Origin of the sequence: Colwellia sp. MB3u-41 (genome assembly GCF_014076845.1) — a bacterium.
Lineage (GTDB): Bacteria > Pseudomonadota > Gammaproteobacteria > Enterobacterales > Alteromonadaceae > Colwellia_A.
This window is the reverse complement of the sequence record NZ_JACGUT010000082.1, coordinates 230,687-346,029: the sequence shown is the minus strand read 5'-3', so window position 1 is coordinate 346,029 and position 115,343 is coordinate 230,687. Positions and strand designations below refer to the sequence as shown.

Below are 115,343 nucleotides of genomic sequence, written 5' to 3'. Positions count from 1 at the left end.
TAACAAGGCAATGACGGAGAGTTAACCATGCAAAGAAAGAAAAGAGATCGTCTAGGTAGAGCAAATTCTAATGGCTATCAAGCAGGCCTTACCGGTAAAACGAAAGAAAAATGTCCTTATCAAAATACTGATGCTAAATCAGAATGGCTAGGTGGTTGGCGTGATGCCGTTACAGATAGAAATTTAGGATTATTCAAGTAATAGGGTAAATAACCGTGTGAATAAAAACAGCCCTTTTTATGCGTATTTAAAGGGCTTGATATTGTGATGTAAAAATTAATATTTTTCGGCTAAATGCCAATTTATCGCTTGTCTGTTTTTTGAAGATAACCATTCATTTGCTTTTGAAAAATGCTGACAGCCAAAAAAACCTCGGTAGGCTGACAATGGCGAAGGATGCGGACCATTTAATACTAAGTGTTTATCAGTATTAATATTTTTCCCCTTTTTTTGTGCATGAGCTCCCCAAAGTAAAAACACACACCCCCTGTTTTCTTCATTAATGCTTTTTATAACGGCATCAGTAAACGTTTCCCAGCCTAATTTAGCATGAGAGTGTGCCTGTGCCTTTTTTACTGTCAATACCGTATTAAGTAATAAAACACCTTGCTCTGCCCACTGCGTTAAGCAACCGTGATTGGGTTTATTGAAATCACTGAATTCATTGGCAAGTTCTTTATAAATATTAACTAAAGAGGGAGGAACTTTGATAGCTGCTTGCACAGAAAAAGCTAAACCATGGGCTTGATTTTCTCCGTGATAAGGGTCTTGACCTAAAACAACGACTTTAATATCTTTAAGATCTTGATAACAAAAAGCATTAAATACATCACTTTGTTCAGGAAAGATAATTTCACCGTCAGTTCTTTGTTGAGAAATCTCTTGGCTTAATTGAATGAAATAAGGGCTAGCTTGTTGTTCATTGATGAGTTTTTGCCATTGCGGCTTGATCTTCGTAGTCATAAAAAAGGCCGTTAATATAAATTAACAGCCATTATAAGCGTGTTTTTAACAGAGCAATAGCCATTTAATTAATGATGATATCAGTGATCGTTTAATAATAAATAGTCATGTAGGTCGCTAAAGTTAGCGGCCATATCTTTTGATAAAATAGTTTCGCTGGCGCAGTCAGCAAGTTCTTTAGGTAAGCCAATAGGTTGACCTAAAATACTTTCTACAACGTCTTTAAATTTTGCTGGATGTGCTGTTCCTAAAAATACGCCAAATTCGTCTTCGTTGGCATTGTACTGTAAGGCTTTATAGGCAATAGCCGCGTGTGGTTCGCTAATATAACCAAGCTTAGCAAGCTGTAAAACGGCTGACTGTGTTTGCTCTTCGTCGATAGATACAGCGTTAACACAATCGCGGGGTACAATGCCCGATTTTAGCATATGTTCTACGCGTGGCCAGTTGTTTGGATCGCTAACATCCATCGCATTTGAAATCGTTGCAACCGTAGTGTGGGGTGTCCACTCACCTGTTTTTAGGTAACGAGGTACAGTATCGTTGGCATTTGTTGCTGCAATAAATCTTTTTATTGGTAAACCGAGTGCTTTAGCAAATAAGCCTGCGGTTAAATTACCAAAGTTACCACTGGGAATCGAAACGACAACATCATTCAACTCCGTTTTACACTTTTGACGAGATAACTGAGCAAAACCTTCAAAGTAGTAACATACCTGAGCTAATAAGCGGCTTATATTTATTGAGTTAGCAGAGTTCAATCCTATGGTAGTGGCGAGCTCTTTATCATCAAATGATTTTTTTACTAAAGCCTGACAATCATCAAAACTGCCATCAATAGCAAGCGTTTCGATGTTACCACCTAAGGTCGTAAACATTTTTTCTTGTAGCAGGCTGATTTTGCCTTTTGGATATAGGATAACTACGCGAATATTTTCAACGTTATGAAAAGCATGGGCAACAGCAGCACCTGTATCACCAGACGTTGCTGTTAATATGGTGATCTTTTTGTCTTTGCTAAATACTTGTAAGCATTTAGCCATAAAGCGCGCACCAAAATCTTTAAAGGCGAGCGTTGGGCCATGGAAAAGTTCGAGTATTGCTCTGTCTTTATTGATCGGTTGAATTTGTGCGGGAAAGTTAAAAGCACTCGTGACAATGTCGGTTAATTGAGCTTTGGTTAAATCACCTTCAACAAAAGGGTAAAGTACTTGTACGCTTCTTTCTACCAATGGCATAGCAAGTAATTCGTCAATATTGTCTAAAACAGGGATTGTTTCTGGAAAAAAAAGCCCTTGGTTTTTACCCAGTCCTTGCTTTACGGCACCTGCAAAACTGACTTGTTCATCGTTTTCTTTTAGATTATAAAATTTCACAACATATTCCTAATAAATTTCTTTTTACTTTTAATAAAGTGACTAAGTAGGTAATTTACTCGCACCCGCTAAATCAGCCTGACAGACATGGACAAAACCAGAGTCTGTTTGTAAATAATTTTTCTGTAACCAACGTGCAGCGCTATTAGCTTTTTCAAGTGATTCGCAGACACAAAATAGCGTGGGTCCTGAGCCTGAAATCCCTATCGCTAAATGGCCTTGCTCTTCGAGATAAATTTTAGATTGTTCAAACTTAGGTAACAAGTGTTTACGGTATGGTTCTGCAATCACGTCTTTAAGCACTGAAAATGCTTGTTCTTTATCATGACGGTGACAAGCATCAACAAAAGTGGCTAAGTTTTGGCTGAAAGTAATGGCATCAGCGCGACTGTATTGAGCAGGCAAAACGTCTCGTGCTGCTTTTGTTGAGACATTAATGCCAGGATAAGCCATTACGTAATAACAATCATCAAATTGAGGTAAGTCTCTGCAAATGACCTGTTTGTCGGGCACCATTAATTTTAGCCCTCCTAGATAGCAAGGAGCGACATTGTCGTAGTGTAAACTGCCACTTATTTTTGCTTCCATTTCACCCATCATGAACAATAGAGTCTTTTCATTAAAATATTGCTGATAATATTCATTGAGTGCAACCAATGCAGCTACAACAGAACATGCGCTTGACCCTAACCCACTACCAACTGGCATTTTTTTATCTAATGTTAGCTGTACGTTCTGTATCGGTTGCTGTGCTTTTGCAAGCGCTTGGTTGTATAAAACCAAACAATGCCAAACAATATTATCTGTTGGCTTACCCGGCAATTTATTGGCAAATTCACCGATGACGATAAGTTTATTGTCTGCAGCTGACTCAATAGAAACTATATCACCAAGTAATGTGCCGTCAATAGGTCTAACAGCTAAGCCTAATACATCAAACCCTACATTGAGGTTACCAATTGATGCTGGCGCAAAAACGGAAAGAGCCATTAGTGTTGTTGCTCCCATGCTAATGTTCTTAATAAATCACCAAAAACGCCAGCAGCTGTTACGGCAGCTCCTGCACCATAACCACGTAATACGAAGGGTAATGGTTGGTAATAACGGCTATGGATAGCTAAAGCATTTTCACCCTCTTTAACACTATATAGAGGGTGGTCAGTTGCTACTGCTTCTATGGCTACTTTACATTGACCATCAACAATATTACCGATATAACGTAAAACTTTTCCTTCACTTTTTGCGTGAGTAATACGTTGAGAAAATTCATCGTCGATTTTTGGTAAGTTATTCATGAAGTCGCTTACTTCGCCACTTGCGTCAAAATCTTCTGGGAGTATTGATTCTATAGAGATGTCAGATAATTCTAGTTGCATTCCAGCTTCTCGTGCCATGATCAATAACTTACGGGCAACGTCCATTCCACTTAAATCATCACGAGGATCTGGTTCTGTAAAGCCATTTTCTTTTGCAATAGCGGTTGCTTGAGAAACAGTCATACCCTCTTCTAACTTACCAAATATATAAGAAAGTGAACCCGATAGTACGCCTTCAAAACGTACAAGCTCATCGCCTGCTTTAATTAAGCTTTGTAATGTGTCAATTACGGGTAAGCCTGCACCCACGGTTGTTTCATATAGGAAACGGCGGTTTGTTTTTTGTGCAGCACTTCGAAGCGCTTGATAATATTCCCAAGAATCGGTATTTGCTTTTTTATTGGGTGTCACAATATTAAAACCTTCTTCAAGGTAGTTAACATAACTCATGGCTAGAGATTCACTTGAAGTTGAATCAACTAAAACTGGATTTATCAGATGATTGTCACGGACAAACGCCTTTATACTTTCAACACTTACTAGTACTGATTCATTATTCATTTCTGCTTGCCAGTTTTCTAAATCAACGCCTTCTTTATTAAAGACCATGCCTTTACTGTTGGCAATACCATAAACTTTTAAGGAAATATTTTGTGATTTTAGTTTAGGTTGTTGACGCGCTATTTGTGCAATAAGTTCACTTCCAACAACCCCACAGCCAACAAGAAATACATCAATAGTCGGTTTATGGGTGAAGAAGTTTTGATGACTGACTTTCATTGCATCAGTACATTTACGTTTTTCTACTACAACAGAAATACTTCGCTCAGACGAGTCTTGTGCGATGGCAATAACATTGACACGAGCTTGCGCTAACGAGCTAAAAAACTTAGCGGCAACGCCTTGTTGATGGTGCATTCCATCACCCACTAACGACACGATTGATAACTCGTGTTGTAATTTAAGTGGCTCAAGTAAACCGTTGAGCAATTCTAATTCAAACTCTTGTTGAAGGCTGTGTTGTGCTAATTCAGCATCACTGGTATGAATACAAAAACTGATACAGTATTCGCTTGATGATTGACTAATTAATACCAGAGAAATGTTTTCTTGGCTCATAGTTGCAAAAACACGACTCGCCATGCCAACCATGCCTTTCATGCCAGGGCCTGAAACATTAATCATGGTTAAGTCATCAAGATTAGATATCGCTTTAACTTTTTTAGTTTTGTCATCTTCATTCGATATTAATGTCCCTGGCGCAGAAGGGTTACCCGTATTTTTAATCAAACAAGGAATATGAAATTGAGCAATGGGGCCAATTGTTTTAGGGTGCAGCACACTAGCACCAAAGTATGAAAGTTCCATTGCTTCTTGATAAGACAAATAATCCAGTAATTTTGCTTCTTTAATTAGGCGAGGATCTGCGTTAAAAACCCCGTCTACATCCGTCCATATTTCACAACAATCCGCTTGAGCGCAAACAGCGAGAACGGCTGCAGAATAATCAGAACCGTTTCTGCCAAGCGTAGTGACTTGCCCTTGTTTATTTACACCAATGAAACCGGGCATTAGGGCGACTTTATTGAGTTTTTTGTAATGGTGTTGAAAGTTTTCTTTTGATAACACTAAGTCTGCAACGGCATTGAGTGAAGCATCATTAGTGATTAAAAAATTTTCTGGAACGAGTACAGATGTCTCAATATTTTGTGTGTTTAATACTGATTCAAGTAAGGCAACACTTAATCGTTCACCTATGCTGATAATAATTGCTCGGATATGATCTGGACAATAAGACAGCATTGTCGCGCCTTGCAAATAACGCGACAGTTTATGATCCCAATTTACGAGCATTTGTTCTGCGTGTAATGGACTAAAATTTGGCACTGTTGCATCAAGATCTTCAATAATACTATTAATAGCTTTTCTAAAGTGTTCTAGATCATTTTGTAATTTTATTTCATCACTAATGTTTTCTGCCATAGCAACTAAATGGTTTGTTACGCCTTGAGGCGCTGAAACAACCACTGCAACCGGAGAGTCGTTACTTTGGTCAGATATGATTTTGGCCACTTGCACAAAGCGTTCTGCTGATGCTAGAGACGAACCGCCAAATTTTAATACACGCATTTTACTTCCTCTTTATTACACCATGCTTTGCGAGCCAAAACGTTTTGTAATGATTAAAACCTTAAAACAAAAAAAACCCGTTACCTAGAAGGTCACGGGCTTTTATTTAATGTGTTTTTTACACGTCAGCCGATGACCATCATCCCATTGAGGGTGATAGTAATAATAATGGTAATTCGGCAGATAAATGTTTTCATGAGTATAAAATGCCTGAGCAGTGTTTTACTGTCAACAGTTATTTATGAATAAAAAGTTATACTTTATTCATAAAAATGGGGATTGGTTGTTTTTTTTGTATATTAAAAAGATTTTATTCAGTATTTTAAGTTTCAACAAGCTGTTTTGCAACGCAAACAATATTTCTTCCAGAAGCTTTAGCATCATATAGGGCAAGGTCTGTATTCGATATCAAGTCTTCGTAACGGTTATCGTCTTCGCTAATAACAGCGACGCCAACGCTTGCTGTAACTTTTATTTCAGATTCTTGAAAGTTAATTACATTTTTACTGATAGCGACTCTAATTCTTTCAGCAACATCTAAAGCGCCGACTATATCGGTATTTGGCAAAATAATAGCAAACTCTTCACCACCGTAACGTCCAAATAAATCACCTAAACGTAGTAGTGAGCTAATGACTCTTGCCGTTTCAATCAGCACCAAGTCGCCACCTAAGTGTCCGTAAGTATCATTAAGTAATTTGAAATGATCTAAATCGAACATGATGAGTGCTAAACCATGCTGATATCGACGAGCACGAGAAAATTCTTTTTCTAAACATTCTTCCCAATGCTTACGATTAAATATTTGTGTAAGACCATCAATACGGTTTGCTTGTGCAAGCTCTTCTAATGTTTTGTTGAGCATTGTTTGGTAATGACATACATCGGTAACATCCTCAATAAGGATGCACACGTTGTCACTTCCATCTTTTCGTTCAAGCGGAAGAAATGTACAGTTTTGTGCCATAAAATGACTGTTTGTCGAAATAGGGCGAGTATGGGGTAATTCAAAAAGGTGATGTCTTTGTTCCCATGAACAAAACGATTGTGATTTCAATTGAAATACACTCTCAACTTTTCTTTTCAGCCATTTTTGAGGTAATTCAGGAAAAACTTGAAAAAGGTTATGTCCAACGACATCATCTGTTTTTTTATTCGCATGAATTTCTAAGTATCTATTCCAAAATACAATGTTGTATTGATTATCAATAATCAAAATACCGGTGTTTATTTTGTTGGTAATATCGGTACAAATATCATTTGGAGACATTAAAATTCTTCTAAAATTCTGTCGATAACAGCTTTGATGTTGTTAATTGCCAATTCAGGTATAAACAAAATCATATCGCAATTAAATGAATAGTCAGTAACTTGATACGTTATTTTAACTTTTAATGCTAAATCCCAATTAAAAGATTGTTGAGCAAGATGATCCGATACAGCACTTTGTGAACCGGCTAATAAACGCGGTGCACTGTAAGACATTTGGTTATCTATTTGCTTAGCAAAAACATTTAAAAAAGTGGTTGTTAAAATCGAACTTAAGTCAATAATCTGTTCTTCCACTGATAACTCATCAGGTTCATAACCCAGTAAGTCGGCAAGACGATCAGAATCTTTGGGTTTATAAACTAATAACGCTTCACCACGAATACCTTCATAACCAAAGAAACCCTGACTGACAACTGCAGCAGAGTTTTCGTTATTACTTAAGGTTTCAATAAGACTAAGCGTACTGACTTGTTCAATACTGGGTACTTTCAAATAAACGAAGGTGTCTAAGAACCTTGCAAGTTGGTCACTTGCTTGACCCATAGCAACATTGATTATTTCTTGTAAACAATCTTGTTGATCTTCATTTAAATTAAGTTCACTCATAAAAAACCGTGATTTTTCAAATTAGTATTAAGGATATCTAATTGAACAGGTTTGCGCATAAAAGCTTTCGCGCCTAGTTCAAGTACTTTATTTTGCATTTCTGGTTGAATATCAGCAGATATAACAAAAATTGCTGGTGTAATATTTTCATCTTTTAGTGTTTGTAGAACACCTAAACCGTCTAAAACAGGCATAGTAAGATCAAGGAATAAGATGTCAAATTGTTGACTTCGCAAAAGTTCAACGGCCTCTTGGCCATTTTTTGCTAATTGTGCGTTGGCAGATAGTTGCTCTGGTAAGCTTCGTAAAACTTGTTTACGCGCCATATTAGAGTCATCACAAACGAGAACTGAAAAGCTCATGTGATTGGTATTCCTTTATTATTTTTATTTTATAATACTAATCTACCTTAAATTATGTGCACTGTTAATGAATAAAGCATAAAAAGTCACTAAATTAAGCTTTTATTGACAAAGTACATCAACAAAAGCTTAATTTAACAAAAAATAGGAAATCTTATTGTATGTATTATTTTCTTTTCTGCATTCATTATACGCCAAATATCACTGTAATTAGCATAATCGACATTATCGCAGAAAGGGTATAAATTACCGCTGCTTTCCAGTTGTAGGTTTTTAGTTTCATTTCTTCTCTCTTCATCTCTTGATAATAACAATGGATAGTAGGTTGTCATTCTCTGGTGAATTTAAATTAGTGGGTAAAAGATAAGCGATATTCGTGCCAATAATTTATTGTAAGGTTAGGTATTCTTAGGTTTTTTCATTTTTATTATACTGAAACTTTTTAAATTGAGCTTAGAACAGTCTTTATCTGTGTGCCTATTTTTTACTGTGAGGGGAACGTGGTGGTTAAATCGTAGGCCATTGCAATTGATTTTGGTTAGATTTTAGCCAAGCTTTTGCTAACAAGTAGTTAGGATAGTGCAAGACAACTAATTGCCAAAACTCAGCTGAATGATTCATGTGCCGGAGGTGGCAAAGTTCGTGAACTATTACGTAATCGATGATCCATTTAGGTGCCATTGCTAATAAAGAACTAAAACTCAGTTCTTTTCTACTATTACAACTTCCCCAGCGTGATTTATATAATCTTACATTAAATGACTTAGGTAAAACGCCAATCTTTTCTGCGTAGTGACACAGGTTTTGATCAATATAAAGGTGAGTTTGTTGCTTTAACCAAGCTTGAAGTTGCTGCTTCACATATTTATCTTGCTGTTTTAGATCAGCTGCAATTTTTGTTTTTAATTTGTCAGAAAGCGTGACAATGATAATATCTTCATCAAAGGTGACGTCAGGAAATAACCCATAATGAATATCAAGGGTCTTACGTTCACCATTAATCAGTAATTGGCTGCCTTGTTGATAATGATCATTTCTAGCGGCAGGTTGGGCGTTTTGTTCGGCAATTTTTCTGTGTAGCCAAATGCTTTTTGATTTAACAATGTAAGCAATATCTTGCTCGGATACATATTTTGGCGCACGGATAATTATTTTTCCGTGCTTAACCTGTAAGCCAACCGTTTTTCTTTTGACACTACGAATAAGCTGATATGGCAACATAACTAAATATATTTAAAGTTGGTGTGCATAAATTCAAGTCATTTAACTTGCTTTAGCTTTTCGTGGTGCTTTTACTTTTACAACTGCTTCAGTTTCTAAAGGTAATTCACTACTTTTTACTTTTTCAGTAGGTGCGGTTACGTTCTTCTTTGCTGGGGTCTCTGGCTTAGCTTTTTTGGCCTGCAATGCAACAAGCACTTCTTCGCGATTTTTAGCTAAGTAAATACAAAGTTCTTCACGCACTTTTTCATCAATATTTAATGTGGTTCCTTCAAACATTTCGGCTAAGCTATCAGCCATATCAAGCATTTTGTCATACTCGTCTGCTGCTTTTTTGTCCATGAATGTTTCTACCTCCACACCTTGTCTAATGACGACAAATCGACTTTCAACTGCCATTACTTTTCCTTACCTGATCACTATTACGCTTGATAGTTTTATCATAGATGATAAAACGGCCTATACAATATAATTTAAGCTGTATATGAATACAGTACTATACGAGGTTTTTAATTAAATACAATCGTTTTATAAAACCTCGTTATTCTTAAGCACTATTTTACGGTGGTGACTATAACAACCTCACTCTAAACTTACGGCCTTTTAACTTGCCGTCACTGAGTTTTTTAAAGGCTTGTTTGGCAAATTTTCGGCTAATCGCCACATAAGCCCAGTTATCTGATAATTGGATCTTACCTACTTCGCTACCTGAAATAGTTTTATCGCCAGTAAGTGCGCCAAGAATATCGCCAGCACGAACTTTTTGCTTTTTACCGCCGTCTATTTGTATCGTCGCCATTTTAGGCGCATACACTGAAGCGTTTAATACGCTAGCATCAGGCAGTAATTCACCTTCAATAGTACGGTCAAGATAATCTTCTAATAAACCTATTTTGTAACTTTCTTTTTCACTAAAAAAAGAACAAGCAATACCGGTGCTGCCTGCTCGTCCTGTTCGGCCAATACGGTGCACATGTATTTCGCTATCGCGAGCGATATGATAATTAAAAACTGCATCTAGGGCATCAATATCTAAACCACGCGCGGCAACATCAGTCGCGACTAAAATTGAGATACTCTTATTAGAAAAGCGCACTAATACTTCAGTACGATCTCTTTGCTCTAAATCGCCATGTAAATCTTGTACATTAAAACCATAATTGCGTAGCTCATCGACAACTATTTGTACGTCTTTTTTGGTATTACAAAAAACGATACTCGATTCTGGTTGATGCTTTAATAATAATAAGCGAATACCATCGATTCGTTCACTGTCATTTTCTACTTTATAAAAGTGCTGTGAAATAGTGCTTTCTTCATGGTTGCCTTCAACCGTTACTTTCGTTGGCGACTGCATTATTTTTTTAGCAATATCGGCAATTTCTGGTGGGTAAGTCGCACTAAATAATAAGGTTTGTCGTTGTTGAGGAATTTGGCTAATAATAAAATCAACAGACGCTTGAAAGCCCATTTCTAGCATACGATCGGCTTCATCGAGTACGAGCATGTTCACATCGTCTAACTTTAACGTCCCTTTACCTAAGTGATCTTCGATTCTGCCAGGTGTTCCAACGATAATGTGAGCACCATGTTCTAGTGAGCCAACTTGTGGACCAAAAGGCATACCGCCACACAGGGTCAGTATTTTGATGTTATGAATAGCACGGGCTAATTTACGAATTTCTTTCGCTACTTGGTCAGCCAATTCACGCGTTGGACAAAGAATAAGTGATTGAATACGAAAACGTTTTACGTCAAGCTTCTCTAAAACACCTAAGCCAAATGCCGCTGTTTTTCCTGAGCCAGTCTTACCTTGGGCAATAACATCGCCACCGGCAATAATGGTGGGTAAGCTCTGTGCTTGAATGTCGGTCATCTGTTGATAACCCATAGATTCTAAATTTTGAATTAACTCAGGTTTGAGTTTTAAGGTGGAAAAACTAAGCTGGCTCAACGGGAATTCCTTGGCATAAAAATAATGCGTTATTTTACCTTGTTTACTTATACCAAGTCTACTTAGTTAGTTCCCTCTCAGATTTTCCCAGCGCTTTGAGAACAAATAGAATTATTTTGTATATAGCTATTCTATATGAAAGTCATTGTCTGTAGTTATCGAATCGCTGGAAAACTCCCGAAGGGCGAGTTTACAAGGCTTACAGGCTGCGTTATTGATTTTGATAAGGGAATAACCATTTTCATCAATCAATGCCTTGCCTCTAAACCTTCTAAATATCGCTGAGCGGGAAGAAACTAAGTAGAATTGGTATCATTACTCGATAAAAAAACGCTTGATGTTAAGTACACATTTTTCTGGCTGTTCAAGCGGTAACATATGGCCAGTGTTGTTAAGTACTGATAAAGAAATAAGTGGTGATTGTGCTGCAATGGCTTCAATACGACTGATCTTAACCAGTAAGTCGTTATCGCCAATTAAGAATTGAATAGGAAAATGCAGCTTTGGTAGTTTTATTAATAAATTTTCACGCTGGGTGGTTACTGTTAATTGATGAATAAGCGTTTCTTTACCAAGGTTTATATCCATTTCATGCACACAGTTAATGATGTCATGGTTTTTTTGTTTACTAACATCAAGCAGGGCGATGATTCGTTTTGTGGGGATCCCTGAATAACCATGAGTTTTTAAATAAGCGATCGTTCGACTTCGCTGTTTTAATTCAGCCTCTGCTAACGAGTAAGACATATTAGAAATAAGCAGTAATTTGTTGATTTTTTCTGGGTATTTCAATGCATAAGCCGAAGCTAAATAACCGCCTAAAGAAAACCCAACTAAATTTATTTTTCCTGCAGGGAATTGTTGCTTAAGTGCCGTAACTATTTCATCAATATTTTTTTTTACCGGGATGGCAATGTGAATAAGCTCAATATTTTCAGGTAAGTGCTCAGCGCAAGCCTGCCATAAACGTTGATCGCACATGGTACCTGGCAGGCAATATATTTTAACGGTCATAATGGTTTTTAGCCGTATTTTTCATCAAGATGTTAAAGCTCGCTTCGCCTTTAAAGGCTGTTATTGAATAACGTCATCAAATAATTGCACATTCACTATTTCGTTTGCGAATACCGTTCCTTGACTCGCCGGTAAAATAATATAGCAGTTAGCTGAGGACATACTGGTTAAGATGCCAGAGCCTTGACCACCTGTACTGGTAACGGTCATTTTACCTTGCTCATTTGTTGACAAGACCGCCCGCTGAAAATCCATGCGTCCGGCACGTTTGTTTAATTGCGTTGCTGTTTTTACTCTCAATAAAGGCATTTTTTTGGGTTGGGCATTCTGCAATTTTAATAACGCAGGGACCGCTAATTGATGCGCTGTAACCAAAGCAGAAACTGGATTACCGGGTAAACCAAAAAAGTAGCTGTTGGGGAGTCTTCCAAAGGCAAAAGGTTTACCTGGTTTCATGGCTATTTTCCAAAAACCAATTTCACCTAATTGTTCAAGTATCAGTTTAGTATAGTCGGCGTCACCTACAGAAACGCCACCCGAAGAAATAACCACATCGGCTTGCTGGTCTGCTTGCTCGAAGGCTGTGCGTATTGCCTGTTCGTCATCGGCGATAATACCAAAGTTAATAACCGTGATATTGAGCTTAGCTAACATCGCGATTAGCGCATAACTGTTACTTTCATAAATATCACCTTCAGCGAGCGCTTCCCCAGGAGATTTTAGTTCATCACCGGTTGCTAATACCGCCACCGTAATTTTACGAAAAACTTCTACTGTGGGTACACCCAAAGAGGCGAGTACGCCAATATCAATTGCAGAGAGCCTTTTACCTTGGGTAAATACTTGTTGGTTTATGGCAATATCTTCGCCAGAAAAACGTATGTTATCGTTAAGCTCTCGCGTTTCTAGAAAGGTAATGCTGGTATCGTTTGCTTGGCAGTTTTCTTGCATTTCTACAGTATCACAACCGCTTGGCAATTTTGCACCTGTCATAATACGTATACATTCACCTGCTTTACATTCCCCTTGAAAAGGGGCGCCAGCCATCGACCGACCGACCATTGTTAATTTATTACTCGCTTGTAAACTTGCTAAGGTAAACGCATAACCATCCATAGCTGAATTATGATGAGGAGGTACATTTAATGGGCTTGATATATTGCTGGCTAACACGCGATTTAAGCTTTGCGCTAAAGGAATAGATTCAGACTCAGTTATTGGTTTTATAGCCAATAACATTTTTTCCATCGCTTGTTCGAAAGGTAATAGTCCGGGAGCAGAACAACAATCAACCATAGGTAACTCTTTTTTTATTATGCGCTAAATTAGCGCCGCTTGCGTGTAATACCCATAAGTGCTCAATGGGAGTCACTTAGTGGCATAAGAATATATTATTATGCCGCAAATCTGCGGCCAAAGAACATGCTTTAAGTCATCATTTTTTGATGCAAATCAAATTACTTATTACCAAGGCGTATTTTAATAGTGAAATAGTTTACTATACTACCATTTATTAATTGAATTATTCGCCGAGCTTTTCTAGCTAAATCTTTTTTTAGAATGCTATTTAAGCCGTGGTTCATAGTAATTTTGCTATAACCACCAGGGTTAACAAGGAAACTTGTTAGCCTCCCTACATTTGGAAAGGTGAGATGTTAACAGACAACTTCGGTCGCAAGTTTTATTACTTGCGCCTCTCTATAACTGACGTTTGCAACTTCCGTTGCACCTATTGCTTACCTGATGGTTATTCGTGCGATCATGATCGTGACTTTTTATCCTTTGACGAAATTAAGCGTGTAGCCAATGCTTTTGCTCAAATGGGTACAGAGAAAATTCGTATCACGGGCGGGGAACCTTCACTGCGCAAAGATTTACCTGAAATTATCGCTGCATGTAAGCAAACTCCGGGTATTAAAAAAGTTGCGATAACGACCAATGGCTATAAATTACCTGAGCATTTACAAAGTTGGTTAGATGCCGGGATCGACGCGATTAATATTAGTATTGATAGTCTCGACCCGCGCATGTTTCATTCGATCACCGGTCATAATAAATTACCCCATATTTTAAAAGGTATTGATATGGCGTTGGCCGATGGTCGTACAACGATTAAGATTAATACGGTATTAATGCGTGAATACAACGGTCACGATATTAAAACCTTTCTTGATTGGCTGAAAGTGACTCCAGTGACTTTACGTTTTATTGAGTTAATGCAAACCGGTGATAACCAGGAATTTTTTGATGCGCAACATGTACAAGGTGCACGCATTAAACAAAATTTAATACTCGATGGTTGGTTGCCGGTCGTCAATGATAAAGCAGCAGGGCCAGCACAAGAATTTTATCATCCTGATTATTTAGGAAAAATTGGTTTAATTATGCCGTACAGTAAAGACTTTTGTAATACCTGTAATCGTTTAAGAGTAAGCTCATTAGGTAAATTGCATTTATGCCTATTTACCGAAGAAGGTTTACCACTCAAAGCATACTTACAACAAGATGATGTCGAACCGTTAAAAGAACAAATTCGCGCCATGATGACCGATAAAAAAGCCACACATTTCTTGCAGGACAAACTGACCGGTGCCACCAAAAACCTAGCGATGTTGGGCGGCTAAGATGAGTACAACTTTGTATAATCAAGCGTGTTTAGGCGTGGTATTAGCTGGCGGGAAATCTTCTCGGATGGGCACTGATAAAGCCTTGTTAATGCGTGAAAATACTGCGGTGAATGGGCAAGCACGTGGCAAAGAAAATATGCTTAGTTACAGTAAAAACTTGCTGAAAAATATAGGTGTAAATAATATTGTTGTCAGTGGTTATGTTGATGGAACTGATGTGAACAGCGTAAATTATGTTACTGACCAATTTGCCGACCTTGGCCCAATGGGTGGCATTTATAGCGTGATTAAAAAATACCAGCCTAAATCATTACTCATTTTACCGGTTGATTTACCTTTAATGACCAAGGAAACACTTGCGCAGTTAAAAATCAAAGGTGAATTAGCCCAAAAAGCCTGCTTTTTCATCGATCATTTTCTACCGCTTTATTTACCTAATAATGCTTTTGTTGAGCAATTTTTTACTACGCACTTTATGCAATACTTACAAGGTAATACCAGTGGCTTAACCAAAAGTAATAGCAAGATAAAAAAGGGCCCTTCTATTCGTTCTATGTTTGCACAAGTACCGTATCAGGCTTTAGCAATAAAGTCGTCACAGTGCTTATTTAATAGCAACACACCGCAAGAATGGCAACAAGCACAGTTGGGCATTAATTCTTTAAGTAAAAAAATGTAAAAGTCGTCATACTGAACTTGTCTCTAGTCACGAGACCCTGAAACGCAGGTGATTGTTGCCGACTGAGCCTAAATACCTACATCCATGTAGGCGAGTGCAAAATGATGAGTATTCATTGATCTAGAAGATAATTTAAATATTAATAAAATTTAGGAAAAACCATGAGCTCTTTACATAGCGGTAACGCTTTTATTCCCTTATCAATTGCCGTACTAACTGTTTCTGACACCCGCGATGAATCTAATGATACTTCTGGGCAAGTACTGGTTGAACGCTTAATAGAGGCCGGTCATAAACTCAGCGATAAAGTGATTGTTAAGGATGATGTTTATCAATTACGCGCCATTGTTTCAAAATGGATAGCTGATGATACTGTACAGGCGATAATTTCTACTGGCGGTACTGGCTTTACGGCTCGTGATAATACACCTGAAGCATTATTGCCCTTATTTGACAAAAATGTTGAAGGCTTTGGTGAAGTTTTTCGTGCTATTTCACTTGATGAAATTGGCACATCAACGATTCAGTCGCGTGCCTTTGGTGGTATTGCAAATAGCACCGTTATTATGTGTGTGCCTGGTTCAACCAATGCTTGTCGAACGGCATGGGATAAACTGATAAAAGAACAACTTGATGCGAGCCATCGCCCTTGTAATTTTGTGCCACATTTAAAAATGGCAGAAGTGTGTGAGACACGTGATTAATGAGCCATCCTAGCGAACAGCTTAATACAAACGAGCCAACGTTAAGCCATGTAAACAAACGTGGTGAAGCGAATATGGTTGACGTTACTGAAAAAGCGATGACGTCACGCTCAGCGACTGCCGAAGGTTATATTCAAATGTCGGCGCGCACTTTGTCGTTAATCACTCAAGGTGACAATAAAAAGGGCGATGTGTTTTCTGTCGCTCGTATTGCTGGCATTCAAGCTGCTAAAAAATGCAGTGATTTAATTCCGCTTTGTCATCCGTTAATGTTGACAAAAGTAAAAGTGGATTTCACTATCGATGAAGAAAACAGCCAAGTGCATGTGACCAGTTTGTGTAAGTTAACTGGGCAAACGGGGGTTGAAATGGAAGCCTTAACCGCTGTTTCAGTGGCTTGTTTAACCTTATTTGATATGTGCAAAGCGGCAGACCCTTTAATGGAAATTCATGGTATTCGTGTCATGACCAAAGAAGGGGGTAAATCAGGCTCTTGGCAAGCAAAAGCTGAGCAAGCTTTACAGGAACATAAGAATGAAGGATAACGCATGATCAAAGTGATATTTTTTGCTGCTCTACGTGAAGAACTCGGCTGTGGCGGTACTGAAATAAGTGCGACGAACGTTAATACCGTTGCAGAAGTAAAATTGGCTTTAGGGCAACAAAATAATGACTGGCAACATTATTTAACGAATAATTCATTACTTTGTGCGGTTAATCATCAAATGGTTAATCGTGACTTTTCGGTGAAAGCAGGAGACGAAGTCGCTTTCTTTCCACCCGTCACCGGAGGATAAAATAGTGAATATGACGAGTCTCATTAATAACTACCCAGAGATTAGTATTCAAACCGAAGACTTTGATCACGGTGTTGAAGTTAATCTTTTAGAGAAACATAACGTTGAAGATGGCGCAGTAGTGACTTTTAGCGGTCGCGTGCGCAATAATAATTTAGGGCTAAAAGTAAGAGGGTTATTCCTTGAGCATTACCCAGACATGACTGAAAAGCTGTTAGCTGAAATTATTGAAACAGCGAAACAACGTTGGAATATTGGCCGCGTAAAAGTTATTCATCGTATAGGTCAGTTAGCCATTGGTGAACAAATTGTTTTTGTGGGTGTAACCAGCAAGCATCGTCAAGATGCCTTTGCCGCTAACGAATTCATTATGGATTTTTTGAAAGTAAAAGCACCGTTTTGGAAAAAAGAACTCACTGAACTGGGTGAAAGCTGGTTAGAAGCGAAAACCAGTGATAAAGAAAAAGCACAGGCGTGGAGTAAATAGCGGTGAGCTTATTGCTAACTCGTGCATTAGCTAGCTTTATATTTATCGTGCTGCTATTTCTTTCATCAACTGACGTTAGGGCTAAAAACACGTTAGGCTTCGATGATAAACCTTTACGTATTGCCGTAGCTTCTAACTTCGCCCCGACCTTAACAAAACTATTAGCGCGTTTTAACCTCAATCAAGAAAATTTTCCTAAACCCATAATTATTGCTGCTTCTAGCGGTACCTTATTTCTTCAAATTCAACATGGCGCTTCTTTTGATGTATTCTTATCTGCTGATACTAAGCGACCACAATTATTAACTACAGCCGATTTAGCGGTTAAAGATAGTCAGCAAACTTATGCTTATGGGGCGTTAGCGCTTTGGTCTGCCAAAAAAGAGATCACCACTGATGTGTTGACTGCTTTGAAAAATAACCAGCACCGTTTGGCTATCGCTAATCCTAAAATTGCTCCTTATGGAAAAGCGGCAAAACAGGTGTTAGAACATTTACAATTGTGGGACAGTTATAAAACAAGGCTCATTCAAGGTATTAATATTATTCAAACGTTTCAGCAAACACGTTCACAAGCGGTAAACTTAGGTATCGTCAGTAATAGCCAATTAGTGTTGAACCATTTTAAGGGCGTGTTAATACCTTCTCATTTCCATCAGCCAATAAAACAGCAATTAGTGATTTTAAAGCGCAGTAAAAACATTCAACAAGCCCAGCGTTTTGTTTCATTGTTAATGAGCAAGCAAGCTCAGCAATTTATTGCTGAATCAGGGTATGCGAAACTCAATGGAATGAAAGATGAAGGTAACACCCGTGAATAATACCCATCCTGATATTCTTGCGCTGATCACCACACTTAAAATGGCAGGTATTACCACCATTATTCTGATGTTAATCGGTACTCCGCTAGCATGGTTTCTCGCTAAAATGCAAAGTCGAGCGAAAGTTTTTATCGAGGCTTTAGTGGCTTTACCTTTAGTCTTACCTCCAACCGTATTGGGTTTTTATTTATTACTGCTATTTTCGCCGCAATATTTGCCCGGACAAATTTGGCAACAAGCAACGGGACAACAACTCGCCTTTAGTTTTTCGGCCATTGTTATTGGTTCAGTGTTGTATTCACTCCCCTTTGTTGTTCAGCCACTGCAAAAGGCTTTTGAGCAATTGGGTGACGACTTATTAGAAGCGGCTGCTATGTTAGGTGCTAGCGCCTTTGATCGATTTTTCACGATTGTATTACCAATTACCAAAGCGAGCTTTATTACCGCAGCCAGTTTAGGCTTTGCTCATACGGTAGGGGAGTTTGGTGTGGTCTTGATGATTGGCGGTAATATTCCTGGTGAAACACGTGTGCTTTCAATCGCCTTGTTTGATCATGTTGAAGCGTTTGACTATGCTCAAGCGCATATTATTTCAATCAGTTTAGTCATCTCTTCTCTTGTTTTATTGTCGTTGATTTATTTACTTAATCGTCCAACTAAAAATAAGCGAATAAATCAAAGAGGCTTAATTGATGGCTGAATTAGCGCTTAATTTTATTGTTCAACATGACGACTTTTTATTGTCTGTCGACGAAAAAATATCCTTGTGTGGTATTACCGGCGTTTTTGGGCATTCAGGTTCAGGAAAGTCGACGTTATTAAAAGTGATCGCAGGGCTTGAAAAGCAGGCGCACGGCACACTATCTATTGATAACGATGAACTACTTAACAGTGCAACAAAAACCTTTGTGGCTCCGCAGCAACGTAATATCGGCTTAGTCTTTCAAAATAGTCGTTTATTCCCTCATTTAAGTGTTGAAGATAACCTGCATTACGGTCAAAAACGTAATAAGAATTGTGTCCTTGATTTCTCAGAAATAATCGAATTAACGCAATTAAAACCCTTGCTTGGTAAAGCCGTTACTCAACTATCTGGGGGGGAACAACAGCGAGTAGCGTTAGCAAGAGCCTTGTTAGCAGAGCCCCAATTATTATTACTTGATGAGCCGCTGAGTGCTCTCGATGATAGAAATAAAATAACATTACTAGCCGTACTCGAAAAAGTGAAACAGCAGCTTAATTTACCCATGCTATACGTCAGCCATTCTTTAGACGAGCTTCAACAGCTTGCTGATAATTTGTTGGTGATATCGTCTGGCAAAGTGAGTCATCATGGTGATATCCACGAAGTTATTCATCAATTGACAACAAATAACGAAATATTGCACCAAACCAGTTTGTCGTTAACTGTAAAATCGCACTTACCTGAGTACGGTTTAACAAGCTTAGCATTGGGCGAACAGCAAATATTTATTGCTTGTGATCATGAGCCTAACAAAGCAAAAAAAGTACGCTGTATTATTGCGGCAAGTGATATTAGTATCACCTTACATGAGCCTATCGAAAGCTCTATTGTTAATCATTTGTTTGGGACCATAACCTGTTTTGACAAAAGTGATAAGCAAGTGCTGTTAACTGTAACTTGTTCGGAGCAAAAATTCTTTGTGACGATCACTACATGGTCAGCTAAACGTTTATCGTTAACGATAGGCCAAAGTATATTTATTCAATTTAAAGCGAATGCAGTGCGTTCACTGCGCTAATGTAAACGTTATTAATCTTCTTTAGGAAACTATGCTGCTTATGTTATCTCAACACGAACAACTACGTTACAGTCGCCAAATTATGCTAAAAAAAATAGGTGAGAATGGCCAGTTAGCTTTGCGCGATGCTAAAGTACTCATTGTTGGTATGGGCGGCTTAGGTAACCCAGTGAGCTTATATTTAGCTGCAGCAGGCGTTGGTACTTTGTTTATTGCTGATGGCGACAACGTTGATATAACTAATCTACAACGGCAAATATTATTTACCGAAAGTGATGTTGGTACAAATAAAGCGGATATTGGCGCAGAAAAATTACAACAGCATAATAGTGATATTACGGTTGAGGTGATTGATGAAATGCTCGATACAGAATTAGCTCACTATTATATTGAGCAGGTCGATGTGGTAATCGACTGTACTGATAATATCGCGACGCGTTATTTATTGAACCAAGTGTGTGTTGATAAAAAAACGCCATTAATTGTGGGGGCAGCTACGGGATTTGACGGTCAACAGTTAGTGGTTGACCCTCGTGACCCAGAAAGTGCCTGTTATCAATGCTTATTTCCTGCCAGTGAAAAAGCGCCAACAAATAACTGCCAAACCGTAGGTATTGTCGGACCTGTATTAGCGATTGTTGCAGGTATGCAATCGTTGCAAGCCATAAAGTTATTAACAGGCAATGCGATACATATTAACCAGCTAAATATGTTTGATGGTTTATCAAACCAATGGCAACAATTTAGCTTGAAAAAACAGCCCGATTGTCCAGTTTGTGGCGATTGCTAAGTTATATCTTACTAGTCAGGCAGTTTACCTGCTTGGTTAAACGGTAAACTTATAATTTTCTATATCAATAACTGAGAGTTTTAATAAGTTTATTTTCCTAGTTTTCTTAAAACGTCCTTCATATGAAGGCGAAATGTTTTGTCAAATTTAGATTCACTACATCGACGTATTCGAGTTTTCTTCATGGGTCCAAGACCTAAATAACTCATATCAGTAACGCTAGTGCAGAGACCATTGTTATCTTTATATACTGTGGTATTACCATAATGAGAGGTCCTCATATTCATTTTTTTCGCCCCTTCAAGTACGCTTTCAGTTTTTGTTATTGAGTGAGGGACAGGTTCAGGATCTGCATGCATTAAAGACATGGACTCAAAACGTTGAGACTCAACTAGCGCTTCTTTAATTACTTTATTATTAATAGACAATTTTAATTTATTCAATTGTTCATATGCAGAAAAATCAATTACTTTATTCTAATTTTCTTCAGGTTTTTTTGATACTGAAGTACTCACCGTTGTGGCTGACTTTAGTGTGTTTTTTATCTTATTTGAAGCAGGACCGTTATTTGTAATCGTTTTACTTGTTTCTGGTTTTGGCAATTCATGTTTATCAACTTTAGTTGATTTTACAATGTAGCTATTAGTTTTTTGAGCATCGATTATGTCTTTACTTTTGATGATTTTGATTTCATCTATTGATGAATTATATAAATAACTTTTGATGATTTTTTTTTGTGCTAATTTTTTTTCAGGTAAAGAGGGCACGACCCCTTTTAATGAAAGTAAAATAATCACGTGAATAACAACAGAAGCAGTGAGCGCTATATAGTTTTTATTAAAAAAAGTCAGTTTCATTACTCTTGGGAGGATAACTATTGATTTGTGAAAGCCATTATTTAAAATTTTTTGACCGTTCCGGTATGTAACTTTCTTCAATACACCATTGTGAATAGAGGTTAGATGAAGTTTCAATTTGCTGTAACCAATTCTTCCAATGAATCCATTGTGTAGATTTTACCTCATCGGTATTAATATTTAATTCACCGTTATATCTAACAACCAAGATAGAGTAAATCAATCACCAATAACTCTTTGATAAATAAGCTGATAATTGCAATGGTAACTTCTAGAACATCAATGCCTAACTCAAATTGACATCGCCTTTTAACCGCTTCGATATTTGATTCTGTCAACATAGGGTAGCCACAGCAAGAGTTTGACCAAACTAATGGCCATGTTTTTTATGTACTGCTCTTTGCTGTAGCAATAAACGTTGTTTATTATCAAAAATAAAAACAGAACATGCTCTATATAATGGTGTTTTTCCCTATGGACGTCTGCCTTATTTCTAGTCCCTAATACATTGTTTTTTCATCAACTAATACTACGTATTTCATTACTTTTGTCATATAGATTTGAGTTTATTATTAATTTTATCAATTGTTTTTTTGTTATTTATGATTGTTTTTGCATTGTTAAGTAAAGTTTTTGCAAAATCACTTTTATCTTGTGATAGGTATATATCTGCAAGTCGCATATAACCCCTACCTAGTTTTTTATCATCTGAATTATGTAATTTAATATAAGTTGTCATTGCCGATTCAGCTTCGATAAAGTAATTTTTTTCTTGTAATGCAAGGGCACTTATCTCCCATAAGACAATTGATAGCTGCTGGGATGCATTATCATCCATTGATTCCATATTTTGAATATATCCGCTTAATGACAAATAGAGTGACATAGCCTCTACATTTTCTCCTACTTTGCTGAGTAACTCGGCAAGATCTATTTGTATTTTTAATCTTTGAGGGGCTAAAGCTATGCTTGTTTGGAGTAAATGAATAGCCGCGGAATAACTCTCTTCTTGTATGTGAATATTAGCGTTGGCAATATTCCCTTCGATTGGATCTTGCTTATGAAGTTGGTCTGCTAATATTTGTGCCCTTTCTTTGTCTCCTCCCAAAAAACCAGGCAGCATCATATAAAGATCAACAAGCAAATGCTTTGCTTTAATATGATTTGGCGTTAACTGCAGAACTTTCTCCAAATTTTCACGCATACCAACAAAATAGCCCCTAATACTAAATATGCTGGCATTGTTTATTAGTTTGCTAAAAATTTTGGCGTGTAATAGATAAATTTCACTATTATTTGACGTAAGTATCTCAGCTTGTTCAATATACTCTAACGCTTTTTCGTATTGTTTATCTTCTTCAGCTTGTTGTGCTTGTTGATATAAGTGATTGCCTTTTGACATAGTGACAGCAGATGAAGTCTGTGCTGATGCGCTAACCAATAAAAAATTCAAGGCAAAAAATAGTATATATAACCAAGTTTTTCGTATTTTATGAATCAATGTCATTATTTTTCCATTGTGAATTTGTATAGTACTGAGATTTTATTAAAATTTTTCTCAATATTTTAACTACCCAAAGTTTACCTTTCCCATTATCCGTTAAAAAGCTTTCCCAGTAGTAATTTTTGGATATTTTTTCTAATACAAAGCTAACTGCACACTTTTTCGATTCATTTTATGATACTCATTTGTGAGTTCTAATTTTTTAGCAATATTCACGATAACTTCAGGCTCAGATAAATCTAAATTTTCTTTAAATTTAGCATGGTAGAATGACTCTATAGCAAGAGCTTCTTTATTTTCTTCGTGCGCTATATGAAAAAGCCTCAGTATACTATCGTTAGTGCCTTTTTTGATTAAAGGTCTAAATATGCCAGCTAGTCGTTTTCCATATTTTTTTTGTAAGGTCTACATTATTTTGTGGGAGTTATAACAATGTAAACATGAAAAATTAATAAATACGTCAAGTTTTACTTCTGCTTTACTATTCTTCTCTAATGAACTAACAGAACTGTATTCACCGTCAATGCTCTTTATTTCAGCTTTATTTTCGTCACAGCCGATGATAGAGATAATCATAGTAGTTAATGCAAGCAATATTACCATCATCTTCATGTATGGCCCCCTCTGCACCAACACTATTACCCCAATGACAACCTGCAAATTCTAAACGCTCTTCTAGCTCTTCAACTTCAAACGTTTCAATTAATCATTTAATTCTACATTATTGTTTTTATCCACCCCTTAACTAAATTTTAATTCAATGCTCACAAGTTATTAACTTTTTGGGGTGGGCTACGTCATAGAAAAATAAAAGTCTACCTTACATATAACAATAGTTTGGCCAATGTTAATGTTGAAAGTATTAGAGGTAGAGGAAAAATAAATACTTTATTTTGTGAGGTCGGAACAATCATCCACATTAATCTATGAACTAACGGCTGAATATAATTTTATATTGTTGAACAAATTAATATAAATTTTAGTTTTTTACGTTAAAGATAATTATTTTTTTACTGGTTTTAGTCTATTTTTCAGCAAACATTACTAATGTTGCTTTAATATAAGCGTTAATTTGGTCTTCTAGCACTTGTAAAGGTACCGAGCCATTTTTCAAAATTTGATGATGAAACTCACGCACATCAAAGTTTTTTCCTAATTTAGCTTCTGTCTTTTTACGTAGATTTCTGATGGTTATCTCACCAATTTTGTAGGATAACGCTTGTCCTGCCCAAGAAATATAACGATCAATTTCTGTTGTTACATTATGGGTTGAGAGTGCAGTGTTATCAGTCATAAAGTTAATCGCGCGCTCTCTTGACCAGCCTTTAACATGCATACCCGTATCAACCACAAGACGAGCGGCACGCCACATTTCATAGGTTAATCGGCCAAAGTTACTGTAATGATCTTTATAAATTCCCGCTTCAATGCCTAACCATTCAGCATATAAACCCCAGCCTTCACCGAAGGCCGAAATATAAGCATTTTGGCGATATGATGGTAAATTATCTAATTCGCTATTAAGCGAGATTTGCAAGTGATGTCCCGGCACGCCCTCATGTAACGTAAGGGCAGGTAATACATAAAGAGGGCGCTTATCTAATGCATAGGTATTTACCCAATAATAACCCGGCTGACTATCGTTTTGCGCACGAATATAACGGCCCGTAGTATATTTAGGCGCAATACTTTCTGGCACAGGTGCAACCCCATAAGGCGACCGTGGTAAATGCTTAAATAAGGTGGGTAATTTTGCATCCATTTGTTTTGCTATGTATGAAGCTTCTTTAATTAGCGCTAATGGTGTTTTCGCGTAAAATTGTGGATCTGTACGTAGAAAATGCGTGAACTCAGTGAAAGACCCTTCAAATCCCGTTTTTGCAATAATCTCAGCCATTTCTTTGCGGATACGCTTAACTTCATTTAAGCCTAATGCATGAATTTGCTCAGGTGTCATGTCTGTTGTGGTGTAATGCTTTACACGGTTGCTATAAAACTCATTACCGTTAGGCGTTTCGGAAACACCGATGCTTTTACGTGCATTGGGAAAATATTCTTGGGTAAAAAATTCATAATAGCCCTGATAAGCAGGAATCACTTGGGCTTCTAATATTATAATAAGCTGCTGCTTTTTATCCTCTAGGACTTTAGCGTTAATTAAATTAGATGCGGTGGTAAAAGGTTTAAGAAACTCAGAATCTTTAATATGCTCAGGAATAAAGGCAAGTATCGATTGTTCATAGCCAACTAATACCGCTTGAGGCTGCGTAATACCGGTTGCCAACCCTTGCTGCATCCAATAAATATTTTGATCGAAATATTCAGGAAGCGCCGATAGCTTGTTTAGATATAATTCAATATCTTTTTCTGTTCTAAATTTTGTATTATTAATAACAAAATTTAAATTTGAGTGAAAACCAGACTCAGATTTGAATGGCATGTAATGTGATTTAAAGTGATAGTTAGCGATATTATTATCGAGTTGCGCCTTGATAATGGAATAATTAATCTGGTTATCGTCTGAAAGGGCATCTTGATTGATCGCTTCAAATACCGATGCTATTACTAGGCGTTCTTGGTATTTTTTCTCTAAGGCTTGCGGTGATAAATCAGGCCATAAATTTTCTTTCTTCTCGACTTCATTTTCGACATTATCTTGTTTATAAAGTCCTTTGCTTGAACGATGATTTAATAGTTGCTGAACCGCAGCATCAAATTTTTTATTGGCTGTGTTCTGAGTTGAAGCTGCATTGTTACTTGCTATTTGGCAAGCGCTAAGGGTAATTATAATCGCGGGTACAACGAGCAATTGACCTAAAGAAAAGTTCATGTTTATACATTCTGACGTGAAAAAACGACCCTTAACGTAACGTAATTTTCTGCAAGTAAACAGTTTTGTACGACGAATTGTTTTACTAATCAGCTTAAATACAAATAAACTCAAGCATTTTATCATTTTTGTTAAAAAATGAGTTTTCGTTAGCCGAACATATAAGTGTTTAATGTAGACTGTATTTCTCCTAATTACTGTTATTTGAAATTATTTTGCGTATTTTGTGTTTATCTTGGTTTATGGTTGCTCGTATTTGGTTTTTTGTTAGAATTATTTTATCGAAACAACCCGCGAGCTAAAAATAATGTCACTTGAAAATCACTTTCTTCCCTTTAGAAATAATATTATTGGTCAGTCGTTAACACATGAAATTAATGGCCAGCAATTAGATATTGTCTATGCAGATTGGACAGCAAGTGGTCGACTTTACGCGCCGATTGAAAACTATATTACGAATACCCTAGGTCCTTTTGTTGCGAATACGCATACCGAAACTAATTTAACAGGTTGTGCCATGACGAATGCTTATCATGATGCACAAAAAATAATAAAGCGTCATGTAAATGCTTGTGACAATGACGTACTGATTACAGCAGAAGCAGGAATGACCGGTGTTATTAACAAGTTTCAACGCATTTTGGGTTTGCGCATTCCTGAGCGTATGCAAGATCAAGTGAAATTTGATGACTGCGATAAGCCAGTCGTTTTTATTACCCATATGGAACATCATTCAAACCAAACAACATGGTATGAGTGTGACGTAACTTTAGAAATTGTTGACCCTGACAGCAGCGGCTTACCCTCGTTAGCACACTTGAATTTATTACTTGAAAAATACCAAGATCGAAAAGTTAAAATAGGCTCATTTTCATCTTGTTCAAATGTTACTGGTATTAAAACACCCTATTATGAGTTAGCAGAAATAATGCATGAACATGGCGGTTTATGTTTTGTTGACTTTGCTTGTTCGGCGCCTTATGTCGATATTGATATGCATCCAACAAATTCAAAACAGAGTTTAGACGCCATTTTCTTTTCTCCACATAAATTTCTGGGTGGCCCAGGTAGCTCAGGTGTTCTTATTTTTAATAAAGCGCTCTATAAAAATAAAGTGCCAGATCATCCTGGTGGCGGAACGGTAACGTGGACAAATCCGTGGGGCGAGCATAGCTTTTTTAATAACATCGAAATGCGTGAAGACGGTGGTACTCCGGGTTTTCTACAATGTATTCGTACCGCGTTGGCGATAAAAGTTAAAAACGCCATGGGCGTTGATAAGATCACCGCTCGCGAAAAAGAAATTACTGATTATGTAATGGACGAATTAGCAAAAAATGACAACGTAGTGATGTTAGAGAAAAATGTTAAAGACCGTTTAGCGATTGTTTCTTTTTATATACCCAATGTTCATTATAATTTAGTAGTGCGTTTACTTAACGATAAATTTGGTGTTCAAACACGTGGAGGCTGTTCATGTGCAGGGACTTATGGCCATATATTATTAAATGTTGATCACGATACTTCAAATAAGATCACTGAAAAAATAAATATGGGTGACTATGCGGAAAAACCCGGTTGGATCCGTGCTTCATTTCATCCTACCACCTCTGACAAAGAAGTAAGATACATTGTTGAAGCGATTAACCAAGTGACTGAAAACATTATTGAGTGGGCAAAAGAATATCGATTTAACCCTGCTACCGGTGATTTTGAGCACAAAAATTTTGCGGTGAACTATCCAAGTCTTACTGATTTTAATGCCTTAGCGCTAACCAATGTTGACGTTATGCCAACCGCAAAAGAAAAGGTGCTTGAACTTAACGCCTCACCTTCATTGCTCAAAAAAATCTTCGGTTAATATTTACTTATGTAAATAGCATGGTGGTTGTGTTGAAGATTAAGTGCTTACTCAATAGTTAGCCCTATTAGGAAGTAAAACATTTTCGTTTTTATATACTATGTATGTTAAATGGATATATCTAAGTACGTTCTGTTTTATTAAGCGCGTTGTTTCTGTGTCGATATCAGTGTTAACACATGGGTAGTTCGTTATAATGCCAATTAATAAGTTCGAGTTCCTGAGTCCTGTTATTACTTTGATTTTCTAGGATGTTTATGGGGAGCCATCCGTTCTTACAATATTTAAGCGATTGTCGGTATTTATTAACTTACTTGTTAACGAATACCAACAATAAACACGAAAAGATACTTACGGGCAGGGCATAGATTTGACACTAAATTGGCACGAGCTAATCGAAAAAGCATGGAATGATCGAAAAGACTTACTTGAGTCTGATGAATTTGATTGTTGGCGTGTTTTCCATGGTTACACAGAAGGCGCGTCAGGTGTCGTTATTGAAAAATTTGGCACAATGGTTATCGTTGAATACAAAGATGACATTCGTGATGACCTTGACGAGATTAAAGATGCGCTTTTACAGTGTTTTCCCTTCACACTTATTCTGGCTAAAGGCGATCAATCAATCGGTTTGCGGTTGAAAGATAGAATGTATGCGTTGCATGGTGACATTTCAGATGCACCAAAGTTCGCTAAAGAATACGGCATATCTTATGGGTTACTGCCTGATGCGATGCATAACTGTGGTTTGTATCTCGACGCGCGCCCTGTTCGTAAATGGTTAGCTCATAATAGTGAAGGACGCCGTGTACTTAACTTATTTTCATTTACGGGAAGTCTTGGTATAGCCGCTTTAAAAGGTGGTGCAAAAGCAGCCATTCATCTCGACAAATCGAAAGCGTTGTTACCACGTATCCAAAATAGCTATGAAATAAATGGCATGGATTTTGGAACTCGCAGCTTTATACAGGGTGATATCTATAAGCATTTACCTAAAGCGATAAAGAATGGTCAGCGGTTCGATGGTATTATTTTAGACCCTCCACCGAAAGTATATAAATCACCTTATTCAGAACATCAGCCTAAGGGACAAGACTTTTCACGATTAGTCAGTCTTTGTTCAAAGCTTTTGAACCCTGGAGGTTGGTTAATTTGCTTATTTCATCGTTATGATGCTACATGGGATCAATCAGATGCTGAGATTATAGCGTCATCGTCTGATACATTGAAAATGACTGAGCGCTTTACCAGTGAGTGTGATTTTCCTGATGACAATGTTGATCGAAAGCTAAGAGTTACCGTGTTCGAAAAAATTTAATACATTTAGTCGCACAAGTTAGGAGCATAAGTAACAAAGTAACCTTCAACGTTGAACTTACTTTTTCTGAGTACTGGCATCAAGCAAAGCTAACGTAAGCCATTGTATGTAAACCTTCATGTTAAGATCATTTTTATATAGAAAATGATCTTTTCTTTTATTGTCATACCTTAATCAATTTTTATTCGATAAATATCTATAAGTCACCATGACTTTTATCAATATTGTCAGTACTACGGATAAAATATTTACCCTGTTGTTCATCGACAATCCTATTGATATCACTTAAACATTAACATGGCTGCTTTTTGTGATAATAATGAGGATGAATTTGAAAGCCATCGACTAAAATCAACTCAAATATTTGTATAAACTATTGGCAGTATAAATAAGCATTTCGCTTACTTTTTTATTTTTACTGCTTACAATTTGTTGGTAGTATGTTGAATTAACTTTAAATTTGAGAGCTTTTAATGAAAATATTTCTTAGATTATTTTTAATCGCTTGGCCGATTCTATTCTGTAGTTCTGCTATTGCAGAGCAAAAAGCAGTGCAGACAATTTTGTCTATGCAAGAGCGTGCTGCTTTTATTGATAAGATCACTGAGAAAAGAGTATCGAAACTGCTGCCGCGTTTAATGGATGAAACGGGTATCGATATGTGGGTGATGATCAGTCGAGAATATAATGAAGATCCTATTTTAAAAACATTACTGCCTGCCACTTGGCTTTCTGCACGTCGAACCACCATATTAGTTTTTTCAAATGATAAAAAAGGTCAGGTCAATGCCTTTGCTATTGCCCCTTATAAAGTCGGTAGTGTTTTTGAAAAGGCTTGGGACAAGACTAAACATCCGGATCAATGGCAAGCATTACTGACGTTGATAACAAAAATAAACCCTAAAAAAATTGGTATTAATCAGTCCGAGTTTTGGGCACATGCCGACGGGGTAGTTGCTACAGATAAAGATAAATTTTTATCGATCTTACCTGGTAAATATCAATCAAGGGTTGTTTCTGCCGAGGCGTTAGGTGTTGCTTGGTTAGAGCATCGTATACCTGAAGAAGTCGAAATATATGAAAATGTTGTTGCGATTGCTCATGAAATTATAGCGCAAGGCTTCTCTAATGAAGTTATTAAAGTCGGTAAAACGACATCTAACGATTTAGTGTGGTGGTTTAGATAGCGAGTTAGAGAGTTAAAACTACAAACATGGTTTCATCCAAGTATTAATATTCAACGAAAAGATAACAATAAATTTGATGATGTTGATAGTTTTACTAATGGCTACCAAGATAATGTTATTCAGGCGGGCGATTTATTACATGTTGATTTTGGTATTAGCTATTTGCGATTGAATACCGATACACAACAGCATGCTTATGTCTTAAATAGTGGCGAGATGAGCCCACCAGAAGAACTTGTTTCTGCATTTAACAGTGGTCTTAAACTGCAGGATATTTTTACTGATCAGTTTAAAGTAGGAAGAACAGGCAACGACATATTAAAACGTGCGAGAGAACAGGCGATAAAACAGGATCTTAAACCAACAATTTATACTCATCCTATTGGTTATCACGGCCATGCGGCGGGTACTACTCTTGGTATGTGGGATTCTCAGCAAGGGGTTGTTGGCAGTGGAGAATATCCTTTACATGCTAATACCGCCTACTCTATTGAGCTTAACAATGCCTATTTTTTGAAAATGTGGGATAAGGAAATTAGAATTATGCTGGAAGAAGAAGCCTTTTTTGATGGTAACAGTGTTCGGTATATTGATGGTCGACAAACTACGTTACATATTATTAAATAGTCGCAATATATTTTACCTATTATTTTCATTATTAAGCAGGGTTGCTGAGTGATTCTGAGTCAACCCTATTTTAAAGCTAAAGCTAAAGCTAAAGCTAACAACGATAACCTTGATTCATTCAACGGATCATTGTCTGATATAAAGCCGTTAGCAATAACCTGTAGACCTTGGTGTTCATCGATAACGAAGCAATTGTAAATACCTCTATTGTTCAATGACAACAAGGATCATTTTTCAAAGCTGATGATCATTTCTGCTGCAACACAGTGGCACTCATCATTACAAGCAGGGCACTCATAACCTTGTTTACTGAGTTCATTCCAACGTTCAGGATGCTCTTTAATTAATACGCCACCACATTTTGTGAAGTATTTTACGGCACTATTACCGGGGCTTTGTTTCCATAAATGGCTAATGCCAGCAGTTGCACCTTGTTTAATCGCTGCTTGTGTTGATAATTTGAGTAGCTGACTGCCCACGCCATAACCTCGATAGTTTTCATCAACCGTATTACATTTGAAATAACAGACTTTATCGGTAGGGTGCAGCCATAGTTTAGGGCTACACCATGAGTCAATTTCCCATTGATTAATCGCGTAAGTTAATCGAAAACCAATCAGTTTCTCACCAAGGTAAGCAACAAAGTTTGCGTTTATTTCGACACCACCGTGCGGTTTCAATAAGCCTTTGTTATACCAGATGTTCATGTTTGAATCATCAATATAACCCGCCCCGTGAACAGCCGTACCCAAAGCGATTATTGCTGAAAAATCGTTAGGTAACATCTCACGGTAAGACACTTGAGGGTTTTCCACTTTGCTCTGTTTTTTCATGTTGACTATTTATTTAAATAAAATTGTATTTTAGACATTCAGCTTAGCAAATTTATAATAAATACGGTAAGGTTTCCGTGGTTTTCTTTATTAGAGCAGTGTTAAAAAGATGTACGATCCCTTACATGACAAATCGCCCGGTTGCGGCGAAGCATACCCTGATAGCTATTGGGCTGAAAATGCTGATATACAAAATAATGCCCCACAAAGTGATGGACAAATTAGTCAAGATGTCGACGTTGATGTTGCAATCATTGGTGCAGGTTATACAGGGCTTTCTTGTGCATTATATTTAGCGCGTGAGCATGGTATTAAAGCGCATGTACTAGAAGCCAATCAATCAGCTTGGGGTTGTAGCGGGAGAAATGCGGGCTTTATTTTAAAGTCTTCAGGTCGTAAATCTTATAGCGATATGGCGCAGAAGTGGGGTGAAGAGGTAATGCGCGGCATTTATGATGAAATGTGTGCAGGCGTAGAAACGGTAAAGTCACTCATCGCTGAAGGCATTGATTGCGACGTACAAACACGTGGTTTTTTAAAAGTTGCTCATAAACCAAGTAAGTTGGCCGAGCTTATTAGCCAAGCAAAACTTCAACAAAAAACCTTTGCGGGTATCAAAAATAGTGATGTAGAAATTTTAACGAAAAACGAAGTTCGTCAACAATACATGGACGATAAAAATGCTTATGGCGCTATTCGTTATCAAGATGGTTTTGGTTTGAATCCGCTAAAACTGGCATGGGGTTATCAACGATTAGCACGTGAAGCTGGCGCTAAAGTTCACACCAGTTCACCCGTATTAGAAATACTGGATGAAGGACATCAACAAAAATTAATTACACCTAAAGGTGTGGTTAATGCTAAAAAAATTGTTATTGCAACTAATGGCTATACACCCAAGGGTTTTCATTCATTAACAACAGACCGAACTTTACCGGTGCTTTCACAAATTATTGTCACTGAACCACTGTCAGAACAGCAGCTTGCAGAGTGTAACTTCTTAACGTCTAATGTTGTGATGGATACGCGTGCGCTCAAATACTATTACCGAAAGCTACCAGACAACCGTATTTTATTTGGTGGCCGTGGCGCTATAACGGGTAAGTCTGCGGATGATCCTTATTACGCTCAGCGCTTATTAGCGGTATTAAAAACAAGTTTTCCACCTTTAGCTAAGCTTAATTACCAGTATGCTTGGTCAGGCTGGATCTGTATGTCTTTAGACGACTTACCTCATATTTATCAAAACACGAAGAAAAATATTTTTTATAGCATGGGCTATTGTGGATCAGGTGTGTCATTTTCGGTGCAAGCAGGTAAGCGTTTAGCTGAAAAAGTGGCTGAAAAAGCTATCGACTCCGCAATAGAAAATCTTCCACTGTATAACTGTGAATTACCTAAATTTCCATTCGCGCCTTTGAGACGTGTTGGACAATGGGGATATTTTCATTATGGAAAAGTAAAAGATGAATGGTTTTAGTGATTGATGCTATCTCATGTCATTATGCAGAGCATTAGTGATTTTCAGGTTGTCTAAAATTGATCAACCTGAAAGATTTTAGTGAGAGTTTATGCCGCTTGTTTCAAAACGGCCCTTATTTTTTCTTCTACATTAGGCGTTAAGTTACACGTATAAATAACTCAATAGCTTAACGGCTTTTAGTCAATATGTGGATCTTCACTAATAATGAGAATTCTCGTTCAGGACTTTCTTGGCTGTAGCTATATTGAGTTAAATCAACTGAAAAATTTACGTCAAAAGTCGTGAGAAAACTATAAAAAATGTCACAACAAATAAGAAAATTTAAAAACCTCTTAAGCTATGTACTGAATGGTCACTTATTAGCCAATTGCGGACATTAATGTTTTGTGAATACACGATCAAATTCAAGACAATTCCAACCAAAATTTACTGGTTGTTTGTTGGGCTGGTTTAAGCTCTAAGAACTAAACCGCTCCGCGGTAACGGTGTGTTTGGTTAGCATCGTTCATCCCTATACACATTCACTTTTTCCTACACTAAGTCTTGATGCATGTCGCCTCATCTTAGATTGGAGAATATCCTATGAACATCAGCCCATACTTTTCAGAACAACTACGCAAACGGTTTAACGAAGACATGATCATGTGTAAACTTGCCACTAAAACACAAATTGCGTATGTCCGTGGTGATAACAAACTCTGTCAATATTTACAACACTTACCTAAAGCCACCACCCAAGAAGAGTTGCATGAATTTCAATTTTTTATGGTTAATCACGGTGTTTCGAGCATCACAGTCAATGCCACGCTAACCGCATTAAAGTTCTTTTTCGAGATAACCCTAGACAAGTCAGAGGTTGCTGCAAGGGTCTGACCTGTGGTGGTTACACAGCAATGCAAGACACTATATCAACCGCTTTATCAAATGAACGAAGCCGTATCGAGATACTTCTTAATGAAAACTTAAACCAAGCAATAAAAGTAACGTTACTTAAGTTACTTGAATCAAGTAGCACTTTTACCGATTTAGCCAAATTAAAAAAGATGCCTAAGGATTTTTCGGCTAGTCAAATAGCGCAAGAGCTTAAGACACATAAAATCATACGTTCACTTTATTCTGTGATTAAGGGGCTTGATTACATTTAATAAAACAACTCTCTTTAATGACCAGCATAGTTGTATTCCAATGCCCACATAACGAGTGGAATACATTAATTTCAGATATAATGCTGATATTTGTAATCTAATCACTAATATTTATACACAAAAAAAACGCTAGTACAGATACATATTGTTATATTTGAGATGAAATTTGACGCTATAGTTATACAACTTTAAACCTTGATACTAAAGTTTGCATCTGTACAGATAACTGTGCCAATTCACGTCCTGCTTTTGATAATTCCGTTATAGCCTCAACATTTTCTTGGGTTTTATCATTAATATTAACAACATTCATATTTATTTCTTCTGCTACAACACCTTGTTCCTCTGATGCAGTAGCTATCTGGTTACTCATATCATTTATATTTGTAATAACTTCTGAAATAGTAACAAGTACTTCGCTAGATAACTGAGCTTGATTAACAACTTCATCAACTTGCTCTTTGCTTTGGGTAATAGAGGTAACAGCATTTTTAGCACTTTGTTGTAAGTCATTCATAATGGAACTGATCTCACCAGTAGACTCTTGTGTTCTTGCCGCTAACGCTCGCACTTCATCTGCGACCACTGCAAAACCTCTGCCTTGTTCACCTGCTCTAGCTGCTTCAATAGCAGCGTTTAATGCTAATAGATTGGTCTGATCAGCTATTGAATTAATTACCTCGAGTACATTAGCTATCTTAATACTATTTTGCTCTACTTCATTAACCGTTTGACTGGTGTTCAATATTTTGTATGCTAAATCATTAATAGTAAGAATAGTTTTATTCATGATTTCTGTGGCGGTACTTACATGCTCATGAGCTTCATCAGAAGCATCAGCGGAAATAGATATACTTTGAGCTACTTCTTTCGTTGTCGCGGTCATTTCATTCATAGCTGTTGCAATTAGCTCTGTTTGCTCTGCTTGATTTTGAATAGAATTTACTATTTGATTTGAAATTACTGATGTTTCTTTTGCGGTTACTGATATTTGATTACTTGCACTTGAAACTTCATGTAAAGACACTTTAAATGTGCTAAATAAATCATTCAAAGCATCAGCCATAGCTGAAATTTCATCACTGCCTTGGTTATCAAGACTAATGGTTAAATCATTATTGTCTTTTATTTGAAATAATTTTTTAGATATGGAATTAAGGGGAGGGATAATACTTCTAATGATTATTGCGGCTAAGCTAATTGCAACAATAACACCTACAACAAGTAATACCCAAGCCATTGATACAGCTCTATTACTGCTAGCAACCAAAATACTAGCATCATTTTTTAATAGCGTTTTTTGATTAATAGCCATATCACTTAAAATTATTTTTATTTTAAATCCTAAGGGAGCTGCTTTCGATGCCAACCAATGATTAGCTAAATTCCAGTCATCTTGTCCTCTAGAGTCCAACATTTGCTTTGGTAAAGGTGAAAAAACAGCCCTTGCTTCTGAAAATATTGTTAGTGATTTTTTTTGTTCAGCATTCAATATGGCTTGTTGTGTCTTTAAATCTGAAAACCTGCGTTGATTTTTATCCCATAACTGCTCAAAAGTGATACGATAATGAGTCTCCCCTGATAATAAGTAACCACGGATATTAGCAAGTGCTAAACCTAACGAACCACGAACATCCGCCATCATTCCTAGTAAAGCTTTCCTTTCACTATTTGCTTTAAGATTTAGTTCGATATCAATGAGTTTTGTTATTTCTTTAGACATAATAGACGCTTGGGGTACGGCTTGCTGATATAGCATTTCAATTGAAGGTATGTTTTGAAGAGTTTGTGCTATATTTTCTATATTTTTCTGCTCTTGATTAAAGTCTTTTAACAAGGCTTTTATTTCTTTTAACTTAATTATGTTTTTAGGATTTGTCCAATTAGCCGACATTTTATCTAATGTTGCTATTGCGGGGGTTATTTCAATGTCCCAGGCTGACTGTCGTTCATCTTTGAACTTATCTTTACCTAATAGCATCCACCCTCTTAATGCAGCAAGGGCATGATTGACACCATTTAATACACTAGCACTTGCCTGTGCGGTAGGTATGCGTAACTCAACAACTTTATTGGCGCTTTTTGTAATAGTGGTAATTTCAAATATTGAATTAACGGATGATATTGTAAATATCAATATTAGCAGTAAAAAGCCTACTGCTAACCTTGAGCTTATTTTAAGTTTTTTAATCATAACTGTTCACACCTCAACTTATCATTATCATTATCATTATTATTAAAATTAGCATGACATTATTGATTTAGCGAGGATTTGACATCTAACACGCTTTTGTTAATGCGCATTGTTTTGTTAAACCTTGTTTTTTGATTGAAAGGGGCTAAGGGAAGTGTTTTATAGAAATTAAATAAAAATACACATAGAATATATCAAATTCCTATATTGGTATTTTGGATCTTGCAAAGCCCTGTATTGTAAGTGCTCTGCTATAGTGAGACAGTTGAGCTTAACTGTCTGACATATATTAATGAGACTTTCAGTAACATGGCATAAATAGTGTCTCAGCAAATATAGGGCATAAAGCTATGTATTGATGACTATAACGATCACTTTGAAGTCATCCCAATGCGACTTAATGACTGGCGGCAATGTTGGTTTTTTTCTCATTCAGCCTTAACAGGTTATTGGCAAAAAGTTATCATCAATAGACCATGTTTTTATCTTTTGGGAACGTCCACTATCGTATCTTCAATGTCATTAACTTAAGGATTTAACACATACGTTTATAATTCATTGGGTACTTATTTGTCTTTTTTCTACGGTCTTGTCTAAAAAATTTACGATTGGGTCGAATAATACTTAAATTTTTTGATATTTTACTTATCAGTAGTTCGTATAACTTAAACTCAGCTAACTTCATTGTGAACCGAACAATATTATCTTTCAGTTGACTTATCGCAAAGGTGAAATTGATTTTATATTCATAGAGCCTATTTTTTTTTGGCTTCTTTATTTTTCGTTTTGCATCATGGATTGCAGAAGCAGCAAAGTTTTTAGTCAATAGCTTAGCGTGTAAGTCTTGTAAAACACCTTCAACAGAAACACTAGAATAATTCTCAATATTGAGACGACTTTTCAATACTTTGTAATCTTCTTCAACCCCCCAACGCTGGAAATATAAATCAGCGAAAAGAGCAGTAGGATAAGCTTGTATATCTGTTAATGATGAAACCAAAATTTCTGGCTCACCTGATGGCAGGTCAACTCGCACTAATCTTAACTGTAGTGACTCTGTCGATATTTTATCTTTTCGGCATCATTGAAGAGACTTTTCAAGACAAGGAAAATCAACGATATCACTATATTTCCCACTTTCTAAGAAGGCTTTAACAACATTAGAGCCTTTAACAATGCGCATGCAGAAATCAACATTTTTTAGCCTATGGTATTTATAAAACCAAACGGCAGGGTAACCTCTGTCATAAACGACTAAGTCGCCTGCTTGGGTTTTAGTTAAGTGCCTCAGTGCCATTTCACGCTCTCCTGTTGAATGACTTTCTACCTATAAATCTAGAGTAATATTATTCTTAACATCATAAAGTTGAGAAAGACGCACGGCAGGCATATCAGCATGTGAACGAGCTTTACCAAAATGCTTAAGTAGTTTGTCAGTTTTAGGTAATTGTGTGACTGAGCCATCAACAGCTAGCAGTCTATGGCCTTGCCATTTATCAATGGTTGCCGCTTCATAGAACGTTTGAACTAAATCGTCGTTTAATTCAATAAATGCTTGATGAGATAGTTTCATTCTAGCTTTACAAAAAGCAGCGGTACTCACTGACTTTTTTGACAAGTAGCTATCATCGATAACATTGAAAAACCGACAAAGTTCAGCTTGAATTGAACCGTTAAGAGCATTCAACATAAAAACTCATTAAACGAGGAAAAGTCAGCGTTCGGTTTCGAGTGAAATCGGTAGGTTTTTTGCGGTGATTTTCTAAAAACTCAGTTGAATGAATTTCATTGGTTAGTTTTTGTACTATTTGAATTAAATACTGAACAGCTCATTGGTGATTTCTCTCTATTTTTAATTCATAGGCAGGTTAGCAATTAGCTAACTTATTGTAAATGAATAAATTAACCTTAAGTTAATGACATTGATCGTATCTTTGCTGACCTTATTGGATCGTTGACGAGTTACAAAAATTTTCTCCGGTGTAACTTAAATGTTAAATTTTCTCATCGTGTGACGCATTTCTCATTATGTTTGACGATCCACAAATAATAGCGGCTAATCAGTTTAAAAAGGCAGTGGAATAAGCTTTTCATTCACTTTAAATTGACTGTCCTTCAAAATATAATCAGTTGTGTAATGGGTGTCTGTTACAACTAACAAGCCTTGCTCCACTAACATATTTAACATTTGAGGCACTTGTTGAGCGGCCATTTTGTCTATTTCTTCTGTTGTCATATCTTGTGTTTGCGGGTTAGCTTGTAGCTGTTTCTTCATAAATTGTTCAGCGAACAATTCAATAATGGCTTTATCGCCCGTTATTTCCCCATTCATGAGTGCATGAGAAAACCAAAATTGCTGATCTTCTATTGGCGTTGGTAATGCTGATACATTAACTAAACTGGTGTGCATTGTGCCATTCATTTTGCCTTCAGGAAAAGTACCTCGTAAGCTAGTGATATTAATTTCTGGTCCAGCACTGAGCAATAAAAGTAAATTTTCTTGTGTAAAGTTAAACATTTTTTCTTGCATGTCTTCCGCACTGCTATCACTTAGTGTTTGACTAAAATCTTGGTAGGCTTTAATAAACTGTCCACTGATATTATTAATCGCTAGTTCAAGTGCTAAATCTTGAACTTGGTACTCATTAACATCTGCGGCTTTAATCCCATAAGCAACCTGAATATTAGCTGATTTTTCTGCTTTATTTAATAATAATGAAGCAGAGACATATAGGTCGGTAAGATTGATGATTTCACTTTCATTATTGTTAAAGTTAATCGAAGAGAAGTTGACCGTTGTTGCAGAGTCATAGAAGTTGTTATTAAATATTTCTTCTAATGAGGCGTTAACTAACATATCTACAGTGAAATTATTCATGGAAAAATCACCTTCATTAGACGTTGCTGTTAACTTTGCCACATTACCTTGGTAGGTAAGATCTTGCCCATTATATTGCCCATTTCCCTGATAACCACTAAACACTAAATTAACGTTTTCATCTGTTATGTTTGCAGTGAATGCCGTTACGGTATCTTGGTAGTCGTAATCACCAAGGAGGTCTATTAAGCCATTAGCTTGGAAAAAGTCTGTATTATCTGACCAATCAAGATTGTTTCGAAGTGTTTCACCATCAACATTTGCAGTCCATGATAACCAAGCTAAGTTACTTTGTTCATTAAAAAGGAAAGGACCATGTTGGGCATTTATTTCAAAAACTACAGAGTCATCATCGCTAAGGGCTGGATCCGATAACCCGGTTAAGTGTGTGGTATCTAAACTTAGGGTAACTAGTGCGTCGGTAGAAAACCAGTGTGAGTTAATGGTTTGAATTTCTACAGTATAACTCGGCGTATTATTCATTTTCTCAGCGATCACATTAAGTGTTGTCGAAAATTGATTCCCTACCAATTTAGGGGCTACGAGGCCAATCGATAGAATAATAGTGATAACTATTGAGAGTGTTTTTTTCATGAGGTAAGTCCATATTAATAGTGTGGATGGTTAAATTATTTGTTGTAAATGATATCCGATTCCATAGATAAACCATCATCTCATGTTTTTAATTAATTGTATTTAAAGTAGTTATTTCTAATAAAGCTTTATTCTTTCATTGATGTTGCTGTGAATAATTCTTAGATAATCTCGCAATTTTAAAATGTTTTATTTAAACGATATCGTCAAGGTTGCTGATGATGTTGAAAAATACCCATGGTATATTCCATCTTACTTTTTGAGTGCAAAGACCACCACCTTCGATGGTGAGTCTGCAGCGTTTTGTTTAAAAGCGTGTATTGTTAAACGAGCCGAGCATGAGGAAGGGGTCATTGATTTTGATTAACCCTATTTTTTATTTGCTTGGCAATACTGATCACCATAATAGTTGTTTGAGTAGTTACAATTAACCTCGGATTTTTTATCACTTGTTGTATTAAAAATATTTTTGATGTTATTAATAATGTTTTTCATTTTGGCTACCTGATGTATTTAAGATAAAACCATTGTGGCCTAACATCGACATTCAGTAAATTTGATAAAATTTAATATATAGTTCTATTTAATTGAAGTATCTAACCGGTAATATTAGCTACACTTTTGCGTGAGTTGTGCTGTAAAAATAGCTTTGAGCAGGCCTAATTCACTAGTTCTGACATAATTAGGTCTAATGATTAAGGCAATCGTTCTATGTGGCCCAGGTTCATTCAAATGAATCGCTCTTAGTTCCGATTCATTATGAGTTAATTGGTCTAATGCCATTTGCGGTACGAGTGTTGTACCCAGTTTACCCGCAACCATTTGAATGAGTGTATGTAAACTTGCTGAACCAAAATCAGAGCCTTGTTTTGGGTTTTGTAATTGGCAGGCGGCTAATGCATGCTCTTTTAAGCAATGACCATCTTTTAATAACATTAGTTTTTCCGTCTCTAGCTCATCATTGGTAATTTCTTCCATCATTTGAGGGCATTCATCTTTATGGCAGACTAAATAAAAGTCTTCTTGCCAGAAATCAAAGCTCATTAACCCCTCTACAGGATAAGGCAGCGCAAGTATTGCTGCGTCAATCGCTCCGGTTCTAACCATATCAATCAGAGTATGTGATTGTTCTTCTAATATTCTTAATTTGAAATTTGGATATTGATGTCTTACCTCGGGCAGTACTTTAGGTAAAAGGTATGGGCCAATAGTTGGAATAACGCCTAGGGTCATTGGGCTGGAAAACGGTTGGTTATCACTTTGTGATAATTGCAGCAATTCGTCTAGTTCTAATTTTACTCTTTTGGCTTTATTAAGTATCAATTGCCCTTTTGGGGTGACTAAGACTTGCTTGTTATTACGCTCAAATATGATCATCCCTAATTGCTTTTCAAGCTCATTGATTGCTGTACTTAAGGCTGATTGAGATACGTTGCATGCCTCTGCGGCTTTTTTAAAGTGTAAGGTCTTTTCAACGGCGAGTGCATAGTGTAATTGTTTTATTGAGATCATGTTGTTGATGATAATTTTTATTGAACGTAAAGGCTATTTTAATCAGAATTATGGAATTAGTCATCTTCTTTGCTGCTGTTTTAATTACGATTTCAACTTTATTATCTTAACAGGGGATTCACCCTCTATTGCGCCTGCTCATTTCAATAGTTCTGTTTTTTAGAACATTAAAATCAATTTAATCAAATTTATTTATTACTGAGTTAACTTTAGTATACCCACATCGAAAGCAAACATGCTTTTAAAACAAAACCTTTTAACTAAAGATTTTTATAACCCAGAGGAATTACACATGGCTCAAATAGGCAAAACTATCCCAGAATTTACAGCTCAAGCATTTCATAACGACGAGTTTGTTGAAGTAACATCACAGAGCACTAAAGGCAAATGGTCAATCTTCTTATTCTACCCAGCAGATTTCACTTTTGTTTGTCCTACTGAATTAGAAGATATGGCAAACCAGTATGAAGAGTTGCAAGGCTTAGGTGTTGAAGTTTACTCCGTATCAACAGATACCCATTTTTCACATAAAGCATGGCACGATTCTTCAGAAGCAATTGGTAAAATTAAATTTCCAATGATCGGTGACCAAACGGGCACAATTACCCGTGGTTTTGATGTGATGATTGAAGAAGATCATATGGCACACCGAGGTACATTCTTAGTCGACCCCGATGGTGTTATTCAAGTCGCTCATATACATGCTGGCGGTATTGGTCGCAGTGCGAAAGACATGGTGCGTAATGTTAAAGCTGCACAATACGTTCGTGAAAACGATGGTGAAGTCTGTCCTGCAGCTTGGGAACAAGGCGAAGCCACTTTAACACCTAGTTTAGACTTAGTTGGTAAAATTTAAGTCAGGCACGCTCTAAATTGGCGGAAGTCGTTATCACCGTTAACGACTTCCGCTTCATTCCATCCAATAAGATGACATGTTTTATGTTAATCAAACAATCTAAATAATGAGGTAGCCCCATGTTAAGTGAAGATATTTTAAATGCAGTAAAAGCTTATACCCAGAATATGTCCAACAAAGTATCACTTGTTTTACAGACGGGTGAACATCAAAAACGCAACGAATTAAAAGAATTTTTAACAGAATTATCTTCCGTATCTGACAACCTCATTGTCGTTGAACGTGACGAAAATTTACGTAGTCCAATTACTTTTTATTTAGAGGTTGAAGGCAAAAATAACGGTATACATTTTTCTGGCATCCCCAGTGGTCATGAATTTAATTCATTGATACTTGCTATATTACAGTCATCAGGTACTGATCTTAAACTTGATGGCACCTTGACTAAAATGGTGCAGAAAATCACTGAAGACTTACATTTTGAAGTCTTCATTTCTTTAAGCTGTCATAACTGTCCTGATGTTGTGCAATCGTTGAATCAGTTTGCTTTATTAAACGACCGCATTAGCAGTGAAATGATTGATGGTGGTTTATTTAAAACGTTAATTGATGAACGCAATATTCAAGGTGTGCCCAGTGTTTACTTAAATGGTAAGTTATTTGCGAACGGAAAAATAGATACGGCGCAGTTAGTTGACAAACTTATTGAACGTTTTCCTTATATTATAGATGGCGATGATAATGAACAGTTGCCCTTACAAGATGTTACTGTCATCGGCGCAGGTCCTGCTGGCGTTGCTGCTGCTATTTATGCTGCGCGTAAAGGGCTAAATGTCACTATTATTGCTGACCGTTTTGGCGGTCAAGTTAAAGATACAGTGGGTATTGAAAACTTAATTTCGGTATCTAAAACAACAGGCACACAACTCACGGGTAATATGCAAGCTCACTTAAACGATTACGAGATAACGACAAAAGAGTTTGTTCGTGTCGAAAAAATTGAAAAAGGGCAGCCAGAAAGTAAAGCACCGAAAAAGTTACACCTTTCTAGTGGTGAGGTTATTGAGTCTAAAACGGTTATTATTGCTACCGGTGCTAAATGGCGTGAGCTGGGTATACCGGGAGAGAAAGAGAATATAGGTTCAGGTGTTGCTTATTGCCCACATTGTGATGGCCCTTTCTTTAAAGGTAAAGATGTCGCCGTGGTTGGTGGTGGTAATTCAGGCATAGAAGCTGCGTTAGATTTGGCGAGCATGGTTAATCATGTGACTGTATTTGAATTTTTACCGGGGTTAAAAGCAGATAACATCTTGGTAGAAAAAGCGGAAGCACATAAAAAGATTACGATTATCAAAAATGTTGCGACCAAAGAAGTAATTGCAGAAAATGGTAAGGTTGTTGCGCTGGCTTATGAAGATAGAGCAACAGGTGAAATGAAGCAGCAAAGCTTGTCGGGTATTTTTATCCAAATAGGCTTATTACCCAACAGTGACTTTTTACAAGGTGTTGTGGAATGTACAAAGTATGGCGAAGTGATTATTGATGAGAAATGTCATACTTCGGAACCCGGCATATTTGCCGCAGGAGATGTATCAACTGTGCCCTACAAACAAATTGTAATTGCTATGGGTGAAGGCGCTAAAGCATCATTATCAGCATTTGATTACCTTATTAGAGAAAGTTAACTGTTACTATTAAGTGCCAGCTGAATTTACTGAATAGCACTAAGTTCAGTGATGCTTTATCAACCCCCTATAAATAAAAATTTATAGGGGGTTAACGTTTTTAATATTCAAAGCAACTAAATTAATTAATCGCTGCTGTGATTCAATACTTGCCCAAGCAATATGTGCGGTTAAAGATAAATTATCTATGTCGTTTTTCATCAGGGCACTTATTAAAGGGTGGCTAGCCGCAGGAGGCTCTTGTTCTAAAACATCAAGTATCGCGTGGGAGATTACTTTATTCTTTAATGCCTCTAATAAATCTTCACTATTTACCAAGGCACCACGAGCGGTGTTAATTAACAGTGCAGAGGGTTTCATTAGCGATAAACTTGCACGGTTTATTAAATTTGTTGTCTCATCTGTTTGCGGGCAGTGTAAGCTAATGACATCAGCATTTTGTAATACATAGTTAAAACTCTGGCGGTTTTCCCTTATTTTTGTTGCATTTTGACGCTCAGCAATCAGTATTTTCATACCAAAAGCTTCGGCAATAGTTGCCACGGCCTTACCTAAGCACCCAAAGCCAATAATGCCTATCGTTTTTCCGGCAAGTTCTTGACTGCCTTTACCATGAAAACAAAAAGTATCGCTGTTTTGCCAATGCCCTTGTTTAGTATTGTTGTTGTGGTGTGCGGTATTACTGAAATATTCAAGCATTTGCGCAAACACATATTGGCTCACGGAAGCTTGTGAATAACCACTGACGTTTTTAACACTAATGCCAAGCACTTGCGCTGCAGCCAGATCAACATTGTTCATGCCTGTTGCGGCAATACAAACTAATTTCAGCTGAGGTAATTGCTCAAGTATATTTTTAGATAAAACCACTTTATTGGTAATAATAATGTCAGCATTTTTACAACGTGCAAGCACTTGGTCGTTTGTCGTTGTTGCATAACAAATTAACTTGCTGACCTGAAATTCAATACTTGCCAAAGAAATGTTTGGGCTAAAAGTTTGTTGATCTAAAAAAACGGTTTGCATGGCTATCTTCAAAAATAAAGTGAGAGGGGTAGCTTAAGTTAATTTAAGGTGAAAAAAAACGACAATCACAGACATAACCAAGTTGATTATATATCTGTTCATTTTTAAGGGGTAAAACGAATAACGACTTCATTATAAAATTGATAAGTAGAATAACAACTTACTAAATTTTATACCTTGTATTTATTTGTTTTACCTCGATAAAAATTAGCGTGACTTTGTTTAACCAGGGCGGCCATCTTCTCTTGCTTTTAATAACATTGGCGCGTAGTAAAAAGTAAAGAGTCCAAAAGCAACTAACCAACAAAAACCACTTATATCAACAAATAACAGGGTTCTTTCTGGCATCAACCAAGGACCAAAGACTCGAGCCATTGCTGATAGTGTTATAAATGCAAACGCGAACGACATCATTTTAGGGGGCGTTAAAGGGCGACCACAATGTCCTAAAGAAACACGAGAAATCATTGATAAGACAATACCACCCATACCGCCAATGGTTAATAAATGCCAAATATGATGGGTAGGTATATCATCAATAATGTAGCTAAATCCAAGTAAGATAAGGCCAAACCAAATGAATTTAATCGCAAAATGTAATGACCATAAAAGGGGCACACCGAGTGTTATCCAAGGACGCCATCTCAACCACCGGATCAACTGAAACAAGCCAGCAAAAATTAATATGATACCAAAAAGCATTGGAACAAAACCAATTAATGGATGTAACAATAACATCAGCATAGCAAGCATTAAGCTGCCATTGGCGAGTTTGTCGAGTAATGGTGTAGGTGTCGCTTTAGTCGTTTGAGTGCCGTTAGCGGTAAACATAGGTACAACGCGCCCTGACATTACAGACATTAAAAACACGACTAATAAAACCCCAGCATAACCAGAGTAGTTCAATGAAACACTTTGTGGATAAATACTGGCTAAGTGCATTTCACTATTGGCGATCGTGAATAAGACTAATAAAGGCACAAAGAATAAATTTCGATATTGTTTTATCGCTAAGATAGGTTTTGCTAGGGTATAAGCCACCGCTAACAAAAAGCTTAAATCTATAAACGCGCTTAATGAGTGACCTAATAAATCAGGCATTAACATAACAACACGGCCTAACAGCCATAAAAAGAATAGTACCGCAAGCTGCTTACCTTTTACGCTAGGAAGTCCGGTCCAATTTTGTACTGCAGTGAGTAAAAAACCGGCAATAATTGCACTACCAAAGCCAAAAATCATTTCATGAATATGCCACCAATACCCTCCACCGTAAGGAATAAAACTAACGGCCCCTTTATAAATCAATAACCACAAGGTAATGGCAATTAAACTAAAAATAACACCCCCTAAAAAAAAGGGACGAAAGCCTAAGCGAAATATGGGGAGAGTTTTCTGCGCTTCTTTTAAATCGGTAATTTGCATCATAGTTGTTGTTTCAAAGGAACATTAATGTCATTTTAGCGCATTTACTATAATAATCGTTGTGATAAATCAACGAGTGGTGAAAAAATATAAAAAGTTACTGCATCTTCACTTATTTTTTAAGCGGATAATTAATTGGCTGGTTTTTCTAATTGGAACATTTCATCTGTAATGTCGTCGAGTTTTTCTGCTAGTAATTGCTGCGCATCATAAATACCTTGGTTATAAAAATGATTGCCCATTTCTTTAGTAAAAAAATCAAGTAAAAAGTCAGCGTCAAATTGAGCAAGATCTTGTTCGAGTTTGGTTGAAAAGTACTGCTGTAGCTTATGGATCAGTAATTCTTTTTGGGCAGATGTAAATTTAATTTCATTCATCTCTATTCTCTACTATTTTAGATAAATATTGTTTGCTAGATTATACTCATGGCAAAGCACGAAGGTGAATTGTTTTAATGAAAGAAACATTGAAAAAATGGTGGCAAACCGATTGTCAGTTTTGCCTGAAATACCGAAGAATGTTTATTTGGTTAATTATTATGATTGCAATAGATGCATTGTGGTTTAACCTGTTATTTTAATCTTTTTTAAACATAGGAATTATTTATGGGATATCGTTGGACAGACTCATTAGAGTTAGCATTAGATTTAATGGAACAACATCCGGATGTTGATCCCCTGACCTTACATTTTCCAGAATTGATGCAATGGGTAGTCGCCCTTGAAAATTTTGATGATGATCCAAAGCACTGTGGCGAAAGAGTGCTAGAAGCCATACAACTCGCGTGGATTTCTGAGATTGATTGAAGACCGGTAAGTTAAAGATGTTTTTTTACTCCTCATCGGTAATTGGTTGTTTTATAAGCCTGATTTGACCTATACTACCGTTTTATATCATCATTATGAATTTTCACTATTCATCAACCCTATAGTCCAGATAAAAAATTATTATGACAATAAAAATAAAACGTCCATTATATATCCATTATGCCGGTCCAAGTCTGTTAGAAACGCCACTATTAAATAAAGGTAGTGCTTTTGATGAAGAAGAGCGCACCAACTTTAATTTAATCGGCCTTTTGCCTCCTCGTTATGAAACTATCGACGAGCAAGTTGAACGTGCATTTATGCAATATAATAAGTTTCGAACCAACTTAAACAAACACATTTATTTGCGTACTATTCATGATAATAATGAAACCTTGTTTTTTAGATTAGTCCAAGCACATTTGACTGAGATGATGCCGATTATTTATACGCCTACGGTGGGTGATGCTTGTGAGCAATTTTCAGATATCTATCGTAGCTCGCGCGGGTTATTCATCTCTTATGAAGATAGACACCACATGGATGATATTCTTCGCAATGCGACAAAGAATAAAATAAAAGTCATTGTGGTTACCGATGGTGAGCGAATTCTTGGCTTAGGTGATCAAGGCATAGGAGGAATGGGAATTCCTATAGGTAAGCTATCGCTTTATACTGCTTGTGGAGGCATTAGTCCCGCATATACCTTGCCAGTCATGCTGGATGTTGGCACGAACAATGAAAAACTATTGAACGACCCTATGTATATGGGACGTCGACATAAGCGGATTAATCAAGAAGAATACAACGAGTTTGTCGACATCTTTATTCAAGCAGTGAAGCGTCGTTGGCCACATGTATTATTGCAGTTTGAAGATTTTGCTCAACCTAACGCAACGCCATTGCTTACTAAGTATCGTGATCAAATTTGTTGTTTCAACGATGATATTCAAGGAACAGCTTCGGTTACGGTTGGCACTTTATTAGCGGCATGTCGCATTAAAGGCCGCAAGCTAGGTGAAGAAACGAGACTATCACACCAAAAAGTTGTTTTTGTCGGCAGTGGCTCGGCGGGTTGTGGTATTGCAGAACAAATTATTGCGCAAATGATCAGCGAAGGTATTTCTGCAGAACAAGCACGTAGTCAAATTTTCATGGTTGACCGTTTTGGTTTATTAACGGATGGTATGGCTGATTTACGTGATTTCCAGCAAAAATTAGTACAATCTCCTTGTGCAATTTCAAGCTGGGATATTTCAGGTAAATACGCGACATTATTAGAAGTGATGGATAATGCCCAGGCAGATATTCTTATTGGTGTTTCAGGTGTTCCTGGCCTATTTAACGAACACGTTATTAAAGCGATGAAATTACATTGCCCTATGCCTATTATTTTCCCACTCAGTAATCCTATTAAACAAGTGGAAGCTACACCAGAGCAAGTGATTCATTGGACGGAAGGTGAAGTCATTGTTGCTACGGGTAGTCCATTTAAACCGGTTGAATATCAGGGTAAAACCTTTCCAATCGTGCAATGTAATAACAGTTATATTTTCCCAGGTTTAGGGTTAGGTATTGTTGCAGCGAACATCAATCGAGTGACTGATGAAATGTTAATGGTGGCCAGTGAAACGCTTGCTGAAGCCTCACCACTTGCTAATACAGGCCAAGGTGAACTACTACCACCGTTAACCGAAATTGCGAGCTTAAGTCGAAAAATAGCCTTTGCCGTCGCTAAAGTCGCTTTTGATCAAAACTTAGCTTTGCGCATTGATGATGAAAGTTTACTGGCAAAAATAGAGCGTAATTTTTGGAAGCCAGAATATAGAAAATATCGTAGAAGTAGTGTTTAGTTAGCTTATATTACATACGTATTTGAGAAATAGACCGTATTAGGTCTATTTTTTTGTAGGGCCAAAAAATATATGCGATTTTAATGAAAACCTTTATTAATAAAGCACAACACCGCTAATAATCTTAGTTGTTATAGCGAACCTGTCTTTAAAAATTTATAAACTAACGGCCAACAAGCTTTGATTTTTATAACATTTAAGTCATAATTGATTAACAAATAACAAGGAGTGTTAATAATGACAAAAAATGAATTTAATCGCATGAATACCCTCTCTGAAACAGTACTTACCTTAACCGCCTCCACAAGTGAAATAGAAGAATTTTACATACTGCTTAACCTTTGGAAAAGCTCTGAAGAATTCAATTTAGAAATTGGTTTTCCCCACTAATAAAGAGTTGCTTAGTCATCACTTATTGTCGTGGATTTATCCCTACTGATCTTTTTTAGTTTGTTGATAAAGCCACAGCTAGTCGCCTGTAGCAGGCAAAGTACCTATTATCAGGAGAGTACTATTTCAATATTTACTGTGTGTTTAATTAGACCATTATAATAAACGCAAGTGAAATTATTGCGCAAGGATGCCAATATGCAGTTGGCTTAGGCACTCTAGCGCATATTAAATGTAAGGTTAGATCAAAGCAAAAAAATGAATACGGATCTTGTTAACTTTAAGTGTTATCTCTGGTTGCACATCTACGCAATTAGCCGACAGCACTCGTTGCATTCATGTCGTTAATACCGCAGAAAAGCATGAGGTAAACTTGGTGATGATCTATTCAAAGCATGTCTAGAGAAACATTATCAAAAAAAAGAGTCTGAAAAAGGCTTTTGGGAAAAGTCAGCAGAGCATTTAGTACTACTTGTCATTGATATCGTGTCTTCTTAGCCAAAAGGATATATTCAAGATAAAACTACAAACAGAATAATAGACGCAGGAGCACAAAAGAATTATGAATATCATTATCGTTTCAGATGTCTTTGGCCTCACTCCTCAATTAATAAAACTCAAAGATAAACTCGGAGCGAATATTATTGTTGACCCATACCAAGGGAAGAGTATGGGCTTTAATAATGAAGAAAATGCCTATAATTATTTCATTGCGACGGTTGGGCTTGACGCTTACTTTTCAAAAGTCTTAAACGTTTTGGCTTCACTTGATACTAAGACAACACTGATTGGTTTTAGTATTGGGGCTTCTGCTATTTGGAAGCTTTCACTAAGCAATCATCACTTTGTTAAACAAGCCTATTGCTTTTATGGCTCACAAATCAGGAATTTCACAGAGATAACGCCGCGTTATAAAATAAATTTAGTGTTTCCTCAACATGAATCACACTTTGATGTGTTTGAACTCATCAACAAGCTTGAACAAAAACCGAATGTAAAAATAACACAAGTTGAATACTTACATGGTTTTATGAATCATCACTCTAGTAATTTTAATAACGTTGGCTACCTAAATTATATGACTTTATTGCGAGCTGCTATTAACTAAACGTTGTACATTGTTTTTGAGGGTGACAATTAAGTAACGCTGTTGATGAAATGCCCTAATGGGTTACCCCCTAGGTTGACCACCGACGAATAGCTGCATTGCTTATTATCACCTTATCCTTGTTAAAGATTAAGCGGTAATATAATGGTTAATGCCATACTTATCTGCTTTCGCTACATTAAAAGCAAAACCGTTTATTCGTGAATAATATTAGTTTTTCTGTGTGAATTCGTCTATAATCGCGCCAAAATTTATACACCTATTTTATTTAAAATATATATAAGGGCTTATCATGGCTATCGAACGTACTTTTTCTATCGTAAAACCAGACGCAGTTGCTAAAAACTTCATTGGTCAAATTTACAACCGTTTTGAAACTGCCGGTTTAAAAATCGTTGCATCAAAAATGGTTCACTTAAGCCAAGAAAAAGCGGAAGGCTTTTACGCTGAACACAGCGAACGTCCTTTCTTTGGCGCTTTAGTTTCTTTCATGACTTCTGGTCCAGTTATGGTTCAGGTTTTAGAAGGCGAAAACGCTGTTCTTAAAAACCGTGAAATCATGGGTGCTACTAACCCAGCTGAAGCACTTGCGGGTACTATCCGTGCTGATCTTGCTGATAGCATCGACGAAAATGCTGCTCACGGTTCTGACGCTTTAGAATCTGCTGCACGTGAAATTGCTTACTTCTTCTCAGACGACGAAATTTGCCCACGCACTCGTTAATCTGATTTTAATCTTTACAAATTTTGCGAATGCTTCGTCGAATGTACTCACTTACTAACGTAAGCTCCGTGCAATCTCCTTGAATTCACTTCATTTGCTGTGATTAAAGTAGAAATCGAAATATGAAAGGGTTTTACTGTTTTCAGTAAAATCCTTTTGTTATTTTTAGACTTATAATAAACCTTAAAATTTTTAGTTTGCTAAGCCTTTGTTTTACATAAAGAGAAGTTTAATTAAAAGTGTTAAGATTTGATATGATTTAATCTGTAAATTGTCATTTTTTGTATGAAAGTTGTACAATTGTTTTTTTGTAATTTTGTTGTTTGAGAAGTAGTGAATCATGAGTGAAGTGACTGAAGTAGTAAGCCCAACCGTATCTGCGGTAAAGAAAAAAGTAAATCTATTAAATTTAGATCATCAAGGGATGCGTGAATACTTTGCTTCAATTGGCGAAAAGCCATTTCGCGCTGATCAAATGATGAAATGGATCTATCATTTTGGTTACTCTGATTTTGAATTAATGACTAATTTAAATAAGAAACTTCGTGAAAAACTCCAACGTGATACCGAAATCAGTGCACCAGAAATTTCAGAAAAACAGGTGTCAACAGACGGTACGATAAAATACTCTTTACGCCTAGAAGGGGGTCAAGAAGTTGAAACGGTGTGGATCCCTGAAAACGATCGTGCAACTTTATGTGTGTCATCACAAGTAGGTTGTGCACTTGAATGTACTTTTTGTGCGACAGCGCAACAAGGTTTCAACCGTAACTTATCAATGAGTGAAATTATTGGTCAGGTATGGCGTGTGGCTAATGATATTGGCGCGACCCGTATTGCTGGCAAACGCCCGATTACGAATATTGTAATGATGGGGATGGGCGAACCGTTATTGAATATGAAAAATTTAATTCCTGCGCTTGATACTATGTTGAATGACTTAGGCTACGGCTTATCAAAACGTCGTGTAACGGTAAGTACCTCAGGTGTTGTTCCTGCGCTTGATATGTTGAAAGAAAAAATAGATTGTGCATTAGCTATTTCCATTCATGCCGGCAACAACAAACTTCGTGATGTCTTAGTGCCGATCAATAAAAAATATCCGTTAGAAGAATTTATTGCTGCAGCGGGGCGTTATATCGAGGGTTCAAAAGCGAATAAACAAGCAACAATTGAATATGTGATGTTAGATCACGTTAACGACAGTACTGACCAAGCGCATGAACTTGCAATTGCATTGAAAGACTTACCCAGTAAAATTAACCTTATACCGTTTAATCCTTACCCAGGCTCGCCTTATAAACGCTCAAGTAATTCACGAATTGACCGTTTCGATAAAGTTTTACAGTCATACGGTTTAACCGTGATCACACGTCGCACTCGTGGTGATGATATCGACGCAGCTTGTGGCCAATTAGCGGGTGATGTTTTTGATAGAACAAAGCGAACAGCGATGAATTCTTCAAAAACTGAAATGTCTAATGACCAAGAGATTTCAGTTAAGTTGGTCTAACGCCTTATACTTGCGGTATATGCACCTGTTCTATTGTCTTGCTAGCCAAAGGAAGCAGATACTCGTTATACTGATAGCTTCACCTTTACAATAAAATAATTTGTAAGGGTGCGCGACGACTTCATTGATATTCTTAACCGCGAAGTTATACATGTTCCTGAACAAGCATCTTGAAGTAGAGCGGGTATAGGTATAATCTGTAACTATTACATTAAGATAAGTGACATTCTGCAATATGATTAAATTTATACCGCGGTTATTGGTAACGAGCGTTATCGCTTTGTTAACAGTCCTTTCTGGATGTGTAACACAAAGCTATGAGAATAACAGCACCACACCGGTCGTAGAAAGCGATTCTAGTAATAACGAAATGGCGATGACTCGGATATCGTTAGGTCTTGGTTACTTAAAAATGGGCAACACGACGCAAGCGAAATTAAACTTAGAAAAAGCAAAGCGATTTTCTCCTAATTTGTCACAAGTTTATACGGCCTTTGCCCACTATTATGATGTCGTCGGTGAGTCAGAGCTTGCGACTAATGCTTATGAAAAAGCGTTGTCAATAGATCCAGAAAACCCTGACACGTTAAATAACTACGGTGTTTTTCTTTGCCGACACGAAAAGTATCAAGCTTCTGAAAAATATACGTTAAAAGCGATAGAAATTCCTACTTATTTGATGGTATCGCAAAGTTACGAAAATCTAGCGCTCTGTCAATTAAAAGCGAATGAATTTGTTAAAGCAGAGCAATACTTCACAAAATCTATTCAGCATAGCCCTAATCGAGCGTCAGCATTATTACAAATGGTGCGTTTACAGTATGCTTTTGCAGATTATAAAACAGCACAAAATTATTTAAGTCGCTATGAAAAAGAAACACGTCGCTTTAGTCCGCAAGCGCTTGCCTTAGCTTATAAAGTTTTTGAAAAGCAAGGTAACCGTCGTATCGCTAAGAATTACGCGAGCATGCTGGTAAAAATGTTTCCAAACTCTTACCAGGCTAAACAATATATTTTGAATGCGCTTGCCCATATTGAAGCGGATGATTTAGCAACGGCTTACCAAACTACAACACTCGTTTTAGCTGTAAAACCTTCAACTAAACGTGTTGTTGTTTTATCACCCAATAAATCTCGAAAAAAGCGTATTGAAAAAATAAATAAGATAATCATAGGCGCTAAAAATCTTGTTGACGAAACTATTACTATGAAAAATCCCGTGAGTGATTTAAAAACAGAGCTTAATCCTATAATACATACGGTAGGGCCGGGAGAAAGCTTATTTAGTATATCAACGCAGTACAATATTCATATGAAAACACTAGAACACTGGAATAACTTTTCACGTAGCGATGCGTTAAAACTCGGTCAAAAGCTTTATATATCTGCTCCTGAACATATGAATACTTCACCAGCACACAACGCGACTAAAAGTATCGAACAAGAGAAAACTCAATGACCCATGTTGAAAAGGCGAATAACATTAACAAGTCACAAACAGATGCAGCGTCAGACGAAGTGCATAACAATGTCCTAGAAGAGCCTTATGCAGAGGTTGACGTCATGGGGCCAGGACAAATTCTTAGCGAAGCTAGGAATAAGGCGGGATTAACTCAGCAAGATGTAGCAGACAAACTAAATTTTCGACTCTCTTTAGTTGATGAAATAGAGAGTGAGCGATTTGATACCCGTTTGCCAGAAACTTTTAACCGGGGCTATTTACGAAACTATGCAAAGTTAGTCAATGTATCCCAAGAAAATGTCATCGTTAGTTATCAGCAATTAAATATTGCTAAAGCAGAGGCATCTAAACTGCAAAGCTTTTCTAAAGGTACTGAAAAATTAGCAGAAAGTAATCGTATTATGTGGATCAGTTATTTTATTTTAGCCATTCTCATTGGCTCTACTGTCGTATGGTGGATGCAAAATAATAACGAACAAGGTCAACCCCAAACCTTTCAAGAAGATGTTGAAATAAAAATAACAAAATCTGGCACTGAAAAAAATGAACAGCCGGATAGTCTTGCTGTGCCGCAAGTCACTGAGTCACTCGTGGCCGAGGTTGACGTCGATAATGATAATGTTGGCGAAGCATCAGCAGCCCCTTCTATTGTGTTAAATCAAGAAATCATAGATACATCAACATTAGAAGCAGACACAGAAAGCATAAAAGTTGCAGAGCAAACTCGAGCTGACACTACATTAGTAAGTGAAGCCGATGAGACAGACGTGACTTTAACCAATGTCACTTTTACTTTCTCAGGAGATTGTTGGGTAAATATTTCTGATGCAACTGGCGAGCGCATTGCTTGGGGTGTTAAAAAACTGGGTTACGTCATGACAATATCTGGACAAGCACCTTTTGATGTTACTTTAGGTAAACCTGAATTAGTGGCAATAAATTTTGCTGATGAAGTCATTGATATGAGCCAATTTAACATGGGCAATATCGCTAAGTTTACTTTGCCTGTTTCGAATTAGTCATGGGTATTTTGTATAAATAACGTTAATCACGTTTAAGTGATCAACCACAAAAATTGTGAATTATTATGTTTAAAGAATCCCCAATTATCCGCCGTAAGTCTCGTCAAATTATGGTGGGAAATGTTCCTGTAGGTGGTAATGCACCGATTACCGTGCAGTCAATGACGAATACCCTGACCACGGATGTTGCCGCAACTGTTGCACAAATTAAAGCATTAGAAGCGGTGGGCGCTGATATCGTCCGTGTGAGTGTACCGACCATGGATGCAGCAGAAGCCTTTCGTGAAATTAAGAAACTCGTCAATGTCCCGTTGGTTGCTGATATTCATTTTGATTATCGAATTGCCTTAAAAGTTGCTGAATATGGCGCAGATTGTTTACGTATTAATCCTGGTAATATCGGCCGTGAAGACCGAGTTCGCAGTGTGGTTGAATGTGCTCGTGATTTGAATATACCTATTCGTATCGGTGTGAATGGTGGTTCTTTAGAAAAAGATATCCAAGAAAAATATACTGAGCCAACGCCTGAAGCCCTCTTTGAGTCTGCCATGCGCCATGTTGATATTCTAGATAGACTTAATTTTAATCAGTTCAAGGTCAGTGTTAAAGCCTCTGATGTCTTTCTTGCAGTCGAGTCGTATCGATTATTAGCAAAACAGATTGATAATCCACTTCACTTGGGTATTACTGAAGCGGGTGGCTTACGCTCGGGTTCAGTAAAGTCGTCAGTAGGTTTAGGTTTATTATTAGCGGAAGGGATCGGTGATACCTTGCGTATTTCTTTAGCGGCAGACCCTATTGAAGAAATCAAAGTCGGTTTTGATATTCTAAAATCGTTAAAATTGCGTAGCCGAGGCATCAACCTTATTGCTTGTCCAAGCTGTTCACGTCAAGAATTTGATGTTATAGCAACAGTTAACGCTTTAGAGGAACGTATTGAAGATATTTTAACACCGATGGATGTGTCAATTATCGGCTGTATTGTTAATGGCCCAGGTGAAGCGATTATTTCTGATTTAGGCTTAACCGGTAGTAGTCGAAAAAGTGGTTACTACTTAGATGGTATTCGACAGAAAGAGCGTTTTGATAATAACAACTTGGTTGATCAACTTGAAGAACGAATTCGCGCAAAAGCGAGACTCCTCGACGCCGCTTATAAAATAGATGTTAAAGAAATCGAATAGTCGAGCAAACCATAAAAGAGAGAAACGTAATACTATTTACGTTTCGTCTCAAACTACCTATAATGCGCGCTGTATTTAATTTTTCCCTTTTTTTATAATTACCTATTTTACAGTAGATAAGAGAGAACCTTACTTTGAGTAAAACATTACAAGCCGTCAGGGGAATGAACGATTGTTTACCCACTGAAACTCCTATTTGGCAAATGGTTGAAACAGTTTTACGTCGAGTGGCTAGTAGCTATGGTTTTGCTGAAATACGTATGCCAATTGTTGAATCTACAACGCTTTTCAAACGTTCTATTGGCGAAGTTACCGATATTGTTGAAAAAGAAATGTATACTTTTGATGATCGTAACGGCGACAGTTTAACGCTTCGACCCGAAGGCACTGCCTGTTGTGTCCGTGCCGGTAATCAACATGGCTTATTGTACAACCAAGAACAACGTTTATGGTACATGGGGCCGATGTTTAGGCATGAACGCCCACAAAAAGGTCGCTATCGTCAGTTTCACCAATTTGGCTTAGAAGCCTTTGGCATTGCGACACCTGACATAGATGCAGAAATTATTATGTTAACTTCTCGTCTTTGGCGGGAACTTGGCATCAATGAGTTTGTCACACTAGAGCTAAACTCATTAGGTTCAAATGAAGAACGTGCAAATTATCGTGACGCTTTAGTGATTTTCTTGACTGAAAAAGAAGATCAACTTGATGAAGACTCTAAACGTAGAATGCATACCAACCCATTACGCGTTTTAGATAGTAAGAACAAAGATGTACAAGCCGCTTTAATTGGCGCACCAAAACTAAGTGATTATTTTGGTGAAGAATCTACAACCCACTTTGCGGGTGTTTGTCAGCGTTTAGATGCTGCAGGTATAAAATATGTGATTAACGATCGTTTAGTTCGTGGTCTAGATTATTACAATCGCACCGTCTTTGAATGGGTAACTGACAGCTTAGGCGCACAAGGTACTATTTGTGCAGGCGGCCGTTATGACGGCCTAGTCGAGCAGTTGGGTGGAAAAGCAACGCCGGCATTTGGCTTTGCCTTAGGTATAGAACGCTTAGTATTAATGTTAACGAGCTTGGAAAAAGTCAATGACATTCGCGCACAAGTTGATGTTTATGTTATTGGTTTAGGTGAAGGTGTTGATATTCAAGCCGCACTACTAAGTGAAGAATGGCGCAATCAAGTTAAAGATATTCGCATACAAAACCACTGCGGTGGTGGTAATATGAAAAAACAAATGAAACGGGCAGATAAATCGAGTGCGCAAGTGGCAATTATCATCGGTGAAGATGAACTTGCTGAGCAAAGCGTAACGATAAAGTATTTGCGTGGACAACATGAACAGCAAAAGGTGTCGCTTGAACAAGTGCCAGCTTTATTAAACAGTTTAATTTAAGGTGAAGTAGTGGACGTTTATCAAACAGAAGAACAACAAGTAGAAGCCATTAAAGGTTTTTGGAAAGAAAATGGTACTGCCGTTATTGCTGGTTTAGTATTAGGTTTTGCTGGATTTATTGGTTTTAATTATTATAAAGAAGCACAGTTAGCTAACGAAGTTGAAACTTCTGATGCTTATCAAACTGTTATGGAAAGCGCCGGTAAAAAGGAAAAGCTTTTTTCGACAAGTGCGAATAAATTTATTACTGAAAATAAAGACTCGAGTTACGCTTCATTAACCGCTTTTGCTTTAGCAAAAGAAGCGGCTACTCATAAAGATTGGACTCAAGTGGCTAAACACTTAACTACAGCTATTGAAAGTGCTACAAATCAAGGTGTTAAAGCTATTGCCAGTGTTCGGTTAGCACGTGTACAAATACAACTTGAACAGTACACTGAAGCTTTAGCAACAATCTCTGTAACGCTACCTGAATCATTCAAAGGCACTGTTGAAGAAACTAGAGGCGATGCATACTTTAAACAAGGTAAAATAGAACTTGCTCGTAATGCTTATCAAGCAGCGCTTGACGTTGAAGGCCAAGCAAACAACAGTGCGTTACAAATGAAATTAAATGATTTAGCCCAATTATCATCTATTGCTAAATAAAGAGGCTGATCATTAATATGCTTAAGAAAATACGCTTTAATAAAAAGTTGTTAGCGATAGCGCTATTGTCTTTAGGACTAAGTGCTTGCTCGTCAACTGATGAAGAAGATGAGGCGACAAAAGTTGCTGAATTAACAGAAATTAATCAAACATTTGAGGCTGATGTGCTTTGGGAATCAAGTGTTGGTAATGGTGTAAGCGATTACTTTTCGCGTATTAAACCTAATGTTGCTTATGGCAAGCTTTATAGTGCGAGTCGAGAGGGAGACGTTGTTGCGCTTGAACTTAAAAATGGTAACGAAATTTGGTCAACAGATTTAAGTGATATAAAAGGTGACCGCGGATTCTTTGATAGTCGCCAATCTGCTTTATTAAATGGTGGCCCAATTACGGGTATTCAGAAAATATTTATTGGTAGTGAAAATGGTGAAGTATTCGCACTAGACGCTGATACTGGTAAACTTGACTGGCAAGGTAAAGTGAAGGGAGAAGTTATTGCGGCTCCTGCCATTGATGCTGGGATATTGGTAGTAAATACCGCTTCTGGTGTTATTAAGGCATTTAATGCATCGAATGGTCAAGACGAATGGCAAATTGAGCAAGAAGTTCCTGCTTTAACTTTACGTGGTGTAAGTTCTCCTGCTATTTCTTCTGGCGGAGTCATGGTTGGCTCAGCCGATGGAACGCTGAGTGTTTATATCCTTGAAAGTGGTCAGCAAGGCTGGACTATAGAAGTCGGTGAAGCGTTAGGTTCTACACAATTAGAACGTGTGATTGATGTTGATTCTACGCCGCTTATTTTTGGCGACAAAGTTTATAGTATCTCTGTAAAAGGTCGCTTAACCGCTGTTGATTTACGTACAGGCCGTATGCTTTGGGAACGTCAATATTCGTCATATCATGACTTGTCTATCGATGGTAATACTATCTTTTTAACCGATGTTAAAGGTCACGTTTATGCGGTTGATCGCCAAAACGGTTTTGAAAAATGGAGTCAGCTTTCATTAACAAATCGTGGTGTTACAGGACCTGCTGTTTTAGGTAACTATATTATTGTTGGTGATTTAGAAGGTTATCTTCACTTTATAGACCAAGCAACAGGAGATATTGTTTCTCGTCATGAAGTAGACAGCAGTGGTTTAAATATTACGCCAACTGTTCATGAAAATATTATTTATGCACAATCACGTAATGGTGATTTACAAGCGATAAAAATTCCATAAGTTTTTTTATCGGCTAGAATTAAACGGCTCCATTGCAAAATGCATTGGAGCCGTTGTTTGTTATTACATAGAGTAAAAGTTTTGCATTTTGCAGAGCGGTGTTTACTCTACAAATGAATTTATAGAGGTAAACATGCTTCCAGTAGTTGCACTTGTCGGACGTCCTAATGTTGGCAAATCGACCTTATTTAACCGATTAACCCGAAGCCGTGATGCGCTTGTAGCAGATTATCCGGGTTTAACGCGTGACCGCCAATATGGTCAAGCGAAAGTAGAAGATCATCCGTTTATTGTTATTGATACCGGTGGTATCAATGGCAATGAGCAAGGTATTGATGCATTGATGGCTGAACAGTCACTGATGGCGATAGAAGAAGCTGATGCCGTATTGTTTATGGTTGATGCGCGCGATGGTTTAACATCAGCGGATATAGGTATTGCCGACTACCTTCGTAAACAAAATAAAAAAATATTTTTGGTGGCGAATAAAGTTGACGGTATAGATGCCGACTCTGCTGTTGCTGAATTTTATGAGTTGTCACTGGGTGATACGGTGCATAAAATCGCAGCGGCTCATGGCCGCGGTGTTACCCAGTTATTAACGCTGGCCTTAACACCGCACATAGAAGCATTGGGTGAAGCCCGCGAAAATGATGAATTTGATGGTGCACAAGAATTCTCAGGTAAAACTGATGAAGAAAAAATCGCTGAAGCACCTTTTGAAAATGATAAAATCAAACTCGCCATTATTGGTAAGCCTAACGTTGGCAAGTCAACACTGACTAACCGTATATTAGGTGAAGACCGTGTTGTTGTGTTTGATGCGCCAGGTACCACGCGTGATAGTGTTTATATTCCTATGGAACATAATGGTCGTGAATATACGCTTATTGATACGGCGGGTATTCGTCGTCGCAAAAACGTCACTGATGTTGTTGAAAAATATTCAGTGATTAAAACCTTGCGTGCTATTGAAGATGCGAATGTGTGTTTATTAATTATTGATGCTCGTGAAGGTATCTCTGATCAAGATTTAAGTTTATTAGGTTTTATCTTAGAAGCTGGTCGTTCTTTGGTGCTAGCGGTTAATAAATGGGATGGGTTAGAAGAGCATGTTAAAGATCGTATTAAAACTGAATTAGATCGTCGTTTAGGCTTTATCGATTTTGCGCGTATCCATTTTATCTCAGCATTACACGGTACAGGCGTAGGTCATTTATACGAGTCTGTTGAAGAAGCTTTTATTTCTGCAACTAAACGTATTTCGACTTCAATGGTCACCAAGATATTAGATATGGCTGCGTTTGATCATCAACCGCCAATGCATCAAGGACGTAGAGTTAAGCTTAAATACGCACATGCCGGTGGTTATAACCCGCCTATCATCGTAATTCATGGTAACTTGGCGAAGAAGTTGCCTATTTCTTATAAGCGCTACTTAATGAACTACTACCGTAAATCATTAAAAATAATGGGTACGCCTATTAGAATTGAGTTTAGAGAAACCAGTAACCCATTTGCAGGTAAGAAGAAGTTGACCTATACCGAGCAAAAGAAAATGGCAAGAGCGACTCAAGGTTATAAAAAAGACTAATTATTTATTCTTTCTAAAATTAAATGCGTATTACTGAAGCCAATCATTTGATTGGCTTTTTGCTAAGTGCTACATTTAAAAGAATTATTCTTAAATGTTAACATTATGGCTGCTCGCCCTCAAAAAATTGCGTTGGTTAACCGCTTAAATCGAAACCTCGGTTTATTGCAATCAGGCTCTACCATCACGATCGATATAGCAACACCAGCAGGACAAAAAGCAAAATTTCGCAGCACCTTTATTGGTTATTTACCAAAAAATTATGTGTTGATACAATTTCCAGACCCTAAAAAATTAGGCAGTTTTTCGCAACATATTACTCAAGGAACGGTAATTACTGTTCGTGGTTTAATTGAAGGACATGAAGGTGCTGTAGTGGCTTTTGTGAGTAATGTGAAACAAACGTTACAAATTCCCTCTCGATTAATCGTGCTTGATTTCCCTCGTTCAGTGAGCTTACAAAGTTTACGGTCAGCAATGCGCATTGATACCGACATTATTGCAAAGATAAAAATCGCCAAAGAATATTGGCAAGCGACAATTATTGATATTTCAGTGAACGGCTGCCAAGTATTGATTAATAATGGTGAATCTTTAGTGATGGAAAAAGATAAATCTGTCGAATTAGTCGTTGAAGACTTCCAAGGACTTGGCAACTTAAAGTTTTTAGCCCAAACGTGTAGTTATAAACCACAAGCCAATGGTCTTTGTATTGGACTAAAATTTGAAGAGAAAAGCAAAGCCTCAGTAATAAAATTACTTCAGCATGCCGTTATTGCTGAAAATTAAACATTGCTGATAACTTTTGTAAAAATACTGCCGTCGTTCACTTGAATTGATATTTCATCGCCGACACTCACTTGATCTTTTGTTCTTATAATTTGATGGCGACTATTTCTACTGACACTATAGCCACGAGCAATCGTTGCGAGTGGGCTAACAATATTAAGCTGTTCAATGACACTGATAAAATGTTCAGTTTTGTTTTTTACAATAAGATGAAAATCTCTTTGTAATTTTTCATCTAAGTGGCTAAGTGTCTTTTGATGTTGAATAATAACTTTACTTGGATCGCAATATTGTAAATCCCTGGCTAGTTTTTCGGGGGCTTGCCTAAAACGTTCAAACTGATGCTTTATTACTTTATCTAGGCGGATGTTTAACTCATCTGATTTTTGCTGGTACTGTTGAAGTTTCCTTTCGGGATGAACTTGCGTTAATCGATGTATTAAAGTCTGTAAGGTTAAATTTTCTTGTTTAACTTTTTGAGTAAATAAATGTTGAGCTCGCTTTGACAACTCACGTAATCGCGTTTGTAATTCACTATTGTCTTGTGAAACGAGCTCTGCAGCAGCCGACGGTGTTGGTGCTCTTAAATCAGCAACGAGATCACTTAATGTTGTGTCTATTTCGTGACCCACAGCGCTGATCACAGGAATACGACTGTGAAAAATAGCATTGACTACGTCTTCTTCGTTAAAGGGCCATAAATCTTCCAGAGATCCACCACCACGACCGACAATTAATACTTGGCACTCTTCACGTTGATTGGCAATATCAATAGCATCAGCAATATCACCTTTGGCGTGCTTGCCCTGAACAAGGGCGGGGTAAATGACGACAGCAATAGTGGGGTTACGCCTTTGCAGAACAGAAATAATATCTTTTACTGCTGCGCCTGTTGGTGAAGTAACGACACCAACAGTTGTAATGTTTCGAGGAATTTTTTGCTTGAATTGTTGGCCGAATAACCCTTGTGCATTCAACTTGCTTTTTAACTGCTCAAACTGTTGCCTTAATATGCCTTCACCGGCATCTTCCATCATTTCAATAATTAATTGAAAATCGCCTCGAGGCTCATACAAAGAAACCTTGGCACGCACTAAAACTTGTTGACCATTGCGTGGTGTTGAACTTCCCGTTAACCTTACTCGTCGATTGTTGCCTTTAAACATCGCACATCGCACTTGTGATTTACTGTCCTTGAGTGATAAATACCAATGACCTGAGCTAGCCGCAATGAAATTTGATATTTCACCACATAACCATACGGTATTAAGTTCACTTTCTAGCATGAACTTTACTTTTTTTGTGAGTTCACTTACTTGTAAAATGTGCTGCGTAGCCATAAATCACTTACTTTTTATAATGTGAAAGCGATTTTAATCGATATACTCGCTCTACTTGAATTTGCTCAGGTTTCCCCGAAGGGTTATTTTGTAAACACTTTATTCTACGTTATTGATTTCAAAAATAGAATAACTATTATCTTCAATCAATAGCTTGCCTAAAGCCGTTTATCATTCGAGCTGAATCCCGCATATTCAAGAGCAACGTGTGTGTTATATATTTCTACAAACTACTTAGAGATATTTATTTTAGCTTATCGTTAAATTTAAGTTGTTCTCAAACAACAAAGCGGTTAAAATTCTGCCGCAATATTCACTCCCTAACCAACCTTTTTAGAGAGATGTTGCGATGCTAAGAATTGCCCAAGAAGCACTAACGTTTGATGACGTATTACTTGTACCTGCTCATTCAAATGTACTCCCACACACGGCTGATTTAAAAACTAAATTAACCCGTAAAATCAATTTGAATATACCTATGGTTTCTGCGTCTATGGATACAGTTACTGAAGCACCTCTTGCTATTACACTGGCGCAAGAAGGCGGCTTAGGTTTTATTCACAAAAATATGACCATTGCTGAACAAGCGGCTAACGTATTAAAAGTAAAAAAATACGAAAGTGGTATTGTTTCAGATCCCGTGACAGTCAATGCTGATTTTACGATTGAAGAAGTTATGCATAAAGCTGATGACCTAGGTTTTTCTGGTTTTCCTGTTGTTGATAAAAATAGCAATCTTACCGGTATTATTACGGGTCGTGATTTACGCTTTGAAACTGACTTAACCAAGCCAGTATCAGCACTGATGACACCTAAAGAAAACTTAGTGACGGTGAAAGAAGGTGCTGCTCGTGAAGAAATTCTAGGCTTAATGCACAGTAACCGTATTGAGAAAATTTTAGTGGTTGATGATGCGTTCAAATTAGTTGGCTTAATTACCGCTAAAGATTATCAAAAAGCTGAAAATAAGCCAAATGCCTGTAAAGATCACCTTGGTCGTTTACGTGTTGGTGCTGCGGTAGGTGTTGGTGCGGGTACTGATGAACGTATTGACGCGTTAGTTGCCGCAGGAGTTGACGTTCTATTAATTGACACTTCTCATGGTCACTCTCAAGGTGTTCTTGACCGAGTTAAAGAAACTCGTGACAAATACCCTGACTTACAAATTGTTGCGGGTAATGTTGCAACTGGCTCTGGCGCAAAAGCCTTAGCCGATGTTGGCGTCGACGCGGTAAAAGTTGGCATTGGCCCAGGTTCAATTTGTACTACGCGTATTGTTACGGGTGTTGGTGTACCACAACTAACCGCTATATCAAATGCAGTAGAAGCGCTTAAAGGCACAGGTATTCCTGTTATTGCTGATGGTGGCATTCGTTTCTCTGGTGATATTGCTAAAGCACTTGTTGCTGGCGCACACTGCGTTATGGTTGGTAGCATGTTAGCGGGTACCGAAGAATCTCCTGGTGAAGTCGAGCTTTATCAAGGCCGCTACTACAAATCTTATCGTGGTATGGGTTCGTTAGGTGCTATGGCTCAAAAAGATGGTTCTAGCGACAGATACTTTCAAAAGACAGATGGCGAGGCAGACAAATTAGTACCTGAAGGTATTGAAGGTCGAGTTGCTTATAAAGGCCCAGTTTCAGCCATTATTCATCAACAAATGGGTGGATTACGTTCATCAATGGGCTTAACGGGCTCTAAAGATATTGAGATAATGCGCACGAAACCAGAGTTTATGAAAATAACCTCTGCGGGTATGGGTGAGTCACATGTACATGACGTGGCAATCACTAAAGAAGCACCTAACTATCGTATGGGCTAATCGAACAGCTGATTTTATTGCTAGTTAACATAATGACTGCATCAGCGGTACTCATTGACTAACGTCAACTCCGTGCCTCTTCTTTGCCAGAATATTAACTAGCATCAAACTCAACTATTCTTACGTTTTTATTGATGTAAGAAAACAAAAAATTCAAACAGGCTGAGTTGACATCTTAATGAGATAACAACTCAGCCTGTTCATTTTATAAATAGTTAAATAAAGTAGGAAAACAACATGAGTAAAGACATTCATGATCACCGAATACTAATTTTAGATTTTGGTTCTCAATACACCCAGCTCATTGCGCGTCGCGTTCGTGAAATAGGCGTTTATTGTGAACTTTGGTCTTGGGATGTAACTGAAGAGCAAATAAAAGGGTTTAACCCAACAGGTATCATTCTAGCTGGCGGCCCTGAGTCGGTCACTGCAGAAAACTCACCTCGTGCACCTGAATATGTTTATAGCGCTGGTGTTCCGGTATTAGGCATTTGTTACGGCATGCAAACAATGGCTGAACAACTTGGCGGTGGCGTACAAAGTTCAACGCATAAAGAATTTGGTTATGCTGCAGTTGAACTTATTACAAAATCTGCATTATTTAATAATGTTGAAGACAGTATTGGCGGTAATGGTAATGCTTTGCTTGACGTTTGGATGAGCCACGGTGATAAAGTGTCTGCTATCCCTGAAGGTTTTGTTAGCGTTGCACAAACGCCAAGTTGTGCTTATGCAGCAATGGCAAATGAAGAAAAGCAATTTTATGGTGTACAGTTTCACCCTGAAGTGACTCACACTAAACAAGGTTTACGAATTTTAGAAAACTTTGTTGTTGAAATTTGTCAGTGTGAAAAATTATGGACTGCATCATCGATTATTGATGATGCTATCGCTAAAATGAAAGCTCAAGTCGGTGACGACGAAGTTATCTTAGGTCTTTCAGGCGGAGTTGATTCATCAGTAGTTGCTATGTTATTACATCGTGCTATTGGCGATAAATTGACTTGTGTATTTGTTGATAATGGTTTACTTCGTTTAGACGAAGGCCAGCAAGTCATGGATATGTTTGGTGACCACTTCGGTTTAAATATCATTAAAATTGAAGCAGAAGATCGATTTTTAAACCGTTTAGCGGGTGAAAGTGAGCCAGAAGCAAAGCGTAAAATTATCGGTAATGTTTTTATTGATGTTTTCGAAGAAGAATCGAACAAGCTTGATAATGCTAAATGGTTAGCACAAGGCACTATCTATCCAGATGTTATTGAATCTGCGGCCTCTGCAACGGGTAAAGCACATGTAATTAAATCACATCATAATGTTGGTGGCTTACCTGATTACATGAAATTAGGGCTAGTGGAGCCTTTACGTGAACTCTTTAAAGATGAAGTACGTAAGATAGGCTTAGAGCTTGGTTTACCCTACGACATGCTTTATCGTCACCCGTTCCCTGGACCTGGATTAGGTGTACGTATTTTAGGTGAAGTGAAAAAAGAATATGCTGACTTATTACGCCGTGCAGATGCTATTTTCATTGAAGAATTACACAAACATGATTTATACACCAAAGTAAGCCAAGCGTTTACGGTGTTTTTACCGGTGAAGTCAGTTGGCGTTATGGGTGATGCACGTAAATATGACTGGGTAGTATCACTACGTTGTGTGGAAACTATTGATTTTATGACCGCGCGTTGGTCACATTTACCTTATGATTTCTTAGGGGTAGTCTCTAACCGTATTATTAACGAGATTGATGGTATTTCTCGTGTTGTTTACGATATTTCAGGTAAACCACCTGCGACAATTGAGTGGGAATAACCCCCTCTACTGTATAAATAATAAAAGCCTTAATATTTTCTAAAAATGTTAAGGTTTTTTTTATCATATATTCCTGCCACATAGCGTATCCCCACTTTTTAAACATTCATTTAATATTTTTTGTAATAAAATTGTAAAAAGAAAGACTAACTCTTTATTGCTGATAAACAGTTAGTAAAAAATTAAAGGAAGAATTTACGTTTATGAATAAAATAACGCTCGCACTTTTAGCTACATTAGGTAGCACCGTAGTATCATCATTTTTTTCTCCGCTAGTACAAGCAGAAGATTCATTACAAACTATTGAAACAGAACATGCACGCATTCATTTCCATAAAGACTACCAAGCCTTTGCACAACAAGTCGCGAGTAAGTTTGAACCTATTTATGCTGATGTGAGTGCTCGAGTGGGTTTTGAGCAAAACGATAAATTAGATTTCCTTATTGGTGACGATTTTCACCAAGCGAATGGCTATGCAATTCCCTTAACAGCAGGGAAAATAGTTAAAGTCTTTTCCAGTTCTCCGCGTTCTGAAGAAGCGCTTGGCGCATATAACGACTGGCTAGATTTAGTGATAAGTCATGAGCTTACCCATAAAATTCACATGTCACAGCCAAGCCGTAGTTGGCGTTCAATGTTAGATTCAAGCGTACTTGATTCCGACATACTTAATTTTTCCCGCTATCCTCGTTGGGTAACAGAAGGATACGCAACAGTCATCGAAACAGAATATACTCAGCAAGGGCGAGTAAACAGTGATTATATCAAAGCGATGTTGCAGCAGTGGGCTACAGAAGGCCAATTACCCAGTTATGATGCCTTAAATGGTAATAGTAGCTATGAAGGTAACCGTATGGCGTATTATCAAGGTAGCGCATTTTTATTTTGGTTACAGGCAAATTATGGTCAAGAAAAACTGCAGCAGTTATGGAAACGTAGTACAGCAAAAAAATACCGTGACTTTGACGATGCTTTTACCGGCTTATTTCTAGATAGTCCAAGAACTTTATATAAAAAGTTTGTTGTTGAACAAACGGTATCCGCTAAACAAACACAACTTATCACGGATAACACCGGAAGTGTGTGGCAAAACAATAGTTTTAAAGTGATCAGTAGTGAACCTTCTCCGCAACAAGATAAGTTATTGCAACTTGAAGTAGACGACAAAGGTTATACAACACTCAGTATTTTCTCGTTTGCAGAAAATAACAAAGCGAAAGATAAATTTATCGAAGATAACGAAAAGTTGCTTGAAGCTGATAAAGAAGATGTTGCTAATAGCACGCCTGAAGTCTTTAATCGAGAAGCTGAAATCGTCATAAAATCAGCTAAAAAGTCGCAATGGCGACAAGCACGTTGGTTAGACGATAATCACGCCTTGGTATTGCAATCTCAGTTACAAGACAATCAAGAGTTGGGTTTTGAACTAGTGAAGGTTGAACTAACAACAGGCAAGGTTGAAAAAATAACACAATCTTTGCGTCTTCATGACTTTACGCTTACGCCCGATAAAAAGTCAGTGATCGCGACCTCGCATTTTGCTGGTTTTAATCAACTGATAAAAATTTCGTTAGGTGACGGAAGTTATCAGTCTCTTGATAGCAAAAGACTTAATCAACCGATGGACAACTTAACGTTGAGTCCTGATGGTGAAACACTTGCGTTAATGGCTATTCATGAAAAGCATTGGCAGATACACTTTTACCAATTAGCCACGCAAAAGTGGCAAGTTGTCAACTTACCGTTAACAGGAAATTATACCTCGCATTTGCGTTGGCAAACAGAGGGGGTATATTTTTCACAAAGCCATAATAATATCACTCAAGAAGTAAGTAGGGGGGTTAAAGACAATGTTGCGGTTGATGTTTATCGTTTACAACCCGAGACAAAATCTTGGCAGCAACTTACCCAAGGGGAGAAACTTGCCACCAATGCCTTTACTATTAATGACCAGTTAATTTACTTATCTACCACTAGCCAAGGGCAAGATACTTATAGCCAAGATCTTAATAAAAGTATAACAGAGCAAAAGCTACCATCAGGTAACTATGAGCTGTTAACACTTGATAAACCGGTACCAGAAATAAGTTTAGCAAGTGACTTATCGACAAAAAATTACGGTATAGGCCCGCAAACAGGGATTATAACATTGACTACAGGCTATATCAGTAATGAGGATAATGGTCTGGATCTCGTCATTCGTGGTGGCGATCCATTAGGACGCTTACGTTGGCAAGCGGCGGTTACTCATGGAGACCAGCAAGATCATGGCGCGATATCAATTAAGAGTAACTGGCAAAATATCGAGTGGTTTGCTGAGTTTATTGATAGCAAATATGAAAATGATTCTTTGAAGCGTAAAAACCAGTTATTCAATATAGATTTAGCGAAAACATTTATAATATCAGACAGCAGTCAGTTGAAAGTACAACTTGGCGTGGGTACTGATGATATTGAATATTTTTCTGATAGTTTACTCACGCAAGCAGACGATGAAATTAATCATTATCGCGTACAAGGCCAATATGCTTTTCAGCATAATATAGGCAGAATTAACTATGGTTTTTCATTCAATGCTGCACTTATTGATTATGAAAGTTCAAAACAAGAAAAGCATACGTGGCAAAGAAATGATGTTGGGCTTGGAGCTTTTATAAGTATTGAAGATTACGCATTGAAATACAGCTATCAAGACAGTGAAGTTGATGATGACACACCATTCTATGCGTTATTGACTCAAGGTGGACAATTAGCAACAACAACGAGCCAAGTATTAACAAGTCATAAAGTAGATCCAAGAGTGCCACTTGCATGGCAAACAGGCTTTCACTTCAAACAGCATAATGTTGAAGTAGACGTAAACGATTTTACACTGTTCTATTTACAACATGAAGCTGACGAAAATGACACTCTTGCTGCTTATGGTGTTGAATTAAAAATATCAATGACAGGAAACATGACACCATTACTTGATGGCTTAACCTTACTGGCAGGATTTTCTTGGTATGAAGAGCAAAATACCTTTACTGACTTAATTGAAGATCAAAGTCAGTTTTATCTTTCAGGTACTTATCAATTTAAGTAAGTAAAAGTATAGAAAAACTAGCCTGCGAATATAAATAAACGATCGTAGGCTAGATCATACTCAGTTAAATCAAACCAAGTAAAGTTAATTAGAAGCTATAAACCAGTGTTAACGCCGTTTGAGTATTGGTGTTTTCTTTGCCTTCTTCAACATCAGTATTATGATCAATCTTAAAGCTAACTTTTAGCTGTAAAGTAGAAATCAATTTTGTTGTAATAGAGCTTTCAGCTTGATAATTACTGTTTTCGCCACTTTTTGTTGCGTATTTAGCAACAAATAGCTGTTTAAATTTAACATGTTCGTTTAACTTACGCGTGTACAATGCTTGCGCTTGAATAATGAAAGCGCCCTTGTTTTCAGTGTACTCATTACCGTTTTCATCTTCTAAACGCACGACGTCTTTTTTGTAACCCGGTCCAATATCAGCATCAAAGGTAGCCATTTTACTTTCATACCAACGACGACCCCAACCAGCAGAAATCGAACTTTGAGTTTCAAATCCACCAAAACGATTGTCGTCGTGTGATAGATTTCCGTAAACGTAATTGGTTTTTTTAGTGCCAATGGTATAGTTTGTTTGACCGACTATTTTCCATTGTTGATCTGTTGTTTGAGAGCGTTCAACACCCTCTTCATCTTCAATTTCAGCTTTACTTGCAAGCAAGTCAAAGCGAACCGTACTTCGCCATTCGCCTAATTGATGATCTAAATCGAAGCCTGCTTTTATATCAGTACTTTTATTGTCACCCGTTTTAAATAGTGCGCCTAATTCCGCTGACATACTTAATGGATCTTTAGGAGCTTCTACTTCTTCGGCAAAGGTATTAAGTGATAAGCTGCCGCATAAGGCAAGAATTACTAATTTATTGTTCATTTTTGGTCTCTTGATTAACATGTACAGAAAGTTGTGGGAATGGGATTTCAATGCCAGCATCGTCTAAGGCCATTTTAATTGCTTCTAATAAATCAAAATGTACAGGCCAATAATCGGCTGTTTTAACCCATGGACGCACAATAAAGTTTACCGAGCTATCGGCTAATGCACTAACACCTATGGTAATAGCAGGTTCTTTTAAAACTAAGTCATGGCGACTAACCACATCTTTTAATATTTTTTTTGTTAGCTTTAAATCTGCGCTATAACCAACACCAATCACTAAATCTATTCTTCTCGTAGGTTTTGCTGAGTAGTTAGTAATTGTGCCATTTGTAATGCCACCATTAGGAATAATAACTGTTTTGTTATCACCGGTTCTTAACTGTGTTGAAAATACATGGACTTCTTCAACAATACCTGCGGTACCTGCGATCTCTACAAAATCTCCAGCTTTAAAAGGCTTTAATGAAATAAGTAAGATGCCGGAAGCAAAATTTGATAACGAGCCTTGTAATGCTAAGCCTATAGCAAGACCAGCGGCACCCACAATTGCCACTAATGAGGTGGTATTAAAACCTAAGTGAGAAATTGCAGCAATAAAGGCAACCATCACAACTAAGCCATAAATTAAGCTAGCGATAAAAGAAATTACGGTATTATCGAATTTTTTATGCGTTAATACTTTTTTTGTTGCTGAACTGATGAGTTTTGCGAAAAGTCTACCGATGATAAAGATAGCTACTGCAATAATAAATTTTATTAGGTTTTCTTGTAACATTGGTTGATTTTCATTTAACCAATTAATGATATTGTCCATTTTTATACTCCGTGGAAAAATAGCCCAATGATTATAGTTAACTTGTATAACGATTTCTAATTATATTATAAAAAATGCCCATAAAAAAAGGGCCTAAGCCCTTTTTTATCGATGAGATGTTAACTACTTTACAATAGCAGTAAGCTTGCCTGCATCGTATAAATCAAACATTGTATCTAATGAAATAGGTTTGATTTTATCTGCGTTACCTGAAGCGCCAAATGAGTCATAACGCGCAATACAAATTTCAGTCATCGCTTTAGTGGTTTCAGCTAAAAATTTACGTGGGTCAAATTCGCTTGGGTTGTGTGCTAAGAAGCGACGAGTTGCCCCCGTTGATGCTAAACGTAAATCAGTATCGATATTAATTTTACGCACACCGTTTTTAATACCTTCTTGAATTTGCTCTACTGGCACGCCGTAAGTTTCAGGAATATTACCACCATATTCATTGATAATTGCTAACCACTCTTGCGGGACTGATGATGAACCGTGCATCACTAAGTGGGTATTTGGGATACGATTATGTATCGCTTTAATACGGTCAATGGCTAGAATATCGCCTGTTGGCGGACGGGTAAATTTGTAAGCACCATGAGAGGTACCACAAGCAATAGCTAAAGCATCAACTTGAGTTTTCTTAACAAAGTCCGCGGCTTCTTCAGGGTCTGTTAACATTTGTTCTTTCGTTAAAATACCTACTGCGCCAATACCGTCTTCTTCACCGGCTTCTCCGGTTTCTAAAGAACCTAAACAGCCTAATTCACCTTCAACAGAAACACCACAAGCATGAGCCATTTCGACAGTTCTACGTGTTACATCTACATTGTATTCGTAGCTTGAAGGTGTTTTACCGTCAGACATCAAAGAACCGTCCATCATGACGGATGAAAAACCTAATTGAATTGAACGCTGACAAACACTGGGTGAGGTGCCGTGATCTTGATGCATAACAACAGGGATATGAGGGAATTCTTCAATTGCGGCTAGAATTAAGTGACGTAAAAAAGGAGCACCAGCATACTTACGAGCACCTGCAGAGCCTTGTAAAATAACCGGGCTATTGGTTTTGTCTGCAGCGATCATGATTGCTCTGACTTGTTCTAAGTTGTTAACGTTAAAAGCGGGAATACCGTATCCGTATTCTGCTGCGTGATCTAACATTTGGCGCATAGAAATTAAAGCCATTGAATTACTCCTAAGTATTTAAGATGTTATATAGTGTTTTTACTTAATTTCAAAACGCAAGTTTCATTATGAAATTTAAGCTTTCGTAACGTAAGTATATCAGATAAGAAATTGACATGGCAAAAGAAAAAAATGTCGCCTCAGTGGTTTTTATTTGTTTGTTTTATGTCTGATTTAAATAATGTTCGATAATTACCGTCAAGAATCCCATTTAACTCACTTTTTGAGAGAAATTTATACTTTTGTTTTGTAAGTTTACAACGAAAGAGCAGAAGTTATGATGAAGTGATATTTTTGTTTTATAAAAACTTTATTAGTTAAAATACAATGATAGTTATCTAAAAATGAAAAAGCCCTGATCTATAAAATAAATCAGGGCTTGAATAACATTAATTAGTTGTTTTTTTTGTAGATAATCACTTACGACTGAGCGCGTTCTTCTAAAATAGCGACAGCAGGAAGTTTTTTACCTTCTAAAAACTCTAAGAAAGCACCGCCACCTGTTGAAATATAAGAGACTTTGTTGGCGATATTATATTTATCAACAGCCGCTAAAGTATCACCACCACCGGCAATGGAAAAAGCTGAACTTTCAGCAATAGCTTTAGCAATAGTTTCGGTGCCGCGACCAAATTGGTCAAATTCAAAAACACCTACCGGTCCGTTCCAGACAATAGTGCCAGCATTTTTGATTATCTCAACTAATGCTTGTGCTGAATCTGGGCCGATATCAAAAATCATATCTTCATCAGTCACATCATTCACAGATTTTATTGTTGCAATGGCTGTTTCTGAAAACTCTGTGCCAGTAATAACATCGGTAGGTACCGGAATATCACCATTATTTGTTTTTGCTTGTGCTGTTAAGCGATTCGCTTCATCAAGCAAATCTTTTTCGTATAATGATTTACCCACATTATGACCATTTGCGGCAATAAAGGTATTCGCAATACCACCACCAACCACTAATTGGTCAACAATATTAGCTAACGACTCTAGCACCGTTAATTTTGTTGAGACTTTAGAGCCACCAACAATCGCCACTAAAGGACGTGCAGGGTTATCAAGTGCCTTTCCAAGCGCTTCTAATTCACCTGACAATAAAGGACCGGCACAAGCGATAGGGGCAAACTTTGCTACGCCGTGTGTACTCGCTTGCGCGCGATGAGCGGTGCCAAAAGCATCCATAACAAAAATATCACAAAGTGCCGCTAATTTTTTCGCCAAAACATCATCATTTTTCTTTTCGCCCACATTAAAACGAATGTTTTCAAAAACAACTAATTCACCGACTTTTGCATCAACGCCGTTTAAGTAGTCTTTCGCTAAGCGTACTGGAGCATTTAATGTAGCTGCTAAATAGTCAGCGACGGGCTGTAAAGAAAACTCTTCGTTGTACTCACCTTCTGTTGGTCGACCAAGGTGAGACATGATCATTACTTTTGCACCCGCTTCTAAAGCGAGTTTAAGGGTAGGTAAAGCTGCTCTTAATCGAGCATCAGAGGTTATTTTTCCGTCTTTAACAGGTACGTTGAGATCTTCTCGGATCAAAACTCGTTGATTGGCGAGTGCCAAGTCGGTCATTTTAATTACTGACATTTGCTGTTTCCTATTGAATAAATTTTAAAGTTGCGGGTATTTATATCGTTCTTATTTTTTTAAGCTGAATATCTTTTGCCATGGCTTTTGCTGTATCTATCATGCGATTGGCAAAGCCCCATTCGTTATCACACCACACCAGCATTTTAACTAGACGTTTATGGCTAACACGCGTTTGGTTACCATCTACAATGCAAGAATGTGGGTCGTGATTAAAATCTACAGAAACCAGTGGTTCTTCGGTATAACCTAAAATACCCTGTAAGCCATTATTTTGGGCAGCAATAATCGCTTGGTTAATCGCGTTAATATCAACATCAGTCGACAAGGTTAAGCTTAAATCCATCGCGGTAACATTAATAGTAGGCACTCGAACGGCAATCGCTTCAAAACGCCCAGCAAATTTGGGTAGTATTCTTTCAATGCCTGCCGCCAATTTTGTGTCAACCGGAATAATAGATTGGCTTGCTGCCCGACTAAGGCGCAAATCTGGATGGTAAGCGTCGATAACTTGTTGATCATGCATAGAGGAATGAATAGTGGTAATACTGCCACTTTCAACGCCGAAAGCTTCATCAATTACTTTTATCACAGGGACAATACAGTTTGTTGTACAGGAGCCGTTTGAAACTATTTTATCTTTCTCACTGAGCTGACGATGATTAATTCCATAAATAATGGTGGCATCAACGTCTTGTTCTCCAGGGTAAGAGTAAAGTACTTTACCAGCCCCCTGACTTAAGTGAATATTTCCATCATGTTGATTAGCAAATTTACCGGTGCAATCAAGGACGATATCAATATTATTTTTTTTCCATGGCATATCGCCAAGTGACTTCTCATGACTCAGTTTTATTACATCACCGGCAATCACTAATTGATCATCGATTAACTCAACTGAAAAAGGAAAACGACCATGGGTGGTATCGTATTTTAGTAAGTGGGCGATGCCTTTTGGCTCGGCAACCTCATTAATAGCAACAAGCTTTAAATAGCTGTTATCAGCATTTTCATATAAAGCACGAGCTACACTTCGGCCAATTCGACCAAAGCCATTGATAGCAATGTTTACAGACATAAGTTTATTGGCATAGGTTGATAGTATTATTTATGATATTAATAAAAGTAACAATCCCTTAAGCGATGATTGATGTCGCTTAAGGGTGTTAGCTTATAGACTTTGGTTAATACTTAAAGTTGGTTTACTGTTTTAACAACGTTTGCAACAGTGAAGCCAAAATGCTCGAGTAATACGTTACCCGGTGCAGATTCACCAAAGGTTGTCATACCGACAACAGCGCCAGAAAAACCAACGTACTTGTACCAAAAATCAGTGTGCGCCGCTTCTATAGCAACACGCTTTATCACTGATGAAGGTAATACCGATTCTTTGTACTCGTTTGATTGAGCATCAAAAGTGTTGGTAGAAGGCATAGAGACTACGCGTACTTTTTTACCTTCAGTGGTTAATTGTTTTGCTGAATCAAGCGCTAAAGAAACTTCAGAGCCGGTCGCAATTAAAATTACGTCAGCAGTGCCGTCACAGTCTTGTAATACATAAGCGCCTTTGGCAATGTTTGCTACTTGCTCATTGTTACGTGCTACCGCAGCTAAACCTTGGCGAGAGAATATTAATGACGTAGGGCCATTTTTACGTTCAATTGCTGACTTCCATGCAACAACAGATTCTGTTGCATCACACGGGCGCCAAGTATCCATATTCGGAGTCGTACGTAAATTAGTTAACTGTTCGATTGGTTGGTGTGTAGGACCATCTTCACCTTGACCAATAGAATCATGCGTGTAGACAAAAATATTTTGAATACCCATTAAGGCAGACATACGGACCGCATTACGCGCATACTCCATAAACATCATGAACGTTGCGCCGTAGTTGATGAAACCACCGTGCAATGAAACGCCATTCATAATACCACTCATACCAAATTCACGCACACCGTAATAGATGTAGTTACCCGCAGCGTCTTTCTCAATACCTTTTGAACCTGACCATAACGTTAAGTTAGACCCCGCTAAATCGGCAGACCCCCCCAATAATTCAGGTAAGATAGCGCCAAAAGCTTCAATAGTATTTTGCGACGCTTTACGTGAAGCAATATTTTCGCCTTTATCTTGGCAAGCTTGCACTAAGGCACTGGCTTTTTCTTCGAAGTCACATGGTAAATCACCCTTAATAACTCTGCGCTCGTATTCAGCGGCAAGTTCTGGATGAGCTTGTTGATATGCTGAAAATTGGTCATTCCAAGCAACTTGGCTTGATTGACCTTTTTCTTTTTGATCCCATTCAGCGTAAACATCGCTTGGAATTTCAAAAGGGGCATGTGGCCAATTTAACGCTTTACGTGTCGCTGCAATTTCTTCATCGCCTAATGGTGCGCCATGACAATCATGTGTACCTTCTTTATTAGGTGAGCCAAAACCAATAATCGTTTTACAACAAATCATTGAAGGTTTATCAGTGACGGCTTTAGCTGCTGATATAGCTGCTGCTATAGCTGCTGAGTCGTGACCGTCAACGCTTATTACGTGCCAGCCATAAGCTTCAAAACGAGCAGGAGTGTCATCAGTAAACCAACCTTCAACTTTACCGTCAATTGAAATACCGTTGTCATCCCAAAAAGCGACAAGTTTGCCTAAGCCTAAGGTACCGGCTAATGAACATACTTCATGAGAGATACCTTCCATCAAACAACCATCGCCTAAGAAGCAGTACGTAAAGTGATCAACAATATTGTGACCATCACGGTTAAATTGTGCGGCAAGTGTTCTTTCAGCTATTGCCATACCAACCGCATTAGAAATACCAGCACCTAACGGGCCTGTCGTTGTCTCTATGCCTGGGGTATAACCATATTCTGGATGCCCAGGTGTTTTAGAATGCAATTGGCGGAAGTTTTTTAATTCTTCAATCGGTAATTCATAACCGGTTAAGTGTAATAAAGAATATATAAGCATTGAACCATGACCGTTCGACAAAACGAAACGATCGCGGTCAGTCCAGTTCGGATCAGTTGGGTTATGCTTGAGAAAATCGCGCCATAATACTTCGGCAATATCTGCCATGCCCATTGGGGCTCCAGGGTGTCCGGATTTCGCTTTTTGTACGGCATCCATACTTAAAGCTCTAATTGCATTGGCCAGTTCTTGACGAGACGGCATATTGACTCCAAATCTTTATTATATTTATACTTATATTAACTAAGTATATGAGGGTGAAAGTGGTGCCATTTTCGCCTAGACCACCACTAAACTGCAAACGATATTATGCAAATAAGTGTTTTTTTTAATATTAGTTAGATTAAATCACTAAAAACAACACTAATGTTAACACGATGTAATTGGAGGGCGTTTCTATTTCATCAAAATTGATTGCTGATAAATGGTTGAATTGTCGATATTAATCGTATAGATTGGTTGAGTTTTGTACAGATGTCAAAATAACAACAAAAACACCTGACACAGGAACATTTATGAACAGGTCATCTTCACGAGGAATTAAGCTGACGACAGTGCTTTTTGCGGTAATCGTATTAGCTGTTTCAGCAGCATTGAGTAGTAACTCAATCGTAGGAGACAAGGATGTTACAGTAGAAAAGTCAACCAGTGAATAATATTTGATGGTGGGCGTATATATTTTAGAAGCCTCGTTTTACGAGGCTTTTTTATGTTTGAAATATAGGGGGTATTCAGGGTTACAGCGAAGTAGAAAGCAACCTGAATTTTCCAATTAGTCTGCTTTCAAAGTATAAATGCATTTATGTACTTCAATGAATTATTAGTTTGTTGTTCAAGAAAACTGCGTAAATAGCTCGACTAATCTTGCTATTAACATATTCATGCAAAATAAGAATTACGGCCAATGCTTGGCTAAAATTATTTGCATACTTTGGAGGTGGCGTCCCTGAGACGATTCGAACGTCCGACCTAGCGCTTAGGAGGCGCTTGCTCTATCCAACTGAGCTACAGGGACTTTATAATACTGAAAACGTTACTAATTTATATTAAAACTTGTTGTTGTTCTAGTTTTATTTTTTATAGACATAAATGAAAAATAATTAATTACAAATAACGGTTTATTATTCGGTTTAAATCGTTTTATACTGCAAGATAAGTTGATCTAAGGATCATAGAAACTATAAATAAGAGGTTGAATTTGTTAAATAAACGTTACAAAAAAGTTACCTTTATTTTTTGGTTCTTGATTAATTATTTATTCATATCCATGCAAACATTTGCCAACGATGAAAAAATAAATAGTGACTTCATCTTTTTTGTAGAACGCGTTGAACACTTACAAAATACCAATATTGCCGGTGCACTTGCGCTGCTAGATTCTTATCAAACAAATATCAATGTGCTTACTGTTGAAAATCAGGTGAAATATTTTCAAGTAATGGCAGAAATATATATTGAAACCTCGCAGTATAGGTTAGCGCATAATGCAGCGTCTCAAGGGCTAAAAATTGCACAGCATTTAACTAGTCCAACCCTTTTAATTTCAGAACTTTCTTACTTACGTGGTTTTTCTTTAGAAAGCTTAGGTGATGCTAATGGCGCGGTCGAAAACTATCTGAATGGTTTAGAGGTCGCTGAATCACTAGATGCCGAAAAATTTATTGCTGATGGCTTTATAAATTTAGGCGCGGTTTATTACTTAACAGAACAATTCGAAAAATCACTAACTATGCTCAATAATGCTTTGGTCATTGCGAATACACTCGATAATGAGGAGCTTAAAGGGTCGGTTAATAGTGAGTTGGGTATTTTATACTCTTATATGTTTAATTCTCAAAAATCAGTAAAATTTTACCAAGCATCTTATGAACATTATAAAAAAGCAGGCATGGAACTTTATGCGCTAAATAGTTTACAAAATATAGCGATAAATCACATGGAAGAAAATCGTTATGAACAAGCGATTCCCTTGTTTGAAGAAGTTATAGAGAGCGCGAGTAAATTAAGTAATAACGAACTTATTGGTGGTGTTTACACGCGTTTATCTATGTCGCACGCTATGAAAAAAACGCCTGATTTAGACGTTGCCTATCAGTATATTACGCTTGCAGAAAAGTACCTTAAAGGCGTACAGCAGCATAACGCGTTATTGTATTTTAATGTAAACAAGGCATACGTACTTGAAGCAATGGAACGCTACGATGAAGCACTTGAAAGTTTAGACATTTCTGAAAAATTATTAGCACGAAACAGTCAAACTAAAAATACCTTTTCACATTATAATTTAATGTATTTGCAGTCTGAAATTTATTATAAAAAAGAAAAATATAAACAAGCTTACGAAAAACAGTCCCAATATCTCACTCGTTTATTTAACGATCAGTTAAACGTAAATATGGAAAAGGTTGAAGAACTTAGGCTACGTTATGAAAGTAAACAAGCAGACCTAAAAAATAAAATTCTTGAGCAGGAGCGTTCTGTACAAATAATACAACTGAGCGATGTAACCTACCATGAAAAAAACTTACAATTTTTGATTTTTTTTGTGGCTTTGATCGTATTATCACTAGCCTGGTTTTTGTTTAAAATGGTACAAAGTCAAAAACATTTAGTTCGCATTAGCCAAGTAGATGATTTAACCGGCGTTGCTAACCGCCGACGCTTAATGGAATTGGGCGAACAAATGCTTATTCACGCAAAAAAAGAACAAAGTTTTTTTAGTTTACTTATGCTTGACGTTGATAACTTTAAAGCAATCAATGATGATTTCGGACATAATACTGGCGACAAAATACTTAAAAATATTGCTGAGTTAGCAAATAGTATTATGCGTAAAAATGACAGTTTTGGCCGTTTTGGTGGTGAAGAATTTATTATTTTGTTACCTGATACGTCATCACAAAGTGCTTACGAGATTGCTGAACGGTTGCGCTTAAGTATTTATAATCAAGTCTGGTCTTGTAAAGACCTTGCAGGTGTTACAGTAAGTATTGGTATATCTTCTAACCAAAGAGAAAATGATAAAAGCTTTGCTCAACTCATAAAAGATGCGGATATTAATATGTATCAAGCGAAAAAATTAGGTAAAAACAGGGTGTACTTTTAATGAGATATACTTTTTTCATGGGTATTTCAAAGAATTTCTTGCTGAGCCTTTGTTTTGCAAGTGCTGCATTTTCTGCAATAGCTCGGCCTTTTTTAGGTGCGGATGAAGTAAGCGATAAAGAAAATAATAGTTTAAGCGTATCAGCAGGTCCCGAAAATATTTTAGACAATAAAGAACTTCTACCCGTTAATGACCGAATTTTATCTTTGTTATCTCTCGTACAACAAAAATCTACAACGAATACCGCTAAAGTTGAAGATGTTTTATTGCAACTCGAAGATATTAACTCAACCTTTAACGCTGCAGAAAAATATTTAATATTTTTTATACATGGTTTAATCGAACACTACTCAAACAAGGACAAACAGGCAATAATTTGGCTTGAAAAAACATTGGTTTTACGAGATAAAATTCCCGAAAAACAGTTGTATTTACCTGAGTTTTCAGAAGTAAACCTTATTTTAGCTAAGTCTTTCTCTGCTCAGAAAGATTTTAAGCAAGCATTCGATTATAAGAAACAATATATAAGAAATGGTTATCAATATTTTGATGGGACCCGAGCAGAAAAGATCAAAGATCTGAATAAAACCTATGCCACAGATCAAAAAATTAAACAGAATGAACTATTAGCCAACCAAAATAAAATTAAACGTTTAAACATTATTGCCGCAGAAAATAAAAAGTTTGCCCAACAACGTAATATTTCAATTTTGCTTATTACTGTTATTGTTTTTCTTATACTTTTATTTAGACAAATCAAAGCGAAGAAAAAATTAAGGTATTTAGCAAAAATTGACAGTTTAACGAACTTATACAACCGACGTACTTTATTTGAAAAGGGTGCTCAAGCGGTAGGTAAAGCAACAGATGCAAAAAAAAACTTAAGTGTTATTTTGCTTGATATAGATTTTTTCAAAAATATAAACGACAATTATGGCCATGATGTTGGTGACGAAATTATTAAAATAATTGCCCAGTTAGGTAGTGAAACTATGCGTTCTCGGGATCTGTTTGCTCGTTTAGGCGGCGAAGAGTTTGTTGGGGTTTTACCTGGTGTCGGTTGTGCTGAAGCTAAAGCTATAGCTGAGCGTTTACGCGAAAAAGTGGCAAACAAAGACTTGTCTGAATTTAACATTAAACAAAATCTCACTGTAAGCATCGGTGTCGCTTGTTTGGAGCAAGTTGCGCCAAATTTTGACGATTTACTTAATGCTGCTGATATAGCAATGTACTCTGCTAAAGGCAATGGTCGCAATCAAGTTTGTCAGTTTAAGGATCAAACTCAAGATAATAACGACTAATTTAGACATATTGCTAAAGAAGTATTTTCCCCTCTCGTATAATCATATAAGCTAGAGCTCAGCGAATACAATCTAAAAATAATAATCAAAGTCACCTTTAGGGCTATCGCTTAACAGGGTGACAACTCAGGAATTAATTCATGTCAGACGCGCTTAATTTTAGCCTAGAAGGTATTGAACAGCGGCCACTTCGACAATTCACCGAAGAGTCTTATTTAAACTATTCGATGTACGTGATCATGGATCGAGCTTTGCCACATATAGGCGATGGCTTAAAGCCTGTACAAAGACGTATCGTTTATGCCATGTCTGAATTAGGCTTGTCTGCTAACGCCAAATATAAAAAATCAGCGCGTACTGTTGGCGATGTGTTGGGTAAATTTCACCCACATGGCGACTCTGCTTGTTATGAAGCGATGGTACTAATGGCTCAGCCGTTTTCATATCGATATCCATTGGTTGATGGACAAGGAAACTGGGGGGCGCCGGATGATCCAAAATCGTTCGCCGCGATGCGTTATACAGAATCACGACTATCACGCTTTAGTGAAATATTATTGGCTGAATTAGGGCAAGGCACTGTCGATTGGACACCCAATTTTGACGGTACCATGAATGAACCTAAAACCTTACCCGCTCGTTTACCGCATATATTATTAAATGGTATTACAGGTATTGCGGTGGGGATGGCTACTGATATTCCGCCTCATAATGTACGTGAAGTTGCCAATGCCTGTGTTCATCTTATAGAGCAACCTAAAGCAGAAATTGGTGATTTACTTGAATATGTAAAGGGGCCTGACTACCCTACAGATGCTGAAATAATTACCCCTAAAGCCGATATTGAAAAAATATATCGTACCGGTAAAGGCAGCATAAAAATGCGTGCAATTTATGAAGTAGTGCAGGGTGATATTGTTATTACTGCTTTACCTCATCAAGCTTCGGGAGGAAAAATACTCGAACAAATTGCCGGGCAAATGAACGCGAAAAAATTACCCATGGTGGTAGATTTACGTGACGAATCTGATCATGAAAATCCAACACGTTTAGTTGTTATTCCTCGTTCTAATCGCGTTGATATAGAACAACTAATGAATCATTTGTTTGCAAGTACCGACTTAGAAAAAAGTTACCGTGTTAACTTAAATATGATTGGTTTAAATAATAAACCTGCTGTAAAAGACTTGCGGGTAATTTTATCTGAGTGGCTTGAGTATCGCCGCGAAACCGTTCGTCGTCGCTTACAGTATCGTCTTGACAAAGTTTTGGCACGTTTGCATTTATTAGACGGTTTGTTAATCGCCTATTTAAATATTGATGAAGTTATTGAAATTATCCGAAATTTTGATAAACCAAAAGAGGAATTAATTTCCCGTTTTGATTTATCAGAACGTCAAGCTGAATCAATATTAGAAATTAAGCTTCGTCAACTTGCTAAACTTGAAGAAATAAAAATAAGAGCAGAGCAAGCTGAGCTTAATATAGAGCGTGAATATCTTGAAAAAATCTTAAATTCAACAGCGCGTATGAACACGCTGATGAAAAAGGAAATTCAAGAAGCCGCTGAAAAATATGGTGACGACCGTCGTTCGGTACTTATTGAACGCAGTGAAGCCAAAGCACTTTCTGAAAAAGATTTAGTGCCCAGTGAAGCGGTTACTGTTGTTGTGTCTCACAAAGGTTGGGCGCGTTGTGCTAAAGGTCATGACATTGAACCCGAAGCGTTGAGTTATAAATCAGGGGACAGTTATTTATGCTCATCAAAAGGGCGCAGTAATAATCCGGTAGTTTTTATAGATTCAACGGGGCGTGCTTATACAACCGATGCGCATACCTTACCGACCGCACGAAGCCAAGGTGAACCCTTAAGTGGCCGTTTTAGCTTATCAACAGGTGAAACCTTCGTCACGAGCTTAATGGCGAGTGATGAAAGTAAATACTTACTCAGTAGTGATGCTGGTTATGGTTTTGTTGGGAAATTTTCTGACATGATCAGTCGTAATAAAAATGGTAAGGCATTACTGAGCTTGCCAGCAAACGCTAAAGTGAATAGACCATTACCTATCACCAATATTGACAATATGTTAGTACTCGCTATTACGTCTGAAGGTAGAATGTTGGTATTTCCTGTCAAAGACCTACCGGTATTAAGCAAAGGTAAAGGTAATAAAATTATTAATATATCTGCTGCTCGAGCGAAAAGTCGTGAAGAATTTGTTTCGTTACTTAACGTAATTTCAGCTGACAGTTCAGTAACGTTACATGCGGGTAAACGTAAATTAACCCTTAAACCGAGTGATGTTGAACATTACTTTGGGGAACGCGGTCGTCGAGGCAACAAATTACCACGAGGATTACAACGTGTTGATCGGGTCGAAGTTGATATGATTGCAGAAGTAAACATCACGTTAGACGTTGTTAATCCAACATTCAATGAAGAAGGGTAAATAGTCACGACTATTAATGACTATTTACTTCATCATTTGAGAGAAACTCAGGTAAAATAACACCATTATTTTATCTGAGTTTATAACCACTATGTCGCAGCCGTTTTCCTACTCAACAACTTACGAACTAGACAAAGCACACTTTCAAGAATGTTTTAGTGAATCTGTTGTCATTGTTACCCCTATTAATGCTTATAAAAAATCAATCGCTTTAACTATTGCGGGCATGTTATTGGTGTTGTTTACGCAAATGAATCCCTATGTCGCTTGGTTTGTTTTTGCTGTAGGTATTCTCGAAGCTGTGAGTACTTATTATCAAAAACCTTGGTGGGTTATGCGCCAAATGCTCAGTAAAGCAGCAAAAGGTAATGTTGACTTGACGATAGATGAACAGGGGATTGTGAGTAAATCATTTTATGCCAGCCTAACGTTATTGTGGCCTGATGTGCTATTCATTGAAACGACCCAGCTGGGTTGGTTAATAAAACACGCTAAAGGGCGCAGCTATATCTCTAATAAAAACTTATCAGCAGCCGCGATTTTATTCCTAACTGAAAAACTTGATCAGCAAAGCTAGCATTCATTATTGATGAGTTTCCTTCGCTTAAACAATCCTAATTTCATTTTTACCTTTATTGCTATCTGGCTTGGCATGCTTTTTCTGTCTCCGTTAATACTTGAAAGCATCAATGAATATGGGGTATTTAGTTTTATGGGGGTTCTTGGCGCTATTTTTGCGAATTCGACAGGTGCGGGCGGTGGTGTTGTCTTTATTCCATTGTTTAATCAACTCAACTTTACTGAACAACAATCGATAGCGACTAGCTTTGCTATTCAATGTTTTGGTATGACCGCAGGTGCCCTCACGTGGTGGTTTCATTATAAGCATGAAAAAACGCAATTACGTTTATGGCAAGGTTTTAAACGTATTATTAGCATCACCACAGCTAGCTCAATTGTTGGAATTTGGTGGGTTTATGGTAACCAAATCACATCACCATCCTCTTTATATCAAAGCTTTAGCTGGTTTTCTTTGGTACTTGGGGTATTTATTATTGTTACGGTGTTCTTTTTAAAGGCGCATCGCGAATGCAGCCAACTTTATCTTTTTGATTGGCTCGCCTTAATAACAATAGGTTTTTTTGGCGGTGCGTTAACCGCTTGGTTATCAGTAGGCGTAGGTGAGTTGTTGGCCATATATTTGATTTTACGCCGTTTTGATATCAGCTTGGCGGTTGCCGCAGCGGTAATTGTTTCAGCTTTTACAGTGTGGGCAGCTATTTGGCAGCATACCTTTATTCAATTTGACGTTTACTGGCAAGTCGTCATTTTTGCTGGCCCTGGCGCGGTGCTTGGTGGCATTTTTGCTAAGACGTTAGTCACCCGTTTCTCCGCAACTAAGTTGAAATTATTCTTCGCTTTTTGGTTGTTAATAATAGGGCTGGTTGGTATCACGTAAGTGGTCGCTAACTGCCTATGTTTTCCTCAAAAACAGCTTAAAAATTAATTTTAACGCAGATATTGGGGTGATGATCCACAAAACCCCACAAATTCATCAACTTTGCTCAAAGCCTTAATTTTATTGGTGTTAGGCCTTTTCATTTATACTAATATTTGCTTGACATGGCTTTACTTTTCTCACTAAACTACATCAATGTGGGAATAAGTGGGAATTAGTGGATCTTAAGGGATTACTAAAATAATAAAGCAGGATTATGTTTAGAGGCACTAGCGCAATTACGCTCGACAGCAAAAATAGAATCACGGTACCGACCAAGTACCGCGAAGAGCTATTTGCTGATTGCCAAGGAAAAATGGTTTGTACCGTCGATATTCAACATCCCTGCCTACTCCTTTACCCGCTTCCTGAATGGGAAGAAATAGAATTGAAATTGTGTAGTTTGTCTAGCATGAACTCACAAGAGCGATTGTTACAGCAAGTACTTTTAGGTAATGCTTCTGATTGTGAAATTGATAAGAGTGGTCGTTTATTGATTAATGGTCCGTTGCGTCTTCATGCCAATTTAGAAAAAGGTGTGATGCTGGTTGGACAATTGAAAAAGTTTGAAATTTGGAGTGAAAATGCATGGCAAGCGCAAATGCAAAGAGGCATTAGCCAAATTCAGTCAGGTGAAATTGAGTTGACTGACCGCTTGTTAGACTTATCACTGTAAATAGCAAAATTAAAATTAAAATTAAAATTAAAATTAAAACTAAAAATAGTTAATAAACCCGATACCGAATTGATCACTTGGTATTCAGTAAGATGGTGTTACCCAAAATGAAATTAGATAATTCACATATCTCGGTATTGCTTGACGAAGCAGTAGCCGGACTCGCTATTAACCCCAATGGTACCTATATCGACTGCACTTTTGGCCGAGGCGGCCATTCAGCGCTTATTCTTTCTCAGCTTTCTGAAAATGGGCGACTCATCGCTATTGATAGAGATCTCACCGCGATTAAAGCGGCTGAGAAATTTGCTGATGATGCTCGATTTACTATTGAGCACGAAGGTTTTGCTGATTTAGAAAGCATTGCAGAAAAACATCAGTTACTTGAAAAAGTTGACGGTATTTTACTTGACCTAGGCGTGTCTTCGCCGCAACTTGACGAAGCAGAACGTGGCTTTAGCTTTATGAAAGATGGCCCACTGGATATGCGTATGGACACTACACGGGGTCAAACAGCTGCCGAATGGATAGCGGTGGCTGATGTTGAAGACATTACTTGGGTACTACGTACCTTCGGTGAAGAAAAGCATGCCTGGCGAATTGCTAACGCAATTGTTGATACTCGTGAAGAAATACCTTATACCCGTACCAGCCAATTAGCGAAGATTATTCAAACGACTGCGCCACAACGCGAAATCAAAAAGCATCCCGCGACACGTAGCTTTCAAGCTATCCGCATTTATATTAATAGTGAGTTAGAGCAAATTGAAAAAGTGCTGGCTGCATCGCTTTCCGTACTTGCTGAAAATGGCCGTTTAGTGGTCATTAGCTTCCATTCTTTAGAAGACCGCCTTGTGAAGCAGTTTATGAAAAAGCACTCTCAAGGAAAGAAAGTTCCTCGGGGTTTACCTATTAGTGAAGAGGAACTCAATAAAGGTAAAAAATTAGCCTTGATTGGTCGAAGACTAAAACCTAGTGAAAGTGAAGTGGAAGAAAATAAACGTTCACGAAGCTCAGTCATGCGGGTTGCAATGAGATTACCGCATTAATGTGGTTGTTATAGTTATGGCAAACTCGAAAATGGTACTGCCACTTGATATTCTTTATGACATTCAACGATATATATTTACATATTTGTTGTTGCTGGTGGTCGTGATGTCAGCATTTTCGGTGATTTACTTTACCCATTTAAATCGTCAAACCACCAGTGGTTTGGAAATATTATTAACAGAGCGAGATGAATTAGATATTGAATGGCGGAATTTATTATTAGAGCAAAACAGCCTAGCTGAGCACAGCACAATAGAAAGCAAAGCCAGTAAATTATTACAGATGAAAAGACCGAATATTAATTCGGAAGTCATCATTCAACTATAATGAGCAAGTTAGTGAAGAAACAACCAGACAAACAGCAAATTTCGGTGGCATGGCGTTTTTACGTGGTGCTAGGCTTAATTGTGTTTGTCTATGTGGGATTACTGGCCCGTAGTGCATATATTCAAATCATTGAACCTGACATGTTGAAAAAACAAGGGGATATGCGTTCATTACGCACGGCAGCTCATACGGTACAACGAGGTTCAATTGTCGATCGTAATGGCCGTGAATTAGCAATAAGTGTACCTGTTGAAACCGTCTGGGCTGATCCTAAAATAGTTATGGAAAATAATGCCCTCGCAATGAAAGAACATTGGCAAGCACTTGCTGATGTTTTAGGGCGTAATGTAAATAAATTGACTGAACAGATCATTAAAAATCCAAGCAAACGATTTGTCTACGTTGAACGTAAAGTGTCGCCCGCTATGGCTAAATATATCAAAGAACTTAAAATACCGGGCATTCATTTACGTAAAGAATCAAAACGTTTTTATCCGTCAGGAGAAATTAGTGCTCATGTTGTGGGCTTTACCAATGTTGATGATAAAGGTATTGAGGGCGTTGAACATGTTTATGATCAATTACTCACCGGTACCGATGGTGAAAAAAAATACCGTAAAGATGCGAAAGGTCGCAAAATAGAAATTCTTTCTGAACAAGCATCTACTCAGCCTAAAGATATCGTATTAAGTATTGACCAACGAATACAAGCGATTGCTTACAAAGAATTGAAAGGTGCCGTAAAAGCATTTAAAGCATCGTCAGGGTCCGTTGTTGTTACGAATGTTCATACGGGCGAAATTTTAGCATTGGTTAATAGCCCGTCTTATAATCCTAATAATCGCCGAAATACGGCAATTCATCGTTTTCGAAACCGAGCGATTACCGACTTTTATGAGCCAGGTTCTACTTTAAAACCATTAACCGCATTAACTGCATTAGAGTTCGGCTCAGTTAAAGCGGATAGCATTATTGATACCAGCCCAGGTTGGATGCGCTTAGGCGGACGTCGTGTAGGTGATACGATTAACCGTGGAAAATTAAGTGTTACTGATATTTTAGTGCATTCATCAAATATGGGTACCACTAAGTTAGCCCTTTCTGTACCAAAAGAATTTTTACTTAATAAGTTTTTTGATGCAGGGTTTGGCGAACAAACTGGCGTGGGCTTGGTCGGTGAAAGCTCTGGTATTATGCATAATCGCCATCGTTGGTCTGAATTTGAACTAGCCACTTTGTCATGGGGGCATGGGGTTGCTGTTACTCCTATACAACTGGCAAGGTTTTATTCAACATTAGCTAATGGCGGTATTAAAAAACCACTGACTATTATTAAGCAAGGTACCCTTGATACTATACCGCTACGTGATGTACGTGTTTTCTCGCAGCAATCTAGTCAAGAAGTTGTAGGGATGCTAGAGCACGTTGTTGATGAACATACTTCAAATGCTAAAGTAGAAGGTTATCGTGTTGGTGGTAAAACTGGCACTGCTATTAAAGCTTTTGCGGGTGGTTACGGTAATGAGTACGTTGGACTCTTTGCGGGTATGGCGCCTATTTCTGATCCCGCTATTGTTGTTGTGGTGGTGATCAATGAACCTGGCGGTGATTTATACCACGGCGGTGAAGTCGCTTCTCCTGTCTTTTCAAGAGTCATGAAGGGCGCACTACGGGTATTGAATATTGCACCTGACGCAAAACGTGTTGCTGAAAATAGACCGACAGAAAGTAAAGGTAAACTGGTAGCGAAAGCGAAACAGGAGCAAGCAGATGCCTGATTTTACTTTTTCATTGAGCCAAACGAAATTTTTTGCTGTTTTAAAGGCGTTTAATTTACCGACAGAACGGTTGGCAGAACAAACAGACTTTCCTCTTAGCTTGGGCGATTTAGTTAACGACACGCGTAAATTAAAAGCAGGCGACGTGTTTTGTGCGGTGATAGGAAGTCAGCAAAATGGCAATGATTACATTGCTAATGCCGTCTCTTTAAAGGGGGCTTTCGTTATCGCTGAATGCACAGATGCAGCGCAGCATGGTCAGATTGTTTATCTAACCAAAGCAGACTCAGCCAAAAAAATACCACAAGTCTATTTTTATAAGCTCAATGAACAACTTTTTGCTTTCTCAAAAGCTTATTATCAAAATCCACAACAAACGATGACAGTAATAGGTATTACTGGCACGAATGGCAAAACCAGTACCAGTCAAATAATTTCAAAATTATTAGCGAGCTGCCAACAAAGAACGGCTGTTATAGGTACGAATGGCGCTGGACAAATTGAATCACTACAAGCAGTTGAGAACACTACACCAGCTGCGACACAGTTGCATCAGTTAATGGCTGAGTTTTCGGCTGACCATTGCAAAAATGTGGCTATGGAAATATCTTCTCATGCGCTTGAACAGCAACGTGTTATGTCCAACTTACTCGATATTGCGGTATTTACTAACTTGTCACGCGATCATCTTGATTACCATAAAACAATGGCCAACTATGCTAACGCTAAATACAAGATTTTTAGCCATGATGCTGCGCAAATAGCGATTATAAACGGTGACGACGAGCAAGCTCAGTATTGGTTAGCCCATTGGTCAAATAAACAAACTACTATTGTTTATGGTAAATCGTTAGCTATTTCGAAATTTTCAGCTTATGCACAAGCTTGCAATATTAAAACGGATGCGAGTGGTGTTAAATTCACACTGAATACGCATCTGGGTGAACAAAAAATTGAAAGTGTATTAATTGGCGATTTCAATATTGAAAATTTACTTGCTGCTATTGCTGTTTTAATGAGCAAAAATATCTTATTAAGTGATATAGCCGTTGCGGTTAAATCGTTAACCCCCATTGTTGGACGTATGGAAACCTTCAAAGCCCATGAAAAGGCGACCACTATCGTTGACTATGCACATACACCTGATGCTTTGAAAAGTGCATTAGATGCTTGTCGTCATCATTGTATCGGCGATTTATGGGTGGTTTTTGGCTGCGGTGGTGACCGAGACAAAGGTAAGCGGCCACTGATGGCGCAAGCCGCGGAAAAGTGTGCTGACCATCTCGTGTTTACGACTGATAATCCAAGAACAGAACAAGCTGAAGATATTGTCGTTGATATGCTTGCAGGTTGTATTAAACCTGAGGATGTTACCGTTTTACTTGACCGTGAATTGGCTATTGTAGCCACATTAGCAAAAGCTAAAGCTGATGACATGGTCTTGCTTGCCGGTAAAGGCCATGAAGAGTATATCGTTGCGGGTAAAGAAAAAATTAACTATAACGAACGTGAATTTATCAAATCAATTTATGAACGTTACCAACAAAAAAATGAAATTGTCGGAGCTATTTTATGATCCCATTATGCTTAGCTGAAATAGCGCTGGCCGTTGATGGCAAGCTTGTTGGAAAAGATATTACTATTAATAGTATCAATACTGATAGCCGAGCTTTAGTTAAAGGTGAATTGTTCCTTGCATTAAAAGGACCTAATTTCGATGCTCACCGCTTTCTTGAACAGGTCATTTTACTCGGCTGTGAAGCCGTTATTGTTGATCATCAATGTGAAATTGACATCCCTCAAATTATTGTAAGCGATACCTACATAGCATTAGGCAAAATAGCGGCTTATGTAAAAGAAAAAGTTGCTCCTAAAACGGTTGCTATCACTGGTAGTAGCGGTAAAACCACGGTTAAAGAAATGGTCGCTGCTATTTTGTCGCGTTTAGGCAAAGTATTAGCAACAAACGGTAATTTTAATAATGATATTGGCGTGCCATTGACTTTATTACGTCTTGAACCACAACATGACTTTGCCGTTGTTGAATTAGGCGCAAATCACATGGGTGAAATAGCTTATACCACAGCATTAGTGAAGCCTGATGTCGCCATTATTAATAATATTGCGGCGGCTCATTTAGAAGGTTTTGGCGATTTATCTGGTGTTGCGCGCGCTAAAGGTGAGATTTTCGAAGGGCTAAACAGTAATGGCGTGGCACTTTATAATCAAGATTGTAAATTGGCTAATAAATGGCAATGGCGCTTAACCGATAAAAAGGTGAGAACATTTTCCTGCGAACAAGCCGCTGACTGCTTTTCTAGTGATGCGGTGTTCGACGATAACGGTTGTGCAAGCTTCACTTTACATACCTATTACGGCAATACATTTATTGAATTAACAGTGCCCGGTAAACACAATGTTTGTAATGCCGTAGCGGCAGCAACCATTGCTTTAGAATTTGGTGCAAGCCTTGATGATATTCGTTTGGGCCTGGCAGAAATGTTGACAGTGAAAGGGCGATTGAACTTACATCAGTTAACACCAACGTTTAAATTAATTGATGACACTTACAACGCGAATGTTGAATCAATAAAAGCCGCCACCGACTTACTGGCAAGTTATTCTGGTCGTCGCATCCTTATTTTGGGTGATATGGGTGAATTAGGCGCGCAAGCGCGTGGTTATCATCAAGAAGTGGGCGAGTATGCTAAACACTGTAAAATTGATGAATTACTCACCATTGGTGTGTTGAGTCAAAGCTCAGCAGATGCTTTTCAGGGACACCACTTCAGTGAAAGAACACCATTAATGTGTTGCTTAATTTCTTTGTTGGAAAATGAACAACAAACGATCTCTATTTTAGTTAAAGGTTCACGTAGCGCCCGTATGGAAAATGTAGTGCAAGATATTATTAACTGGCGTAAAAATGCAGATCTCTCTTCGTCAACTTTAGAACACAATTCATCGGAGAAAAGTTCATGCTAGTTTGGCTAAGTGAATATTTAACACAGTATTACAGTTTTTTTAATGTTTTTTCATATCTGACGTTTCGTGCCATTGTTAGTACCTTAACAGCGTTAATTATTTCTTTATACTTTGGCCCTAAACTGATTCGTTATTTACAAAATATGCAAGTGGGTCAAGTGGTTCGTGACGATGGTCCCCAAAGCCATTTGGTCAAAACGGGTACGCCAACCATGGGCGGGATTTTAATTTTAGCGGCGATTGTCGTTAGTGTTTTGTTATGGGCAGACTTAAGTAATACCTATGTTTGGGTCGTGCTGTTTGTTATCACCAGCTTTGGCATTATTGGTTTTGTTGACGATTACAGAAAAGTTATCCGAAAAGATGCCAATGGCTTAATCGCTCGCTGGAAATATTTTTGGCAAACTGTCGCGGGTTTAGCGACCGCATTGTTTTTATATTCTCTTGCACAAAGTCCAGAAGAAACGAGTCTCCTTATTCCTTTTGTTAAAGATGTCTTACCTCAACTGGGTATTTTCTATGTGGCAATGACTTATTTTGTCATTGTAGGTACAAGTAACGCGGTGAATTTAACCGACGGTTTAGACGGCTTAGCGATAGTGCCAACAATAATGGTTGCCGGCGCATTTGCGATATTTGCTTACATGACAGGGCATGCAAATTTCTCTGAATATTTACATATACCTCATATAGCCATGGCAAGTGAACTCGTTGTTGTTTGTACCGCTATTGTGGGTGCAGGTTTAGGTTTTCTTTGGTTCAATACTTATCCAGCACAGGTCTTCATGGGCGATGTCGGCTCTTTAGCATTGGGCGCCGCCTTAGGTGTTATCGCTGTGTTAGTTCGTCAAGAATTAGTCTTGTTTATTATGGGCGGTGTTTTTGTGATGGAAACGGTGTCGGTAATTTTACAGGTTGGATCATACAAATTACGTGGTCAACGTATTTTCCGTATGGCGCCTATTCACCATCATTACGAATTAAAAGGCTGGCCAGAGCCTAGAGTTATTGTCCGTTTTTGGATCATCTCGTTAGTGTTAGTACTCATTGGTTTAGCAACATTAAAACTTCGTTAATTATTTATTAACTCAGTGAAAAAATATAGGTATAAAAGTATAAAATGACACAAGAAACCTCACAAGCTCCGCTAGCATTAGCGCAGTTAACAGCCAAAAAAATTGTTGTCCTCGGTGCAGGATTAACAGGGTTGTCTTGTGTGCGTTATTTAAAAGAAAATGGCCTAACATGCTCGGTAAATGACAGTCGAAAAAACGCGTTGAATGTTGATGTTTTCAAACAAGATTTTCCATCAATACCGTTAATTTTAGGTCGATGGGACAAAGTGCTTATCGCTTCAGCCGATATTCTATTAGTCAGCCCAGGTATTGATACCCATATTGCCGATATCGCTGGTACGATAAATAAAAATACCATTGTCGCAGGTGACGTTGAGCTTTATTGTCAAAACAATAATACGCCCATTCTCGCGGTTACGGGGTCAAATGGTAAATCTACTGTTGTTTCCTTATTAACTTTTATTGGACAAAAACTGGGTAAAAAAGTTGAATTAGGTGGAAACATTGGCGTCCCTGTTCTTGACCAATCAAAAAAATTACTCGACTGCTTAGTTTTAGAACTCTCTAGTTTTCAATTAGAAACGTTACGCAGTATGCAAGCGATTGCAGGAGCGGTATTAAATATTAGTGATGACCATCTAGATCGTCATAAAACCTTAGAAAATTATATAGCAATAAAACAAGGTATATACCCGCAGTGTCAAACAGCTGTTATTAATCGTGACGATGTAAACACTCATGTTAAGGGTAACGTGCAACATGTTATTTCATTTGGAAGTGGGCCCGCAACGCAAGGTCACTTTGGACTTGATGTCATTGATGGGCAAACACAATGTATGTTTGGCTCAACAGCGATTATTGGTGTGAATAAGCTGCCAATAGCAGGTTTACATAATGCATTGAACTGTTTGGCCGTATTAGCCTTGGGACACTGTGCAGGTTGGTCTATAAACGAAATGGTAGAACATCTTGTTGAATTTAAAAGCTTAGAACATCGCTGTCAGCTCGTTTCAACCTATAAAAATGTCCAATGGATTAACGATTCTAAAGCAACCAATGTGGGGGCAACATTGGCGGCAATAGAAGGCTTAGCTGCAATGATGTCTGCAACGAATAACTTATATGTTATTGCAGGTGGCGAAGGTAAAGGTGCTGATTTTTCCCCTTTACAAGCGGTTATAGCGAAATATGTAGAACACGTTTTTACCTTAGGTAAAGACGGTAATGAGATTGCTTTGTTAGCAAAGCAAGCTCAAACAAAAAATACTCAAGTTATCAGTATTGAAGAAGCGGTCAATACGTTAGGTGATATCGCTAAATCTGGTGATATCGTGTTACTTTCTCCTGCTTGTGCCAGCATTGATATGTTTAAAAACTTTGCTGAGCGCGGCGATGTTTTTGTTAACGCCGTTAATAATATTGCTTTACAAAGTAAAGCTCAATTATTGGGAGAGGTGAACTAATGCCTACATCCGTTTTATCGCGCCTCGATAATATAAAATTGCCACAATGGTTATTAATAGAGCAAAGTCAAAGTAGCGCGACGTTTGATCGTAGCTACTTATTACTTGCGATCAGTATGTATATGATTGGTTTAATCATGGTAGCAAGTTCATCAATGCCAGTTGCAGAGCGATTGTTTAATGACCCATTCCACTTTATAGAACGTCATTTTATCTATATCTGTATAAGCCTTATGGTTGCTTTTATTACCATGAGTATACCAATGAGCCTTTGGCAAAAACACAGTGGGCATTTGTTGCTCGTGGGTATTTTGCTTTTAATGGTGGTTTTAGTGATTGGTCGAACTGTTAATGGGTCAACACGCTGGATTGTTGTTGGGCCGATCACCCTGCAAGCGGCAGAGCCAGCAAAGTTGTTTTTCTTTTGCTATTTATCGGCTTACTTAGTACGTCGTCGCGATGAAGTTATGGAAAACGTGAAAGGGTTCGCTAAACCACTGATTGTCTTTGGTGTACTCGGCGCATTGTTATTAATGCAACCCGATTTAGGCACCATTATTGTGATGTTTGTGACTACTTTCGGCTTACTATTTTTAGCGGGCGCTAAACTTTGGCAATTTGCTTGTGTATCTGGCGTTGGCATTAGTTTATTATCCGCGCTCGCTTATTTTTCTCCTTATCGTTGGGCGCGTGTTACTGGCTTTTTAGATCCGTGGGAAGACCCTTTTGGTAGTGGTTATCAATTAACACAGTCATTAATGGCGTATGGCCGTGGTGAAATATTTGGGCAAGGTTTAGGCAATAGCATTCAAAAATTAGAGTATTTGCCTGAAGCACATACTGATTTTGTGATGGCAGTTGTAGCAGAAGAATTTGGTTTTGTTGGTATAAGCGTGATCTTATTATTGAGCATGTTGTTAGTGGTTAAAGCACTATTACTTGGCAGAATTGCTTTACAAAAAGAAAAATATTTTGAAGGTTTTTTCGCTTACGCTATTGGTATTTGGATTAGCTTTCAAGCAGCGGTTAATGTCGGGGCTAGTGTCGGCGCAGTACCTACGAAAGGTTTAACTATGCCGTTGTTAAGTTACGGTGGCAGCTCGATGATAGTCATGACAATGGCGGTGTTTATCTTAATGAGAATTGATCATGAGATCCGCTTGCAAAGTATTCAGGCAACCACTAAGAAAAAATTAAAAAAAAGCAAAATAAAGAAAAATAACTTGAACAATAAAACAGCAGAAAAACCCAAAACAGAACATGATAAGGAGGGTGAACAATATGACTGGATTTGAAGAAAAAACTAGCAAGAAATCACCTACTTTATTAGTGATGGCTGGTGGTACGGGTGGACATATTTTCCCCGGTATAGCCGTTGCAGAAATGCTAAAAGCACAAGGCTGGACGATACATTGGCTTGGTACTGAAAAGCGTATGGAAGCAACCATTGTTCCGCAACACGGCTTCGACATTTCTTTTATTAATATTGCGGGTATTCGCAATAAAAGTTTATTTGAGCGCGTTAAAATACCGTTTAAATTATTACAGTCAGTTTTACAGTCAATTAGGTTATTACGTAAGATAAAGCCTGATGTTGTCCTAGGTATGGGCGGTTATGCGAGTGGACCAGGCGGTTTTGCTGCATGGTTAATGCATATTCCTTTAGTGCTACATGAACAAAATGCGGTTGCTGGCATGACAAACCGTTACTTAGCGAAGATCGCAACAAAAGTCTTAAGCGCATTCCCTAGTGCTTTTGCAAGTAATGTCATTTTTCAAGTGGTTGGTAACCCGTTACGCAAAGAAATAACCGCCTTAACGCCGGTTGTTCCCACAAACCCTAGCAGCAGTAAAAAAGTGCTAGTGGTGGGTGGTAGCCTTGGCGCTAAAATTTTAAACGATACAGTGCCACAGGCATTAAAGCAGATCCAGCTGCAAAATATTGATGTGTGGCATCAAACAGGTCGTGATAATCAAACGGCTGTACTTGAAAGTTATAAAAAATTTGGCTTGTCAGCAGACAAAGTAAAAGTAACAGAATTTATTGAAGATATGGCTGCTGCTTATCAGTGGGCTGACGTCGTTGTTTGTCGATCGGGTGCCCTAACGGTCTCAGAATTAGCGATGGCGGCTAAACCCGCTATATTTGTGCCACTTCCACACGCTGTTGACGACCATCAAACAAAAAATGCGATGTATTTAGTCTCTCGTGGTGCTGCAAAATTATTACCACAAAAAGAATTTAACGGAACAACTTTAGCGCAAATGCTTAACAGCCTATTTGTTTCTGACAGTGTTGTGCAATCTATGGTGAAAGCCGCGCATGACGCTGCTCACGCTGATGCAACGCATTGTGTTGCGAATACTTGCGCGGAGTTAGTTCCTAAATGAGTAATGTAATGAAAAACAAAATTGCCAATAACACCTCACCGATGAAAATACCTGAAATGCGACGAGTAAAGTGTATTCACTTTGTCGGTATAGGCGGAGCAGGTATGGGAGGTATTGCTGAAGTATTGTTAAATGAAGGTTATCAAATTACCGGTTCTGATATTGGTGAAAACCAAGTAGTTACCCGTCTTATAGCCTTAGGTGCGAAGATTACTATAGGCCACGGTGAAGACAATATCATTGGCGCTAGCGTTATTGTTGTTTCAACCGCAATTAACGCTAACAATCCAGAATTGTTGAACGCACAAAAATTACGTATTCCAGTAGTACGCCGTGCTGAAATGTTAGCCGAATTGATGCGTTTTCGACATGGTGTTGCCATTGCGGGTACTCATGGAAAAACAACAACAACAAGTTTAATCGCGAGTATTTTTGCTGAAGGTGACTTAGACCCAACATTTGTGATTGGCGGTCTATTGAACAGTGCGGGTACCAATGCACGTTTAGGCACCAGTCGCTACTTAATTGCTGAAGCTGATGAAAGTGACGCATCATTTTTACACCTTCAACCGATGGTTTCCGTGATCACCAATATTGACGAAGATCACATGGAAACTTACCAAGGTGATTTTGAAAAACTTAAAGATACTTATATTGAGTTTTTACATAACTTACCGTTTTACGGTTTAGCAGTCGTTTGTCTTGATAACCCGGTAGTGCGCGAATTATTACCACGAATGAGTCGCCAAGTAATTACTTATGGCTTTAGTGAAGATGCCGATGTGCGCGCGAAAGAATTTCAACAAAATGGTGGAGTTAGTCATTTTACCGTGCAACGTGAAGGCTTTGCTGATATCGATATGTCCGTAAACTTACCCGGTGAGCATAATGTGCTCAATGCCTTAGCGAGTATTGCCGTTGCGACCGATGAAGGTGTAGCAGACGAGGCTATTGTTAGTGCTTTAGAAAAATTTGCGGGTATTGGTAGACGTTTCGAACAGCTTGCTAATTTAGCAACCGATAAAGGTGAAATGGTTTTAGTTGATGATTATGGACATCACCCTCGAGAAGTCAAAGCAACCATTAAAGCGATGAGGAACGGCTGGCCTGAAAAGCGTTTAGTGATGGTTTTTGAGCCACATCGTTATTCTCGTACTCGTGATTTGTATGAAGATTTTGTTGAAGTGTTATCTGAAGTTGACTGCTTATTTTTACTTGATGTTTACGCCGCTGGTGAAACACCTATCATCAGTGCTGACAGTAAAAGTTTAGCTCGAAGTATTCGCCAACGTGGTCAAATTGAGCCTATTTATGTCAGCGATGCTGAAAAGTTAGCCGAGTTATTGCACGCGCAACTGCAAGATGGCGATATGGTGATCACACAAGGGGCTGGAACGATTGGCGTCATTGCACGAAAAATCATTAAAAATCCGTTATTAAATGTTGACTTAAAAGGGACTGAAAAGTGAAAGCACTTAAAGACCAACGATTGGCGGTTTTATATGGCGGAGATTCAGCAGAACGAGACGTTTCACTTAATTCTGGACAAGCCATTGCAGGTGGCTTACGACAAGCAGGTTTTGACGTTGAGCTTATTGACACAAAAGGTTTTTGTTTAACTGATTTAACAACGCGTAATATTGATCGTGTGTTTATCGCCTTACATGGTCGAGGTGGCGAAGATGGGTGCGTGCAGGGTGCTTTGCAGTATATGGGTATTCCATACACTGGTTCTGATGTTTTAGGATCGGCATTATCGATGGATAAAATTCGTAGTAAGCAAATTTTTCAAGCTCATGGTTTACCTACCGCCGCTTTTGCTATTGTGGAAAAAAATGATTATCAAGAAACTCAAGCGCACAATATCCTTGATGCACTCGGTGGGATGGTGATGGTTAAGCCGGCGAACGAAGGCTCGAGTATTGGTATGGCTAAAGCGCAAACCGCTAATGAGTTACACCAAGCACTAACGGCTGCTTTTGAATACGATGAACAAATTTTAGTAGAAGCATGGATCAATGGCCCGGAATATACCGTGGCTATTTTAGGTGAAGAGGCTCTACCGGCTATTCATATGGAAACACCCCGTGAATTCTATGATTATGAAGCAAAATATCAATCAACCACAACGCAATATCATTGCCCCGCGGGTTTGAGTGAGGAAGATGAGCACTCACTGCAAGCTTTAGCGCTTAAAGCATTTAAAGCAACGGGAGCAAAAGGTTGGGGTCGTGTCGATGTTATGCGAAATAATAAAAATCAATGGCAGTTACTTGAAGTAAATACGGTACCAGGCATGACAGAAACATCACTTGTGCCTAAATCAGCAAAAGTACATGGTTTAAGTTTTAGTGAACTGGTAACAAAAATAGTTGAAATAAGTACAGGACCACTGGTCAATAAATAATGACAAAAAATAGCCATAATCAAACGTCATTGGCACCATCAATGGCAGCGCAGCAAGAAAAATTACACTGGTCATTTTGGCTAGGTGTAACATTTTTTGTGCTGGTGATAGTCGCTATTATTTCCTTCAGTTGGTTTTTAAATAATAAGATGTCATCTGAAGAATCAACTCCGGTGACCTCTATTGTTATCGGTGGCGAGATGCCATTCACTATTAGACAAGATATAGAAAACGCTATTGAAAGCGTCAATTTAGGTAACTTTTTTAACGTTGATGTTAACGATGTACAACAAAAAGTGGCTGAACTACCTTGGGTGTACTCAGTTTCTGTACGAAAAAAATGGCCTAATGAGCTGAAAATTTATGTTGTTGATCAAACGCCGATTGCTTTGTGGAATGAAGATTTTCTGATCAATGAATACGGTAAAGCATTTCAAGCAGATACATCACGATTACTGTCTGCGTTACCTGCATTTTTTGGCCCAGAAGGTAGTGAAAATCTTGCATTAGATAACTTTGTTAATTTAAGTAAGTTACTGAGATTCAGTGATTTATCAATTGATGAACTGCTGCTTACTGAGCGTCACTCTTGGCAGTTAACGCTTAATAACGGCATAACGCTCAATTTAGGCCGAGAAAACAAGATTGAGCGGGTACAACGTTTTATGGATATTTATCCACAAATAATAAAAACAAAAAAAGAAAATCAGCAAGTAGATTATGTTGATTTACGTTATGACACTGGACTCGCTGTTGGTTGGAAAACCGCAGAGAAAAAACAAAGAGCTTAACTTTAATGTCAAAAGTAAACGAAAGAAACCTAGTAGTAGGATTAGATATAGGAACGTCGAAAATATCTGTTGCTGTGGGTGAAATAACACCAGACAATCAATTAAGCATCGTAGGTGTTGGGAATCAGCCTGCTCGTGGTATGGATAAAGGGGGTGTTAATGATTTGAATTTAGTTATTCAATCAATTCAGCGTGCCATCAATGAAGCAGAATTAATGGCTGACTGCCAAATTAGTTCGGTATATTTAGGCATTTCAGGTAAGCATATCAGTTGTCAAAATGAAAACGGTATGGTGCCAATTAACGACAAAGAAGTTATTCAAGAAGATGTTGATAACGTAATACATACCGCACGTTCTGTGCCTATTTCAGCTGAACGGCGCATGTTGCATGTGCTACCACAAGAATTTAGCATCGACTGTCAAGACGGGATAAAAAGTCCTATCGGCATGTCAGGTGTGCGTATGGAAGCAAAAGTGCATATTGTTACTTGCGCAAACGATATGGCAAAAAATATTGTTAAATGTGTCGAGCGCTGTGAAGTAAAAGCTGACCAACTGATTTTTTCAGCGTTAGCCTCTAGCTATGCTGTATTAACGGATGATGAAAAAGAACTCGGTATTTGTGTGGTCGATATGGGTGCAGGCACGATGGACATCGCTGTATTTGCCGGCGGGGCTTTAAGACATACCGCGGTTATTCCTGTGGCGGGTAATCAGGTAACCAGCGATATTGCCAAAATTTTTAGAACGCCATTAAGCCACGCTGAAGACATTAAGGTGCAGTACGCTTGTGCGCTTCGTCAAATGGTGAGTATGGAGGAGAATATCGAAGTGCCAAGTGTTGGTGGTCGTCCTGCTCGATCAATGTCTCGTCATACGTTAGCAGAAGTCGTAGAGCCTCGTTATCAAGAGCTTTTTGAGCTTATTCAAGAAGAATTACGTGAAGCAGGCTTAGAAGATCAAATAGCGGCGGGTTATGTATTAACAGGTGGTACAGCTAAAATGGAAGGTGTTGTTGAATTCGCTGAAGAAGTGTTTCAAATGCCGGTACGTGTTGCTAAACCTAAAGGTATGAGTGGTTTAAAAGAATACGTTGATGATTCAACATATTCAACGGTTGTCGGTTTATTGCATTACGGTATGCAAGCAAATGAACAGCAAAGTACACAGGGTAATAAAAGTGAAGGTATTGCTAGCATTACCTCACGAATTTTAGCCTGGTTTAAAGGTGAGTTTTAAACGCTTACCATGGCAACTAGTAAAAGAATGGTAAAGATACTTTTATAACAGTCCTAAAGAGCTAAGTAAAAGTTAATAAGTAAATCGTGTTTTGGTGGAACAAAACCTAATAGAAATCGGAGAGTATTAAATGTTTGAACTAATGGAAGATCATAACGAAGAAGCAGTAATTAAAGTCATTGGTGTTGGTGGCGGTGGCGGTAACGCAGTTGAACACATGGTTTGCCAAACTATTGAAGGTGTTGAATTTATTACTGCAAATACAGATTCACAAGCTTTACGTAATTCAGCAGCCAATGTTACTTTGCAGCTTGGCGCTGACGTCACTAAAGGTTTAGGTGCTGGTGCCAATCCTGAAATTGGTCGTCGAAGTGCTGAAGAAGACAGAGAAACGATCAGAGAGACCTTGCAAGGTGCTGATATGATATTTATTGCCGCGGGTATGGGTGGTGGTACAGGAACAGGCGCTGCTCCAGTTGTTGCTGAAATAGCAAAAGAAATGGGTATATTAACAGTGGCTGTTGTCACTAAGCCGTTTCCATTTGAAGGCAAAAAGCGGATGAATTATGCGGATCAAGGTATTGAGTTATTGTCAAAAAGTGTTGACTCGTTAATTACCATTCCCAATGAAAAGCTATTAAAAGTCTTAGGCCCTGGCACATCATTACTTGACGCTTTTAAAGCCGCTAACAACGTATTATTAGGCGCTGTACAGGGTATTGCTGAGCTTATTACACGCCCAGGCCTAATTAACGTCGATTTTGCCGATGTACGCACCGTTATGTCAGAAATGGGGACTGCGATGATGGGCTCAGGTACAGCATCAGGTGAAGACCGAGCTGAAGAAGCTGCAGAAGCTGCCATTTCTAGTCCGTTACTTGAAGATGTAGACTTAGCCGGTGCCCGTGGTATTTTGGTTAACATTACTGCTGGCATGGACATCAGTATTGACGAATTTGAAACAGTGGGTAATGCCGTCAAAGCTTTTGCATCAGAAAATGCAACTGTTGTTGTCGGTGCGGTTATTGATCCTGAAATGAGTAATGAACTGCGAGTAACCGTCGTTGCTACGGGTATTGGTGCAGATCGTAAGCCAGATATAACGTTGGTAAATCCTGCACCTTCAATGGCACCTATTGCTGTTGGACAAGACTATATTGCTAGTCCACAGGCAGAAGTAAATCCAGCACCCATAACTATGCAAGATAGTAACGCACAAGTACAAACTGCAGCCGATATCGAAAACTATTTAGATATTCCTGCATTTTTACGTAAGCAAGCGGATTAATCAAAAGGCTTATTTGTGCAATGAGTGAATAAAAGTTGTGATCACCAGGTCTATTATTATTCCATTGACTTGTTATCAGAACATTACTGGTTGAACAGTTATGTGTAAAATAAAATAAAGCTAAAAGCTGATATTTTGATTTTGTTATGTTTTTCTGCTATATTGTGCGCCCGTCAAAAGTGGACGGTGCATTTCAAGGTGAGTAAAAGCTTAATAAGGCATTTATGATTAAACAACGTACATTAAAAGACAGTGTAACCGCCGTTGGTGTTGGTTTGCACAAAGGTGAAAAGGTGCAGTTGACTCTCCGTCCTGCGCCGGCAAATACCGGCATTGTTTTTCGCCGCATAGATTTAGATCCGATTGTTGAAATTTCAGCAACGCCTGAAGCTGTGGGTGAGACAACTTTGTGTACGTGCTTGGTCAATGAGCAAGGTGTCAAGATTTCCACCGTCGAACACTTGTTATCGGCTGCCGCAGGTTTAGGGATTGACAATTTGATTGTTGAAATTGACTCTCCTGAAATCCCAATTATGGACGGTAGTGCATTACCGTTTGTCTATTTAATACAGTCGGTAGGCATCAAAACATTAGCAGTAGCAAAACGTTTTATTCGCATAAAGAAAACAGTCCGTGTTGAAGAAGGTGACAAATGGGCAGAGTTAAAACCTCACCATGGTTTTAAGATCAACTTTGCTATCGAATTTGAGCACCCAGTTATTTCAAAAACATGTCAGACCATGAGCATGGATTTATCAAGCTGCTCATTTATTAAAGAAATTAGCCGAGCACGAACCTTTGGCTTTATGAGTGATATCGAGTTACTCCGCTCACACAATTTAGCGTTAGGTGGCAGTTTAGAAAATGCTATCGTACTTGACGAATATCGCATGCTTAATAAAGATGAGCTGCGCTATGATGATGAATTTGTTAAACACAAAATACTTGATGCTATTGGCGACTTATACATGTGTGGCCATAGCATTTTAGGCGAGTTAAACGCCTTTAAATCTGGACATGGCTTAAATAATTTGCTGTTAAGAGAAGTGTTTAAACAAAAAGAAAGTTGGGAATGGGTGACTTATGAAGACGAAACACCGTCTCCTATTCAATATCAAGAAGTGACAGCTGCCGCTTTTTAATTAATATTTCTTACGATGAATACAAAAAAACCAGTCGAATGACTGGTTTTTTATTTCAAAATAAGTGGTCTTAATATGACTAGAGTGGAAAATTATCTTATTTAATTTTTTCAGCGTGCTTTGCTAATTTTTCTAGTTTTTTCTTTAAACTCTCAGGGGCATTTTTGGCAATCGCAAGTAATTGATTCGCGGTATTTTGAGAGATATGTAAAGGCTCTGCAGGTTTTTCTTCAGATTGATATACAACCTTATTACGGTAAGGTGATACTTTAATTTCAATTTGATTATAAGCATTGTCAGTGGCAACAGCGAGTTTTCGACAAATATTCATTCGCTCAAACTGTAATCGTTGGCTCCAAACGGCAGAAGTGACTTCAATCACTAAAAAATTTTGCTTAAAATTGGCAATATGCCAGACATCTGCTGGCAGGTCAGGGCATGTTTGGCGTACAATGTCTGACAAGATAGTTAAAGAGTTGGTTTTTGCCGCTATTTGTGCCAAAGTGCCTTTCGATGATTGAAAGAGCTCTGACATATCTGAAGGTTTTCTTGTTTTCCGTGCCATTAACCACTCTACTTTGGAATAGTATTTAAGAAATATGAGTTTAACACTACTATATCGTGGAAAGAACGTTAGATTTTCAATGACACTGAATAAGTTGCATTGGTTGTCTGCGATGGCTGTTTTTGCACTAATTTCAGGTTTTGTGATTCATTTACTTTTTTCTGCTAATGATGTACCTCGAACGGTACCTTTTGCGATCAACTCACCCGCTAAAATAAATCCTAATCAGTTAAGTGAACCACAATTAATGGCATTAACCATGAAACTTGCTGAACTTCAAAGCCAAGTATTACGATTAAATGCACTAGGTGATCGGCTAGCGAGTGAAGCATCGATCCCAGAAAATGAATTTAATTTTCAACAATTACCACCCTCCGGTGGTCCAATGTTACAAAGTCAAACTAGCCATAAAAAAACATTGGCAGAGATGCTGATTGAAATATCAGTATTAGAAGAAAGTTTACAACATGAAGAAAATCAATTGACCACGCTTGAATCTGTGACTTTGGGTCACCATATAGAAAATACGAGTTATTTATCTGGTCGACCAATAAAAGGTGGTTGGCTTTCTTCATATTATGGCGTGCGCAAAGACCCTTTTAGTGGTAAAGCAGCAGTACATAAGGGCTTAGACTTCGCAGGTAAAGAAGGTACCGCTATAATAACGACGGGTTCGGGGGTTGTTACATGGGCAAGCGACCGCTACGGATACGGGAAGCTTATCGAGATTAATCATGGTAAAGGGTTAAAAACTCGTTATGGTCATAACAAAGAATTATTAGTTAAAGTAGGAGAAGTGGTAAGCAAAGGACAAATTATTGCACGTATGGGCAGTACGGGGCGCTCGACAGGACCTCATATCCATTACGAAATTTTACGTAATAATGCACAAATAGATCCAATAAAGTTCGTGTATAGAAAAGCAAAATAAAAACAATTTATGTGATCATCAATGGTCACCTTATTTTCAGTGGAAGAGTTTCTTCTAATAGCTATATGGTTTAACAAGATGTTTGTAAAGTTAATGACAAAAATGTTTGGTAGTCGTAATGATCGATTAATTAAACAAATGAATAAAGAAGTTTTAAAAATAAACGCCCTAGAGCCTGTACTTGAAGCTCTGTCTGACGAAGAACTAAAAGCAAAAACCGCAGAATTTAAAGAGCGTTTAGCCAACGAAGAATCACTTTCAAGTATCTTACCAGAAGCATTTGCTGTCGTACGTGAAGCCAGTAAACGTGTATTTGGTATGCGCCACTTTGATGTACAAATGATAGGTGCAATGGTACTCAATGACGGGAAAATTGCTGAGATGCGAACGGGTGAAGGTAAAACGCTTACCGCAACACTTCCTTCTTACCTCAATGCATTAACTGGTAAGGGTGTTCACGTAATTACCGTGAACGACTACCTTGCAACACGAGATGCTGATTGGTGTCGACCATTATTTGAATTTTTAGATATGACGGTAGGCTGCAACATTGCTGGTTTAGCGCCTGCTGAAAAGCAAGCTGCGTATAATTCAGATGTAACTTATGGAACAAACAACGAATTTGGTTTTGACTACTTACGTGACAACATGGCCTTTTCGCCTGAAGAGCGTACTCAAAAGCCATTAAATTTTGCTGTTATTGATGAAGTCGATTCAATCCTTATTGATGAAGCTAGAACACCATTGATTATTTCGGGTCAAGCGGAAGATAGCTCTGAACTTTATCGCCAAATAAATGTAGTTGTGCCAACGTTAGTGCTGCAAAGTGAAGAAGATAAAGACAAAGATACAGGTCAATCGAAAGACTTCGTTGAAGGTGACTTCACGATTGATGAAAAATCTAAACAAATCTATTTAACGGAACATGGCCAAATAAGAATCGAAGAAATCATGAATGAGAAAGGTCTTATTCAAGATGGAGACTCTTTGTTTTCTGCAACCAATATAACATTATTACATCATGTTATGGCGGCATTACGTGCCCATAAGCTTTTTCAGAAAGATGTTGACTATATTGTTAAAGATGACGAAATCGTTATTGTTGATGAACATACTGGCCGTACAATGGAAGGTCGTCGATGGTCTGAAGGTTTACACCAAGCCGTTGAAGCAAAAGAAGGGGTGAATATTCAAAACGAAAATCAAACCTTAGCTTCAATTACTTTCCAAAACTTTTTCCGTATCTACGAAAAATTATCAGGAATGACAGGTACAGCTGATACTGAAGCATTTGAGTTTAATCATATTTATGGTTTAGAGACTGTTGTTATTCCAACGAATCAACCGATGATCCGTAAAGATTTAGCCGATTTAATCTATTTAACTGGCGAAGAAAAATTTGAAGCAATTTTAGAAGATATTAAAGATTGTGTTAAACGCGGACAACCTGTGCTTGTTGGAACGATTAGCATTGAAACATCTGAGTTTTTATCTGATTTCTTAAAGAAAGCAAAAATTAAGCATAAAGTATTGAATGCTAAGTTTCACCAGCAAGAAGCTGAGATTGTAGCTGACGCCGGTAAAGTGGGGGCGGTAACGATAGCAACTAATATGGCTGGTCGTGGTACTGATATTGTATTAGGTGGAAATTTTGATGCGATTGTTGCTAAATTAAAAGATCAAAGTAAAGAAAGCATCGCTAAAGCGAAAGAAGAATGGATAGTACAGCACAATAAAGTATTAGAGCTAGGCGGTTTACACATTGTAGCAACTGAACGTCATGAATCTCGCCGTATCGATAATCAATTACGTGGTCGTTCAGGTCGTCAAGGTGATGCCGGTTCAACACGCTTTTACTTATCAATGGAAGATGCCTTGATGCGAATTTTCGCTTCAGAGCGTATTTCTAATATGATGCGTAAATTAGGAATGGAACATGGCGAAGCCATTGAACATCCATGGGTGACTCGCAGTATTGAAAATGCTCAACGTAAAGTAGAAGGTCGTAACTTCGATATTCGCAAACAGTTGCTTGAGTTTGATGACGTTTCTAATGATCAACGCCAAGTTATTTATGAACAGCGTAATGAATTAATGGACGAAGCAGATATTGCTGATGTGATCAAAAATATTCGTACGGACGTTATAACAGGTATTATAAACCAGCATATTCCGAAGCAATCTATGGAAGAAATGTGGGATATTTCAGGTTTAGAAGAGCGTTTTAAAGGTGAGTTATCATTAGAGTTCCCTATTGCAAAATGGCTTGAAGAAGACAGTAAGTTACACGAAGAAACCTTACGTGAAAAACTGCTCGCAGAAGTTGAAACCAATTACACTGAGAAAGAAGAACAAGTTGGTGCTGATGTTATTCGCCAATTTGAAAAAGCAGTTATGCTGCAAAGCTTAGATTCACATTGGAAAGAACATTTAGCGGCGATGGACCATTTACGCCAAGGTATACATTTACGCGGCTATGCACAGAAAAACCCTAAACAAGAGTTTAAGCGTGAATCTTTTGAGTTGTTTGGTGAATTATTAGAAAGCCTAAAATACGATGTTATTAGCATTCTAAGCAAAGTTAAAATTCGTGCCGAATCTGATGTTGAAGCTGTTGAAGAGCAACATCGTAAAGCTGAAGATGTACCTAAAGAATATAAGCATGAATCAGTAAGTAATGCAGAAAGTAAACCAGAAATGCCTCGTGTTGGTCGTAATGAGCCTTGTCCTTGTGGTTCAAAGAAAAAGTATAAGCAATGTCACGGTAAATTAACATAGTCGTTATTGTCTGTTGATATGATAAAACGCCAGTTATTAACTGGCGTTTTTTTTGGCCAAATCTATTGCATATATCCATCTGTCACTGTATTTATAAATTTGTATTTACCGATAGAACAAATGTGGGGATTAATCGTTTAATTGAAAAGATTTAGGGAATAAAATGCAAAAAATTGTGCATGTTGCTGTAGGTGTTATTGTTCGAGATCAGGAGTATTTTTTGACTAAGCGTCTTGATAGCGCACATCAAGGCGGAAAATGGGAGTTTCCAGGTGGTAAAGTAGAGAAAGATGAAACAGTCGCTCAAGCTTTGCATAGAGAATTACAGGAAGAGATTGCGATAGATATTCTTAGTTGCTATCCACTTATTAAAATCGACCATGACTATGGTGATAAAAAAGTACGATTAGATGTTTATGTTGTTGACAACTTTCAGCAAGAGCCTGTCGCCCAAGAAGGGCAACAATCAGGGTGGTTTACTTTAGATGAATTAATAAAGCTAGATTTTCCTGCGGCTAATGCAGCAATTGTTGAAGCATTAAAAATTAAGTGCTAGTCACTACTCAGGTTCAACAAAAAATTTATTACTTTGTAAAAACTCACCTTCAAGTGCATCAAGCATCTCTTCGGTTAATTGAACATCACCTTGCAATGGCTGTGAAATTTTATGTCCTTCATCGGCCCATTCACCAATATCAATCAGTTGGCAACGTTTACAACAAAAGGGACGAAATTGACTTTCTGGTTGCCAGATAACTTCTTTCTGGCAAGTTGGGCAAGATACTTTTAGGGGCATAATGATGGCTTGTAATAAAATACTGTAGTTAGGTGATTATACAAAATAAATAATAAAAATACTAACAGCGCGCCAATTCAAATGAAGTGGCTTTGTTCGAATACTTACGGCCGGTTTTATCACAAGGTGACATAAACCGAATTGAGTAGCGTAAACGGCTGCCACTAACGGTTGGGTAATAAAGTGATGCTTGGTCGACCTTAATACGAAGTAATAAAATACCTTCACCATTGTCTTGGTAAAAACCGCTCTCAGTATCAATTTGGCTGAAATTTGCTCGTTGGCGAATAAATTTTAAGATAATAGCTAAAGCGCTTTTAATTTGTTCTAACAAAGCTAGCCAACCTTGTACATCTTCAGCGAGTATTTCGCTGTCTTGATGTAACCAAAACTGTAACTGTGGTAAATCAAAACTTGAACTGCCACCTTGCATGGCAAAGCGTTGTTTTAGCGTCGCTAGGAACTTATCATGCTTAAGTTGAGCCCATTGCGGCGTATTAGGTTTTAGTTGGCAAATAAGCTCTACAGTCTGTTGTAGGTTATCAGCTAGTACACTTGAGTCGATTTCCGGTGCTTGTGACCAAATAACCAGATTTTGCTCTAACTTTTCCAGATCTTTTATGAGATCACCGCGCACATCATTTCGTTCTAATGTATCAATAATGGCAAATAACGCGTTAAAGAAAACCTGATGACTCACTGAAATCTTACGTTGCAAACAATCTTCTGCTTGAGTAAACAAATGCTCGAGTTTAAGGTAGTTACGTATCCGTTCGTTAAGCGGATGTTCATATAAAATTTTTGTCATTAATTTATTGTCATCACTAAAGTTTGGTGATTAATTTTCCATACTAACTACACCAAACAGAAATGGCGAATTTTTTTACCAAAAACACTGAAATTTGTACAAATTTACTAATTTGATGCCAAATTTCGGTATTTTTGGTCAAGCCTTATGACATCACTTTTTATAATACTTAAATCACTTTCGCTATTATTTATAATATCATCTGCATATGTTAGACGTTTTTCTCTTGATATTTGACTCGCTATAATACGCTTAATTTCATCAACAGAACTGGGGTCTCTTGAAGCAGCTCGTTTAACTTGCTCAGATTCTTTAATATCAATCACTAAAATACGTGCGACTAAATCTTGTAAATTATTTTCTATAAGTAGCGGAGCAACAAGTAAGCAATATGGAGATTGGCTTTGCTGTATTTCTTCTAGCATTGTTTGTCTTATTAGCGGGTGTAATAAATTGTTTAGCCAATGTTTGTCTTGTTCATTGCTGAATATTTGGCTACGCAGTAAAGGTCGATTAAGTGTGCCGTCAGGTTGAATACACTGCAGACCAAAATGATGTGATATTTTAGCAAGCGCAATGCTGCCAGGCTCGACAACTGTGCGCGCTGCTATGTCGGCATCAACAATGTCGACTCCGAGATCACTAAAAAAATTGGCGATAGTGGTTTTACCGCTACCTATACCACCAGTTACACCAATAACGATTTTTTGAGTAATATTTATGCTCATACGATTATAATACCTGTTGAAGGTACCATGACCATATGTTGTTTCCCCATAAAAGAGTGATCCACCCCGCAATCGCAAGATAGGGGCCAAATGGTATTGCTTGTTCTTTTTGATGATTTTTAAAAAGCATTAAACTGATACCGATAATCGCCCCTACTACTGAAGCCATTAAAATAAGTAAGGGAAGTAATTGCCAACCAATCCAAGCGCCAAAGAGTGCAAATAACTTGAAGTCACCAAACCCCATACCTTCTTTGCCAGTTGCTAATTTGAATAACCAAAAAATAATAAACAAGCTGCTATAACCTGCAATTGCCCCTATAACCGCATCTTCAATCGGCACAAGTCCATTTGATAAGTTGGCTATTAATCCGATCCATAATAAAGGTAAAACAATTTGGTCGGGTAGTAACATATGGTCAAAGTCGATCATCGTTAAGGCCACTAACCCCCAAGTGAGTATCAGGGCGTAGCAGGTAATAAGAGTAACGCCAAATTGTTGAGCAATAACTAAGCTTAATAAGGCGGTGGATATCTCAATCAACGGATAACGTACTGAAATTAAATTTTTACATTGGCTACATTTTCCTCTTAAAAACAACCAGCTGATCACTGGAATATTTTCGTAAACACGAACACTGTGTTGACAATGTGGGCAGGTAGAATTGGGCGTTGACAAGGTCAGAGTGGTTACTTCTTTTGAGGACGAATCTTTAAGCTCGTCGGCAAGAAACTCTCGACACTCATAGTACCAACCTTGTTCTAGCATCTTTGGGAAACGATAAATAACTACATTTAAGAAGCTGCCTATCATTAACGATAAAACAAAAACTAAGCCATAAAAAAACAATGAATTACTTTCTAATAGTTGAATGAATTCAGACAAAATAAATCCTTTGGTTGTTATTGTTAAATAGTATATTTGAACATTATTAGGAACCGTTAGTACGACAAATTAAACTATTTTACCGATCTCAAAAATAGGTAAATACATAGCGATAATTAATCCACCAATAACAACGCCGAGAACGGCCATTATCATCGGCTCTAATAAACTGGTTAGAGAGTCTACTGCATCATCGACTTGCTGTTCATAAATAGTTGCTACTTTTGATAGCATATCATCGACGGCGCCTGACTCTTCGCCAATGGCGACCATTTGTATGACCATGTCAGGAAAAATATTACAGTTACGCATTGCTAAGTTCATTTGCATACCTGACGATACTTCGGCACGAATGTCTAATATCGCATCACGAAATACTGCATTACCCGAAGCCCCTGCTGCAGACTCTAAGGCGTCAGGTAAAGGAACACCCGCTGCGAATGTGGTGGAAAGTGTTCTTGCGTAACGAGCAACCGCTGCTTTTTCGAGTAGCGAACCAATAACAGGAATTTTCAGTATTTTTCTATCAATACTATCTCTGAAACTCTGACTATTAAGGTGGGCTTTTTTAAAAAAGTAACTGCCTATAAATATTCCCGCTAAACCTAAATACCAATATGCTTGCATAAATTCAGATATCGCGATGACTAACATCGTGAAAGCGGGTAGTTCAGCCCCAAAACTGGCAAAAATATCTTGAAATACAGGCACAACAAAAATTAATAATATCGAGGTTACAATGAATGCTATTACTAAAACAGAGATAGGATAAGTCATTGCTTTTTTTATTTTAGATTTTAACGCTTCAGCTTTTTCTTTATAGGTGGCAATTCGATCATAAATGGCCTCAAGTGCCCCTGATTGCTCGCCAGAATTAACTAAATCACAATATAAGTCATCAAAATATTTAGGATGGTCGCGTAAACATTCAGATAAAGGAATACCAGATTGAAGTTTATTACTGATGTCTCCTAACAATCGTTGCATATTACCATTGCTATGACCTTTACCAATCATTTCAACCGTTTGAACTAAAGGAACACCAGCGCCCAGCATTGTTGCTATTTGTCGGGTAATAATGGCAATGTCAGCGGGTAATATTTTTTTATCATTGGCACTACCAAAAATTGATTTTGCCTTTTTCTTTACTTTACCAGGGGTGATACCTTGTTTGCGTAGCTGAGATTTTAATTCAATCATGCTTGCTGCGGGAAGCTCACCATTGACCTTTTTACCTTTGCGGTTCACACCCTGCCATATAAAAATATCAAGAGCTTTAGCTTGTGGTAATTTTCGTTTTTTAGCCCCTGAACTTGCCATTATATTGGTTACCCGTAAAAGTTAAATTGTTCATAATTTTAATACTAGTCAACTTCTATAAAAATAATAGTTGACTAAGCTGTAGTCACACGGTTTATTTCCGCCAAGCTCGTTATACCTTGACGTGCTTTTTCTAAGCCTGATTGCCGTAAGTTATTGTAACCTTCTTTTTGACACTGTTGAGCGATATCCATAGAATTACCACCTTCCATAATAATAGAAGACATTTTTTCACTGATTTTTATTACCTCATAAACACCAACACGACCTTTATAGCCCCCCGTACACTGATCGCAACCTACGGGTTTAAATAATTTTATTTCGCTAAGTTGTTCAGAGGTAAAACCTTGTTTTTCTAGTTCAGGTCTAGGTATAACATCCTCAACTTTACAGCGACTACATAAACGTCTTGCTAAACGCTGAGCAATAATAATACTGACCGAACTGGCCACGTTATATGAAGGAACGCCCATATTTAATAATCGAGTCAGGGTTTCTGATGCTGAATTTGTGTGCAACGTGGACAACACTAAGTGACCTGTTTGCGCGGCTTTAATGGCTATTTCAGCAGTTTCAAGATCTCGAATTTCCCCTACCATTACAATATCGGGATCTTGGCGAAGAAAAGAGCGGAGTGCATTAGGGAAAGTTAAGCCAGCGCGCACATTAATTTGTACTTGATTCACTCCATCTAAATTTATTTCTACCGGATCTTCTGCTGTTGATATATTACGCTCTGCGGTGTTAAGAATATTTAACCCCGTATAAAGAGAAACTGTTTTACCTGAACCTGTAGGTCCAGTGACTAATATCATACCTTGTGGTTGCTCTAAAGCGTCCATGTAAATTTGCTTTTGTGCCGGCTCATAGCCCAGCATTTCAATACCTAACATCGCACTTGAAGAGTCAAGTATACGCATTACAACTTTCTCACCCCACATTGTTGGTAAGGTTGAGACACGAAAATCAATCGATTTTTTCTTGGATAAGGCTAATTTTATCCGCCCATCTTGGGGGACTCGCCTTTCAGCGATATCGAGTTTTGACATTACTTTTAAACGGGCAGCCATACGAGAGGCAAGTGATACTGGTGGCTTTGCCATTTCAGTTAAAATGCCATCAACACGAAAGCGTATACGGTAAGATTTTTCGTAAGGTTCAAAGTGTAAGTCTGAAGCGCCTTTGCGAATTGCATCGAGTAATATTTTATTGATATAGACAACAATCGGTGCATCTTCCTTATCACCGGTAGCGCTATCATCTTCTTTGCGCTCTTCTTCAACATCTATTCCAGCCAATTCTGTAGCATCGATATCGGTAATATCTAAAGAGTCACTTTCTTCTTCAAGAATTTTATCAATAAAGACTTGTAAGTTTTGATCATTCGTTAACACTAATTCGGTAGGAAACCCGGTGTTAAATTGTATATCTTCTAAAGCATCTAGATTGGTTGGGTCAGACATCGCGACAAATAAAATTTTGCCACGTAAAAATAAGGGAAGAGCATTATGTTTACGGATTAATTTTTCGTTGCGAATACCATCGGGGATCATCGCCGTATCAAAAGCATTAAGGTCTATGATTGGATAACCAAAACTGCGTGCCAGTATGGTGGCGAT

At 37.8% G+C, this 115,343-nt stretch carries 102 protein-coding genes, 1 tRNA gene, 1 pseudogene and 1 riboswitch (1 of these 105 cut by a window edge); of the genes and pseudogenes, 62 read left to right on the top strand and 42 right to left on the bottom strand.

The genetic code is table 11. The features are described from left to right. The first annotated feature begins 27 nt into the window (after nucleotides 1-27). Nucleotides 28-201, top strand: coding sequence for a ribosome modulation factor (gene rmf / locus H4J73_RS15335; RefSeq protein ID WP_182177196.1), 174 nt, complete (start codon nucleotides 28-30; stop codon nucleotides 199-201). 75 nt (nucleotides 202-276) lie between these two features. On the opposite strand, the gene ung is transcribed toward rmf, so the two are convergent. From ung to moeA, 12 genes are all read right to left on the bottom strand, one after another. Next, nucleotides 277-963, bottom strand: a complete 687-nt coding sequence (ung, locus tag H4J73_RS15330; protein ID WP_182177195.1) for a uracil-DNA glycosylase — start codon at nucleotides 961-963, stop codon at nucleotides 277-279. 80 nt (nucleotides 964-1,043) lie between these two features. Beyond that, on the bottom strand, nucleotides 1,044-2,339 hold the full coding sequence (thrC, locus tag H4J73_RS15325) for a threonine synthase (protein ID WP_182177194.1): 1,296 nt from the start codon (nucleotides 2,337-2,339) through the stop codon (nucleotides 1,044-1,046). Between the two features lie 42 nt (nucleotides 2,340-2,381). Beyond that, nucleotides 2,382-3,329, bottom strand: coding sequence for a homoserine kinase (gene thrB, locus H4J73_RS15320; protein ID WP_182177193.1), 948 nt, complete (start codon nucleotides 3,327-3,329; stop codon nucleotides 2,382-2,384). Continuing rightward, nucleotides 3,329-5,785 (bottom strand): bifunctional aspartate kinase/homoserine dehydrogenase I, encoded by a 2,457-nt coding sequence (gene thrA, locus H4J73_RS15315; protein ID WP_182177192.1) that lies wholly within the window; start codon nucleotides 5,783-5,785, stop codon nucleotides 3,329-3,331. Before thrA ends, thrB begins: the two co-directional genes overlap by 1 nt. A gap of 322 nt (nucleotides 5,786-6,107) precedes the next feature. Next, nucleotides 6,108-7,055, bottom strand: a complete 948-nt coding sequence (locus H4J73_RS15310; protein WP_182177191.1) for a sensor domain-containing diguanylate cyclase — start codon at nucleotides 7,053-7,055, stop codon at nucleotides 6,108-6,110. Beyond that, nucleotides 7,055-7,663, bottom strand: a complete 609-nt coding sequence (locus H4J73_RS15305) for a chemotaxis protein (protein ID WP_182177190.1) — start codon at nucleotides 7,661-7,663, stop codon at nucleotides 7,055-7,057. The genes H4J73_RS15310 and H4J73_RS15305 overlap by 1 nt, the downstream gene beginning before the upstream one ends. Continuing rightward, entirely contained in the window at nucleotides 7,660-8,025 is a 366-nt protein-coding gene (locus tag H4J73_RS15300) for a response regulator (protein WP_182177189.1), read from the bottom strand. The genes H4J73_RS15305 and H4J73_RS15300 overlap by 4 nt, the downstream gene beginning before the upstream one ends. A gap of 507 nt (nucleotides 8,026-8,532) precedes the next feature. Next, nucleotides 8,533-9,246, bottom strand: coding sequence for a M48 family metallopeptidase (locus H4J73_RS15295; protein ID WP_182177188.1), 714 nt, complete (start codon nucleotides 9,244-9,246; stop codon nucleotides 8,533-8,535). A gap of 42 nt (nucleotides 9,247-9,288) precedes the next feature. Beyond that, nucleotides 9,289-9,645, bottom strand: a complete 357-nt coding sequence (locus tag H4J73_RS15290; protein WP_182223611.1) for a YebG family protein — start codon at nucleotides 9,643-9,645, stop codon at nucleotides 9,289-9,291. 172 nt (nucleotides 9,646-9,817) lie between these two features. Next, entirely contained in the window at nucleotides 9,818-11,200 is a 1,383-nt protein-coding gene (dbpA, locus tag H4J73_RS15285) for an ATP-dependent RNA helicase DbpA (RefSeq protein ID WP_182177186.1), read from the bottom strand. Nucleotides 11,201-11,515: 315 nt separating this feature from the next. Beyond that, entirely contained in the window at nucleotides 11,516-12,214 is a 699-nt protein-coding gene (locus H4J73_RS15280) for an alpha/beta fold hydrolase (RefSeq protein WP_182223612.1), read from the bottom strand. Between the two features lie 60 nt (nucleotides 12,215-12,274). Next, the gene (gene moeA, locus H4J73_RS15275; RefSeq protein WP_182177184.1) at nucleotides 12,275-13,510 is read right to left on the bottom strand and encodes a molybdopterin molybdotransferase MoeA; all 1,236 of its coding nucleotides are present in this window, start codon (nucleotides 13,508-13,510) and stop codon (nucleotides 12,275-12,277) included. A gap of 219 nt (nucleotides 13,511-13,729) precedes the next feature. Further along, nucleotides 13,730-13,880, top strand: a riboswitch (molybdenum cofactor riboswitch). On the opposite strand from moeA, the gene moaA reads away from it, so the two are divergent. The 10 genes from moaA to H4J73_RS15225 all read left to right on the top strand — a co-directional run bounded on the left by moaA (nucleotide 13,867) and on the right by H4J73_RS15225 (nucleotide 20,882). Then, nucleotides 13,867-14,838 carry a GTP 3',8-cyclase MoaA gene (moaA, locus tag H4J73_RS15270; RefSeq protein WP_182223613.1) on the top strand — a complete coding sequence of 324 codons (972 nt, stop codon included), beginning with the start codon at nucleotides 13,867-13,869 and terminating at the stop codon, nucleotides 14,836-14,838. (Overlaps the previous riboswitch by 14 nt.) A 1-nt stretch (nucleotide 14,839) precedes the next feature. Beyond that, on the top strand, nucleotides 14,840-15,520 hold the full coding sequence (locus tag H4J73_RS15265) for a molybdenum cofactor guanylyltransferase (RefSeq protein WP_182177182.1): 681 nt from the start codon (nucleotides 14,840-14,842) through the stop codon (nucleotides 15,518-15,520). 161 nt (nucleotides 15,521-15,681) lie between these two features. Then, a complete protein-coding gene (gene moaB, locus H4J73_RS15260; RefSeq protein WP_182177181.1) occupies nucleotides 15,682-16,224 on the top strand; it encodes a molybdenum cofactor biosynthesis protein B in 543 nt (180 codons plus the stop codon). Continuing rightward, on the top strand, nucleotides 16,224-16,769 hold the full coding sequence (moaC, locus tag H4J73_RS15255) for a cyclic pyranopterin monophosphate synthase MoaC (protein ID WP_182177180.1): 546 nt from the start codon (nucleotides 16,224-16,226) through the stop codon (nucleotides 16,767-16,769). Before moaB ends, moaC begins: the two co-directional genes overlap by 1 nt. Nucleotides 16,770-16,772: 3 nt before the next feature. Then, nucleotides 16,773-17,021, top strand: a complete 249-nt coding sequence (locus H4J73_RS15250; RefSeq protein WP_182177179.1) for a MoaD/ThiS family protein — start codon at nucleotides 16,773-16,775, stop codon at nucleotides 17,019-17,021. Nucleotides 17,022-17,031: 10 nt separating this feature from the next. Then, nucleotides 17,032-17,508, top strand: coding sequence for a molybdopterin synthase catalytic subunit MoaE (gene moaE / locus H4J73_RS15245; protein ID WP_182177662.1), 477 nt, complete (start codon nucleotides 17,032-17,034; stop codon nucleotides 17,506-17,508). 2 nt (nucleotides 17,509-17,510) lie between these two features. Then, a complete protein-coding gene (modA, locus tag H4J73_RS15240; protein ID WP_182223614.1) occupies nucleotides 17,511-18,329 on the top strand; it encodes a molybdate ABC transporter substrate-binding protein in 819 nt (272 codons plus the stop codon). Continuing rightward, on the top strand, nucleotides 18,307-19,029 hold the full coding sequence (gene modB / locus H4J73_RS15235; RefSeq protein WP_182177177.1) for a molybdate ABC transporter permease subunit: 723 nt from the start codon (nucleotides 18,307-18,309) through the stop codon (nucleotides 19,027-19,029). The genes modA and modB overlap by 23 nt, the downstream gene beginning before the upstream one ends. Beyond that, nucleotides 19,022-20,092 carry a molybdenum ABC transporter ATP-binding protein gene (gene modC / locus H4J73_RS15230; protein ID WP_182223615.1) on the top strand — a complete coding sequence of 357 codons (1,071 nt, stop codon included), beginning with the start codon at nucleotides 19,022-19,024 and terminating at the stop codon, nucleotides 20,090-20,092. Before modB ends, modC begins: the two co-directional genes overlap by 8 nt. 40 nt (nucleotides 20,093-20,132) lie before the next feature. After that, a complete protein-coding gene (locus tag H4J73_RS15225) occupies nucleotides 20,133-20,882 on the top strand; it encodes a HesA/MoeB/ThiF family protein (RefSeq protein ID WP_182177175.1) in 750 nt (249 codons plus the stop codon). A 476-nt stretch (nucleotides 20,883-21,358) separates the two neighbouring features. On the opposite strand, the gene H4J73_RS15220 is transcribed toward H4J73_RS15225, so the two are convergent. The 5 genes from H4J73_RS15220 to H4J73_RS15200 form a co-directional block, all read right to left on the bottom strand. Then, complete coding sequence (locus H4J73_RS15220) at nucleotides 21,359-21,739, bottom strand: hypothetical protein (protein ID WP_182177174.1); 381 nt, start codon at nucleotides 21,737-21,739, stop codon at nucleotides 21,359-21,361. Between the two features lie 197 nt (nucleotides 21,740-21,936). After that, the gene (locus H4J73_RS15215; RefSeq protein WP_182177172.1) at nucleotides 21,937-22,080 is read right to left on the bottom strand and encodes a hypothetical protein; all 144 of its coding nucleotides are present in this window, start codon (nucleotides 22,078-22,080) and stop codon (nucleotides 21,937-21,939) included. A 209-nt stretch (nucleotides 22,081-22,289) separates the two neighbouring features. Then, nucleotides 22,290-23,246, bottom strand: a complete 957-nt coding sequence (locus H4J73_RS15210) for a lipopolysaccharide assembly protein LapB (protein ID WP_182177171.1) — start codon at nucleotides 23,244-23,246, stop codon at nucleotides 22,290-22,292. Between the two features lie 402 nt (nucleotides 23,247-23,648). After that, nucleotides 23,649-23,855 carry a hypothetical protein gene (locus tag H4J73_RS15205; RefSeq protein WP_182177170.1) on the bottom strand — a complete coding sequence of 69 codons (207 nt, stop codon included), beginning with the start codon at nucleotides 23,853-23,855 and terminating at the stop codon, nucleotides 23,649-23,651. Between the two features lie 412 nt (nucleotides 23,856-24,267). After that, on the bottom strand, nucleotides 24,268-26,073 hold the full coding sequence (locus tag H4J73_RS15200) for a DUF885 family protein (RefSeq protein WP_182177169.1): 1,806 nt from the start codon (nucleotides 26,071-26,073) through the stop codon (nucleotides 24,268-24,270). Nucleotides 26,074-26,380: 307 nt separating this feature from the next. Between H4J73_RS15200 and H4J73_RS15195 the strand changes: the two genes are divergently transcribed. The 3 genes and pseudogenes from H4J73_RS15195 (at nucleotide 26,381) to H4J73_RS15185 (ending at nucleotide 31,066) form a co-directional block, all read left to right on the top strand. Further along, nucleotides 26,381-27,934, top strand: a complete 1,554-nt coding sequence (locus H4J73_RS15195) for an aminotransferase class V-fold PLP-dependent enzyme (RefSeq protein ID WP_182177168.1) — start codon at nucleotides 26,381-26,383, stop codon at nucleotides 27,932-27,934. Nucleotides 27,935-28,304: 370 nt separating this feature from the next. Then, nucleotides 28,305-29,252, top strand: a complete 948-nt coding sequence (locus H4J73_RS15190; RefSeq protein WP_182177167.1) for a class I SAM-dependent methyltransferase — start codon at nucleotides 28,305-28,307, stop codon at nucleotides 29,250-29,252. 473 nt (nucleotides 29,253-29,725) lie between these two features. Then, nucleotides 29,726-31,066 (top strand): annotated as a pseudogene (locus H4J73_RS15185) (M24 family metallopeptidase). 227 nt (nucleotides 31,067-31,293) lie between these two features. Here the strand turns inward: H4J73_RS15185 and H4J73_RS15180 are convergent. Continuing rightward, nucleotides 31,294-31,899 (bottom strand): GNAT family N-acetyltransferase, encoded by a 606-nt coding sequence (locus H4J73_RS15180; RefSeq protein ID WP_182223616.1) that lies wholly within the window; start codon nucleotides 31,897-31,899, stop codon nucleotides 31,294-31,296. Between the two features lie 109 nt (nucleotides 31,900-32,008). Between H4J73_RS15180 and H4J73_RS15175 the strand changes: the two genes are divergently transcribed. The 3 genes from H4J73_RS15175 to H4J73_RS15165 all read left to right on the top strand — a co-directional run bounded on the left by H4J73_RS15175 (nucleotide 32,009) and on the right by H4J73_RS15165 (nucleotide 34,527). Continuing rightward, nucleotides 32,009-33,379: an FAD-binding oxidoreductase gene (locus H4J73_RS15175; RefSeq protein ID WP_182223617.1), complete on the top strand. Its 1,371-nt coding sequence runs from the start codon at nucleotides 32,009-32,011 to the stop codon at nucleotides 33,377-33,379. A 585-nt stretch (nucleotides 33,380-33,964) separates the two neighbouring features. Then, on the top strand, nucleotides 33,965-34,255 hold the full coding sequence (locus H4J73_RS15170) for a phage integrase N-terminal SAM-like domain-containing protein (RefSeq protein WP_182223618.1): 291 nt from the start codon (nucleotides 33,965-33,967) through the stop codon (nucleotides 34,253-34,255). 20 nt (nucleotides 34,256-34,275) lie between these two features. Further along, nucleotides 34,276-34,527 (top strand): hypothetical protein, encoded by a 252-nt coding sequence (locus H4J73_RS15165; protein ID WP_182223619.1) that lies wholly within the window; start codon nucleotides 34,276-34,278, stop codon nucleotides 34,525-34,527. Nucleotides 34,528-34,705: 178 nt separating this feature from the next. Here the strand turns inward: H4J73_RS15165 and H4J73_RS15160 are convergent, their stop codons facing one another. The 5 genes from H4J73_RS15160 to H4J73_RS15150 form a co-directional block, all read right to left on the bottom strand. Next, the gene (locus H4J73_RS15160) at nucleotides 34,706-36,721 is read right to left on the bottom strand and encodes a methyl-accepting chemotaxis protein (RefSeq protein WP_182223620.1); all 2,016 of its coding nucleotides are present in this window, start codon (nucleotides 36,719-36,721) and stop codon (nucleotides 34,706-34,708) included. A gap of 535 nt (nucleotides 36,722-37,256) precedes the next feature. Continuing rightward, nucleotides 37,257-37,757: a hypothetical protein gene (locus H4J73_RS20630; protein ID WP_259367854.1), complete on the bottom strand. Its 501-nt coding sequence runs from the start codon at nucleotides 37,755-37,757 to the stop codon at nucleotides 37,257-37,259. Between the two features lie 45 nt (nucleotides 37,758-37,802). Continuing rightward, entirely contained in the window at nucleotides 37,803-38,018 is a 216-nt protein-coding gene (locus tag H4J73_RS20625) for a hypothetical protein (protein ID WP_259367853.1), read from the bottom strand. A gap of 30 nt (nucleotides 38,019-38,048) precedes the next feature. Continuing rightward, nucleotides 38,049-38,411, bottom strand: a complete 363-nt coding sequence (locus H4J73_RS20620) for a hypothetical protein (protein ID WP_259367852.1) — start codon at nucleotides 38,409-38,411, stop codon at nucleotides 38,049-38,051. 375 nt (nucleotides 38,412-38,786) lie between these two features. Continuing rightward, complete coding sequence (locus tag H4J73_RS15150; protein ID WP_182223621.1) at nucleotides 38,787-40,193, bottom strand: YdgA family protein; 1,407 nt, start codon at nucleotides 40,191-40,193, stop codon at nucleotides 38,787-38,789. A 184-nt stretch (nucleotides 40,194-40,377) separates the two neighbouring features. Here H4J73_RS15150 and H4J73_RS15145 point away from each other — a divergent pair, with 184 nt between their 5' ends. Then, nucleotides 40,378-40,560 carry a hypothetical protein gene (locus H4J73_RS15145; RefSeq protein WP_182223622.1) on the top strand — a complete coding sequence of 61 codons (183 nt, stop codon included), beginning with the start codon at nucleotides 40,378-40,380 and terminating at the stop codon, nucleotides 40,558-40,560. Between the two features lie 242 nt (nucleotides 40,561-40,802). Here H4J73_RS15145 and H4J73_RS15140 read toward each other — a convergent pair whose 3' ends face one another. Beyond that, nucleotides 40,803-41,705 (bottom strand): hydrogen peroxide-inducible genes activator, encoded by a 903-nt coding sequence (locus H4J73_RS15140; protein ID WP_182177156.1) that lies wholly within the window; start codon nucleotides 41,703-41,705, stop codon nucleotides 40,803-40,805. A 292-nt stretch (nucleotides 41,706-41,997) separates the two neighbouring features. On the opposite strand from H4J73_RS15140, the gene ahpC reads away from it, so the two are divergent. Both ahpC and ahpF read left to right on the top strand, forming a co-directional pair. Continuing rightward, a complete protein-coding gene (ahpC, locus tag H4J73_RS15135; RefSeq protein ID WP_182177155.1) occupies nucleotides 41,998-42,561 on the top strand; it encodes an alkyl hydroperoxide reductase subunit C in 564 nt (187 codons plus the stop codon). Nucleotides 42,562-42,680: 119 nt separating this feature from the next. Then, the gene (gene ahpF, locus H4J73_RS15130) at nucleotides 42,681-44,246 is read left to right on the top strand and encodes an alkyl hydroperoxide reductase subunit F (RefSeq protein ID WP_182177154.1); all 1,566 of its coding nucleotides are present in this window, start codon (nucleotides 42,681-42,683) and stop codon (nucleotides 44,244-44,246) included. An 81-nt stretch (nucleotides 44,247-44,327) separates the two neighbouring features. Here the strand turns inward: ahpF and H4J73_RS15125 are convergent, their stop codons facing one another. The 3 genes from H4J73_RS15125 to H4J73_RS15115 all read right to left on the bottom strand — a co-directional run bounded on the left by H4J73_RS15125 (nucleotide 44,328) and on the right by H4J73_RS15115 (nucleotide 47,074). Next, a complete protein-coding gene (locus tag H4J73_RS15125; protein ID WP_182177153.1) occupies nucleotides 44,328-45,272 on the bottom strand; it encodes a D-2-hydroxyacid dehydrogenase in 945 nt (314 codons plus the stop codon). A 222-nt stretch (nucleotides 45,273-45,494) separates the two neighbouring features. Next, nucleotides 45,495-46,700 carry an NnrS family protein gene (locus H4J73_RS15120; protein WP_182177152.1) on the bottom strand — a complete coding sequence of 402 codons (1,206 nt, stop codon included), beginning with the start codon at nucleotides 46,698-46,700 and terminating at the stop codon, nucleotides 45,495-45,497. Nucleotides 46,701-46,828: 128 nt separating this feature from the next. Beyond that, nucleotides 46,829-47,074 (bottom strand): DUF2164 domain-containing protein, encoded by a 246-nt coding sequence (locus H4J73_RS15115; RefSeq protein WP_182223623.1) that lies wholly within the window; start codon nucleotides 47,072-47,074, stop codon nucleotides 46,829-46,831. 228 nt (nucleotides 47,075-47,302) lie between these two features. Here H4J73_RS15115 and iscX point away from each other — a divergent pair, with 228 nt between their 5' ends. The 14 genes from iscX (at nucleotide 47,303) to H4J73_RS15045 (ending at nucleotide 62,422) form a co-directional block, all read left to right on the top strand. Then, entirely contained in the window at nucleotides 47,303-47,503 is a 201-nt protein-coding gene (gene iscX / locus H4J73_RS15110; protein ID WP_182177150.1) for a Fe-S cluster assembly protein IscX, read from the top strand. Nucleotides 47,504-47,646: 143 nt separating this feature from the next. Continuing rightward, the gene (locus tag H4J73_RS15105; RefSeq protein WP_182177149.1) at nucleotides 47,647-49,356 is read left to right on the top strand and encodes an NAD-dependent malic enzyme; all 1,710 of its coding nucleotides are present in this window, start codon (nucleotides 47,647-47,649) and stop codon (nucleotides 49,354-49,356) included. A 237-nt stretch (nucleotides 49,357-49,593) separates the two neighbouring features. Further along, nucleotides 49,594-49,746: a hypothetical protein gene (locus H4J73_RS15100; protein ID WP_182177148.1), complete on the top strand. Its 153-nt coding sequence runs from the start codon at nucleotides 49,594-49,596 to the stop codon at nucleotides 49,744-49,746. Between the two features lie 562 nt (nucleotides 49,747-50,308). Beyond that, the gene (locus H4J73_RS15095; protein ID WP_182177147.1) at nucleotides 50,309-50,854 is read left to right on the top strand and encodes a hypothetical protein; all 546 of its coding nucleotides are present in this window, start codon (nucleotides 50,309-50,311) and stop codon (nucleotides 50,852-50,854) included. Nucleotides 50,855-51,146: 292 nt separating this feature from the next. Further along, nucleotides 51,147-51,578 (top strand): nucleoside-diphosphate kinase, encoded by a 432-nt coding sequence (gene ndk, locus H4J73_RS15090; protein WP_182177146.1) that lies wholly within the window; start codon nucleotides 51,147-51,149, stop codon nucleotides 51,576-51,578. Between the two features lie 340 nt (nucleotides 51,579-51,918). Continuing rightward, nucleotides 51,919-53,091, top strand: a complete 1,173-nt coding sequence (locus H4J73_RS15085; protein ID WP_182177145.1) for a bifunctional tRNA (adenosine(37)-C2)-methyltransferase TrmG/ribosomal RNA large subunit methyltransferase RlmN — start codon at nucleotides 51,919-51,921, stop codon at nucleotides 53,089-53,091. 235 nt (nucleotides 53,092-53,326) lie between these two features. Then, entirely contained in the window at nucleotides 53,327-54,550 is a 1,224-nt protein-coding gene (gene pilW / locus H4J73_RS15080; protein ID WP_182177144.1) for a type IV pilus biogenesis/stability protein PilW, read from the top strand. Further along, the gene (locus tag H4J73_RS15075) at nucleotides 54,547-55,572 is read left to right on the top strand and encodes a RodZ domain-containing protein (RefSeq protein WP_182223624.1); all 1,026 of its coding nucleotides are present in this window, start codon (nucleotides 54,547-54,549) and stop codon (nucleotides 55,570-55,572) included. The genes pilW and H4J73_RS15075 overlap by 4 nt, the downstream gene beginning before the upstream one ends. A gap of 68 nt (nucleotides 55,573-55,640) precedes the next feature. Then, a complete protein-coding gene (gene ispG / locus H4J73_RS15070; RefSeq protein ID WP_182177142.1) occupies nucleotides 55,641-56,759 on the top strand; it encodes a flavodoxin-dependent (E)-4-hydroxy-3-methylbut-2-enyl-diphosphate synthase in 1,119 nt (372 codons plus the stop codon). A gap of 134 nt (nucleotides 56,760-56,893) precedes the next feature. Beyond that, nucleotides 56,894-58,168: a histidine--tRNA ligase gene (hisS, locus tag H4J73_RS15065; RefSeq protein WP_182177141.1), complete on the top strand. Its 1,275-nt coding sequence runs from the start codon at nucleotides 56,894-56,896 to the stop codon at nucleotides 58,166-58,168. Nucleotides 58,169-58,177: 9 nt separating this feature from the next. Beyond that, complete coding sequence (locus tag H4J73_RS15060; protein WP_182177140.1) at nucleotides 58,178-58,816, top strand: tetratricopeptide repeat protein; 639 nt, start codon at nucleotides 58,178-58,180, stop codon at nucleotides 58,814-58,816. 17 nt (nucleotides 58,817-58,833) lie between these two features. Then, nucleotides 58,834-60,039 (top strand): outer membrane protein assembly factor BamB, encoded by a 1,206-nt coding sequence (gene bamB / locus H4J73_RS15055; protein WP_182223625.1) that lies wholly within the window; start codon nucleotides 58,834-58,836, stop codon nucleotides 60,037-60,039. A 133-nt stretch (nucleotides 60,040-60,172) separates the two neighbouring features. Further along, a complete protein-coding gene (gene der, locus H4J73_RS15050; RefSeq protein WP_182177138.1) occupies nucleotides 60,173-61,633 on the top strand; it encodes a ribosome biogenesis GTPase Der in 1,461 nt (486 codons plus the stop codon). A 105-nt stretch (nucleotides 61,634-61,738) separates the two neighbouring features. Further along, on the top strand, nucleotides 61,739-62,422 hold the full coding sequence (locus H4J73_RS15045; RefSeq protein ID WP_182177137.1) for a PilZ domain-containing protein: 684 nt from the start codon (nucleotides 61,739-61,741) through the stop codon (nucleotides 62,420-62,422). Here H4J73_RS15045 and xseA read toward each other — a convergent pair. After that, on the bottom strand, nucleotides 62,419-63,762 hold the full coding sequence (xseA, locus tag H4J73_RS15040) for an exodeoxyribonuclease VII large subunit (protein ID WP_182177136.1): 1,344 nt from the start codon (nucleotides 63,760-63,762) through the stop codon (nucleotides 62,419-62,421). The two genes, H4J73_RS15045 and xseA, sit on opposite strands and share 4 nt — an antisense overlap. A 349-nt stretch (nucleotides 63,763-64,111) precedes the next feature. On the opposite strand from xseA, the gene guaB reads away from it, so the two are divergent. From guaB to H4J73_RS15025, 3 genes are all read left to right on the top strand, one after another. After that, nucleotides 64,112-65,584, top strand: coding sequence for an IMP dehydrogenase (gene guaB, locus H4J73_RS15035; protein ID WP_182177135.1), 1,473 nt, complete (start codon nucleotides 64,112-64,114; stop codon nucleotides 65,582-65,584). 237 nt (nucleotides 65,585-65,821) lie between these two features. Further along, entirely contained in the window at nucleotides 65,822-67,399 is a 1,578-nt protein-coding gene (gene guaA, locus H4J73_RS15030) for a glutamine-hydrolyzing GMP synthase (RefSeq protein WP_182177134.1), read from the top strand. Between the two features lie 203 nt (nucleotides 67,400-67,602). Next, nucleotides 67,603-70,485: a hypothetical protein gene (locus tag H4J73_RS15025; protein ID WP_182177133.1), complete on the top strand. Its 2,883-nt coding sequence runs from the start codon at nucleotides 67,603-67,605 to the stop codon at nucleotides 70,483-70,485. Between the two features lie 88 nt (nucleotides 70,486-70,573). On the opposite strand, the gene H4J73_RS15020 is transcribed toward H4J73_RS15025, so the two are convergent. From H4J73_RS15020 to tkt, 6 genes are all read right to left on the bottom strand, one after another. After that, nucleotides 70,574-71,359, bottom strand: a complete 786-nt coding sequence (locus H4J73_RS15020; protein ID WP_182177132.1) for a YdiY family protein — start codon at nucleotides 71,357-71,359, stop codon at nucleotides 70,574-70,576. Then, nucleotides 71,349-72,179, bottom strand: a complete 831-nt coding sequence (locus tag H4J73_RS15015; protein WP_182177131.1) for a mechanosensitive ion channel family protein — start codon at nucleotides 72,177-72,179, stop codon at nucleotides 71,349-71,351. The genes H4J73_RS15020 and H4J73_RS15015 overlap by 11 nt, the downstream gene beginning before the upstream one ends. A 123-nt stretch (nucleotides 72,180-72,302) precedes the next feature. Beyond that, nucleotides 72,303-73,367, bottom strand: coding sequence for a class II fructose-bisphosphate aldolase (gene fba, locus H4J73_RS15010; RefSeq protein ID WP_182223626.1), 1,065 nt, complete (start codon nucleotides 73,365-73,367; stop codon nucleotides 72,303-72,305). Between the two features lie 420 nt (nucleotides 73,368-73,787). Continuing rightward, nucleotides 73,788-74,966, bottom strand: a complete 1,179-nt coding sequence (locus H4J73_RS15005) for a phosphoglycerate kinase (protein WP_182177129.1) — start codon at nucleotides 74,964-74,966, stop codon at nucleotides 73,788-73,790. 40 nt (nucleotides 74,967-75,006) lie between these two features. Further along, on the bottom strand, nucleotides 75,007-76,044 hold the full coding sequence (epd, locus tag H4J73_RS15000) for an erythrose-4-phosphate dehydrogenase (RefSeq protein ID WP_182177128.1): 1,038 nt from the start codon (nucleotides 76,042-76,044) through the stop codon (nucleotides 75,007-75,009). A 113-nt stretch (nucleotides 76,045-76,157) separates the two neighbouring features. Continuing rightward, the gene (gene tkt / locus H4J73_RS14995) at nucleotides 76,158-78,146 is read right to left on the bottom strand and encodes a transketolase (protein WP_182177127.1); all 1,989 of its coding nucleotides are present in this window, start codon (nucleotides 78,144-78,146) and stop codon (nucleotides 76,158-76,160) included. 311 nt (nucleotides 78,147-78,457) lie between these two features. Here tkt and H4J73_RS14990 point away from each other — a divergent pair, with 311 nt between their 5' ends. After that, nucleotides 78,458-78,598, top strand: coding sequence for a hypothetical protein (locus H4J73_RS14990; RefSeq protein WP_182177126.1), 141 nt, complete (start codon nucleotides 78,458-78,460; stop codon nucleotides 78,596-78,598). 282 nt (nucleotides 78,599-78,880) lie between these two features. Here H4J73_RS14990 and H4J73_RS14985 read toward each other — a convergent pair. Further along, a tRNA-Arg gene (locus tag H4J73_RS14985) sits at nucleotides 78,881-78,957 on the bottom strand. Between the two features lie 183 nt (nucleotides 78,958-79,140). On the opposite strand from H4J73_RS14985, the gene H4J73_RS14980 reads away from it, so the two are divergent. From H4J73_RS14980 to lpxC, 21 genes are all read left to right on the top strand, one after another. Then, entirely contained in the window at nucleotides 79,141-81,048 is a 1,908-nt protein-coding gene (locus H4J73_RS14980; protein WP_182223627.1) for a GGDEF domain-containing protein, read from the top strand. Beyond that, nucleotides 81,048-82,349, top strand: a complete 1,302-nt coding sequence (locus tag H4J73_RS14975; protein ID WP_182177124.1) for a GGDEF domain-containing protein — start codon at nucleotides 81,048-81,050, stop codon at nucleotides 82,347-82,349. The genes H4J73_RS14980 and H4J73_RS14975 overlap by 1 nt, the downstream gene beginning before the upstream one ends. A gap of 140 nt (nucleotides 82,350-82,489) precedes the next feature. Further along, complete coding sequence (parC, locus tag H4J73_RS14970; RefSeq protein WP_182177123.1) at nucleotides 82,490-84,799, top strand: DNA topoisomerase IV subunit A; 2,310 nt, start codon at nucleotides 82,490-82,492, stop codon at nucleotides 84,797-84,799. A 91-nt stretch (nucleotides 84,800-84,890) separates the two neighbouring features. After that, the gene (locus tag H4J73_RS14965; protein WP_182223628.1) at nucleotides 84,891-85,376 is read left to right on the top strand and encodes a YcxB family protein; all 486 of its coding nucleotides are present in this window, start codon (nucleotides 84,891-84,893) and stop codon (nucleotides 85,374-85,376) included. Nucleotides 85,377-85,388: 12 nt separating this feature from the next. Next, the gene (locus tag H4J73_RS14960) at nucleotides 85,389-86,258 is read left to right on the top strand and encodes a sulfite exporter TauE/SafE family protein (protein WP_182223683.1); all 870 of its coding nucleotides are present in this window, start codon (nucleotides 85,389-85,391) and stop codon (nucleotides 86,256-86,258) included. Nucleotides 86,259-86,514: 256 nt separating this feature from the next. After that, nucleotides 86,515-86,973: a division/cell wall cluster transcriptional repressor MraZ gene (gene mraZ, locus H4J73_RS14955; protein ID WP_182177121.1), complete on the top strand. Its 459-nt coding sequence runs from the start codon at nucleotides 86,515-86,517 to the stop codon at nucleotides 86,971-86,973. Nucleotides 86,974-87,080: 107 nt separating this feature from the next. Beyond that, complete coding sequence (rsmH, locus tag H4J73_RS14950) at nucleotides 87,081-88,022, top strand: 16S rRNA (cytosine(1402)-N(4))-methyltransferase RsmH (RefSeq protein ID WP_182223629.1); 942 nt, start codon at nucleotides 87,081-87,083, stop codon at nucleotides 88,020-88,022. Nucleotides 88,023-88,038: 16 nt separating this feature from the next. Continuing rightward, nucleotides 88,039-88,350 carry a cell division protein FtsL gene (gene ftsL / locus H4J73_RS14945; protein WP_259366602.1) on the top strand — a complete coding sequence of 104 codons (312 nt, stop codon included), beginning with the start codon at nucleotides 88,039-88,041 and terminating at the stop codon, nucleotides 88,348-88,350. Then, nucleotides 88,350-90,128, top strand: a complete 1,779-nt coding sequence (locus H4J73_RS14940; RefSeq protein ID WP_182177119.1) for a penicillin-binding transpeptidase domain-containing protein — start codon at nucleotides 88,350-88,352, stop codon at nucleotides 90,126-90,128. The genes ftsL and H4J73_RS14940 overlap by 1 nt, the downstream gene beginning before the upstream one ends. Continuing rightward, nucleotides 90,121-91,704 carry a UDP-N-acetylmuramoyl-L-alanyl-D-glutamate--2,6-diaminopimelate ligase gene (locus tag H4J73_RS14935; protein ID WP_182177118.1) on the top strand — a complete coding sequence of 528 codons (1,584 nt, stop codon included), beginning with the start codon at nucleotides 90,121-90,123 and terminating at the stop codon, nucleotides 91,702-91,704. Before H4J73_RS14940 ends, H4J73_RS14935 begins: the two co-directional genes overlap by 8 nt. Then, a complete protein-coding gene (gene murF / locus H4J73_RS14930; protein WP_182223630.1) occupies nucleotides 91,701-93,113 on the top strand; it encodes a UDP-N-acetylmuramoyl-tripeptide--D-alanyl-D-alanine ligase in 1,413 nt (470 codons plus the stop codon). Before H4J73_RS14935 ends, murF begins: the two co-directional genes overlap by 4 nt. Then, a complete protein-coding gene (mraY, locus tag H4J73_RS14925; RefSeq protein WP_182177116.1) occupies nucleotides 93,107-94,189 on the top strand; it encodes a phospho-N-acetylmuramoyl-pentapeptide-transferase in 1,083 nt (360 codons plus the stop codon). The genes murF and mraY overlap by 7 nt, the downstream gene beginning before the upstream one ends. 44 nt (nucleotides 94,190-94,233) lie before the next feature. Continuing rightward, complete coding sequence (gene murD / locus H4J73_RS14920; protein WP_182177115.1) at nucleotides 94,234-95,652, top strand: UDP-N-acetylmuramoyl-L-alanine--D-glutamate ligase; 1,419 nt, start codon at nucleotides 94,234-94,236, stop codon at nucleotides 95,650-95,652. Then, entirely contained in the window at nucleotides 95,652-96,947 is a 1,296-nt protein-coding gene (ftsW, locus tag H4J73_RS14915) for a cell division protein FtsW (RefSeq protein ID WP_182177114.1), read from the top strand. Before murD ends, ftsW begins: the two co-directional genes overlap by 1 nt. Beyond that, a complete protein-coding gene (gene murG / locus H4J73_RS14910; RefSeq protein WP_182177113.1) occupies nucleotides 96,934-98,043 on the top strand; it encodes an undecaprenyldiphospho-muramoylpentapeptide beta-N-acetylglucosaminyltransferase in 1,110 nt (369 codons plus the stop codon). Before ftsW ends, murG begins: the two co-directional genes overlap by 14 nt. An 8-nt stretch (nucleotides 98,044-98,051) precedes the next feature. Then, a complete protein-coding gene (murC, locus tag H4J73_RS14905; RefSeq protein WP_182177112.1) occupies nucleotides 98,052-99,512 on the top strand; it encodes a UDP-N-acetylmuramate--L-alanine ligase in 1,461 nt (486 codons plus the stop codon). Then, complete coding sequence (locus H4J73_RS14900) at nucleotides 99,509-100,450, top strand: D-alanine--D-alanine ligase (RefSeq protein WP_182177111.1); 942 nt, start codon at nucleotides 99,509-99,511, stop codon at nucleotides 100,448-100,450. Before murC ends, H4J73_RS14900 begins: the two co-directional genes overlap by 4 nt. Beyond that, complete coding sequence (locus H4J73_RS14895) at nucleotides 100,450-101,241, top strand: cell division protein FtsQ/DivIB (protein ID WP_182177110.1); 792 nt, start codon at nucleotides 100,450-100,452, stop codon at nucleotides 101,239-101,241. The genes H4J73_RS14900 and H4J73_RS14895 overlap by 1 nt, the downstream gene beginning before the upstream one ends. Before the next feature lie 5 nt (nucleotides 101,242-101,246). Beyond that, on the top strand, nucleotides 101,247-102,482 hold the full coding sequence (gene ftsA, locus H4J73_RS14890; RefSeq protein ID WP_182177109.1) for a cell division protein FtsA: 1,236 nt from the start codon (nucleotides 101,247-101,249) through the stop codon (nucleotides 102,480-102,482). Nucleotides 102,483-102,612: 130 nt separating this feature from the next. Then, nucleotides 102,613-103,770 (top strand): cell division protein FtsZ, encoded by a 1,158-nt coding sequence (gene ftsZ / locus H4J73_RS14885; protein ID WP_182177108.1) that lies wholly within the window; start codon nucleotides 102,613-102,615, stop codon nucleotides 103,768-103,770. Nucleotides 103,771-103,994: 224 nt separating this feature from the next. Further along, on the top strand, nucleotides 103,995-104,912 hold the full coding sequence (gene lpxC, locus H4J73_RS14880; RefSeq protein ID WP_182177107.1) for a UDP-3-O-acyl-N-acetylglucosamine deacetylase: 918 nt from the start codon (nucleotides 103,995-103,997) through the stop codon (nucleotides 104,910-104,912). A gap of 97 nt (nucleotides 104,913-105,009) precedes the next feature. On the opposite strand, the gene H4J73_RS14875 is transcribed toward lpxC, so the two are convergent. Next, entirely contained in the window at nucleotides 105,010-105,477 is a 468-nt protein-coding gene (locus H4J73_RS14875) for a DUF721 domain-containing protein (protein ID WP_182177106.1), read from the bottom strand. A 79-nt stretch (nucleotides 105,478-105,556) separates the two neighbouring features. On the opposite strand from H4J73_RS14875, the gene H4J73_RS14870 reads away from it, so the two are divergent. From H4J73_RS14870 to mutT, 3 genes are all read left to right on the top strand, one after another. Further along, on the top strand, nucleotides 105,557-106,408 hold the full coding sequence (locus H4J73_RS14870; protein WP_259367944.1) for a M23 family metallopeptidase: 852 nt from the start codon (nucleotides 105,557-105,559) through the stop codon (nucleotides 106,406-106,408). Between the two features lie 78 nt (nucleotides 106,409-106,486). Next, nucleotides 106,487-109,186, top strand: a complete 2,700-nt coding sequence (secA, locus tag H4J73_RS14865; RefSeq protein WP_182177104.1) for a preprotein translocase subunit SecA — start codon at nucleotides 106,487-106,489, stop codon at nucleotides 109,184-109,186. 163 nt (nucleotides 109,187-109,349) lie between these two features. Then, nucleotides 109,350-109,742 carry an 8-oxo-dGTP diphosphatase MutT gene (mutT, locus tag H4J73_RS14860; protein ID WP_182177103.1) on the top strand — a complete coding sequence of 131 codons (393 nt, stop codon included), beginning with the start codon at nucleotides 109,350-109,352 and terminating at the stop codon, nucleotides 109,740-109,742. A 3-nt stretch (nucleotides 109,743-109,745) separates the two neighbouring features. Here mutT and yacG read toward each other — a convergent pair whose 3' ends face one another. The 6 genes from yacG to pilB all read right to left on the bottom strand — a co-directional run. Continuing rightward, nucleotides 109,746-109,982: a DNA gyrase inhibitor YacG gene (gene yacG / locus H4J73_RS14855; protein WP_182177102.1), complete on the bottom strand. Its 237-nt coding sequence runs from the start codon at nucleotides 109,980-109,982 to the stop codon at nucleotides 109,746-109,748. Between the two features lie 61 nt (nucleotides 109,983-110,043). After that, nucleotides 110,044-110,790, bottom strand: a complete 747-nt coding sequence (zapD, locus tag H4J73_RS14850) for a cell division protein ZapD (RefSeq protein WP_182177101.1) — start codon at nucleotides 110,788-110,790, stop codon at nucleotides 110,044-110,046. Nucleotides 110,791-110,897: 107 nt separating this feature from the next. Further along, nucleotides 110,898-111,518 (bottom strand): dephospho-CoA kinase, encoded by a 621-nt coding sequence (gene coaE, locus H4J73_RS14845; protein WP_182177100.1) that lies wholly within the window; start codon nucleotides 111,516-111,518, stop codon nucleotides 110,898-110,900. 4 nt (nucleotides 111,519-111,522) lie between these two features. Further along, on the bottom strand, nucleotides 111,523-112,404 hold the full coding sequence (locus tag H4J73_RS14840) for an A24 family peptidase (protein ID WP_259366604.1): 882 nt from the start codon (nucleotides 112,402-112,404) through the stop codon (nucleotides 111,523-111,525). Between the two features lie 69 nt (nucleotides 112,405-112,473). After that, a complete protein-coding gene (locus tag H4J73_RS14835; protein WP_182177099.1) occupies nucleotides 112,474-113,724 on the bottom strand; it encodes a type II secretion system F family protein in 1,251 nt (416 codons plus the stop codon). Nucleotides 113,725-113,798: 74 nt separating this feature from the next. Continuing rightward, a protein-coding gene (pilB, locus tag H4J73_RS14830; RefSeq protein WP_182223632.1) for a type IV-A pilus assembly ATPase PilB crosses the window boundary here: on the bottom strand, nucleotides 113,799-115,343 show its 3' portion. It continues 159 nt past the right edge of the window; 1,545 of the gene's 1,704 nt are visible here — the last part of the coding sequence; its start codon lies off the right edge, out of view; the stop codon is at nucleotides 113,799-113,801.

What these genes read in the sequence shown, in the direction of transcription:
- H4J73_RS15265 (WP_182177182.1), top strand. Translation starts at nt 14,840, where the DNA reads ATGAGTACAACTTTGTATAATCAAGCGTGTTTAGGCGTGGTATTAGCT.
- H4J73_RS15095 (WP_182177147.1), top strand. Translation starts at nt 50,309, where the DNA reads ATGAATATCATTATCGTTTCAGATGTCTTTGGCCTCACTCCTCAATTA.
- H4J73_RS15145 (WP_182223622.1), top strand. Translation starts at nt 40,378, where the DNA reads ATGTTTTATTTAAACGATATCGTCAAGGTTGCTGATGATGTTGAAAAA.
- H4J73_RS14875 (WP_182177106.1), bottom strand. Translation starts at nt 105,477, where the DNA reads ATGGCACGGAAAACAAGAAAACCTTCAGATATGTCAGAGCTCTTTCAA.
- H4J73_RS15210 (WP_182177171.1), bottom strand. Translation starts at nt 23,246, where the DNA reads ATGACATTGATTCATAAAATACGAAAAACTTGGTTATATATACTATTT.
- ftsW (WP_182177114.1), top strand. Translation starts at nt 95,652, where the DNA reads ATGCCTACATCCGTTTTATCGCGCCTCGATAATATAAAATTGCCACAA.
- H4J73_RS15005 (WP_182177129.1), bottom strand. Translation starts at nt 74,966, where the DNA reads ATGTCAGTAATTAAAATGACCGACTTGGCACTCGCCAATCAACGAGTT.
- murD (WP_182177115.1), top strand. Translation starts at nt 94,234, where the DNA reads ATGACACAAGAAACCTCACAAGCTCCGCTAGCATTAGCGCAGTTAACA.
- H4J73_RS15205 (WP_182177170.1), bottom strand. Translation starts at nt 23,855, where the DNA reads ATGAAGATGATGGTAATATTGCTTGCATTAACTACTATGATTATCTCT.
- H4J73_RS15075 (WP_182223624.1), top strand. Translation starts at nt 54,547, where the DNA reads ATGACCCATGTTGAAAAGGCGAATAACATTAACAAGTCACAAACAGAT.
- murG (WP_182177113.1), top strand. Translation starts at nt 96,934, where the DNA reads ATGACTGGATTTGAAGAAAAAACTAGCAAGAAATCACCTACTTTATTA.
- ndk (WP_182177146.1), top strand. Translation starts at nt 51,147, where the DNA reads ATGGCTATCGAACGTACTTTTTCTATCGTAAAACCAGACGCAGTTGCT.
- H4J73_RS15295 (WP_182177188.1), bottom strand. Translation starts at nt 9,246, where the DNA reads ATGTTGCCATATCAGCTTATTCGTAGTGTCAAAAGAAAAACGGTTGGC.
- H4J73_RS20620 (WP_259367852.1), bottom strand. Translation starts at nt 38,411, where the DNA reads ATGTTGAATGCTCTTAACGGTTCAATTCAAGCTGAACTTTGTCGGTTT.
- H4J73_RS15225 (WP_182177175.1), top strand. Translation starts at nt 20,133, where the DNA reads ATGTTATCTCAACACGAACAACTACGTTACAGTCGCCAAATTATGCTA.
- murF (WP_182223630.1), top strand. Translation starts at nt 91,701, where the DNA reads ATGATCCCATTATGCTTAGCTGAAATAGCGCTGGCCGTTGATGGCAAG.
- coaE (WP_182177100.1), bottom strand. Translation starts at nt 111,518, where the DNA reads ATGAGCATAAATATTACTCAAAAAATCGTTATTGGTGTAACTGGTGGT.
- fba (WP_182223626.1), bottom strand. Translation starts at nt 73,367, where the DNA reads ATGGCTTTAATTTCTATGCGCCAAATGTTAGATCACGCAGCAGAATAC.
- modB (WP_182177177.1), top strand. Translation starts at nt 18,307, where the DNA reads ATGAAGGTAACACCCGTGAATAATACCCATCCTGATATTCTTGCGCTG.
- H4J73_RS20625 (WP_259367853.1), bottom strand. Translation starts at nt 38,018, where the DNA reads ATGGCACTGAGGCACTTAACTAAAACCCAAGCAGGCGACTTAGTCGTT.
- epd (WP_182177128.1), bottom strand. Translation starts at nt 76,044, where the DNA reads ATGTCTGTAAACATTGCTATCAATGGCTTTGGTCGAATTGGCCGAAGT.
- H4J73_RS15045 (WP_182177137.1), top strand. Translation starts at nt 61,739, where the DNA reads ATGGCTGCTCGCCCTCAAAAAATTGCGTTGGTTAACCGCTTAAATCGA.
- H4J73_RS15085 (WP_182177145.1), top strand. Translation starts at nt 51,919, where the DNA reads ATGAGTGAAGTGACTGAAGTAGTAAGCCCAACCGTATCTGCGGTAAAG.
- H4J73_RS15105 (WP_182177149.1), top strand. Translation starts at nt 47,647, where the DNA reads ATGACAATAAAAATAAAACGTCCATTATATATCCATTATGCCGGTCCA.
- H4J73_RS15120 (WP_182177152.1), bottom strand. Translation starts at nt 46,700, where the DNA reads ATGATGCAAATTACCGATTTAAAAGAAGCGCAGAAAACTCTCCCCATA.
- ispG (WP_182177142.1), top strand. Translation starts at nt 55,641, where the DNA reads ATGTTTAAAGAATCCCCAATTATCCGCCGTAAGTCTCGTCAAATTATG.
- H4J73_RS14940 (WP_182177119.1), top strand. Translation starts at nt 88,350, where the DNA reads ATGAGCAAGTTAGTGAAGAAACAACCAGACAAACAGCAAATTTCGGTG.
- xseA (WP_182177136.1), bottom strand. Translation starts at nt 63,762, where the DNA reads ATGGCTACGCAGCACATTTTACAAGTAAGTGAACTCACAAAAAAAGTA.
- thrB (WP_182177193.1), bottom strand. Translation starts at nt 3,329, where the DNA reads ATGGCTCTTTCCGTTTTTGCGCCAGCATCAATTGGTAACCTCAATGTA.
- pilW (WP_182177144.1), top strand. Translation starts at nt 53,327, where the DNA reads ATGATTAAATTTATACCGCGGTTATTGGTAACGAGCGTTATCGCTTTG.
- H4J73_RS14895 (WP_182177110.1), top strand. Translation starts at nt 100,450, where the DNA reads ATGACAAAAAATAGCCATAATCAAACGTCATTGGCACCATCAATGGCA.
- rsmH (WP_182223629.1), top strand. Translation starts at nt 87,081, where the DNA reads ATGAAATTAGATAATTCACATATCTCGGTATTGCTTGACGAAGCAGTA.
- iscX (WP_182177150.1), top strand. Translation starts at nt 47,303, where the DNA reads ATGGGATATCGTTGGACAGACTCATTAGAGTTAGCATTAGATTTAATG.
- modC (WP_182223615.1), top strand. Translation starts at nt 19,022, where the DNA reads ATGGCTGAATTAGCGCTTAATTTTATTGTTCAACATGACGACTTTTTA.
- H4J73_RS15280 (WP_182223612.1), bottom strand. Translation starts at nt 12,214, where the DNA reads ATGACCGTTAAAATATATTGCCTGCCAGGTACCATGTGCGATCAACGT.
- moeA (WP_182177184.1), bottom strand. Translation starts at nt 13,510, where the DNA reads ATGGTTGATTGTTGTTCTGCTCCCGGACTATTACCTTTCGAACAAGCG.
- ahpF (WP_182177154.1), top strand. Translation starts at nt 42,681, where the DNA reads ATGTTAAGTGAAGATATTTTAAATGCAGTAAAAGCTTATACCCAGAAT.
- parC (WP_182177123.1), top strand. Translation starts at nt 82,490, where the DNA reads ATGTCAGACGCGCTTAATTTTAGCCTAGAAGGTATTGAACAGCGGCCA.
- H4J73_RS15200 (WP_182177169.1), bottom strand. Translation starts at nt 26,073, where the DNA reads ATGAACTTTTCTTTAGGTCAATTGCTCGTTGTACCCGCGATTATAATT.
- moaA (WP_182223613.1), top strand. Translation starts at nt 13,867, where the DNA reads ATGTTAACAGACAACTTCGGTCGCAAGTTTTATTACTTGCGCCTCTCT.
- ftsA (WP_182177109.1), top strand. Translation starts at nt 101,247, where the DNA reads ATGTCAAAAGTAAACGAAAGAAACCTAGTAGTAGGATTAGATATAGGA.
- moaC (WP_182177180.1), top strand. Translation starts at nt 16,224, where the DNA reads ATGAGCCATCCTAGCGAACAGCTTAATACAAACGAGCCAACGTTAAGC.
- rmf (WP_182177196.1), top strand. Translation starts at nt 28, where the DNA reads ATGCAAAGAAAGAAAAGAGATCGTCTAGGTAGAGCAAATTCTAATGGC.
- H4J73_RS15150 (WP_182223621.1), bottom strand. Translation starts at nt 40,193, where the DNA reads ATGAAAAAAACACTCTCAATAGTTATCACTATTATTCTATCGATTGGC.
- ftsL (WP_259366602.1), top strand. Translation starts at nt 88,039, where the DNA reads ATGGCAAACTCGAAAATGGTACTGCCACTTGATATTCTTTATGACATT.
- H4J73_RS15015 (WP_182177131.1), bottom strand. Translation starts at nt 72,179, where the DNA reads ATGGACAATATCATTAATTGGTTAAATGAAAATCAACCAATGTTACAA.
- murC (WP_182177112.1), top strand. Translation starts at nt 98,052, where the DNA reads ATGAAAAACAAAATTGCCAATAACACCTCACCGATGAAAATACCTGAA.
- H4J73_RS15165 (WP_182223619.1), top strand. Translation starts at nt 34,276, where the DNA reads ATGCAAGACACTATATCAACCGCTTTATCAAATGAACGAAGCCGTATC.
- H4J73_RS15175 (WP_182223617.1), top strand. Translation starts at nt 32,009, where the DNA reads ATGTACGATCCCTTACATGACAAATCGCCCGGTTGCGGCGAAGCATAC.
- H4J73_RS14965 (WP_182223628.1), top strand. Translation starts at nt 84,891, where the DNA reads ATGTCGCAGCCGTTTTCCTACTCAACAACTTACGAACTAGACAAAGCA.
- H4J73_RS14975 (WP_182177124.1), top strand. Translation starts at nt 81,048, where the DNA reads ATGAGATATACTTTTTTCATGGGTATTTCAAAGAATTTCTTGCTGAGC.
- H4J73_RS14935 (WP_182177118.1), top strand. Translation starts at nt 90,121, where the DNA reads ATGCCTGATTTTACTTTTTCATTGAGCCAAACGAAATTTTTTGCTGTT.
- H4J73_RS15140 (WP_182177156.1), bottom strand. Translation starts at nt 41,705, where the DNA reads ATGATCTCAATAAAACAATTACACTATGCACTCGCCGTTGAAAAGACC.
- guaB (WP_182177135.1), top strand. Translation starts at nt 64,112, where the DNA reads ATGCTAAGAATTGCCCAAGAAGCACTAACGTTTGATGACGTATTACTT.
- H4J73_RS14960 (WP_182223683.1), top strand. Translation starts at nt 85,389, where the DNA reads ATGAGTTTCCTTCGCTTAAACAATCCTAATTTCATTTTTACCTTTATT.
- ung (WP_182177195.1), bottom strand. Translation starts at nt 963, where the DNA reads ATGACTACGAAGATCAAGCCGCAATGGCAAAAACTCATCAATGAACAA.
- H4J73_RS14870 (WP_259367944.1), top strand. Translation starts at nt 105,557, where the DNA reads ATGACACTGAATAAGTTGCATTGGTTGTCTGCGATGGCTGTTTTTGCA.
- mraY (WP_182177116.1), top strand. Translation starts at nt 93,107, where the DNA reads ATGCTAGTTTGGCTAAGTGAATATTTAACACAGTATTACAGTTTTTTT.
- yacG (WP_182177102.1), bottom strand. Translation starts at nt 109,982, where the DNA reads ATGCCCCTAAAAGTATCTTGCCCAACTTGCCAGAAAGAAGTTATCTGG.
- zapD (WP_182177101.1), bottom strand. Translation starts at nt 110,790, where the DNA reads ATGACAAAAATTTTATATGAACATCCGCTTAACGAACGGATACGTAAC.
- H4J73_RS14990 (WP_182177126.1), top strand. Translation starts at nt 78,458, where the DNA reads ATGAACAGGTCATCTTCACGAGGAATTAAGCTGACGACAGTGCTTTTT.
- moaB (WP_182177181.1), top strand. Translation starts at nt 15,682, where the DNA reads ATGAGCTCTTTACATAGCGGTAACGCTTTTATTCCCTTATCAATTGCC.
- thrA (WP_182177192.1), bottom strand. Translation starts at nt 5,785, where the DNA reads ATGCGTGTATTAAAATTTGGCGGTTCGTCTCTAGCATCAGCAGAACGC.
- H4J73_RS15170 (WP_182223618.1), top strand. Translation starts at nt 33,965, where the DNA reads ATGAACATCAGCCCATACTTTTCAGAACAACTACGCAAACGGTTTAAC.
- H4J73_RS15310 (WP_182177191.1), bottom strand. Translation starts at nt 7,055, where the DNA reads ATGTCTCCAAATGATATTTGTACCGATATTACCAACAAAATAAACACC.
- H4J73_RS15025 (WP_182177133.1), top strand. Translation starts at nt 67,603, where the DNA reads ATGAATAAAATAACGCTCGCACTTTTAGCTACATTAGGTAGCACCGTA.
- H4J73_RS14835 (WP_182177099.1), bottom strand. Translation starts at nt 113,724, where the DNA reads ATGGCAAGTTCAGGGGCTAAAAAACGAAAATTACCACAAGCTAAAGCT.
- ahpC (WP_182177155.1), top strand. Translation starts at nt 41,998, where the DNA reads ATGGCTCAAATAGGCAAAACTATCCCAGAATTTACAGCTCAAGCATTT.
- H4J73_RS15290 (WP_182223611.1), bottom strand. Translation starts at nt 9,645, where the DNA reads ATGGCAGTTGAAAGTCGATTTGTCGTCATTAGACAAGGTGTGGAGGTA.
- guaA (WP_182177134.1), top strand. Translation starts at nt 65,822, where the DNA reads ATGAGTAAAGACATTCATGATCACCGAATACTAATTTTAGATTTTGGT.
- bamB (WP_182223625.1), top strand. Translation starts at nt 58,834, where the DNA reads ATGCTTAAGAAAATACGCTTTAATAAAAAGTTGTTAGCGATAGCGCTA.
- H4J73_RS15220 (WP_182177174.1), bottom strand. Translation starts at nt 21,739, where the DNA reads ATGAAACTGACTTTTTTTAATAAAAACTATATAGCGCTCACTGCTTCT.
- H4J73_RS15215 (WP_182177172.1), bottom strand. Translation starts at nt 22,080, where the DNA reads ATGTTGACAGAATCAAATATCGAAGCGGTTAAAAGGCGATGTCAATTT.
- H4J73_RS15180 (WP_182223616.1), bottom strand. Translation starts at nt 31,899, where the DNA reads ATGAAAAAACAGAGCAAAGTGGAAAACCCTCAAGTGTCTTACCGTGAG.
- H4J73_RS15300 (WP_182177189.1), bottom strand. Translation starts at nt 8,025, where the DNA reads ATGAGCTTTTCAGTTCTCGTTTGTGATGACTCTAATATGGCGCGTAAA.
- H4J73_RS15115 (WP_182223623.1), bottom strand. Translation starts at nt 47,074, where the DNA reads ATGAATGAAATTAAATTTACATCTGCCCAAAAAGAATTACTGATCCAT.
- H4J73_RS15100 (WP_182177148.1), top strand. Translation starts at nt 49,594, where the DNA reads ATGACAAAAAATGAATTTAATCGCATGAATACCCTCTCTGAAACAGTA.
- H4J73_RS15195 (WP_182177168.1), top strand. Translation starts at nt 26,381, where the DNA reads ATGTCACTTGAAAATCACTTTCTTCCCTTTAGAAATAATATTATTGGT.
- H4J73_RS15305 (WP_182177190.1), bottom strand. Translation starts at nt 7,663, where the DNA reads ATGAGTGAACTTAATTTAAATGAAGATCAACAAGATTGTTTACAAGAA.
- tkt (WP_182177127.1), bottom strand. Translation starts at nt 78,146, where the DNA reads ATGCCGTCTCGTCAAGAACTGGCCAATGCAATTAGAGCTTTAAGTATG.
- H4J73_RS15125 (WP_182177153.1), bottom strand. Translation starts at nt 45,272, where the DNA reads ATGCAAACCGTTTTTTTAGATCAACAAACTTTTAGCCCAAACATTTCT.
- moaE (WP_182177662.1), top strand. Translation starts at nt 17,032, where the DNA reads ATGACGAGTCTCATTAATAACTACCCAGAGATTAGTATTCAAACCGAA.
- ftsZ (WP_182177108.1), top strand. Translation starts at nt 102,613, where the DNA reads ATGTTTGAACTAATGGAAGATCATAACGAAGAAGCAGTAATTAAAGTC.
- lpxC (WP_182177107.1), top strand. Translation starts at nt 103,995, where the DNA reads ATGATTAAACAACGTACATTAAAAGACAGTGTAACCGCCGTTGGTGTT.
- H4J73_RS15160 (WP_182223620.1), bottom strand. Translation starts at nt 36,721, where the DNA reads ATGATTAAAAAACTTAAAATAAGCTCAAGGTTAGCAGTAGGCTTTTTA.
- H4J73_RS15250 (WP_182177179.1), top strand. Translation starts at nt 16,773, where the DNA reads ATGATCAAAGTGATATTTTTTGCTGCTCTACGTGAAGAACTCGGCTGT.
- H4J73_RS15020 (WP_182177132.1), bottom strand. Translation starts at nt 71,359, where the DNA reads ATGAACAATAAATTAGTAATTCTTGCCTTATGCGGCAGCTTATCACTT.
- der (WP_182177138.1), top strand. Translation starts at nt 60,173, where the DNA reads ATGCTTCCAGTAGTTGCACTTGTCGGACGTCCTAATGTTGGCAAATCG.
- secA (WP_182177104.1), top strand. Translation starts at nt 106,487, where the DNA reads ATGTTTGTAAAGTTAATGACAAAAATGTTTGGTAGTCGTAATGATCGA.
- mutT (WP_182177103.1), top strand. Translation starts at nt 109,350, where the DNA reads ATGCAAAAAATTGTGCATGTTGCTGTAGGTGTTATTGTTCGAGATCAG.
- mraZ (WP_182177121.1), top strand. Translation starts at nt 86,515, where the DNA reads ATGTTTAGAGGCACTAGCGCAATTACGCTCGACAGCAAAAATAGAATC.